This is a genomic window from Pseudogulbenkiania sp. AW2-16 (genome assembly GCF_056824575.1).
In genome coordinates this window covers 2,180,001-2,294,523 of sequence record NZ_CP157668.1, presented here as the reverse complement: position 1 = coordinate 2,294,523, position 114,523 = coordinate 2,180,001, and the positions used below count along the sequence as shown (strand labels likewise).

The following is a 114,523-nucleotide window of genomic DNA, read 5'->3' as shown; positions in this document are numbered from 1 at the left end:
CTTGTAGTGCGCGATCTGCCCCTGGCAGAAGGCGCGGATTTCGTCGGCACTGGCGGTTTCGCCGTCGCGCAGGCGGATCCAGGCGCACAACTCCTCGCCGAAGCGGTCATCCGGCACGCCGATCACCTGCACGTCCTGGATCTTGGGGTGGCGGTAGAGAAATTCCTCGATCTCGCGTGGGTAGACGTTCTCGCCACCGCGGATCACCATGTCCTTGGCGCGGCCGACGATGTTGCAGTAGCCCGCCTCGTCGATCACCGCCAGGTCGCCGGTGTGCATCCAGCCGGCCGGGTCGATGGCTTCACGCGTCTTGGGCTCGTCGTCCCAGTAGCCCAGCATCACCGAGTAGCCGCGCGTCAGCAGTTCGCCGGTTTCGCCGCGCGGCACGATGCGGCCCTCGCCATCGACGATCTTCACTTCCAGATGCGGGTGGATCAGACCGACGGTGGAGACCTTGCGCTCGACCGGGGTGCCGGTGGCGCTCTGGAAGCTGACCGGGCTGGTCTCGGTCATGCCGTAGGCGATGGTGACCTCCCCCATATGCATGGTGTCGACCACGCGCTTCATCACTTCGATCGGGCACGGGCTGCCGGCCATGATGCCGGTGCGCAGGGTGGAGAGGTCGAACTCGCCGAAACGCGGGTGATCGAGCACGGAGATGAACATGGTCGGCACGCCGTGCAGGCCGGTGCACTTTTCCTCCGCCACGGTCTGCAGCACCGCCAGCGGCTCGAACGCCTCGGACGGGAAGATCATGGAGGCGCCGTGCGTCAGGCAAGCCAGGTTGCCCAGCACCATGCCGAAACAGTGGTAGAGCGGCACCGGGATGCAGAGGCGGTCGCCCGGCACCAGCTTCATCGCCTCGCCGACGAAGAAGCCGTTGTTGAGAATGTTGTGGTGGCTCAGCGTGGCGCCCTTGGGGCTGCCGGTGGTGCCGGAGGTGAACTGGATGTTGATGGGGTCGTCGAACTGCAGCGTCGTACCGGTGTCGGCCAGATTGGCGCGCTCGGCTTCGGTCGGTTCGGCCAGCAGCTGGTTGAAGTTCAGCATGCCGGGGCTGGCCTCGTCGCCCATGCGGATCACCATCTCCAGCGTCTGCAGCCCGGCGGCGCGCAGTGCGCCGGGGGCGCAGTGGGCCAGTTCCGGCGCCAGGTCGTTGATCATTTCCAGGTAGTCGCTGCTCTTGAAGCTGGGCGACAACACCAGGGCGCGGCAGCCGACCTTGTTGAGGGCGTATTCCAGCTCGGAACGGCGATAGGCCGGGTTGATGTTGACCAGCACCAGCCCGGCCTTGGCGCTGGCGAACTGCATCAGCACCCATTCGACGTTGTTCTGCGACCAGATGCCGATGCGCTCGCCCGGCTTCAGCCCGAGCCGCTGCAGACCGCATGCCAGCCGTTCCACCTGCTCGTGGAGTTCGGCGTAACTCCAGCGCACGGACTGCTGGCGCACCACCAGCGCCTCACGCGCGGCGTGGCGGGCGCAGGTCGCGTCGAAGTACTGGCCGATGGTCTGCCCGATCAACGGGGTCTCGCTGGCGCCATGGACATAACTGGCTTGGGTCATGCTCTCTCCTCCTGTGTCGCGGAACGCGGTAATTGATGTGCTTTTCTTCTGAACGATAAGTTACTATTACGTAAACGTAATCACAAGACCGACCTGCAAGCGTGGAGAAAACGCTACAATCGCGACATAAGGACAGGAATCACCATGACCCAGCAAGAGCTATTCTCCATCTCCGACCTGGCCCGCGACTTCGGCGTCACCCTGCGCACCATCCGCTTCTACGAAGAGCAGGGTCTGATCGAGCCGGAACGCGCCGGCCGCCAGCGCGTATTCACCCGCCGCGATCGCGCCCGTCTCAAGCTGATCCTGCGTGGCAAACGCATCGGGCTGTCGCTGCAGGAAATCCGCGAAATCCTCGACTTGTATGAACTGGCGAAGGATGAGGCGAGCCAGTCGCTCAAGCTGTTGCGGCTGTTGAGCGAGCGCCGCCAGCAGCTGGAAGAACAACGCGACGACATCGATGCGGTGTTGGCCGAGATCGACACGCTGGAAGCGCACTGCCGCACCGTGATCGACGAGATGACCGCCAAGTCCGACTCCGCCAACGGCTGAACCCAGCCCCGCCGAGCGGGGTTAGGCTGCTCACAAAGTACTCTGGTACGTGTTTACAGGACCCGGCAGAGCTGGGCCTCTCCATCTAAGCATTTGATTCCTCAGCCTCTCTATCTATCCCCAATCCTTCGCTGAGCGAATCTTAAAGATTCGCACGCAGTCCGCCCTTGGCCTGCAAGGGGGCCTCACTGCGCTCGACCGGGTTTGTCAGCAATCTGAGCCCCACCAAGCTGGTTTTTTTGCATTTTCATATTGACGCTTACGTAAACGTAAACCAAAATAAATCGACGATATGGCCCTTGCGCCGAGAATGACAGAGGAGAAAACGATCATGTTCACCAGCCTGCGTTTTGCCCATGGCGAGACTTATGAAATGTTGCGTGACTCGGTAAAGGCCTTCGCCGACGCCGAGATCGCCCCGCGCGCCGCCGACATCGACCGCGACAACCTGTTTCCGGCCGACCTGTGGCAGAAGTTCGGCGATCTGGGCCTGCTTGGTATCACCGTAGAAGAGGAATACGGCGGCAGCAACATGGGGTACCTCGCACACATGATCGCGATGGAGGAAATTTCGCGCGCCAGCGCCTCGGTCGCCCTCTCCTACGGCGCCCACTCCAACCTGTGCGTCAACCAGATCCGCAAGAACGGCAACGAAGATCAGAAGCGCCACTACCTGCCCAAGCTGATCTCCGGCGAGCACGTCGGTGCCCTGGCGATGTCCGAAGCCAACGCCGGCTCCGACGTGGTGAGCATGAAGCTGCGCGCCGACAAGAAGGGCGACCGTTACGTACTCAACGGCAGCAAGATGTGGATCACCAACGGTGGCGACGCCGACACCCTGGTGGTGTATGCCAAGACCGACGTCAACGCCGGACCGAAAGGCATCACCGCCTTCATCGTCGAAAAGGGCTTTGCCGGCTTTAGCCACGGTAGCAAGCTCGACAAGCTCGGCATGCGCGGCTCCAACACCTACCCGATCTTCTTCGACGACTGCGAAGTCCCGGCGGAGAACATCCTGGGCAAGGAAGGCGAAGGCGTGAAGGTGCTGATGAGCGGGCTGGATTTCGAGCGCTCCGTGCTGGCCGCCGGTCCGCTGGGCATCATGCAGGCATGCATGGACGTGGTGGTGCCCTACCTGAACGACCGTCAGCAGTTCGGCCAGGCGATCGGCGACTTCCAGCTGATGCAGGGCAAGCTTGCCGACATGTACGTCAAGTTGTCGGCCAGCCGCGCCTACGTCTACGCCGTGGGCCAGGCGCTGGACCGTGGCGAATCCGGACGCCAGACGCGCAAGGACGCCGCCGGGGCGATCCTGTACGCCGCCGAGAACGCCACGCAGATGGCGCTCGATGCCATCCAATGCCTGGGCGGCAACGGCTACATCAACGAATACCCCACCGGCCGCCTGTTGCGCGACGCCAAGCTGTACGAAATCGGCGCCGGCACCAGCGAAATCCGCCGCTGGCTGATCGGCCGCGAACTGATGGCCGAAACGAGGTAAGCCATGCCGACACTCGAATCCAAACTGTCGCCGCGCGCAGCGGAGTTCCAGACCAACGCCGACAAGATGCGCGCGCTGGTGGCCGACCTCAAGGAAAAGGTTGGCCGAAACGCCCTGGGCGGCGGCGATGCCGCCCGCGCCAAGCACGTGGCGCGCGGCAAGCTGCTGCCGCGCGAGCGCATCGACCTGCTACTCGACCCAGACGCGCCCTTCCTCGAGCTGTCGCAGCTCGCCGCCCTCGGCATGTACCACGACGGTGCCCCCGGCGCCGGCGTGGTAGCCGGCATCGGCCGGGTGGCCGGGGTGGAATGCATGATTGTGGCCAACGACGCCACGGTGAAGGGCGGCACCTACTACCCGATGACGGTGAAGAAACACCTGCGTGCCCAGGAGATCGCCCGTGAGAACCGCCTGCCCTGCCTCTACTTGGTGGACTCCGGCGGCGCCTTCCTGCCCTTGCAGGACGAGGTGTTTCCCGACCGCGAGCACTTCGGCCGCATCTTCTATAACCAGGCCCAGCTCTCCGCCGCCGGCATCCCGCAGATCGCCGTGGTGATGGGCTCGTGCACCGCCGGCGGCGCCTACGTGCCGGCGATGAGCGACGAGACCATCATCGTCAAGGAACAAGGCACCATCTTCCTCGGCGGCCCGCCGCTGGTGAAGGCGGCCACCGGCGAGGTGGTCGACGCCGAGGAACTGGGCGGCGGCGACGTGCACACCCGCATCTCCGGGGTGGCCGACCATCTGGCGCAGAACGACGCGCACGCGCTCTCCATCGCGCGCCGCATCGTATCCGACCTCAACTGGAAGAAACAGGGCGAACTCGACCGCGCCGAGCCGAAAGCGCCGCGTTACGCCGCCGACGAAATCTACGGCGTGATTCCGGCCGACGCGAAAAAACCGTTCGACGTGCGCGAGATCATCGCCCGGCTGGTGGACGACTCCGACTTCGACGAATTCAAGCAGAACTACGGCACCACGCTGGTAACGGGCTTCGCCCGCCTCAACGGCTACCGCGTCGGCATCATCGCCAACAACGGCATCCTGTTCAGCGAATCCGCGCTCAAGGGCGCGCACTTCGTCGAGCTGTGCTGCCAGCGCGGCATTCCGCTGATCTTCCTGCAGAACATCACCGGCTTCATGGTGGGCAAGAAGTACGAGAACGGCGGCATCGCCAAGGACGGCGCCAAGCTGGTGACGGCGGTGGCCTGCGCCAGCGTGCCCAAGTTCACCGTGCTGATCGGCGGCAGCTTCGGCGCCGGCAACTACGGCATGTGCGGCCGCGCCTACTCGCCCCGCTTCCTGTGGATGTGGCCGAACAGCCGCATCTCGGTGATGGGCGGCGAACAGGCGGCCGGCGTGCTGGCCCAGGTCAAACGCGACCAGTTGGGCGACGCCTGGTCGGCCGAGGAAGAAGAAGCCTTCAAGGCGCCGATCCGCTCGCAGTACGAGCACCAGGGCCACCCCTACTACGCCAGCGCGCGGCTGTGGGACGACGGCGTAATCGACCCGGCGCAGACACGCGAGGTGCTGAGCCTGGCGCTGGAAGCCACCCTGTCGGCACCGATCGAGAAGACGCGCTTCGGCGTATTCCGTATGTAAGGAGGCGGCGATGAGCTATACCACCCTGGAAATCGAACGCACCGGGCACCTCGCCACGGTGTGGATGAACCGGCCCGAGTTGCACAACGCCATGAACGAGGTGCTGATCGCCGAGCTGACGCGGGCCTTCGTCGAATTGAACGAGGACGCCGGCGTGCGCGTGATCGTGCTGGCCGGGCGCGGCAAGAGCTTCTCCGCCGGGGCCGACCTCGACTGGATGCGCCGCGCCGCGGGCTACAGCGAGGCGCAGAACCTGGACGATGCCAACCGGCTGGCGGCCATGCTGAAGGGCATCTACCGCAGCAAGAAACCCGTCATCGCGCGCATCCACGGCGCGGCAATGGCTGGCGGCACCGGACTGACCGCTGTGTGCGACGTGGCGATCGCCACCGACGCCGCCGAGTTCGCGCTGACCGAAGTGCGGCTGGGGCTGATCCCGGCCACCATCGGCCCCTACGTCGCCGACGCCATCGGCTGGCGCCAGGCGCGGCGCTACTTCCTCAGCGCCGAGCGCATCGACGCCGCCACCGCGCTGAAGATCGGCCTGGTGCACGAAGTCGTCGCCGCCGACGAACTGGATGCCTGCGTGGCCGAAGTGGCCGCCGAGTTCGCCAAGGGCGGACCGCAGGCCCTGGCCGCCGCCAAGGACCTGTTGGGGCTGCTGCGCGACGGCTCGCCACTCGACGACGTGCTGCTGGACGACACCGCTCAGCGCATCGCCGCCATCCGCGTCGGCGCCGAGGCGCGTGAAGGACTGGCGTCGTTCTTCGACAAGCGCCCGCCGGCGTGGGCGAAGGACTGAGATGCACGCCTACCCGACGCCCAGCGCCTTTGCCGCACCGCCTTCGGCCAACCTTGCCGACCGCCGCCCGGCCATTCCTCCGGAAACGGCGAAAACAGAAACAGGGAAGCGCCCCACCATGTTCAACAAGATACTGATTGCCAACCGCGGTGAGATCGCTTGCAGGGTGATCAAGACCGCACGCGCCATGGGCATCCGCACCGTGGCGGTGTATTCCGACGCCGACGCAAACGCCCGCTTCGTCAAGCTGGCCGACGAGGCCTACCGGCTGGGTCCGGCGCCGGCCGCCGAGTCCTACCTCAAGGCCGAGCTGATCCTCGACATCGCCAAGCAGAGCGGCGCCCAGGGCGTCCACCCCGGCTACGGCTTCCTGTCCGAGAACGAGGGCTTCGCCGCCGCCTGCGAGGCCGCCGGCATCGCCTTCATCGGCCCGCCGGCCTCCGCCATCGCCGCGATGGGCAGCAAGTCCGCCGCCAAGGCGCTGATGGAAAAGGCCCAGGTGCCGCTGGTGCCGGGCTATCACGGCGACAACCAGGAACCGGATTTCCTCAAGAGCCAGGCCGACGCCATCGGCTACCCGGTGCTGATCAAGGCCAGCGCCGGCGGTGGCGGCAAGGGCATGCGCATCGTCGAGAAATCCGACGACTTCCTCGCCGCCCTCGCCTCCTGCCAACGCGAAGCGCGCGCCAGCTTCGGCGACGACAAGGTGCTGGTGGAGAAATACCTGACCCGCCCGCGCCACGTCGAGATCCAGGTGTTCGCCGACAGCCTGGGCGACTGCGTCTACCTGTTCGAGCGCGACTGCTCGGTGCAGCGCCGCCACCAGAAAGTGCTGGAAGAAGCCCCTGCCCCGCACCTGCCTGCGGAAACCCGCCAGGCCATGGGCGAGGCCGCCGTCGCCGCCGCGCGCGCCGTGGGCTACGTCGGCGCCGGCACGGTCGAGTTCATCATGGACGTGGACTCAGGCCGGTTCTACTTCATGGAAATGAACACCCGCCTGCAGGTGGAGCACCCGGTCACCGAGATGATCACCGGCCAGGACCTGGTGGCGTGGCAGCTGAAGGTGGCCTCGGGTCAGCCCTTGCCGCTGAGCCAGGACAAGCTGGCGATCCGCGGCCACAGCATCGAGGCGCGCATCTACGCCGAAGATCCGGACAAGGGCTTCCTGCCCGCCACCGGCACCCTGCTACACCTGGTGCCACCGGCGGAGAACGCCCAGGTGCGCGTCGATACCGGCGTACTGCAGGGCGATACCATCAGCCCGTTCTACGACCCGATGATCGCCAAGCTGATCGTCTGGGGCGAAACGCGCGAGGCCGCGCTGCAACAGCTCGACGCCGCGCTGGCGGCGTACCAGGTCGCGGGCGTCACCACCAATATCCGTTTCCTGCGCCGCATCGTCGCCAACCCGGCGTTTGCCAGCGGCGACGTCGATACCGGCCTGATCGCCCGCTACCACGACAGCCTGCTGCCGCCCCCGACGGCGCCGAGCCGCGAACAACTGGCGCTCTTGGCGCTGGGCGAGGTGCTCGCCACGCAGGCCGACGCCCGCCACGCCTTCGGCGTGCTCGCCGGTTGGCGCCTGAATGGCACGCTGAAGCGCCGCGTGGCCTTCCAGCACGGCGAGACCCGCCATGAGGTCATGGTGAGCTATCTGGGCGACGGCTTCGCGCTGGAGATTGGCGGCGACACAATCCAGGCCAGCGCCCGCCTCGAGCAGAACCGCCTCGCGGCGACGCTGGGCGACAAGCAGCTCGACGCCACCCTGGTGCGCCACGGTCTGCAGCGCGTGCTGTTTGCCGCCGGCGAACGCCTGGCCCTCGACTACGTCGACCCCTACGCCTATCAGGAAGCCGGCATGCACGGCGAAACCCACCTCAAGGCACCGATGCCGGGCCGCGTGGTGGCGCTGTTGGCCGAAGCGGGGAAAACGATCGCCAAGGGCGAACCGCTACTGATCCTGGAAGCGATGAAGATGGAGCACACCATCACCGCGCCGGCGGACGGCAAGGTGCTGGCGTTCTACTTCGCCGCCGGCGAACAGGTCAAGGACGGCGACGAGCTGGTGGATTTCGAGGCGGAGTGAGGGCATGATCATCCATGCCAAAAGCATGAAAGATCGACCCAACCCTCACGGAGAATGGACATGACACCCCAGATCGTCGACCACCCCGGCATCACCCTGGCCGGCTTCGCCATCCGCACCAGCCTGCAGGAGCAGGCCAATCTGCGCGACATCCCGGCGTTCTGGCAGCGCTACGCCCAGAGCTTGCGCACGCCGTTGCTGGCGTCGCTCAACCTGCCGCACGCCGTCGAATACGGCGTCGTGCGCGGCTTCGATCCGGCCAGCAGCACCTTCGACTACCTGATCGGCATCGAATGCCAGGGCGCGCCGCAACTGCCCGAGGGCGCGTGCCGCCATGCCATCGCCCCGGCGCGCTACGCCATGTTCACCACGCCGCCCGCCGACAACGACGAGGCCTTCTCGCGCGCCATCGTCGCCACCTGGCAGGCCGCCTACCAGGACTGGCTGCCCACGGCACCCTGGCAGCATGCCGGCAGCGAATCGTTCGAACGCTACGACGGCCGCAGCGGCCCCGGCCAGACGGGGCGCCAGATGGAGATTTACCTTCCGGTCGTCCCGCGCTGACGCCCTTTGCTTGACCCGGTGCCCGCAACGGCGGGCGCCCTACTGGATATCGTCGTCATGAAACACGTCAAGATCGTCGAGGTCGGCCCGCGCGACGGGCTGCAGAACGAAAAACAGCCGGTCCCGCTGGCGACCAAGCTGGAACTGATCAAACGGCTGCGCGACGCCGGCCTGACCACCATCGAAGCCGGCGCCTTCGTGTCGCCCAAGTGGGTGCCGCAGATGGCCGATTCGGCCGAGGTGCTCAAGGCGCTCGACCTGTCCGGGCCGGTCAACTACCCGGTGCTGGTGCCCAACGAGCAGGGACTCGACGCCGCGCTGGCCTGCGGCGTCAGGGAAATCGCCGTGTTCGGCGCCGCCAGCGAGAGCTTCAGCCGCAAGAACATCAACGCCAGCATTGCCGAGAGCCTGCAGCGCTTCGAAAGCGTGATGGCACGCGCCGCTTCGGCTAACCTTCGCGTGCGCGGCTACGTCTCGTGCGTGGTGGGCTGCCCCTACGAGGGCAGGATCGCGCCGCAGCAAGTCGCCATGGTGGCCAAGGCGCTGTACGACATGGGCTGCTACGAGATTTCGCTGGGCGACACCATCGGCGTGGGCACCCCCAACACGGTGCTGGAGATGCTGGATTCCGTCAGCAAGCTTGTGCCAACAGAACGGCTTGCCGGGCATTTTCACGACACCTACGGCATGGCCATCGCCAATATTCATGCCGCACTAGGCGTCGGAATCGGCACATTCGACTCCTCGGTTGCAGGTTTGGGCGGCTGCCCGTATGCTCGGGGAGCCTCGGGCAACGTGGCCACCGAGGACGTGGTCTACCTGCTGCACGGCCTCGGCTACGAGACCGGCATCGATCTGCCGCAGCTGGTGGCGACGGCCCGTTTCATTTCCGGCGCATTGGGCAGGGAAGTCGGTTCACGCGTGGGCAAGGCCTTGGCCTTGCCCGAATGACAGCAAGCGTCTGCGTTGTCGCCCGCCCCCGCTGACACTGCTGCTTAAAGATAACAATCCACGGCCGCCGGCACCCCCGGCGCGTCGGGCTAGAGGAGAAACCATGCAGGAAGACTGGAGCCCGATCTGGCAACCCTCGCCGAGCCGTCTGGCCGGCAGCCACCTCACCGCCTTCACCCGCCTCGCCGAAACCGCCTTCGGCCAACCTTTGGACGACTACCACGCGCTGTGGCAGGCCAGCATCGACGACCCGGCTCGCTTCTGGTCGCTGCTGTGGGACTACGCCGGCGTGATCGGCAGCAAGGGAGAGACGACCCTCATTCACGGCGACGACATGCTCGCCGCGCGCTTCTTTCCCGACGCCCGGCTCAACTACGCCGAGAACCTGTTGCGCCGCCGCGACGACGCGCTGGCCCTGGTGTTCTGGGGCGAGGACAAGGTCAAGCGCGAGCTGACCTGGTGGGAACTGCACGACCTGGTGTCGCGCCTGCAGCAGGCCATGTCGGCGATGGGCGTGCGCGCCGGCGACCGCGTCGCCGGCTTCGTGCCGAACATGCCGGAAACCGTCGCGGCGATGCTGGCCGCCACCAGCCTCGGCGCGATCTGGACATCGTGTTCGCCCGACTTCGGCACCGACGGCGCGATCGACCGCTTCGGCCAGACCGAACCCAAGCTGCTGTTCTGCCCGGACGGCTACTGGTACGGCGGCAAGGCCATCGACATCCGCGGCAAGATGCAGGTCATCGCCGACGGCCTGCCCAGCGTGGAAAAGGTCGTGGTGCTGCCCTACCTCGGCCAGACCGCAGCCTTCGCCGCTGCCGTCCCGAAGGCCGTCACGCTGGACGACTTCATCCAACCCTACATCGCCAACGAGGTGAGCTTCGAACGCGTCCCGTTCAACCACCCGCTGTTCATCCTCTATTCCAGCGGCACCACCGGCAAGCCCAAATGCATCGTGCACGGCCACGGCGGCACGCTGCTGCAGCACCTCAAGGAACACCAGCTGCACGGCGACCTGCACCCGGGCGACGTGCTGCTCTACTTCACCACCTGCGGCTGGATGATGTGGAACTGGCTGGTCTCCGGGCTCGCCAGCGGCGCCACGCTGCTGCTCTACGACGGCTCGCCGTTCGCCGCCAACCAGCGCGTCCTGTGGGATTACGTCAGCGCCTACCGCTGCAGCCATTTCGGCACCTCGGCCAAGTACCTCGACGCGCTGAAGAAGTTCGGCGTGGAGCCCGGCGCCGAGTACGACCTCTCCCAGCTGCGCGCCATCTTCTCCACCGGCTCGCCGCTGGTGGCGGAAAGCTACGACTGGGTGTACCTGCACATCAAGCAGGACCTCAACCTGGCGTCGATCTCCGGCGGCACCGACATCGTGTCGTGCTTCGCGCTCGGTTCGGCCAACCTGCCGGTGTACCGTGGCGAACTGCAGTGCCGCGGCCTCGGCATGGCGGTGGACATCTGGAACGACCGCGGCCAGCCGGTGCGCGGCGAGAAAGGCGAGCTGGTCTGCACCCGCCCCTTCCCGTCGATGCCGATCGGCTTCTGGCACGACCCGGATCGGGAGAAATACCGCAAGGCCTACTTCGCGCGCTTCCCCAACACCTGGTGTCACGGCGACTACGCCGAGTTGACCGCGCACGACGGCCTGATCATCTACGGCCGCTCCGACACCGTGCTCAACCCCGGCGGGGTGCGCATCGGCACCGCCGAGATCTACCGTCAGGTGGAAGCATTCGAGGACATCCTGGAGAGCCTGGCGGTGGGCCAGCGCTGGCAGGACGATGAGCGCGTGATCCTGTTCGTGCGCCTGCGCGAGGGGCTGACGCTCGACGCCGACCTCGTCGACCGGCTGCGCGACAAGATCAAGCACGGCGCCAGCCCGCGCCACGTGCCCGCCAAGATCATCCAGGTCGCCGACATTCCGCGCACCATCAGCGGCAAGATCGTCGAGCTGGCGGTCAAGAACGTGATCCACGGCGAGCCGGTCAGCAACGTCACGGCACTGGCCAACCCGCAGGCGCTCAAGCTGTTCGAGCACCTGCCGGAACTGCAGAGCTGATCTTCCTCGCACCGGGCCGCGAGCCGGCCCGTCAACCGTGACAGGCCGCAACAGCCTGGTGGCGGTGGATGTTCCTGAATGGCTGCCCTCACCTCGAGAGGCAGCCATTTTCGTTTCATCACGGTGCCGGTGCCTGCCAGCGTCAGGACGGGCCGCCCCCATTTCTGGCCCCGATGGCCCGCTCAGGGTGTCGATCGCGGGTGCAACTGTCGCGCCCACTGGCTACAGTTACAGGGTAGCGGCAGCCATGCCCGCAAACGGGCAGCGTTGTTGCCCCAACAGAATGCGAAGGACGGAAACATGGCAACGAAGCTGGCCCTCATCCCCCTGCTGACCCTCGCCCTGCTGCAGGGCTGCGTGGTCGCCCCTTACGGCTACCCGGTCCAAGCCACGACGGCAGAGGTCGACGCCTACCCGGTGTACATCGATGGCGCGCCGGTCCAGTTCGTCGCCGGCTATCCCTACCCCATCATCTTCGATGCCAGCTTCGGCTGGGGCTACTGGGATCATGACCGACGCTGGGTGCGCGTGCCGCCCCGATGGCACAACGACCTGGAACGGCGCTACCCGCACGGACGGGGCGCCCCGCTGTTCCGGCCGAATCCGCAGCAAGACTACCGCCGCTTCGACCCCCATTTCCGCGGCCCTCCCGGACGATGAAACGACAATGGCCGCAGATCGCTCTGCGGCCATTCGGAAATCGGCATCGACGCATCGTGTCTCTTGCCGTGGCGCCTCTCTTGGCTTGTGCGCCAGTCAGTACTCGCTAACCTCCTGACTCGGCCGGCCTCGAATTATCGTGCCTGCCGATCAGGAAGCATCAACGCTTGAGCCGTTTCAGCCCGGCCAGCACCACCAACCAGTAGCCCGCGTAGGCCACCAGCATCGCCACCGCCGGCTGCGCGCGATAGCCGGTCAGCGCCGCCACCGTACCGCCAAAGCGGGTGGAATCGTCCAGCAGCGCCGAGGTATCCCACACCGAACCGGACCAGGCCTGCAACCAACCCATGCCGATCATCTTGTCGATGCCGGTCACCAGCAAGGCGCCGGCCAGCATCAACAGCATGATTTCGGTGACGCGGAAGAACAGCCGCCACGACAGATACTTGCCGCCCTGCTGCAGCAGCCAGAAAGTCAGATAGGCCAGTCCGAAACCGGCTGCCGTCACGCCAAGGAAGCTGGCCAGCCCGGTGTTGGCGATATCGCTGCCCAACCCGTACAGGAAGACCACTGTTTCGGCGCTTTCACGCGCCACCGCCAGCATCACCACCACGAACATGCCCCACCAGTTGGCGCTCGATGCCGTCTTCGCCATCTCGCCTTCCAGTTCGCTCTTGAGCTTGCGTCCGTGCTTGCGCATCCAGAACACCATCTGCACGATCAACACCGCCGCCACCAGCACCATCGCGACCTGGAAATACTCCAGCGCCCCCTCCGGCAGGCTACTCTCCAGCACCAGCATCACCCCGGCCAGCGCCCCGGCCAAGCCGAGACCGGCGGCAACGCCGCCCCACAGATAGCGGCCGCCCTGCGCCACATAGCCGCTGGTTTTCAGCCAGGTATGCAGAATGCCGACCACCAACAGAGCCTCGACGCTTTCACGCCAGATGATGAACAGGGCGTTGAACATGATGTGTTCCTTCTCTCAATACAAAACGGCGAACCCGAAGCATCCGCCGCCTCAGACGACGGTAAAACTTATTTGGCGACGATGGTGCCCTTGGCCTTGTCTTCGTTGTACTCGTCAACGAAGTTGTAGGTGCCGGCCTTCAGCGCGGCAAAGCTGACGCTGACCGATTTGCCTGCAGCCACAACCTTTTCCTTGTGCAGCTGCTTGCTTTCGAATTCGGCCGTCTTCTTGGTCTGGTTGTTTACCATTACCTTGAACGGCTTACCTGCCGGCACCTCGAGGGAGGCCGGCTCGAAGCCCTTGTCGGTCAGGTTCAGGGTGAAGCTGTCGGCATCAGCGGCATAGCTGGAAACAGCGAAGACCATCAGGGCAGAAGCAAGCAGGGTACGCATGACGTGAGTTGACTCCGAGTTGTGTAGTATCAAGTTAATGATAACCGTTTTTATTCCTCTTTGAGAACAGGCAATACCCCGGCCCTTACATCATCAGCGCCTGCCTCGCCCGGAGCTTGCCCTGCAAGGCTTGCTGCATCGGCCTTCATGACAAGTGCCTCAACCCAAGTTTGTCCGCCAGGCATTGAATGCGGCGTTGTCCCGGCACAACAGGCACTTGACCGCTCTGGTACAATGCCCTTTTTTGCCTTCGACGCTACAGGTTTATGACCACCATGCTGAACCTCTACAACACCCTGACCCGACAGAAAGAAGTCTTCAAACCGATCACGCCCGGCAAAGCCAGCATGTACGTGTGCGGCATGACGGTGTACGACTACTGTCACCTCGGTCACGCCCGCATGGTGGTGGTGTTCGACATGGTGGCACGCTGGTTGCGCGCCACCGGCTATAACCTGACCTACGTGCGCAACATCACCGACATCGACGACAAGATCATCAAGCGTGCCGCCGAGAACGGCGAACCGATCCAGGCGCTGACCGCCCGCTTCATCGACGCCATGAACGAGGATTTCGATGCACTGGGCGTCATCCACCCCGATTTCGAGCCGCGCGCCACCGAGCACGTGCCGGGCATGATCGCGCTGATCGAGACGCTGATCGCCAACGGCCGCGCCTACCCCGCGCCGAACGGAGACGTGTACTACGCGGTACGCGAGTTCCCCGGCTACGGCAAGCTGTCCGGCAAGAGCCTGGAAGATCTGCGTGCCGGCGAGCGCGTCGAAGTGGACGTCAACAAGCGCGACCCGTTCGACTTCGTGCTGTGGAAGGCCGCCAAACCGGGCGAACCCTCCTGGCCGAGCCCCTGGGGCGAAGGCCGCCCGGGCTGGCACATCGAATGCTCGGTGATGAGCGAACACCACCTGGGCGAACACTTCGACATCCACGGCGGCGGCGCCGACCTGCAGTTTCCGCACCACGAGAACGAGATCGCCCAGTCGGAAGGCGCGCACAACCACGACTTCGTCAACTACTGGCTGCATAACGGCTTCATCCGCGTCGACAACGAGAAGATGTCGAAGAGCCTCGGCAACTTCTTCACCATCCGCGAAGTGCTCGAGAAGTACGATGCCGAAGTGGTGCGCTTCTTCATCCTGCGTGCCCACTACCGTAGCCCGCTCAACTACTCCGACGTACACCTGGATGACGCCAAGCAGTCGCTGACGCGCCTCTACACCGCGCTGAAGAACGTGGCAGCGACCGACATCGCTATCGACTGGGAAGAAAATGACTACGCCCGCCGCTTCAGGCAGGCGATGGACGACGACTTCAACACCGTGGAAGCCATGGCCGTGCTGTTCGATCTGGCCGGTGAAGTCAACCGCGGCGAATCCGCCGCGCAGGCCGGCCTGCTGAAGGCCCTGGGCGCAGTGCTTGGCCTGCTGCAGCGTGCCCCTCAGGAGTTCCTGCAAGGTGGCAGTACCGCGGCCGAACTGTCGGCCGACGCCATCGAGGCACTGATCCAGGCCCGCCGCGACGCCCGCACCGCCAAGAACTGGGCGGAAAGCGACCGCATCCGCGACGAACTGGCAGCCAAAGGCGTGATCCTGGAAGACGGTGCCCAAGGCACCACCTGGCGCCGCGCCTGATTAGGCTGGAAATAAACCCGCCGCCCCCATGCCGGACCTATGACGCTCTCCGTGCCAGTTGGCCGGCTGCGCGTCCCCGACCAGCCTCGGGCACGCTGCGGTTTCTTTCACCCGCGCTGAGTCCGTCATTTACGGAAACGCCGCCCCTTGCGCTTGTCAAGTCAAGTCAAAGGGCGGATAATCTGGCGTTTCGACAAGCGGTACAGGCAAAACCCCTGTACCCGATTTGAAAGGGAACCACGATGAAAACCGATATTCACCCGAATTATCACGAAGTGAACGTGACCTGCTCCTGCGGCAACCAGTTCGTGACCAAGTCGACCATGGCCAAAGAAAACTTCACGATCGAAGTTTGCTCCCAGTGCCACCCGTTCTACACCGGCAAGCAGAAGATCGTCGACACCGCCGGCCGCGTTGACAAGTTCAACCAGAAGTTCGGCAGCTTCTTCAAGCGCTAAGCGCTTCGGGATTGCCCCTTCGGGTAGAGAAAAGGCAGCGCGAGCTGCCTTTTTGCATTCCGCCCTCCATTGCCTTGCCCGACAGCCGCCAAACCCGAAGCGATCCCGCCATCAACCATGGCAAGGACGCACCACCGTGCCGACGACAAGCCGATGCCGGCCGCCGTGCCTTTAGCCATCCCGCCAATACTCCAGACGCGTAGCCGTAGCCGCCCGGTGAAATGGGCGCTAAGCTACTGCCTTTGACCGCGCCCTTCCCGCTCCCGCATGCTGACGTACACCCCGGACTCCGACCCCCGTCTCGCCCAACCGACCGAGAAGCCCTGGCTTCTGCTGCTGCTGACCTTCGTCTGGCTCTGGCCCGGCATCTTGGGCCACGACCCATGGAAACCCGACGAGCCCTACGTCCTGGCGGTGGTCGAAGGCATGCTGCGGCACCACCAGTGGCTGTTGCCCTCCATCCAGGGTCTGCCGTACCTAGAGTCCCCACCGCTGTATTACTGGGTCGCGGCCGGCTTTGCGCGGCTGCTGTCCCCCTGGGCCCTGCCCTTGCACGACGCGGCCCGATTGGCCACGCCGTTCTTCATGGCGATCGGGCTGACGCTGGCCGGTCTGGCCGGACGTGAACTGATAGGCCGGCGCCACGGCCGCAGCGTGGTGCTGATCCTGATCGGATGCATCGGCTTGATCGCCACCGGCCACCAGATGAATGCCGCGGTCGCCGGCTTTGCCGGCTTTGCCGCGGCCTTCTACGCACTGGTACTGACGCTGCGCTCCCCGGGCCTGGCCGGGGCAATCCTGGGAGCCGCCACCGCGACGGTATTCCTCTCGGCCAGCCTGCTCGAGGTAACCTTGATCTGGCTGGTGGCAATCCTGCTGCCGGCGTTCAGCGCCTGGCGCAGCCAACGCTACCTGATCACCCTGCTCATGGGCCTGGTACTGGCCCTGCCGCTGATGATGATCTGGCCAATGATGCTGGCCAAGGCGCAGCCGGCGGTATTCGCCGCCTGGTGGCAAGGACACGCGCTGGGACCGCTCAACGGCTTCGGCCATGTCGGTGTCTTCCACGATTTCGGCTACTACCCCCTGGTTTCGCTGTGGTACACCTGGCCCGCCTGGCCACTGGCAGCGTGGACGCTGTACCGCCACCGCCATCTCGACAAGCCGGTACTGCAATTGCCGCTGATGTTCTTCGGCGTGGTCATGATCCTGCTGACCTTGTCTACTCGGCAAAGCTCGGAGTATGCCCTGCCGATGCTGCTGCCGATGGCCATGCTGGCCGCGGTCGAGCTCGACACCCTGAAGCGCGGTGCCGCGGCGTTCCTGAACTGGTTCGGCCTGATGACCTTCGGCTTTTTCGGGCTGTTGATCTGGGCCGGCTGGGCGGCGATGAACTTTGGCTGGCCAGAACGGCTGGCGCAACGCGCCAAGTACTTCAGCCCCTACTACGAACCCTCGGTCTCGACACTGGCCGCACTGTGCGCGCTGTTTGCCACCCTGGTGTGGCTGTGGGCGGTGACGCGCCGCAACCTGCGCGGACGGCAGGCAGTGACGAACTGGGCTGCTGGCATCACGCTGTTCTGGGGGCTGGCGATGAGCCTGTGGCTGCCGTGGCTGGACGCCGCCAAGAGCTATCGGCCGGTGGTGGTGAGCATGATGCGTGCGCTGCCCGCCGACGCGCGCTGCGTGGCCACCGAACGCGACAATCTGCTGACACGACTGAGCTGGCACTACTTCGGCGGACTGAAGCTGACCCCGTACACGCCCGGTCGTCCGGTCCCCTGCCACTACCTGCTGGTCAGCCGCACCCCGGCCGAGGGCCTCGGCCGAACCCGGCTGGCAGATGCTCTGGCAGGGCAGCCGGCCACGCGAGAAGAGCGAAATCTTCGGTCTGTTCCGTCGCTCGCCACCCTGATCCGGACGGGCTGACGGCACACACCGGGACCCACCCTTGGCGACAAGCAGGTATATATAGAAAAAGCGGCGCCATCAGGACGCCGCTTTTCTTTGCCGTATGGCGAGCCCGAACACCTTGTCGCGGGCCCGACGGCCTAGACGGAATTCATTGCTTCAAGTCCAGAATCCACTGGACCAGCTTTCTGGCATCCGCCTCCTGGATGGCCACCGCGTTGGGCGGCATCGCCAATCCACTCACCTTGCCCTTCCAGTGGCTGGCATAGGGATTGGAACCCTCCATCACGGTTTTCAGCAGCTTTTCCGAGACGCCTTCCTGACCCTTGTAACGGGCGGCAACGTCCTGCCACGCGGGACCGATCGGCGCCACGCCAGCCGGACCCGGCTTGCCCGACTCGATGCTATGACAGGCAACACAGCCGCTGGTCGCCGCCAGTTGCTTCATCGCCACGTCCAGCTTGGCATCCGCCCATGCACTGCCTTGGGCGGCAAACACCAGCACGGCCACGGGAACAACTCTGCGTAGTAGTGGGAACATTTTGACCTCCGATCGTGAATGGCTTCAACTCCCATAGTGAGCCTGGAGCAACCGCAAGCTATTGACATGCGTCAACGAATCGTTTTGCCGGCCATTCGACGCGGAGGCCTCACGCCAAAAGAAATGGCGACCCCACGGGGCCGCCATTTTACTAATGCGGATCAGCCAACAACCGATTTTAGTAGGCGAGCTGGCCAAAGCAGGTTGAGGGCTGCCGGAGCACTGGAACCGGAATGGACACGTAGCCCATGAGGATCATGGCTGACCGAGTCTCCGTGCAGAGACTCGCACGCTCAGAGCAGCGCCGGCACTCAAGATGCAAAGGCACAGCCGCCCAATGAAATAGGTTTTTACTTGGCCCAGGAATCCTTCAACCCTACCGTACGGTTGAACACTGCCTTGACACCCGGCTGGTGCTCGTAACGGTCGGTCACGAAGTAGCCGAGGCGCTCGAACTGGTAGCGCGTTTCCGGCTCGGCCTTGAGCACCACGTCTTCGACGCAGGCGGTCACGGTCGCGAGCGAGTGCGGGTTGAGGAACTGGCGGAAGTCGACGTATTCGCCATCCTCGCCGCGCACGGCGTCCGGGCGCGGCTCGGTGAACAGACGGTCGTACAGACGCACTTGAGCCTCGATGGCGTGCTCGCACGACAGCCAGTGGATCACGCCCTTGACCTTGCGGCCGACCGGGTTCTGGCCCAACGTATCGTGGTCGATCGAACACTTCAGCTCGACCACGCGGCCAGAGGCATCCTTGATCACCTCGTCGCACTTGATCACGTAGGAGTAACGCAGCCGCACTTCGCCGCCGGCGGTGAGACGCTGCCACTTCGGCGGCGGCACTTCGGCGAAGTCGTCGCGCTCGATATAGATCTCGCGCGAGATCGGCACTTCGCGCTCGCCGAATTCAGGGTGGTGCGGGTGGAACGGCGCGCTGCGGCTGGCAGTCACGCCGTCTTCGAAGTTGGTCAGCGTCACCTTGATCGGGTCGAGCACGGCCATCACGCGCGGCGCCTCGGCTTCCAGCGTCTCGCGCACGGCGCCTTCCAGCACGCTCATGTCGATGATGTTCTCCCCTCTCGACACGCCGATGCGCTGCGCGAACAGGCGGATACCGGCCGGGCTGAAGCCGCGGCGGCGCATCCCGGCGATGGTGGGCATGCGCGGGTCGTCCCAGCCCGTGACCAGGCCGTCGTTCACCAAGGCCTGCAGCTTGCGCTTGGAGGTCAGCGCATACAGCAGTTCCAGGCGCGAGAACTCGTACTGGCGCGGGTGGCAACCGATGCTGATGTTGTCGAGTACCCAGTCGTACAGCGGGCGGTGGTCTTCGAACTCCAGCGTGCACAGCGAATGGGTAATGCCTTCGATGGCATCGGAAATGCAGTGGGTGTAGTCGTACATCGGGTAGATGCACCACGTGTCGCCGGTACGGTGGTGGTGGGCACGACGAATGCGGTAGATCACCGGGTCGCGCATGTTGACGTTGCCCGAGCTCATGTCGATCTTCAGGCGCAGCGTCTTGCTGCCGTCCGGAAACTCGCCGTTCTTCATGCGCGTGAACAGATCGAGGTTTTCCTCGATGCTGCGGTCGCGGTACGGGCTGTTCTTGCCCGGTTCGGTCAGGCTGCCGCGGTAGGCGCGCATTTCCTCGGCGTTGAGGTCGCAGACGAAGGCCTTGCCGGCCTTGATCAGTTCCACCGCATAGTCGTACAGCGGCTGGAAATAATCGGAGGCGTAACGCACTTCGCCATCCCACTTGAAACCCAGCCAGGACACGCTGTCCTTGATGGACTGGACGTATTCGTCGGATTCCTTCTCCGGGTTGGTGTCGTCCATGCGCAGGTTGCATTTGCCCTGGTAGTCGTCGGCCAGACCGAAGTTCAGGCAGATCGACTTGGCGTGACCGACGTGCAGGTAGCCGTTCGGCTCGGGCGGGAAGCGCGTCACGATGGAAGCGTGCTTGCCCGAGGCCAGGTCCTCGTCGATGATGTTGCGGATGAAGTTGCTGACAACGGGCGCGTTGTTTTCCGTACTCATGGGATGAATGTCTAGTGTTTCGGTGGATTCCAATGGCCCGATTGTACCCGATTTAGCGTCGATATTCCGAATGCACCGGGCGTGCCGCGTCGGATGCAGGCCGTTTTCCGCGGCCTTCGGCCAACCCCATCCCTCCCCCAAAAACCCGCCTGAAAATGGGGTTATGCCCTTGAAAAACAATCAAATTTACTGATATCAGGGGGCAAAATCTGGCACAATGCGCGTCAACCGAATAATCGCACGCACCATGACCACCGTTTCCGCCCCCGTAAAACCGATCACCTCCTACCGCAAATTCTGGGCCCAGCGCTTCGGCACCGCGCCGTTCCTGCCGATGACCCGTGCCGAAATGAACGAGCTGGGCTGGGACTCCTGCGACATCATCATCGTCACTGGCGACTGCTACATCGACCACCCGAGCTTCGGCATGGCGCTGGTCGGGCGCCTGCTGGAGGCGCAGGGCTTCCGCGTCGGCATCATCGCCCAGCCCGACTGGCACTCGGCCGAGCCGTTCCGCGAACTGGGCCGCCCCAACCTGTTCTTCGGCGTCACCGCCGGCAACATGGACTCGATGATCAACCGCTACACCGCGGACCGCAAACCGCGCTCGGACGACGCCTACACCCCGCACGCCGAGGCCAACAAGCGCCCAGACCGTGCGGTGACGGTGTACGCGCAGCGCTGCCGCGAGGCCTACCCTGGCGTCGGCGTGATGATCGGCAGCATCGAGGCGTCCTTGCGCCGCATCGCTCACTACGATTACTGGAGCGACAAGGTGCGCCAGTCGGTGCTGGTCACCTCCAAGGCCGACCTGCTGCTGTTCGGCAACGCCGAGCGCGCGCTGGTGGAAGTGGCGCACCGCGCCGCCGCCGGCGAGAAGCTGTCGGAGATCCGCGACGTGCGCGGTACCGCCTTCCTGGCGCCGCACGGCTGGATGCCGGGCGACGACTGGCAGGTGATGGACTCCACCACGCTCGACCAGCCGGGCAAGGTCGAGGCGCATCAGAACCCGTACGAGATGGTGCCGGAAAAGGAAGAAGCCGCCTGCGCCAGCGGCCAGGGCAAGGACCCCGCCGCCGCCCAGCCGATCACCTTCATGCCGCTGCAGGAGCGCGTGGCGGCGCGCAAGGCGCAGCGCGCCAAGACCGTGGTCAGGATTCCCGCCTACGAGGCGGTGGCGCACGACCCGGTGCTGTACGCCCACGCCAGCCGCATCCTGCATCTGGAATCCAACCCCGGCAACGCCCGCGCCCTGGTGCAACTGCACGGCGAGCGCGACGTGTGGCTCAACCCGCCGCCGATTCCGCTCACCACCGAGGAAATGGACCACGTGTTCGGCCTGCCCTACGCACGCAACCCGCACCCGTCCTACGGCAAGGCGCACATCCCGGCGTGGGAGATGATCAAGTACTCGGTCAACATCATGCGCGGCTGCTTCGGCGGCTGCACCTTCTGCTCGATCACCGAGCACGAGGGCCGCATCATCCAGAGCCGTTCGGAAGAATCGATCCTGAAGGAGCTGGAGGAAATCCGCGACAAGACCGACGGCTTCACCGGCCACATCTCGGACCTGGGCGGACCCACCGCCAACATGTATCGGCTCGCCTGCAAGGACAAGAAGATCGAGACGTCCTGTCGCAAGCTGTCCTGCGTCTACCCGGACATCTGCGAGAACCTGGGCACCGATCACAGCCACCTGATCCAGCTCTACCGCAAGGCGCGCGCGCTGCCGGGCATCAAGAAGATCAACATCCAGTCCGGCTTGCGCTACGACTTGGCGGTGCGCTCGCCGGAGTACATCAAGGAACTGGTGACGCACCACGTCGGCGGCTACCTCAAGATCGCCCCGGAGCACACCGAGGAAGGCCCGCTCTCGAAGATGATGAAGCCGGGCATGGGCGCCTACGACAAGTTCAAGGAACTGTTCGAGCGCTTCAGCCGCCAGGCCGGCAAGGAACAGTACCTGATCCCGTACTTCATCGCCGCCCACCCCGGCACCAGCGACGAGGACATGATGAACCTGGCGCTGTGGCTGAAAAAGAACAACTTCCGCCTCGACCAGGTGCAGACCTTCACGCCGACGCCGATGGCCATGGCCACCACCATGTGGCACACCCGGCGCAATCCGCTCAAGCGCCTGGCGCGCAGCTCGGAAAAGGTCGACGTGGTGCGCGACGGCTACCGCCGCAAGCTGCACAAGGCCTTCCTGCGCTACCACCACCCGGACAACTGGCACATCCTGTACGAGGCGCTGATCAACATGGGCCGCCAGGACCTGATCGGCTACGGCAAGCACCAGCTGATCCCGCCGACTCCGCCCAAGGGCGCCGAGGACAAGGGCAAGCGCTTCAACGTGGCGCGCACCGCGCACCACCCGACCCAGCGCTTCCAGGACGCGCCGCCACGCGGCCGCGCTCCGGCTGCCACGCGCGGCAAGCCGGCAGGAGCCTCCGCCAAACCGGGTGGCAAACCTACCGCCAAGCCGGCCTCGCGCCAGGCCGCCGCGAGCAGCGGCAGCGCCAAACCGCGCGGCCGGCGCTGAGCACCCATAACAAAGCCCCGCGTGGTTCACACGCGGGGCTTTTTATCGTCTGAAGATGGCCAGGGTGCTTCCGCCCTAACGCCCCTCCCGCCCCAGCCGGTGCATCGTTTCCAGCCACCGGCCACGTCGCTCGCCATCCTCCGCCTCGACCATGCCGATCAGGCTGTCTCGAATCGGCCCGATGCCGGAAAAGCCGAGGATACTGCGCTTCAGACTCTTGAGGCCATGAGCGCCGAAATACCAGCGGTAGATCGGCGCCGGCATGCCCATGGTGACGACGATGCGGGCCGATTTACCGCTCAGGCGCTTGCGCCATCCCTTACCGTTGGACTGGTCGAAAGCGAACTGCGGACGGAACACCTGCTCCAGAAAGGCTTTCAGCAAGGCCGGCAGGGAGCCCAGCCACAGCGGGTAGACGATGACCAGGTGCTCGGCCCAGTTGATGCTCTCCTGCGCCCGCCGGATCACTTCGACGGGCGTACCGTTATCGAACTCCTCCTTGGAGCGCAGCAACGGGAAGTCGAGCGTGGCCACCTCGATCAGCCGAACCTCGTGCCCGGCCTCGCGCGCGTCTTGGACGTAGGCCTCCGCCAGCGCATGGCAGAAGTGGTCACCGGCGGGGTCGGGATGTCCCTGGATGACGAGGATGCGTTTACTCATGGCGCGCACCACACGACTAGACGCTGCGACGCGGCTCGAGGGCCGAGGCGCAGTGCCAACGCCCCCAGCACGAAGCCCATCAGGTAGCGCTGCGCCGCCAGCCACAACGGCTTGCGCGCGAACCATGACGCCATGCCGGCGGCACTGAGCGCGATCAGCAGATTGACCGAGAAGCTCACCGCAATCTGTGTGAGCCCCAGCGTGACGCTCTGCCCGAACACCGAGCCGTGCTCGGGCGACACGAATTGCGGGAAGATCGACAGATAGAACACGGCGACCTTGGGATTGAGCAGATTGGTGAGAAAGCCCATCAGGAAGAGCTTGGGCACAGGGTCCGCCGCGAGCTGCCGGGGCTCGAACGGCGAGCGCGCCCCCGGCTTCACGGCCTGCCAGGCGAGCCAGAGCAGATAAAGCGCCCCGGCCCACTTGAGCAGTTCGTAGGCAAAGGGCACCGCCAGGAACAGCGCGGACAATCCCAGAGCGGCCGCCAGCATGTGGACCAGAAAGCCGGTTACAACCCCAAACAAGGAGATCACCCCGGCCTGGCGCCCCTGGCAGATCGAACGCGAAATCAGGTAGATCATGTTCGGCCCCGGCGTCAGCACCATCAGCAGGGAGGCACCGGCAAAAAGCAAGAGATCGGGAACGGCAACCATCGGTAACTCCTCGGCTCGAGGGCCAAGCAACAGGTGCCCTGAAGGTGGCAATTCGGGCTGCTGCGCCCATTCTCTCCAGAATGCCACACAAGGCCCATGACAAAAAGCTGACGTACGGCAACGTGGTCATCACGGCGCAGGGCAAGCCGCGGCCCTGAACCCTCGCCCGAAGCCGTCCAGCGGTTTCGGGCTACAATGGCCGAATCCACCACGAAAGGACCAAGGCATGCTGAAAATCTGGGGACGGCTCAACTCGCTCAACGTCAAGAAGGTGGTCTGGTGCGCGGCCGAACTGGGGCTGCCGTTCGAGCGCATCGACGCCGGCGGCCCGTTCGGCGGGCTCGACACGCCGGAATTCCTGGCACGCAACCCGAACGGCACCATCCCGCTAATCGACGACGACGGCTTCACCCTGTGGGAATCGAACGCCATCGTGCGCTATCTGGCCGCCAAGTACGGCCACGGCAGCCTGTATCCGGACGATCTGCAGCAGCGCGCCGACGCCGACCGCTGGATGGACTGGCAGGCCACGGTGTTCAACCCGGCCCTGGTGCCGGCGATCTACAACCTGCTGCGCGTGGCCCCGGAGCAGCGCAACCAGGACGCGATCGACACCGCGCGCGTGAAGGTCGACCGGCTGGCCGGCCTGCTCGAGCAGCAGCTGGCCGGGCACACCTGGCTGAACGGCGAGCGCTTCACCATGGCCGACATCGTGCTCGGTTGCAGCGTGCATCTCTGGCTCAACCTACCGCTGGAGCGCACGTCCCGCCCGCAACTGGAGCGCTGGTACGCCGCCTTGCGTGCGCGCCCCGCCAGCACCGAGGCGCTGCAACTCCCTCTATCCTGAGGCGTGTCGATACCTTTTTCCCTGCCTCCCCAGCCGGCACGTCTCGCTATTGCAGACGGCGTGCGGCGCACTCCCGGGCCTGCACGGGCAATCTTCGGCCAACCTTTTGCCGCGCCGGACTGGCTTCCCGCCAATAAAAAACAGCAGCCCGCGGGCTGCTGTTTGTGACCGGGCGAAGCGCCGCTCAGTAGGTGTAGAACATCTGCTGGATCTTCTTGGTGTCGTTGGTCTTGGTCATGGCCAGCATCAGCAGGATACGGGCCTTCTGCGCGTTCAGCGTGTCGGATACGACGAAGTCTTCCTTGTCGTCGTTCACTTCGCCGTTGCGGGCGACGATGCCGGAACCCACGCGCGAGCTGCGTACCACGATGACGCCTTTCTGGCGGGCTTCGCGGAAGGCGGGCAGCATCTGAGCGGCCATGCTGCCGTCACCCACGCCGGCCTGGACGATGCCCTTGGCACCAGCGGCGACGTCGGCGTCCAGCGCCACGCGGTTCATGTTGGCGTAGCCGTAGACGATGTCGACTTGCGGCAGCTTGTCGAGCTTGCTGACGTCGAACTCGGTCTCGGCGGTGTGCTTGCGTACCGGCAGACGGTAGAAGTGCGGCTTGTTGTCCTGCATGTAGCCGAGGAAGCCCAGTTCCGGCGTCTTGAAGGTGTCGGCGGTGGAAGTATTGGTCTTGGTGACATCGCGGCCGGCGTTGATCTGGTCGTTCAGCGTCACCAGCACGCCCTTGCCGACGGCTTCCTTGCTTCCGGCCAGCAGCACGGCGTTGTACAGGTTGATCGGGCCGTCGGCGCTGATCGCGGTGGACAGGCGCATGGAGCCGACGATCACCACCGGCTTCTTGCTCTTCACCGTCAAGTCGAGGAAGTAGGCGGTTTCTTCGATGGTATCGGTGCCGTGGGTGATGACCACGCCGTCGACATCCTTCTGCGCCAGCAGTTCGTTGACGCGCTTGGCGAGCTTCAGCCAGACGTCGTTGGTCATGCTTTCGCTGGCGATCTGAACCACCTGTTCGCCACGCACGTTGGCGGCCTTCTTCAGTTCCGGCACGCTTTCGATCATCTTGTCGACACCGACCTTGGCGGCGGTGTAGCCGATGGTGGTGGTGGTGGAAGCACCGGTGCCGGCGATGGTGCCGCCGGTGGCCAGGATCACCACGTTGGGCAGCTTGGCCGGAGCGGCGTCTTCGGCGTGGGCGAAGGAAAAGACGGCGGAGCAAGCCAGCAGGGCGGCAGCGCGAGCAAAGCGTTTATCGACAAACATGTTCTCTCCTTTGAGGATTCATCGTGGCCAGAGCGTGATTCGCCCCGACCGGTAGAGGCGGGGTCGCCACGGCCGCCTCGATGGCGGCAGGCGGTGCGCCCCCGGCAAGCGGCGCAGGTTCTTGCGACCTGCTGCCATGTTCTAGCCCGGGTCGCTATTCAGCAGGAATCGGGCCAGCCCGCGACCAGACAAACCAAAACCCAACCCATTGATTTTTATCGAACAAATTCCGACCACCGCAACAAACTGACGGAACGCCGTACTTTCCAAGGCATTAGCGCACGGAAATCCGAACACCACACCCGCACAAGGGCGGCGGCGGCCGGCGGCGGCCTAGCTTGGGTTTTGACGACGTTTCTGTGACAATCAGCCCCTCTCGGGCAGGGACGCCACGTAACGCTTGCCTTTGCCCGCCAAAACAAGGCGTTAGCGGCTGCCGTCGCCGCCCGCCATTCACCAGCCATAGCCAGGACCAGAAGCGATGACACACGCCGCCATGCCGCCCGCCACCACGGAGCGCCGACGATGACCACGACAGCAACAGGCCCGAGCCGCCGCGTCGCCATCGTCGGCGGCGGTCCGGCCGGACTGATGGCGGCCGAAGTGCTGAGCCGGCAAGGCGCGCAGGTCGACGTCTACGACGCCATGCCCTCGGTCGGGCGCAAGTTCCTGCTGGCCGGCGTCGGCGGCATGAACATCACCCACTCCGAGCCTGCCGAGCCGTTCTTGTCTCGCTATGGCAGCCGCAGCGAGCAGTTGCGGCCCTGGCTGCAGGCCTTCGGCGGTAAGCAACTGCGCGAATGGGTGCACGGCCTGGGCATCGACACCTTCGTCGGCTCGTCCGGGCGGGTGTTTCCCACCGCGATGAAAGCCGCGCCGCTGTTGCGCGCCTGGCTGCAGCGCCTGCGCGAAGCCGGCGTACGTATCCACGTGCGCCACCGCTGGCAGGGCTGGAGCGCCGACGGCGCCCTACTGCTGAGCACGCCGGAAGGCGACAAGAGGGTGCGCGCCGACGCCGTACTGCTGGCACTGGGCGGCGGCAGCTGGGCCAAGCTGGGCTCGGACGGGGCATGGCTGCCAAGGTTGGCCGAACGCGGCGTCGAGGTCTGCCCGCTGGTGCCGTCCAACTGCGGCTTCGACGTCGGCTGGAGCGAGCACTTCCGCAGCCGCTTCGCCGGTGAGCCGCTGAAATCGGTGGTGCTGAGCTTCACCGACGCGGACGGCCGCGAGCAGCGCAAGCAGGGCGAATTCGTCGTCACCGGGGGTGGCGTCGAGGGCAGCCTGATCTACGCCTTTTCCGCCCCTCTGCGCGACGCCATCGCCGCGCACGGCAGCGCCACCATCCACCTCGACCTGGCGCCGGGCAAGGACCTGGCGCGCGTCACCGCGGAGGTGGCGCACCCGCGCGGCTCGCGCTCCCTGTCCAGCCACCTGCAAAGCCGCGTCGGGCTGAAGGGCGTGAAGATGGGCTTGCTGCGCGAGTGCCTGGACAAGGACACCATGAACGATCCGCAGCGACTGGCGGCGGCGATCAAGGCGCTGCCGGTCAAGCTCATCGCGCCGCGCCCGCTCGACGAGGCCATCAGCAGCGGCGGCGGCGTCACCTTTGCCGCGCTCGACGAGCGCCTGATGCTGCGCCAACTGCCCGGCGTGTTCTGCGCCGGCGAGATGCTGGACTGGGAAGCCCCGACCGGCGGCTACCTGCTCACCGCCTGCTTCGCCAGCGGCCGCGCCGCCGGATTGGGGGTGTGGGAGTGGCTGCAGACGCGCCGCCCCATCTGAAAACGAAGGAAACGCCATGCTCTATCTCTATGCCCCGCAGGATGCCGAGCAGCTGACGCTGCTGCTGCGCCAGGCGCTGCCCGATATCGACCTGGCGGTGTGGCCACAGGAGGTCGACAACGCGGCCGTGCGCTACGCCGTGGTGTGGAATCCGCCGGAAGGGTTTTTCGCCCGCTTTCGCCGGCTCGAGGCGGTGTTCGCGCTCGGCGCCGGGGTGGACCGCCTGCTCGCCCGTTCCGACCTGCCGGCGACGCTGCCGGTGATCCGCCTGACCGACGCCGGCATGGCGCAGCAGATGGCGGAGTACGCGCTGTACGGCGTGCTGCGCTACCAGCGCCAGTTCGACATCTACCAGCGCCAGCAGGCCGAGCACCGCTGGCAGCCGCAGCCGCCCCGGCTGGCGCACGAGGTCCGCGTCGGTGTGCTGGGGCTGGGCGCCATCGGCGCGGTAGTCGCCACCACCCTGGCCGGGCGGGGCTACACCGTGTCCGGCTGGAGCCGCAGCCCGCGCGAGCTGCCCGACGTCGCCTGCCGGCACGGCAGCGCGGCGCTGGACACTCTGCTGGCCGAGACCGACGTACTGGTGAGCGTGCTGCCGTCCACCCCGGAAACGCGCGGCCTGCTCGACAGCGAACGGCTGGCCCGGCTGCCCCATGGCGCGGCACTGATCAACGCCGGCCGCGGCGACCAACTCGACCAGGAGGCCCTGCTCACTCTGCTCGACGCCGGCCAGCTGCGCTTTGCCCAGCTCGACGTGTTCGCCAGCGAGCCGTTGGCCCCGGAGCACCCGCTGTGGACACACCCGAACGTGACCGTCACCCCGCACATTGCCGCCATCACCCTGCCCGGCCCGGCGGTAGCGCAGATCGCCGCCAGCCTGCGGGCACTACGAAGCGGGGCAAGGCCGGAAGGGTTGGTCGACCGGCAACGGGCCTATTGAGCGGACAGAAAAAAACCCGGCAGCGAAAGACTCGCGCCGGGTCCGGAGACCGGAAACAAGAGGAGGAGAAAAATTCAGTTTGTTGCAGCCGGCAGCGGTGCCAGACGACGCAGTCGCAGCGCGATGCCGAGGGACAACAGCAGGCCGCCCGTCAGCGCCAGCACCACCCCGCCCCAGCCACCCGAGCTCCACATCAGGCCCGAGGCCGAGCCCAGGCCGCTGCCGCCCAGGTAGTAGCAGCTCAGGTAGAGCGCCGAGGCCGAGGCCGCGCGCCCGGCTGGCGCGGCGGCCGATCCAGCTGCTCGCCACCGAATGCGCACCGAAGAAGCCAAAGGTAAACACGGCGATGCCGGGCACCACCAGCCACAGCGTGCCGGCCAGCGTCAGCGTCAGCCCGGCCAGCATCAGGCTCACCATGACCCACAACACGTTGCGCCGCCCCAGACGGTCGGCCAGCCGCCCCACCCAGGCCGAGCTCCACATCCCCACCACGTACAGCAGGAACACCGCGCCGACCGCGCTCGGCGACAGGTTGAACGGCGCCAGCGCCAGGTGGTAGCCGAGGTAGTTGTACAGGCTGACGAAGCAGCCCATCAGCAAAAAGGCCGTGGCGAACAACCAGGGCAGGCCGTCATCGGCCAGGTGCAGGCGCAGGTTGCCGCGCACCTCGCCCAGCACCAGCCGCGCCGGGCGGAAATGCCGCGACGGCGGCAGGCAGCGCCAGAACACCACGGCCGACACCAGCCCGAACAGGCCCAGCACCGCCACCGCCTCGCGCCAGCTGGCCCATTCGCTCATCAGCGACAGGAAAAAGCGTCCGCTCATGCCGCCCAGCGCGTTGCCGGCGATGTACAGCCCCATCGACTGCCCCAGCGAGGCCGGCTCGATCTCCTCGCTCAGATAGGCCATCGCCACCGCCGGGATGCCGGCCAGCGCGATGCCCAGCAGGGTGCGCAGCAGCAGCAGTTGGCCGAAACTGCCGGCAAATGCCGCCAGCAGCGTCAACAGCGCGGCCAGGCCGAGCGACAGGTTCATCACCGGCTTGCGACCGTAGCGATCGGCCAACAGGCTCATCGGGATCAGCGCCACCGCCAGCGCGCCGGTTGCAGCCGACACCACGCCGCTCGCCGCCGCCGGCGACAGGCCGAAGTCGTGCGAGAACATCGGCATCAGCGGCTGCATGCCGTACAGCGAGGAGAAGGTGGCGAAGCCGCCGAAGAACATGCCCCAGCTGGTGCGGCGGAAGGCGGGGGTACCGGCACGCAGTCGTTCGTGCACCGGGGCGGTGGGCGGAGCGGGAAAAACAGTGGCGCGGGATACGGCTAAGGCATCGGAAGACATGGTCAAGACTCGGCTGGCGGCCCCGGTCAGGGGCTGGATAAGCCAATGCTAGGACTGGACAAACCGCCAGTCCAATATATATTTAATCGTTGATTAATATGTAAAAGATATCACGTGGAACTGCGTCACCTGCGTTACTTCGTCGTCGTCGCCGAAGAACTCAACTTCACCCGCGCCGCCGAACGCCTGCACATCGCCCAGCCGCCCTTGAGCCAGCAGATTCGCTCGCTGGAAGAACAACTGGGCGTCGCCCTGTTCGAGCGCAGCAAGCGCCGCGTGGCGCTGACCGATGCCGGGGAGCGCTACCTGCAGCACGCCCGCCGCATCCTGGCCGAGGTGGAACAGGCCGCCGACGATGCCCGCCGCGCCGCGCGCGGCGAGGTGGGCGAGCTGCGCGTCGGCTTCACCTCCTCGCTGCCATTCACCAGCCTGTTGCCCGGGCTGATCTCCGACTATCGCCGCCACTACCCGCAGGTGCAGCTGACGCTGCGCGAGATGTTCACCGCGCTGCAGTTCGAGGCGCTGCGCGCAGAACGGCTGGACATCGGCTTCGTGCGTTTCCACGGCAAGGAAAACCCGCCCGACCTGCAACTGCGCGAGATCCACCGCGACCCGCTGCGGCTGGTGATCAACGCCCGCCACCCGCTGGCCGCGCAGCCCCACGCGTCGCTGGAGCAGTTGCGCGACGAGAGTTTCATCATCTACCCGGCCGGCGCCGGCACCGGGCTCAACGTGCAGGTGCGCCAGCTCTGCCTGGCGGCCGGCTTCGAACCGAGGATTGTGCAGGAAGCGCGCGAGGCCACCACCCAGATCGGGCTGGTGGCGGCGGGTCTCGGCGTGGCGCTGCTGCCCTCGCCGCTGGAGTGCGTGAAGATGCCGGGGGTGCGCTATCTGCCGCTCAGCGACGAGGGGGCGTACCTGTCGCTGGGGCTGGCGACGCGCCCTGGGCCCGTTCCGCCGTTGCTGGCGGGGTTTCTGGATTGCCTGCAGAACCGCAAAGAAATGGAGCCGATCAGGAACAGCGCGTGACGCGGCGTCGCCGCGCCGGGTTTCTCAATCGGAGACGAGCCGGATCTCGATGCCCAAGGCCCGCCCCAGCCCCGCCGGCTGAACCAGCAGATCGGCCAGGGTATGGCGCGACAATTCGCCGTAAAAGGCCTCCTGGGCCGCATGCAGCACGTTCATCAGGCGGCACGCCGAGGCGATGCGGCATTGCGAGTGCTGGGGATCGAAACACTCAACCAACACGTTGTCGGTCTCGGCGGCACGCACCAGCTGTCCGAGGTTGACCTGCCGCGGATCGCCCGCCAGGCGCATCCCTCCCCCTTGCCGCGCACGGTGGTGAGATAGCCATGCTGGCCGAGGAAAAACACCACCTTGGTCAGGTGGCTGGCGGAAATGCCGTACGCCTGGGCGATCTCGTTGATCGTCACCAGGCGCTCGCCCGCCAGCGCGCTGTACATCATCACGCGCAGGCAGTAATCGGTAAAAGCCGTCAGTCGCACGATCGGTGCCGTTCCATGGGGTTGTTCAATCAGGCAGGCCCGGTTGGGGTCGAACCTGCATTCTATCTTGCCTGTGGCGCCGCGACAGCGGGCCCAGACTTGATTCTGGCATACGATATAGGCATACAGGGCACGGCAACAGCCCGCTCTTGATATACCTCAAGCGAATTCATGATAACTCATAAGATTCATTTACGGTGAATGTTATGAGGTATAAGATTCATTCAACACGAGTCTTATACCGCAAGGAGCTCTCTGCCATGGCTTTCACCGTCAAAAACAACATCCGCTGGGTTGGTAAACAGGATTGGGAACTGCGTGAATTTCACGGCAGCGAATACAGCACCCATCGCGGTTCCAGCTACAACAGCTACCTGGTCAAGGAAGAAAAAATCGCCCTGATCGATACCGTCTGGGCGCCTTACGCCGAAGAATTCGTCGCCAATCTGGCCAAGGAGGTGGACCTCGGCGCCATCGATTACATCATCGCCAACCATAACGAGATCGACCACAGCGGCGCCTTGCCGGCACTGATGGCGCGCATCCCCGACACGCCGATCTACTGCACTGCCAACGGCGTCAAATCGCTACGCGGCCACTACCACCAGGACTGGAATTTCCAGATCGTCAAGACCGGCGACAGCCTCGACCTCGGCAACGGCAAGCAACTGGTGTTTGTCGAGATGCCGATGCTGCACTGGCCGGACAGCATGGCCACCTACCTGACCGGCGACGCCGTGCTATTCAGCAACGATGCCTTCGGCCAACATTACGCCAGCGCCCAGATGTTCAACGACCAGTGCGACCCGGTCGAACTGCAGGAAGAATGCATCAAGTATTACGCCAATATCCTGACCCCGTTCAGCCCGCTGGTGACCCAGAAGATTCATGAAGTTCTGGCGCTGAACCTGCCGATCGACATGATCGCCACCAGCCACGGCATCATCTGGCGCGACAAGCCGACCCAGATCGTCGAGCAGTACCTGAAGTGGGCCGACGACTACCAGGAGAATCAGATCACCCTGGTCTACGACACCATGTGGAACGGCACCCGCATGATGGCCGAGGCGATTGCCGAAGGCATCCGCAAGGCGGACCAGGATGTCGTGATCAAGCTGTTCAACCTGTCCAACACTGACAAGAACGACGTCCTCACCCACGTGTTCAAGTCCAAGGCCATTCTGGTCGGCAGCCCGACCGTCAACAACGTGATGTTGCCGCACGTTGCCGCCCTGCTCGAGGAAATGACCGGCCTGCGCTTCAAGAACAAGGCGGCCGCCTCCTTCGGCACCCACGGCTGGAGCGGTGGTGCGGTGGAACGTATCGCCAAGCGCCTGGACGACGCTGGTTTCCGCGTGCTCAACCCGGGCATCACCGCCGAATGGCGCCCGAACGACGATGCCCTCGCCCAGGGGGTGCGTTTTGGCGAGGCGTTCATCGAGCAACTGGGCAGCACCGGACAGAATACGGCGGACGCCGCCGCCGCGTGCGGCTGCAGCGGCAAGATGCGCTGCAAGACCTGCTCGTGGATTTACGACCCGCAGCAGGGGGACGCGGCCCAGGGGGTCGCCGCCGGCACCGCCTGGCAGGACGTCCCCGAGACCTTCCTCTGCCCGGTGTGCTTCATGGGCAAGAGCGACTTTGTCCCCGCCTAAGCGACGGCTTCTGGAGAAAACACGATGAAAAAGCCCCTCGTCATCATCGGCAGTGGCCATGCCGGCTACACCCTGGCCCGGGCGTTCCGCCAGCACGACAGCACCACGCCGGTCGTCGTCCTCACCGAGGATGGCGGCGAACACTACCCCAAGCCGCAACTGAGCCACGGCTTCGGGCATCAGGCCAGTGCCGAACGGCTCACCCTGAACAACGCCACCGGCATGGCGGCCGAGCTGAAGATCATGGTGCGACCGCGTACCCGGGTCAGTGCCATCGATTTTGTCGCGCAGAAGGTCACCGCGGGGGAAGCGCAGATTCCCTACAGCGACCTGGTGCTGGCGGTGGGGGCCGAGCCCTTCGTCCCGCCCGTCGGCGGCGACGCGGCGCGGGACATCCTGACCCTGAACAACCTGGAGCAGTACCGGCGTTACCTCGACCGGCTCAACCAGAGCGAGCACGTGCTGGTCATCGGCGGCGGCCTGATCGGCACCGAAATCGCCCACGACATCGCCCAGCACAAGCGCGTCACGCTGGTGGACATCGGCAGCCGCCTGCTGGAGCGGCTGGTGCCCGAGGTGGTCAGCCAGCGCCTGCACGACGTCATGGACCAGGTCACGCTACGCTTCGGCACCGGGGTGGAACGGGTCGAGCGGGCCGAGCAGGGCTACCGCGTGACGCTGAGCGACGGCGACACGCGGGCGGTGGACGCCGTGGTCTGCGCGGCGGGCCTGAAGCCGCGGCTGGAGCTGGCGGCCGGGCTGGAGACGGGGCGCGGCATCGTCGTCGACGCCTACCTGCGCACCTCGCAGCCCCACGTCTATGCGCTGGGGGACTGCGCCGAAATCGAGGGGCAGATCCTGCCCTACCTGCAGCCGATCACGCTGTCGGCCAACGCGCTGGCCAGCACGCTGGCCGGCACGCCGACACCGGTCCGCTTCGGCCCCCTGCCGGTGGCGGTGAAGACGCCGCGCTACCCGATCCAGCTGGCCGGGGTCACCCAGGGCAACGCCCTCGACTGGCAGATCAGCGAGGGGGACGACGGACTGACCGCGCTCGCCCATCGCGACAGCCAGCTGGTCGGCTACGTGACCACCGGCTCGCGCAACGGCTTCAGCCTGCTGCCCAGCCTGGCGCGCTGAGGGAGCGCCGGGCGGCAAGGAAAGGGAAAACCGGACCGGCATCGGGTCGATGCAAGTGCTCGGCCGCGCCCCCGAACAGACCCCGCGAGCGCCGGGCAGCGGTGCGCGGCTGGCGCTCAGGCCGCGAAGTAGCGGCCCGGCTTGTGGTTGACGGCGAGGATCAGGTTGAGCGCCACCGCGCCCAGCACCGACACCAGCACCGCCAGCGGGTTCACCACCCACAGCGCCGCGCTGACGATGCTGACGTCGATCGCCATCTGCAGCTTGCCGGCGCGGATGCCGTACTTGTCCTGCAGGTAGAGCGTGACGATGTTGATGCCGCCCAGGCTGGCCTGGTGGCGGAACAGCATCAGGAAACCGGCGCCCATCAGCAGGCCGCCGACCACGCCGGCGTAGAACGGGTTGAGGCCGTCGATGTGGATGAAGTGCGACTGCAGCTCGGAGAACAGCGACAGCAGTAGCACCGCGCAGAAGGTCTTCACCGTGAAGCGCCAGCCCATGCGCTTGATGGCGAGGTAGTAGAACGGCAGGTTGATGACGAAGAACACCTGGCCGAAGCTCAGCGGCGTGGCGTAGTGGATCAGGAAGGCGAGGCCGGCGGTGCCGCCGGTCAGCAGTTTGGCCTGGGCGAACAGCGCGACGCCGAGCGAGATGAACAGCGTGCCGATCACGATCGCCTGAACGTCTTCGAACAGGGTGTGCCGCGCCACGCGCTGCGGGTGCTCCATGATGAATCCTTGCTGGGGAGTGGCAGAACGGCCTGCCGGCCACCGTCGTCGCCCGCCGGCGGCACCAGGGCACGGTGCAGCACCTTACCCGCTACGACAGCAGCGCAAGTCTACACCAGCACCTCCTCACAAGAGCCCTGGATTCGTCATTTTTATTAAATTAATTGCCACAAATCAAAAATTGTCGGCACAAAAATAAACAACAACCGATCAATCAAGGCTTTTTCTACGCCCACACCACCCCGCTGGTCAGCAGTTCCTCGGCGCGCATCAGCGCCGTGGCGAGATCGGGCTGAATGTTGCGCTCGCCCATTTCCGCCGCCAGCCTGGAGCCGACCAGCAACCCCATCACCTCGGCCCCGGCACCGCACAGGATCAGTGTACGCCGCTCTTCGGCCAACCTTTGGCGCAGCGCCGACAGCGCCAGCAGGCCGGTGGTGTCGAGCAGCACCAGCCGGTGCAGCTGCAGAATGATCACGCGCGCGTCCGGCGCGTCGTGCAGCACCTGCTCCACCGTATCGGCGGCACCGAAGAACAGCGCGCCCTCCACCCGGAACGCCGCGCAGCCCGGCGGCACCGCTTTGCCGGCGATGGAATGGCGCTCGAACAGCTGGGCATGCTCCGGCCGCAGCCGCTGCACGCTGGTATTGCGCGCCATGCTCTGGATGAAGAACACCGCCGACATCAGCAGGCCGATCTCCACCGCGATGGTGAGATCGAAGGCGACGGTGAGCAGGAAGGTCACCACCAGCACCGCGGTGTCGTGGCGCGGAAACTGCGCCGCCTTGCGGATATCCCAGTCGCCCATCTTCAGCGCCACCGCCACCAGAATCGCCGCCAGCACCGCCAGCGGGATGTAGGACGCCAGCGGCGCCGCCACCAGGATCACCAGCAGCAGCAATGCGGCGTGCACCATCCCGGCCACCGGGGTGCGCCCGCCGTTGCTGATGTTGGTGGCGGTACGCGCCAGCGCCCCGGTGGCCGGGATGCCACCGAAGAACGGCACCACCATGTTGGCGATGCCCTGCGCGATCAGCTCCTGGTTGGCGTCGTGCTTGTCGCCGGTGAGGCTGTCGGCCACCACCGCGCACAGCAGCGACTCGATGGCGCCCAACAGCGCGATGGTGAAGGCCGGCGTCATCAGTTCGGACAGCGTCGCCCAGTCCAGCGCCGGGCCGGAGAACGCCGGCAGCCCCTGCGGAATGCCGCCGAACTTGCTGCCGATGGTGGCCACCGGCAGATGGAACAGCGCCACCGTGACGGTCGCCAGCAGCAGCGCCACGAACGGCGACGGCAGCAGCTTGTTGAGCCGCTTGGGCCACAGCAGGATCAGCGCCAGCGAGGCCCCCGACACCGCCAGCGTCATGCCGTCGAACTCGGCCAGGCGCGCCCTGAGCGTGGCGACGATGGCGAAGAAACCGGCCGGCATCTGCGCCACCGGCAGGCCGAAGAAGTCCTTGAGCTGGGTGAGGAAGATCAGCACCGCGATGCCGTTGGTGAAGCCGGTGATCAGCGGCATCGGAAAGAACTTGATCACCTGCCCCAGCCGCATCAGCCCCATCAGCACCAGCATCATGCCGGCCATGAAGGTGCAGATCAGCAGGTTGGCCACGCCGTACTTGGCGACGATGCCGTAGATGACGACGATGAAGGCGCCGGTGGGACCGGTCACCGAGAACCGGGTCCCGCCCAAGAGCGAAGCCAGGAAGCCGGCGATGACCGCGGTGAAGATGCCGGCCTGCGGCGTCACCCCGCTGGCCATGGCGAACGCCATCGCCAGCGGCAGCGCCACGATCCCCACCGTCAACCCGGCCAGCACATCGTGCCGGAACACTTCGCGGTGATAACCCTTGAGTGCATCGATCAGGCGGGGGCGAAAGCTGAGGTTCAGCATGGCGGGCGATCAATGAATTGTCATGAATACCAGCCTACGAGGGAAATGCCCCCGGATGCAAGAGGGTTTTCGCCGGAGCGGGGCCCGCTCATCTCTCGGCGTGCTCCTCGGCTACGTGGTGCGCCATGTCGGCCAGCATGTCGCTGACGTGCTGGTCGGCCAACTGGTAGAAGACTTGCATGGCCCGGCGCTGACCGCGCACCAGCCGGGCGCCGCGCAGCAGCCGCAGGTGGTGGCTGACCAGCGATTGCGACAGCTCGAGGCTCTGCGCGATGTCGCCGACCGAACGCGGCGCGTCGAGGCAGAAGAACAGGATGCGCAGACGCGTCGGGTCGCCCAGCAGCCGGAACGTTTCCGCCAGCACGGCGATGTCGGCCGGGGAAGGCCGGGCGAGCCGGCTCACGGCTGGCGTCCTTGCTGGCAAGGCCCGGGATGGGCCGGACCCTCGTGCTCATGCTCGGCCCCGGCGTGGCCCGCGGGGTGGACCGTGTCGTCATGGGGACCAAGGCGGCAGGGGCCGGCTTCCGTCTCGGGCCAATCGATGGCGACGGTGGCATGGGCGATGCCGAAACGCGCCACCAGCTCCACCTCGACAGCCTGCACCAGCCGGCGCGGATCGGCCTCGGCGCGCGGCTCGACGTGCAGCGTGGCCAGTACCCGGCCCGAGGTGATGGACCAGACGTGGACGTGGCGCACGTTGGCGAGCTCCGGCACGGTCTGGCGCAGATGGCTGGCGATGGCATCCGGCTGGGCGTGCTCCGGCGCGCCTTCGAGCAGGATGTGCAGCGAGTGGCGCAGCAGCGACCAGGCGCTGTAGAGAATCAGCAGCGCGACGAACACCGACAGGAGGGGTCGATCGGCGTCCAGCCGGTGAAGTAGATGACGACGGCGGCGGCGATGGCGGCGACCGAGCCCAGCAGGTCGCCCAGCACGTGCAGCACCGCGCCCCTGATATTGACGTGCTCGCTGCCGCCACGGCTCAGAATCCAGAACACCAGCAGGTTGACGAGCAGCCCGATGGTGGCGACGCCGAACATCGGCCCCGCCAGCACCGCCCCCGGATGGCGGAAGCGGTCGATGGCTTCGATGACGATCCAGAGCACGATGACAAACAGGGTGATGGCGTTGATCAGGGCGGCGATCACCTCGAAGCGCAGGTAGCCGAAGGTGCGCTTGGTGTCGGCGGCGCGCTTGCCGAAGCGGAAGGCGCCGTAGGCGAGCGCCAGCGCGGCGGCGTCGGTCAGCATGTGGCCGGCGTCGGCGAGCAGGGCCAGCGAACCGGACAGCAGGCCGCCCGCCACCTCCACCACCATGAAGGCGAAGGTGAACAGGAAGGCGATCAGCACCTTGCGCTGATTGTCGTCCCCGACCGTCGGCACATGGGCGTGGTCGTGATGGTGGTCATGACCGTGCTGGTGGTCGTGATGGGAATGGGGCATCGGCCTGCTCCGCGACGAAGGGACGCAAACATATCAATACGTGTTCATGTATTTTATAGCGCATCGGCACGGCGGCCCGAGCCTTCCCGGCGCTCCCTCGCCGTAGCAGGCACCGTGACAACGGAAAGGCCCTGCCTCTCGCCCTGCCCGGAATCTATCCAGGACGGGCTCGATGACGCCTCGTCGCCCCAGGCGTCGTCCTGGCGCGTTGGCGTCTTCGGCCAACACGGCCAGGCGGAGGGGGAATCGGTTTTGCTGCGGCGCCCGGTTGGAGAGACACCCGCTTGTCGCTAGAATGCGCGGGGCCACGGCGGCCTCACGGCTCGGCGCGGATGCCGGCTTCCGGAACGAGGGCGGCCTCGTCGCCATAGCGGCGTGCGCCTGGACGGCCGCAGGCGGGATCGCACCCCCGTCTCGCGTGCGCCGTATCAGGGCGGCGGTACCGGCTTCGGCTAGCGTCGCCGTGGGGCGATGCCCTCCTCCTTCGGGCTCGTTGGCCTGGAGCAAACGACGCCTCGGCTGCCCGCCCGAGGTACCCGCGCCGGCGGCAATCGCTGGCACCGGCCCGAAACCCCACCCATAATTCTGTCACCCCCCGCTAGAGGTACCGGCCGAGGCCGCGAACGCATCATGATCACCACCATCGTCGTCATTTTTCTCATCGTCTACCTCGGGATGATTCTCGGCGGGCTGCCCTTCCTGCAACTGGACCGCACCGGGGTCGCCCTGCTCGGCGCCATCGCGTTGATCGGCGTCGGCGCGCTGAGCCTGGAGGAGGCGGTCGCCGCCGTGCACCTGCCCACCGTGATCCTGCTGTTTTCGTTCATGGTGGTGTCGGCGCAGATGCGCCTCGGCGGCTTCTACGACTGGGTGACGCACAAGCTGGCGGGGCTGGCGCTGGGTCCGGCCGGGCTGCTGGGGGTCCTGGTCGTGGTGGTGGCGGCGCTGTCGGCGGTGTTCAGCAACGACATCGTCTGCCTCGCCGTCGCCCCGGTGCTGATCGAGGCCTGCCAGAAGCGCCGCCTCGCCCCGACACCCTACCTGCTGGCGCTGGCCTGTTCCGCCAACATCGGCTCCGCCGCGACGCTGATCGGCAACCCGCAGAACATGCTGATCGGCCAGACCCTGGGGCTGTCATTCGACGGCTACTTCCTCGACGCCATCCTCCCGGTGAGTGTCGGGCTGCTGGCGTGCTGGGGGCTGATCGCCTGGCAGACCCGTGGGCGCTGGACGGACGGCGCGGCGCTCATCCCGCCCGACACCCTGCACGAGGCACGCACCGAGGCGATTGCCTTCGACGCCTGGCAGACCGGCAAGGGGCTGGCGGTGGCCGGCGCGCTGCTGATGGCGTTCCTGGTGGCGCCGTGGCCACGCGAGCACATGGCGCTGATCGGCGCCGGGCTGCTGCTGATGAGTCGCAAGCTGCATTCACGCAAGATGCTGGGGCTGGTGGACTGGGAGCTGCTGATCCTGTTCATGAGCCTGTTCGTGGTGAACCACGCGCTGCAGCGCACCGGGGTCACGGCGCACGCCATCGCCTTCCTCGCCGCCGCCGGCGTGCGCCTGGATCAGCTGGGCTCGCTGTTCGGGGTGACCTTCTTGCTCTCCAACATCGTCTCCAACGTCCCCGCCGTGATGCTGTTGCTGCCGCTGGCCCATCATCCGATGGCCGGCACGCTGCTCGCCCTGGTCAGCACGCTGGCCGGCAACCTGCTGATCGTCGGCAGCATCGCCAACATCATCGTGGTGGACGCCGCGGCGCGCCGCCACATCGACATCGACTGGCGCGGCTACGCGCGCGTCGGGGTGCCGGTCACCGTGGCCACCCTGGCCATTGCCGGCGTCTACCTGGCGCTGCGCCTGCACTTGGGCGCGACCTAGGCCGGGCTCGCGCCGGGCCGGACGGCGGGGGCAGGCATCGGATAAGGCACGTGGTAAACTGTCAGGATCGAGGGCGCGACTCCCCCCTGCATGGCGCGCCACGCAATGGCACGACTCTTCCCGGAACGGAACATCATGAAATCTCTGCTGACCTGTCTGGCCCTCGCGGCCCTGCCCTTCACCACGCTGGCGGCGCCGGTGGTGGAACTGATCACCAACAAGGGCAATATCGAGATCACGCTGGATTCGGCCAAGGCGCCGAAGACGGTCGACAACTTCGTTGCCTACGTCAAGGCCGGCCACTATAACGGCACGGTGTTCCACCGCGTGATCGACGGCTTCATGATCCAGGGCGGCGGCTTCGACGCCAAGCTGCAGCAGAAGCCGACGCGCGCGCCGATCGCCAACGAGGCCAACAACGGCCTGAAGAACGACATCGGCACCATCGCCATGGCGCGCACCAACGACCCGAACTCGGCCACCGCGCAGTTCTTCATCAACGTCGCCAACAACGACTTCCTGAATTACCAATCGCCCACGCCGCAAGGCTGGGGCTACGCCGTGTTCGGCAAAGTGAGCAAGGGCATGGATGTGGTGAACCGCATCGCCAAGACCCGCACCGGCAGCCTGAACGGCATGGGCGACGCGCCGTTCGAGCCGATCGTCATCCAGAAAGCCATCCTGAAACCCTGATTAGGACAAGACTAATGATCAAACTGACCACCACCTTCGGCGATATCGTGCTGGAACTGGACGCCGAGAAGGCGCCGATCACCGCCGCCAACTTCGAGCAGTACGTCAAGGACGGCCACTACGACGGCACCATCTTCCACCGCGTGATCAACGGCTTCATGATCCAGGGAGGCGGCTTCGACGCCGACTTCAAGCAGAAGCCGACGCGCGACACCATCAAGAACGAGGCCAACAACGGCCTGTCCAACAAGACCTACACCGTGGCCATGGCGCGCACCCCGGACCCGCACTCGGCGTCGGCGCAGTTCTTCATCAACGTGTCCGACAACGATTTCCTCGACTTCAAGTCGGAAAGCGCGCAGGGCTGGGGCTACGCCGTGTTCGGCAAGGTGGTCGAGGGCACCGACGTGGTCGACCGCATCAAGGGCGTGAAGACCGGCCGCCACGGCATGCACCAGGACGTGCCGGTGGATGCGGTGCTGATCACCAAGGCTGAAATCATCTAAGTTAGCTACTACCAGGCCGCCGCAGGGCGGCCTTTTCGCTTATGGCCATCCATTTCATTTCCGACCTGCACCTGAGCGAGGAGGTCCCCGCGCTCAACCGGCTGTTCGCCGCCACGCTGGCGGACTGGCGCGGCAAGATCGACGCGCTCTACATTCTCGGCGACCTGTTCGAGGTGTGGGTGGGCGACGACGACCGCTCGCCGTTCATCGACGAGGCGCTGGCGCTGCTGCGCGACTTTTCCGCCGTCACGCCGCTCTACGTGCTGCGCGGCAACCGCGACTTTTTGCTGGGCGAGGGGTTTGCCCGCGCCAGCGGCGCCACGCTGCTCGAGGAGCCGGCGCTGATCGAGGCCTACGGCCGCCCTTACCTGCTGGTGCACGGCGACGCCGAGTGCAGCGACGACACGCCCTACCAGCAGTTCCGCGCCATGGTGCGCAACCCGCAGTGGCAGCAGGCGATGCTGGCGCGGCCGCTGGTCGAACGCCACGCCATCGCGCGCCAGGCGCGCGGCATGAGCGAGGCGGGCAAGGCCAGCACCGGCCTGTCGGCGATTTCCGACGTCACCGACAGCGCCATCGAGGCCCTGCTGGCGGCGCACGGCTGGCCGACACTGATTCACGGTCACACCCATCGCCCGGCGGTGCACCGGCACGGCGACGGCACGCACCAGGCCGAACGCTGGGTGATCGCGGACTGGCACGGCGAGCGCGGCGGCTACCTGCGGCTCGACGCGAGCGGCCTGTCGGCGCACCCGCTGGGCGCGGGCGGCTAGCTCCGCGGCGCGTCCCGGATCAAGAGGCCGCTCGCGACGACCTCCTCCACCCGCTCCGCCGCCCTTCCAAAGGTTGGCCGAAGCCCCGTCTGACACGGCTTCGGCCAACCTTTTTGCTGTTTTTCATGCCATTCGAGGGTAAACCCGCAAGGGCAAGCCCCAAATGACGACGCGTTCCGTCCTGATTAGAGTTCGAGCACGGTCCAGTCTTTCTGGATAACAACGCTCAAAAGGGCCAACGCCGGCGACGACCGGTGCCGCCCTCAACCAAAACAATCAGGAGAGAACATCATGTGGTCTCAGGTTTACGATCCGCTGGGCAACCCCTGGCTGTCGACTCTGTGCGCTGCGCTGCCGGTCATCGTGCTGCTCAGCGCTCTCGGCATTTTCCATATCAAGGCGCACATCGCCGCCGTGATGGGGCTGGTGGCCTCGCTGCTGGTGGCGATCGGCATTTTCGGCATGCCGGTGGACATGGCGATGAGCGCCACCTTGATGGGCGCGGCCAACGGCCTCCTGCCGATCGGCTGGATCATTCTGAACGTCATCTTCCTGTACCAGCTCACCGAGCGTAAGGGCCAGTTCACGGTACTGCGCGAGAGCATCACCAGCGTCACCAACGACCGCCGCCTGCAGCTCTTGCTGATCGCCTTCTGCTTCGGCGCGTTCTTCGAGGGCGCCGGCGGCTTCGGCACCCCGGTGGCCGTGACCGGCGCCATGCTGATCGGTCTGGGCTTCTCGCCGCTGGCCGCCTCGGGCCTGTCGCTGATCGCCAACACCGCTCCGGTGGCGTACGGCGCGCTGGGCACCCCGATCAACACCCTGGCCAAGGTGACCGGGCTCGACGTGATGTCGATCTCGTCGATGGTCGGCCGCCAGATGACCATCTTCGCCGTCATCGTGCCGTTCTGGCTGCTGATCGCCTTCTGCGGCTGGAGAAACACCCTGCGCATCTGGCCGGCTGCGCTGGTTGCCGGTCTGTCGTTCGCCATCCCGCAACTGCTGGTATCGAACCTGATGGGGCCGGAACTGGTGGCCGTGATCGCCTCGGTGTGCTCGATCACTGCACTGGTAGTATTCCTCAAGGTATGGCACCCGGAAGAGGTGTTCACCTCGACCTTCGGCACCATGGGCGGCGCCAAGGTTGCCGCCGCAGAAGCCGGCACCGCCAAGCGTGGCAGCCACGGCTACAGCGGCGGCGAAGTACTGCGCGCCTGGCTGCCGTGGATCATCCTGTCGGTGATGGTGTTCGCCTGGGGTTCGCCGTCGGTGAAGAAGGTGCTGGACGCCATCTTCACCCTGGACATCCAGTGGCCGGGCCTGCACAACCTGGTGCAGAAGATGCCGCCGGTCGTGGCCGAGCCGCACCTGGAAGCCGCCATCTACAAGCTCAACCTGCTCTCCACCACCGGTACCGGCATCCTGGTCGCCGCGCTGCTGTCCGGCCTGCTGATGGGCTACCGTCCGAGTGAGCTGGCAAAGGTATACGGCCAGACCTTCTGGTCGCTGCGCTACTCGCTGGTCACCATCGTCGCCATGCTGGCGCTGGGCTACCTGACCCGCTTCTCCGGCGTGGACATCACGCTGGGCACGGCGTTCTCGCACACCGGCATGTTCTACCCGTTCTTCGGCACCCTGCTGGGCTGGCTGGGCGTGGCGCTGACCGGCTCGGACACCGCCGCCAACGTGCTGTTCGGCGGTTTGCAGAAGGCCTCGGCGCAGCAGCTCGGCCTGTCGCCGGTGCTGATGGCGTCGGCCAACTCCGCCGGCGGCGTGATGGGCAAGATGATCGACGCGCAGTCCATCGTGGTCGCCTCCACCGCCACCCAGTACTACGGCAAGGAAGGCGTGATCCTGCGCTACGTGTTCCTGCACTCGCTGGCGCTGGCCGGCCTGGTGGGGCTGGTGGTAAGCGCCATGGCCTACCTGCCGCCGTTCACCCATCTGGTGCTGTGGCCGTAATTCTGGCTGCCTCACGATTGAGAAAGGCTCCCCGTCGGGAGCCTTTTTTGTTGCGGGTAACGCCGAGCGCTTCAGCGCCGCCCCACCATGCGACATTCGGCGGCCAGCGCCAACAGGTTGGGGTCGCGCTCGCGGTTCTTCGGCAACAGCAGCATGATGCGCTGGCTGATGGCGTAGCGCTCCTCGAGCGGGATCAGCTGCACCTGCGGGCTGAAATGCGCCACCCGCCCCGGCAGCAGGGCGTAGCCGATGCCGCCGCTGACCAGGTTGGTGAGCGAGAAGATGTCGCCGACGCGCATCGCGATCTCGGGCAGGAAGCCCGCCAGCTCGAAGGCGTGGCTGAAATCCTGGTAGGTGGCGAAGTCCTCGCCCAGCGACACGAATTTTTCGCCACGCAGCTCCTGCAGGTCGATGCGCTCGTGCCCAGCAAAGCGGGAGTGGAGCGGCGCGGCGAACAGGATGTCGTCGTCGAACATCGGCACCGCCACCAGCTCGCTCTGGCGCGGCGCCTCGTGCAGGGCGATGACGATGGCGTCGAGCTGGCCGTCGTCGAGCTTGTGCAGCAGCTCGCGGTTGGAGCCCAGCGTCAGGTCGACGTCGAGCTCCGGGCGGCGCGTCTTCAGGCCGACCAGCAGCTGCGGAATGGTGCGCACCGTGAGCGAATAGAGCCCGCCGATCTTCAGTCGGGTAGCGGTGAAGCCGGCTGCCTCGCGCGTCTTGCGTATGCCCTCCTCGCACTCGCGCAGCGCGCGCGTGGCATAGTCGGCAAAGGTGTAGGCGGTGGCGAGCGGGATCAGCTTGCGCCCGTCGCGCTTGAACAGCGGGCAGCGCAGCCCTTCTTCCAGCGAGTGCAGCGCACGGTGCACGCTGACCGTGCTCTGCCCCAGCGCCTCGGACACACGCGCCATGTTGCCGAGCTTCATGAAGGACAGGAACACCTCCAGCTTCTTCAGCGTGATTTCGTCGTCGATCTCCATTCGCCTTCCCTATCCCCCTGCCGTGCAAATCTGTGCCAGCCGCCACCATAATTCATTAACCTTAAGTTAACAAGTGATCGTCTTGGTTGATTGAAGCGTGCTCGGGGGAGGCATAAGGTAGCCGCACGTCCAACCGATTTGCGGAGTGTCCATGCAAACCGAGATTTCTCCCCCGCGCAGTGGAACCGTCGCCGCGAAGAAAAGCGCCGCCGCCTGGAGCGCGTGCGCCACCTGACCGACGGTGTAGTGCTGCCGAGCGACGACATCGTCGCGGCGCTGGAAGCGCTGCTCTCCCCGGGAGACCGGGTGGTGCTGGAAGGCAACAACCAGAAGCAGGCGGATTTCCTGTCGCGCTCGCTGGCCCGCGTCGATCCGGAGCGGCTGCACGACCTGCACATGATCATGCCGAGCGTGAGCCGCGCCGAGCACCTCGATCTGTTCGAGCGCGGCATCGCCCGCAAGCTCGATTTCTCCTTCGCCGGCCCGCAGAGCCTGCGCATCAGCCAGCTGCTGGAAGACGGCCGGCTGGAAGTCGGCGCCATCCACACCTACATCGAGCTGTATTCGCGGCTGGTGGTCGATTTGATCCCCAACGTGTCGCTGGTGGCGGGCTTCATGGCCGACCGCCACGGCAACGTCTACACCGGCCCCAGCACCGAGGACACCCCGGCGCTGGTGGAGCCGACCGCCTTCAGCGACGGCATCGTCATCGTGCAGGTGAACGAGCTGGTGGACGACGTCAGCGACCTGCCGCGCGTCGACATCCCGGCCTCGTGGGTGGACTTCGTGGTGGTGGCCGACAAGCCGTTCTACATCGAACCGCTGTTCACGCGCGATCCGCGCCTGATCAAGCCGGTGCACGTGCTGATGGCGATGATGGCGATCCGCGGCATCTACGAGAAACACAACGTGCAGTCGCTCAACCACGGCATCGGCTTCAACACCGCGGCCATCGAGCTGATCCTGCCGACCTACGGCGAGAGGCTCGGCCTCAAGGGCAAGATCTGCCGCAACTGGACGCTCAACCCGCACCCGACGCTGATCCCGGCGATCGAAACCGGCTGGGTTCAGAGCGTGCACTGCTTCGGCACCGAACTGGGCATGGAGAACTACGTGGCGGCGCGGCCGGACGTGTTCTTCACCGGGCGCGACGGCTCGCTGCGCTCCAACCGCATGCTGTGCCAGCTGGCCGGCCAGTACGCGGTCGACCTGTTCATCGGCGCCACCTTGCAGGTGGACGGCGACGGCCACTCCTCCACCGTCACCCGTGGCCGCCTGGCGGGCTTCGGCGGCGCACCGAACATGGGCCACGACCCGCGCGGCCGGCGCCATGCCACCCCGGCCTGGCTCGACATGACCGAGCCGGTGACGCTGCTGGAGCGCGGCAAGAAGCTGGTGGTGCAGATGGTCGAGACCTTCCAGGAGGGCGGCAAGCCGACCTTCGTCGAGCAGCTCGACGCGGTCGAGGTGGCGAAGAAAAGCGGCATGCCGCTGGCCCCGGTGATGATCTACGGCGACGACGTCACCCACCTGTTGACCGAGGACGGCATCGCCTACCTCTACAAGGCGCGCTCGCTGGAGGAGCGCCGCGCCATGATCGCGGCGGTGGCGGGCGTCACCAGCATCGGCCTGCGCCACGACCCGAAGCACACCGACCGGATGCGCCGCGACGGGCTGATCGCGCTACCCGAGGACCTCGGCATCCGCCGCAGCGAGGCCAGCCGCGAGCTGTTGGCGGCCAAGAGCATCGCCGAGCTGGTGGAGTGGTCCGGCGGCCTCTACAACCCGCCGGCCAAGTTCCGGAGCTGGTAATGGACGCCGTTCTGCTCACCGAACGTCGCGCCACTCACCTCTGGCACGCCGGGCACGCCGCGCGGCTGGCCGATCTGGTGGTGACGGCGCTGATCGACGAGGTCACGCTCTCACCCAAGCCGGGGCTGGTCGACGTGCGCGGACGCGGCGCGCATCACGACCTCGACTGGGCGCTGATGTGCCGCTCGGCGCACGCGCTGCGCCCGGCCTTCCAGGCCATGGCCGAGGCCGGCGCCACGTTGGCCGAAGCCGTCACGCTGCGCGAACGCATCGGCCGGCTCGGGCGCGACGGCGAGGCGGCGATGCTCGCCGCCACCGGCGGCGTCAACACCCACCGCGGCGCGATCTGGGCGCTGGGGCTGCTGGTCACCGCCGCCACGCAGGCGCCGGCGGATTGCGCACCACAGCAGGTGGCACTCCGCGCCGCCGTGCTGGCCAATACGCCGGACCGCCACGCCCCGCGCCGCACCGGGCACAAGGGCGAACGCGCCCGACTCGACTACGGCGTCGGCGGCGCACGCGGCGAGGCCGAAGCCGGTTTCCCGCACGTGGTCGAGGTGGCGCTGCCCGCCTTGTGGCAGGCACGCGCCGCCGGCGTGGCGGAAGACGCCGCCCACCTCGACGCGCTGCTGGCGCTGATGAGCCTGCTCGACGACACCTGCGTGCTGGCGCGCGGCGGGCCGGCGGCGCTCGACGCGGTGCAGGCCGGCGCGGCGCGCGTGCTGGACGCCGGCGGCAGCGCGACCCCTGCCGGGCGCCAGGCGCTGGCGCGGCTCGACGCCGAGCTCTTGGCGCTCAACGTCTCGCCCGGCGGCTCGGCCGACCTGTTGGCCGCCGCGCTGTTTCTCGACCGACTGAATAACGCAGCGCCGGCACCCGACGGCCGGCCCTGACAAGGAAAGCATCATGGAAAAACACCTATTCGACTACCCCGCCGGCACCCCCGCTGCGGGCCGAGCCCTGGCAGGCGTGGTCGGTTCGGGCGACCTGGAGGTATTGCTCGAACCGCGCCCGGCGGGCTCCCTGCAGGTCAGCGTCACCACCTCGGTGAACGGCATGGGGCCGGTGTGGCAGGCCCAGCTCGACCGGCTGTTCGGCGCCCGCTTGTGGCCGGCCGCCGCGATCGAGATCAACGATTTCGGCGCCACTCCGGCGGTGGTGCGGCTGCGCCTGGAGCAGGCGTTCGAGTCCCTGGACGAGCGCGAGTGAGGACGACATGACGATATCCGACCTGATTCATCGAGACAGCTTCATCGAGCGCGACGCCCGAGCGCGCGCCCGCGCCCTGCTCGACGCCGGCAGCTTCCGCGAGCTGCTGGGCCCGTTCGACCGCCTCACCTCGCCGTGGCTGGCGCGCCAGGGCATCGTCCCCCAGGCCGACGACGGCGTGGTGGTGGCCAAGGGCACGCTGGACGGCCGGCCGGCGCTGGTGCTGGCGATCGAAGGCGCGTTCCAGGGCGGCAGCATGGGCGAGGTGTCCGGCGCCAAGATCGCCGGCGCGCTGGAACTGGCCGCCGAGGACAACCGCCACGGCATCCCGATCTGCGCGCTGATCCTGTTCGAGACCGGCGGGGTGCGGCTGCAGGAAGCCAACCTGGGCCTGGCCGCCATCGCCGAGATCCACGCCGCCATCGTCGAGCTGCGCCGCTACCAGCCGGTGATCGGCATCAGCGCCGGCACCGTCGGCTGCTTCGGCGGCATGAGCATCGCCGCCGCGCTGTGCAGCTACCTGCTGGTGACACGCGAGGCGCGGCTGGGGCTGAACGGCCCGGCGGTGATCGAGCAGGAGGCCGGGGTGGAGGAATACGACTCGCGCGACAAGCCCTTCATCTGGAGTTTGACCGGCGGCGAGCAGCGCGTCGCCACCGGGCTGGCCGATGCCTGCCTCGACGACCACGCTCCGGCGCTGCGCGCCCAGGCCATCGCCTGGCTGCACCAGGGCCAGCCGGCCGCGCCGCGCAGCCAGCGCGTGGCGCACTACCTCGCCGGGTTGGCCGAAGTCGACGCCAGCCGCCAGGCCGGCGCCGAAGACGTGCGCGCCATCTACGCCCAGGGAGACCAAGCATGAACCAACAACACAACCCGAGCCGCGGCGCCGTCTGGCTCGCCGCGCTCACCCGCCACGCCCCGCGTGTCGCCGGCTACCCGGCGGCGCTGCAGGTGGTCGACGCCGAGCTGGCCGGCCGGCCGGCGCGCTATCTCGCCGTGGTGCCGGACCCGGACAACCGCTTCCCGCGCGTGCGCCACGGTGAAGTGGGGCTGGAGGAAGGCTGGCAGCTGGCGCGCGCGGTGCGCGAGGCGATCGACGCCGACGCCGGCCGCGACGACAAGCGCGCCATCGTCGCGGTGATCGACGTCGCCAGCCGGGCCTACGGCCGGCGCGAGGAAGCCTACGGCATCCACCTGGCGCTCGCCGCCGCCGCCGATGCCTACGCCAGCGCCCGGCTGGCCGGCCACCCGGTGCTCGGGCTGATCGTCGGCAAGGCCATGTCCGGGGCGTTTCTGGCCCACGGCTATCAGGCCAACCGGCTGATCGCGCTGGACGACGCCGGGGTAATGGTGCACGCCATGGGCAAGGCCGCCGCGGCGCGCGTGACGCAGCGTTCGGTGGAAGAGCTGGAAAGGTTGGCCGACAGCGTGCCGCCGATGGCCTACGACATCGCCAACTTCGCCTCGCTCGGCCTGCTGTGGCGCCTGCTGCGCGTGGAGAACGCCGCCGCGCCCGGCAGCGCCGACCTCGATACCGTCGAGAGCGCGCTGTCCGCCGCGCTGGCCGACATCGCCGCCGAGCCGTCGCGCGGGCTCGCCGGCCGTCTCGGCGCCGCGCCGCGCCAGGCCTCGCTCACGGTGCGCGAGCGCCTGCGCGCGCAGTGGAACGTCGCCTGACACCGGAACATCCACCATTGACGTCAGTCAGGGCGCCCCGGCGGCGCCCGCACCCGGAGGAGATCGTCCCCAACCAGTTGATTCATTGCATCATGTCGTATCCGCCGTACCCTGAAGCCGTACCCAGACAAAACAAAAACCAGGCAGTTGCAACATCCATCTACATAAGGAGATTCAACCATGGTCATTTACGGTACCGCCCTACTTGCACTCTGCCACCTGGCAGGCCTGTTCTTCGGCGACCTGCTCGGCAGCGCGATTGGCGTCAAGGCCAACGTCGGCGGCGTCGGCATCGCCATGCTGCTGTTGATCAGCTCGCGGCTGTGGCTGCACAAGCGCGGCCTGCTGCCCAAGGAAACCGAAGCCGGCGTCGGCTTCTGGGGCGCCATGTACATCCCGGTGGTGGTGGCGATGGCCGCCCAGCAGAACGTGGTGACCGCCCTGCGCGGCGGCCCGGTCGCGCTGCTCGCCGCCGTCGGCGCGGTGCTGGTCTGCGCCTGCTGCATCGCCGCCATCAACCGCCTGGGACAGCACGAGCCGCTCCCGGCCGCCACCCAAGACCAGATTGCCTGAACAGGAGAGTCCCACCATGTTGTCCATGCTCGAAAAAATGCTGCATCACAACGGACTGGTCGCCGCCTTCGCCCTGGTCGGCATCATCATGGGCCTGTCGGCACGGCTGTCGCGCCGCCTGACCTTCGGCCGCGTGCACGGTTCGGCCATCGCCATCATGATCGGCCTGGTGCTCGCCTACTACGGCGGCGTGCTCACCGGCGGTGAGAAAGGCCTGGCCGACCTGCCCTTGCTGGGCGGCATCGGCCTGATGGGCGGTGCCATGCTGCGCGACTTCGCCATCGTCGCCACCGCCTTCGAAGTGCAGGTGACCGAGGCGCGCAAGGCCGGCCTGATCGGCGCCGCCTCGCTGCTCTTGGGCACCGTGCTGCCGTTCATCGTCGGCGCCGGCACGGCCTACGCCTTCGGCTACACCGACCCGGTCAGCATGGCCACCATCGGCGCCGGCGCGGTGACCTACATCGTCGGCCCGGTGACCGGTGCGGCGCTCGGTGCCAGCTCGGACGTGATCGCGCTGAGCATCGCCACCGGCCTGATCAAGGCCATCATCGTGATGGTCGGCACGCCGTTCGCCGCCGGCTTCCTCGGGCTCAACAACCCGCGCGCCGCGATGGTGTTCGGCGGCCTGGCCGGCACGGTGAGCGGCGTCTCGGCCGGGCTTGCCGCCACCGACCGCCGCCTGGTGCCGTACGGCGCGCTGGTCGCCACCTTCCACACCGGGCTGGGCTGCCTGCTCGGCCCCTCGCTGCTGTTCCTCGCCACCAAGGCGGTGGTGGGCTGACCCGGCATCCTCCTGCCGTCACGCCGGCCCGGCCGGTACGGCGGCACGAGTTTGGCGCCCCACGGGGCGCCGTTTTTCCTGCTGTCGCCGCCACAGGACACGACATGACGCACACTCCCGCCCCCGCCCGCACGACCTGCTGTGGCTCGCCGATCCGGCCGCGCAGTGCACAGACACCCCGCTGCCCGACTGGGCCGGCGCCGACTGGCTGGCGCGCGCGCCGCTGGTGGTGCGGCGCGCCCCGGCCGGCGCCGACGGCAGGCTGCCGGTCGGGCTGCGCGGGCGCGAGCGCGCGCAGCGCCACGCCACCCACGCACCGCCCCACACCGTGGCGCGGGTGCTCACCCCGGAAACGCTGGCGCAGCAGGCGCCGTGGCGCGACAGCCACCTCGCCCCCTGCCCCGCCATCGCGGCCCTGCGCACCCTGGCGCCGCAGCTCGACGCCATCGGTCTGCCCTGGGGACCGAGTGGCGGCGTCGGTTTCGCACTCGCCAGCGGCCTGCCGGTGCTGCGCCCGGACAGCGACCTCGACCTGCTGCTGCGCGCCGCCGCCCCGCTGACGCCGCCGCAACGCGCGGCCTTGCGCGCACTGCAAGGCCGGGTGGCGTGCCGCCTCGACATCCAGATCGACACCGGCCACGGCGGCTTCGCCCTGAACGAATGGTTGGCCGAAGCCCCGCGCCTACTGCTCAAAACCGACCACGGACCCCGCCTGGTTCGCAACCCGTGGCAAGACCCTACCCTGCAAGGAGCCACCCCATGAGCGTGCTGTTCACCTTTCCCGGCCAGGGCTCGCAGCGGCCCGGCATGCTGCACGCCCTGCCCGATCATCCGGCAGCAAGCGCCACGCTGGAGCGGGCGCACGCCGTGCTCGGCCGCGACCCGCTGCAGCTGGACCATGCCGACGCGCTCGCCTCCACCGTCGCGGTGCAGCTCTGCCTGCTGATCGCCGGCGTGGCGATGGCACGCGTGCTGGCCGCCGAGGGCGCCCGCCCCGACATGGTGGCCGGCCTGTCGATCGGCGCCTGGCCGGCGGCGGTGGTGGCCGGGGTGATCGACTTCGACGCCGCCCTGCAACTGGTGGCGCTGCGCGGCCGGCTGATGGAACAGGCCTATCCCTCGGGCTACGGCATGGCGGCCATCGTCGGGCTTGGCGTGGCGCAGCTCGAGCCGCTGATCGCCGCGCTGCACACGCCCGCCGCGCCGCTCCATCTCGCCAACCTCAACGCCCCCACACAGCTGGTGGTGGCCGGCGCCGACAGCGCACTGGAGCGGCTGATGGCGCACGCCCGCCGCGCCGGCGCCACGCTGACGCGCCGGCTGGCAATGAGCGTGCCCTCGCACTGCGCGCTGCTCGACGCCCCGGCGGCGCAGTTGGCCGAAGCGCTGGCCGCATACCCGCTGCGCCGCCCGGGCCCGCTCTACCTCAGCGGCAGCCGTGGCCGCGTGCTATTCGAGGTGGACGCCATCCGCGACGACCTCGCCTTCAACATGGCCCGCCAGGTGCACTGGCACGACACCGTGCGCCACGCCTACGAACGCGGCGCGCGGCTGGCGCTGGAAATGCCCAGCGGCAACGTGCTGAGCGGGCTGACGCGCCCGGTGTTCAGTGACGGCCGCGTGCTGTGCTGCGAGCACAACCGGCTCGATTTCCTGACGCAGCAAGTGGCCTGCGCCGCCCCGCCAGCCTGACGCCGCGCCCCGGCCCGCTCGATTCCCCTGATCAGGAGCACGACAAAGTAATAAACTGGCGGTATCCACCTTGGCCGATCGAGAGAAGGAACCACCATGAGGATGCTTGGGCAGGGCGGGCCACGCCTGGCGGCGACGGCACTCGCCCTGCTGCTGACCGCCTGCAACCAGGACACCGGCCACGCCTACCAGGGCTATATCGAGGGCGACTACCTCTACCTCGCCGCCCCCGCCGCCGGCTACCTGCAGACGCTCGACACCGCGCGCGGCAGCCGGGTGCAGCCCGGCAGCGCGCTGTTCGCCATCGCCCCCGACCCGGAACAACAAGGGCTGCAGGAGGCCGAGGCGCGCGTGCAGTCGGCCGAACAGAAGCTGCAGAACCTGCAGGAACCACGCCGCCCGCCGGAAATCGCCGCGATCGAGGCCCAGCTGCAGTCGGCCGAAGCCGCCCTGCGCCCGGCCGCCACGCAGCTGCGCCAGCAACAGGCGCTGGCACGCCAGGGCTTCATCTCGCAGGCCAAGCTCGACGAGGTCACCGCCGCCCACGACCGAGGCCGTGGCCCAGGCCGACGCACTGCGCCAGCAGCTGAAAAGCGCGCAGATCACCCTCGGCCGTCCGCCCGAGGTGCGCGGCGCCCGCGCCGAGGCTCGAGGCCGCGCGCGCGCAGCAGGAGCAGAAACGCTGGCAAGTCGAAAAGAAGGCGGTGCGCGCCCCGGCCGCGGGCGAGATCGTCGAGACCTACTACCGCCCCGGCGAATGGGTGCCGGCGGGTCAGCCGGTGGCGAGCCTGTTGCCGGACAACCGCCGCCGCCTGCGCTTCTTCGTGCCGGAAAGCGTGGTCGGCACACTGCGCCCGGGCCAGGCGGTGGAAGCACGCTGCGACGGCTGCCCGGCGCCGATCCGCGCCACCGTGGCGTTCATCGCCGCGCAGGCCGAGTACACCCCGCCGGTGATCTACAGCCGCGGCAGCCGCGAGAAACTGGTGTTCCGCGTCGAGGCCTACCCGGCGCCGCAGCAGGCCGCCGCGCTGCGTCCGGGGCTGCCGGTGGACGTCAGCCTGGTCGGGAGGTGACATGGAACTCGCCATCGACGTTAGCGGCCTCAACAAGCATTTCGGCGACAAGCACGTGGTGCGCGACCTGTCGCTGCAGGTGCGCGAGGGCGAGATCTACGGCTTTCTCGGCCCCAACGGCAGCGGCAAGACCACCTCGATCCGCATGCTGTGCGGCCTGTTGACGCCGGACAGCGGCAGCGGGCGCTGCCTGGGCTACGACGTGCTGACGCAAAGCGCCGAGATCAAGCGCCAGGTCGGCTACATGACGCAGAAATTCTCGCTGTGGGACGACCTCACCATCGCCGAGAACCTCGACTTCGTGGCGCGCATGTTCGGCATGCGCGGGCGGCGCGAAGCGGTGGACCGCGCCCTGGACGATCTCGGCCTGGCCGGACGCCGCCACCAGCTCGCCGGCACCCTGTCCGGCGGCTGGAAACAGCGCCTGGCACTGGCCGCCTGCCTGCTGCACCAACCGCGGCTGCTGCTGCTCGACGAGCCCACCGCCGGCGTCGACCCCAAGGCGCGGCGCGACTTCTGGGAGGAAATCCACCGCCTGTCGGCGAGCGGCATCACCATCCTGGTGTCGACCCACTACATGGACGAGGCCGAGCGCTGCCATCGCCTCGCCTACCTCTCTTACGGCAACCTGCTCGCCGCCGGCACCGCCAGCGAAGTGATCGCGGCGCAGCAGCTGGCCACCTGGGAGCTCAGCGGCCCCGACGTCACCGGCCTGGGCGAAGCGCTGCGGCAGCTGCCGGGGGTGGAACAGGTGGCGAGCTTCGGGGCGCGCCTGCACGTCAGCGGCGCCGACGCGGCCCTGCTGCAGCCCGCGCTGGAGCGCTTCTGCCGCGAGCACGGGCTGCGTCTGGTACAGGTCGACTCGACGCTGGAAGACGTCTTCATCCAGCTCATGCGCCACCGCCCCGACCCGTTCGAGGCCGCGTCATGAAGCGCTTTGCCCTGTCCCGCCCCTCGCTGCAGCGCTGGCTCGGCATCGTCGTCAAGGAATTCATCCAGCTCAAGCGCGACCGGCTGACCTTCGGCATGATCATCGGCATCCCGATCATCCAGCTCTTGCTGTTCGGTTTCGCCATCAACTCCGACCCCAAGCACCTGCCGACGGCCGTAGTGATGGCCGAGGCCAGCCCGTTCGCGCGCGCCTACCTCGCCGCGATGCGGAACAGCGATTATTTCGATCTGGTGGGCAGCGTCGAGAGCGAGGCGGAGGCGGCACGCCTGCTCGACCGCGGCGACGTGCAGTTCGTGGTCACCTTCCCGCCCGGCTTCCAGCGCGCGCTGGTGCGCGGCGAGCAGCCGAGCCTGCTGGTCGAGGCCGACGCTACCGACCCGGTGGCGGCGGGCAGCGCCATTTCCGTGCTCAACCACCTCGGCAACGAGGTGTTCACCCCGGACCTGCCCGGCTTCCACCCGCAGGGAAAACAGCTGATCGAGCTGCGCCTGCACAAGCGCTACAACCCGGAAGGGATCACCGCATACAACATCGTGCCAGGGCTGATGGGCGTGATCCTGACCATGACCATGGTGCTGATGACCGGGCTCGCCATGACGCGCGAGCGCGAGCGCGGCACTTTCGAGAACCTGCTCGCCACCCCGGCCACACCGCTCGAGGTGATGACCGGCAAGATCGTGCCCTACATCCTGATCGGGCTGATCCAGGTGTCGCTGGTGCTGCTGGCGGCGCGCTGGGTGTTCGACGTGCCGATGCTGGGGAGCCTGGTGCTGCTCTACGCCGTGGTGCTCTTGTTCATCTGCGCCAACCTGACGCTCGGCATCACCTTCAGCTCGATCGCGCGCAACCAGCTGCAGGCGATGCAGATGACGTTCTTCTTCTTCCTGCCGTCGATCCTGCTGTCGGGCTTCATGTTCCCGTTCCGCGGCATGCCGGAGTGGGCGCAGGTCATCGGCAACTGCCTGCCGCTGACCCACTTCCTGGTGCTGGTGCGCGGCATCCTGCTCAAGGGCAACGACGTCAGCCTGCTGTGGCCGCAGGTGTGGCCGATCCTGGCGTTCATGGCGGTCGTGCTGGGGGTGGGGCTGAAAACCTTCCGCCGCACGCTGGATTAGGAGCCGCCGATAAAACGTCGAAGCGTGATGGTTTTACTAAAACCTCGGATTGATACTCAACGACAACATAGCCGATAGCTGGCACAACGGCCTTCCGGAGCTTTGCTGCAACTCATTGAAAGCATCCTGTACGATTTGCAGATCGCGCTGACTGGTGGGCTCATGGCCGATAATGCCTGCCGCCATCAGGCGTGCAATCACATCACTGGTCAATAAAAAAGTGTCCTTCCCGGCCAAGCGTAAAAATCCGGCGGCCGAGCGGCCGCCCAGGCGAGAGCCACGTTTGGCCAACAAACGCCATAAGCCAACGATGTTGGCACTCGGCCAGTCGGCAATGAACGCGCCGAAACTGCTGCCATGCTCCTGGCGGATATCCAAGATAAACTGGGCATTGTTTGGAATAGTTTTTAGCTTGGTACGATCGCGGATAATCCGGTCATTTTTCATATGACTTTCTATATGTTCCGGACTGAGCAACACCATCTGCTCGGGGGCAAAGCCCGAGAAGGCTTTTTCAAATTCAGGCCACTTGGCATCGACCACCGAGTGTTGCACTCCAGCCTGAAATACCCGCTGGCTCATGGCAGAAAGATAGCGATCATCGCCCTTATGCTTTAGCTCTTCAGGCGTGAGCGCTTTGGGCAGAAAAGCCTCCATGGCCTCGTCAGAGTCAAAACGCTGACGTACAGTGTCGTAAAGCCAGCGATAGTTAAAGACCATGCTTATTTCGTTCTGCTTCAGCATCTAATGCCCCATCTCATTTGATCGTACTTTGTGATACCCGTTGCGTGAAGGAAATGGCCTGAAGTGCTCAGGTGGAGGCTTCCTTGTTTTCCCGTGTTTCTAATCGGGATGGGAACAAGCCTCACAGCCCCCTCCCACGCCACCGTGCGCAATGCCATCTCTACTTTCGGGTGACAATGCTGCCACTTGCGCAAAACCAAACCGTGCATGAAGCCGATTTGGGGCGGAGGAGACACCCCATCGTTTTATCGGACAGCGTTGTTAACGGCTGGCTTCCCGCGCCGCCACCAACCGCACCAGCGTGATTTCCGACGGCGCGCCGAAGCGTTTCGGCGGCCCCCAATAGCCGGTGCCGCGGCTGGTATACACCCACAGCGCGTCGAGGCGATGCAGCCCGGCGGTGTACGGCTGCTGCAGGCGCACGAACAGGTTCCACGGCCAGAACTGCCCGCCGTGGGTGTGACCGGAGAGTTGCAGGTCGAAACCGGCGGCCGCCGCCGCCGGCGCGCTGCGCGGCTGGTGGGCGAGCAGGATGCGCGCACCGGCTGCCTCAGGCGCCCCCTCGAGCGCGGCGTGCGGGTCGCTGCGCTGCGCCGGGTCGAAATGATGCGCGCCGTAGTCGGTGACGCCCGCCACCACCAGTTCGGCTTCGCCATGACACAGCACCACGTGCTCGTTTTCCAGCACCCTCAGCCCCAGCCGGCGCAGTTCCTCGACCCAGGCCGCGGCGCCGGAGGTAGTACTCGTGGTTGCCGGTGACGAAGTAGGCGCCGTGCCGTGCCATGAGCCGGCTCAGGGGCGCGGTATGCGGCGCCAGCTGCTCGACACTGCCGTCGACCAGGTCGCCAGTCACCGCGACCATGTCGGCCTCGAGCCCGTTCACCGCCGTGACGATCGCCTCCAGATAGCCACGCTTGATGGTGGGACCGACATGGATATCGCTGATCTGGACGATGGTGAAGCCGTCGAGGGCGGGGGGCAGGCCGGCCAGCGGCACCTCGACCTCCACCACGCGGGCGCGGCGGCGTGCGTTCACCAGGCCGACCAGGCTGACCAGCCCCGCCAACAACGGCACCGCCAGCGCCGAGTCGCGCACCAGCGGCGGCAGCTCTGCCGCCGGCAGCGCCAGGGCGGCAATGCCCAGCACGATGTCGCGCAACAACGTCAGCACCAGCAACGACGAGAACACGCCCATCAGCAGCAAGCCGGCCCACGCCAGGCGGTCGGCCAGCGGCTGGCGTTCGATACCCCGCGCCATCAGGCCGAGCGGCATCAAGACGCAGGACAACGTCAGCGCCAGCACCCCCAGCCCCCGCCCCACCGGACCGAGCGGCAGGTCGGGCAGCAGGCGCACGCCGATATAGGCGTGCAGCAACAGCAGCAGGCTGGACGCCACCACAATGAAACGGCTTGGCCGCATCACGACTCCTCGATTCAGATCATCGCCCCGCGCGCTGGCCATGAGGCACGGCGACAGCGCCGCTCGCGCAGGGACCCCAGACGGTTGGACATCGATGCCTTCGGCATGGTTCGCGTCGACACCGTCAACACGAGCCAAGGTTGGCCGAAGCCCGCCCGCCACCGCGGCGGACCAGCCCGGCACGACACGCCATCGACTCAGCTGGAGCAGCTGACGCTGATCTGCTCCGCCCACTCCGGCGGAAAACCGGCGTACGCCTCGAACTCGGGCTGTTCGTCGAACGGTTTTTCCAGGCAGCGCCCCAGACGCTCGATCTCGCTGTAGTCGCGCTCGTCACGCGCCTTGGCGATCGCCGCCTCGGCCAGGTAGTTGCGCAGGATGTACTTGGGATTGACGCGGTTCATGCGCACGGCACGCTCGGCGTCGACGCTGCCCTCCCACGCCAGCCGCTCGCGGTAGCGCCGGGCCCAGGCGTCGAACTGCTCGCGCTCGACGAGCAGGTCGCGCACCGGCGCGTTCACGGCGTCGTCCTGGCGGAAACCGGCCAGGCGGCGGAAGAAGATCGTGAAGTCGGTGCGGTGCGCGTGCAGCGTCAGGAACAGGCTGTTGATCAGGTCGGCGTCGTCGTCGTGCTCGGCCGTGAGGCCGAGCTTGGCACGCAGCCGCATCAGGTGTGCCGCCTCGAAGGTGTCGCGGTAGCTGCCGAGCACCGCCACCAGCTCCTCCTCGCTCACCAGCGGCAGCAAGGCCGAGGCCAGGCAGTGCAGGTTCCACAGTCCGATCTGCGGCTGCTGGTTGTAGGCGTAACGCCCGGCGTGGTCGGAATGGTTGCAGATATGCGCGGCGTTGAAGCCGTCGATGAAGCCGAACGGGCCGTAGTCGATGGTCAGGCCCAGGATCGACATATTGTCCGAGTTCATCACACCGTGACAGAAGCCCACCGCCTGCCACTGCGCGATCAGTTCGGCGGTACGCCGCGTCACCTCGGCGAACAGCGCCAGATAAGGGTTGGCGGCCTCTTGGCAGGCCGGGTAATGGTGGCGGATGACGTAGTCGGCCAGCACGCGGATTTTGTCATGCATGCCGCGGTGGTAGAACAGCTCGAAGCTGCCGAAACGCAGGAAGCTTTCCGCCACCCGCGTCACCACCGCCGCGGTTTCCGTGGTCTCGCGGTACACCGGCTCGTCCGAGCCCATGATCGCCAGCGCCCGCGTGGTGGGGATGCCGAGATGGTGCATCGCCTCGGAGCAGAGGAACTCGCGGATGCTGGAGCGCAGCACCGCGCGGCCGTCACCCATGCGCGAGAACGGCGTCAGGCCGGCGCCCTTGATCTGCCACTCCATCAGGCGCCCATCCGGCGCCTTGGTATCCCCCAGCAGCAAGGCGCGGCCATCGCCCAGTTGCGGCACGTAGACGCCGAACTGGTGGCCGGAATAGATCGCCGCCACCGGCCGCATATCGGGGCGCAGCAGCGAACCGCTCAGCACGCCGACGGCGTCGGCAGCGAGCAGCGACTCGCCGACCACGCCGAGCTCGGCCGCTAACAGACGGCTGACGGCGACCGGGTAAGGGTCGGGCAAGGGGGTAGGATCGACGCGGCGGTAGAACGCCGGCGGAAGTGTCTGGAAACGTTGGCCGAAGCCGAGTGAGGAAAAGGCGTTCATGCCCCATTCTAAACATTGGGGCGCACGATAAACACCTGACAAGCAAGAGGGTTTTTGACGCCCCGAGCCGGGCGCGGCACCCGCGTCAGCGCAGCTTCCAGGCGTGGCGCATATCGTGCGCCGCCTTGACCGTCGCCGACGAAAAGCTGGTCGAAGCGAAATGGCCCACCTGGCGCGACGCCTTCGACAACGCCCCGTACGAGACATCACTCAGTTGCAGCGCCTGGCGCACCACTGCCATGGAAGGGTGCAGGCTGTCGTGCTCCAGCTTGTCGAGCACGGAGCGGTTCAACGCCGCCACCCATTTCTCGGTCACCTGCATCAGGCGATGCTGCGAATCGAACGGCACCTGGCTCAGCGACACCCCGGCCAGCAAGGCGCTGTCGAGACGGCGCTGGATCTCGTTCTCGGCCAGGGGGTAGGCCGGTTTCAACACCGCCGACCAGCTCTGGTAGACGTCGCGCTGCGCGTCCAGCCAGCGCCGCTGGCTGGCTTCCAGAGCCTTGAAATAGGCGGCCAGCGTACCGGCCATCAACTGATAGGTCATGCCAGCCTCCCAGGAGGGAATCATCAATGCGGGGACGACGGTGCAAGCTGCCAGACCGCCGCCAGTTCTTCCAGCAATACGTCCAGAATCAGATCGCCGACGCGGTCGGCAGGGTAGACGAACTGCAGCTCGGCCAGCTTGCAGATTCCCGGCACGATGGTCACCAGCCCCTTGTCGGCGGCCGCCTGCGCCTCATCGGCACGCGCCAGCGCCAGCCCGACACCGGCACAGACCATGTCGAGGATGGTGTTCACATGGTCGCATTCGGCGACCTTCTTCGGCGAAATATTCAGTTCACGCCATACTTCGGAAGTGATCTTGCAAAGACTTGAGAACTGAGAAATCCCGACCCAGGGCAGTTTGCCCAGCTCCTTGGGCACCGTGATGTCGACCCGGCTCTCCCAGCCCTTGGGCATCACGATGACGAAGGGTAATTCGGTCAGCAGTACCGTATTGACGTTGATGTAGGGGTTCTTGCCCAGATAAAAGCCGGCATCCAGCTCCTTCTTGCGCACCAGGTTGAGAATGCCGCCGGTCACGCCGTGCTGCAGGCGCAGGTCGAGCAGCGGGTATTTCTCGGTCAGGCGCGCCACCCACGCCCCCAGCTTGAGGATTTCCGGCGTCAGCGACACCCCGATCAGCGCCTTGCCGGACAATTGCCCCTTGAGGTGGCGGGCGTGATTGAGGATGTCCTTGGCCGATTCGAGAATCGACTGCGCGCGCGGCAGCAGCTCCTGCCCCGCCCGCGTCAGCATCACGCCGCCGGTGGTGCGCTCGAACAGCGCCATCCCCACCTCCTCCTCCAGCGCCTTGATCTGGGCCGTTACCGCCGGCTGGGACAGGTGCAGCAACTCCGCCGCCTGCGTCAGGTGGCCCTGCTGGGCCACCGTGACAAAGGTACGCAACTGATAGATTTCCATTTAGCTCTCGTTCGCAAGCACCGGGCTGTCTGTGTTTTTCTATGGCCCCGACCCGGCGGGGAACCTATTGTTGATCCATCGGAAAGACGAGACAAGCCCCCGTGCGCATCGGCGCAACACCGGGATAACCCCGATTGCAAAATGACTTAAAGCTATGACAACCATTCCCAGCCCCTTGTTTTCCATGGCCTTTTTTACGCCACACCGTTCCGGCTAATTTCCCCCATCAAAAAAAACGATCACGCCCCTCCCACGAGGCAAACCAAGCATTTGCTCAAGGTTAAGTATTTGTTTTTATTTGATTTTTGCGTCGCAACATCCACTCAACAAATTTTCCTGATCAGAAAAAGCGATTAGCCGCTCTCCAGCGCTCCTCGTAAGGTTGCAACAGCGGTCGACGGATCGCCATCACAAAGGAGGATGCAATGAACGAAGATGTTCTGAAGCGCGTGCAATCCAACCCCAAATTTTTAGAGCTCGTTCACAAGAAGACGAGCCTGGGTTGGACGCTGAGCGCAGTCATGCTGGTGATCTACTACGGATTCATACTGTTGCTGGCGTTTGCCCCGAAAGTGCTCGGTACGCCGCTCAGTGAGGGCAGCGTGACCACCGTGGGCATTCCGATCGGCGTACTGATCATTCTGTCGGCATTTGTTCTGACCGGCGTCTACGTGCGCAAGGCCAACACCGAATTCGACCAACTGAACCAGGAAATCGTTGAGGAGGCAAAACAATGAAAAAACCCCTGACCACCCTGGCCTTGGCCGGCCTCGCGCTGGCGCCGGCACTGGCGTTTGCCAGCGGCGCCATCGAAGGCGACGTAGAGAAGCAGGCGACCAACTGGCACGCCATCATCATGTTCTTCCTGTTCGTTGCGTTCACCATGGGGATCACCTACTGGGCTGCTCGCCGCACCCGCTCCGCCAGCGACTTCTACACCGCCGGCGGCGGCATCAGCGGCTTCCAGAACGGCTTGGCGATCGCCGGCGACTACATGTCCGCCGCCTCCTTCCTCGGTATTTCCGCCATGGTGTTCGACAAGGGCTTCGATGGCCTGATCTACTCCATCGGCTTCCTGGTGGGCTGGCCGGTGATCCTGTTCCTGGTCGCCGAACGCCTGCGCAACCTGGGCAAGTTCACCTTCGCCGACGTCGCCTCCTATCGCCTGCAGCAGATGCCGGTACGTACCTTCGCCGCCACCGGCACGCTGGTCGTGGTGGCGCTGTACCTGATCGCGCAGATGGTCGGTGCCGGCAAGCTGATCCAGCTCTTGTTCGGCATGAGCTACTCGTCCGCGGTGGTGCTGGTCGGGGTGCTGATGGTGCTGTACGTGACCTTCGGCGGCATGTTGGCCACCACCTGGGTGCAGATCATCAAGGCCGTCATCCTGCTGTGCGGCGCCACCTTCATGGCGTTCATGGTGATGTCCTCGGTCGGTTTCAGCCCTGAAGCACTGTTCCAGAAGGCTACGGCCATCCACGCCAAGGGCATCGCCATCATGTCCCCGGGCAAGGCCGACCCGATCGACTCGATCTCGCTGGGTCTCGCCCTGATGTTCGGTACCGCTGGCCTGCCGCACATCCTGATGCGCTTCTTCACCGTGTCCGACGCCAAGGAAGCCCGCAAGTCGGTGTTCTTCGCCACCGGCTTCATCGGCTACTTCTACATCCTGACCTTCATCATCGGTTTTGGCGCCATCATGCTGGTACTCAACCAGCCGCACTTCATGGAAACCATCGTGAAGAACGGCAAGGAAGTGACCCAGCTGGTGGGCGGCTCCAACATGGCAGCCATCCACCTGGCCAACGCCGTGGGCGGTGACCTGTTCCTGGGCTTCATCTCGGCGGTCGCCTTCGCCACCATCCTGGCAGTGGTAGCCGGCCTGGCCCTGTCCGGTGCCTCGGCGGTATCGCACGACCTGTACGCCTCGGTGATCAAGAAGGGCAAGGCCAACGAAGCCGACGAAATCCGCGTCTCCAAGATCACCACCGTGGTCCTGGGCGTGGTCGCCATCGTGCTGGGCCTCTTGTTCGAGAAGCAGAACATCGCCTTCATGGTCGGCCTGGCGTTCTCGATCGCCGCTTCGGCCAACTTCCCGATCCTGTTCCTGTCGATGTTCTGGAAGGGTCTGACCACCCGCGGCGCGGTGATCGGCGGCTTTATCGGTCTGATCTCGGCGGTGCTGCTGATCGTGTTGGGCCCGGCAGTGTGGGTCGACGTGATGAAGCACGAAGCCGCCATCTTCCCGTACAAGAACCCGGCCATCTTCTCGATGCCCCTGGCCTTCGCCTTCACCTGGCTGTTCTCGGTGCTGGATAACTCGAAGCAGGCCAGCGAAGAAAAAGCCAAGTTCGACGCCCAGTACGTCCGTGCCATGACCGGCATCGGCGCCACCGGTGCGTCCAAGCATTAATCTGCAACTCATGCCCGCCGCACCCGCCAGGGTGCGGCATCCGGCACGCTACAAGGAGAACACAATGTCCACCCTCGAATCGATCCTGAAAGAAACCCGCAGCTTCCCGCCCTCCGACGACTTCCGTCGCAAGGCCGGCATTTCCGGCATGGAAGCCTACAACGCGCTGTGCGAGCAGGCTGACGATCATTACCTGTCGTTCTGGGGGGACTTGGCTCGCGAACAGATCACCTGGAAGAAGCCGTTCTCACGCGTGCTCGACGACAGCAACGCCCCGTTCTTCAAATGGTTCGACGACGGCGTGCTGAACGTTTCCTACAACTGCCTCGACCGCCATCTGCCGCTCAATGCCAACAAGATCGCGCTGATTTTCGAAGCGGATGACGGCGAAGTCACCCGCGTCACCTACGCCGAACTGCACCGCCGCGTCTGCCAGTTTGCCAACGGCCTGAAGAGCCTCGGCATCGAGAAGGGCGACCGCGTGGTGATCTACATGCCGATGGTGATCGAAGCCATCGTCGCCATGCAGGCCTGCGCCCGCATCGGCGCCATCCACTCCGTGGTGTTCGGCGGCTTCTCCGCCGGCGCCGTGAAGGACCGTGTCGAAGATGCCGGCGCCAAGGCCGTCATCACCGCCAACGAAGGCCTGCGCGGCGGCAAGACCGTTCCGCTCAAGGCCACCGTCGACGAAGCGCTGGCCATGGAAGGCACCTCCAGCGTCAAGAACGTTATCGTCTACCAGCGCACCAACGGCGGCGCCAACTGGACCGAAGGCCGCGACGTATGGTGGCACAAGCTGGTCGAAGGCCAGTCCGAAGCCTGCGAACCGGAATGGATGAGCGCGGAAGACCCGCTCTTCATCCTCTACACCTCCGGCTCCACCGGCAAGCCGAAAGGCATCCAGCACAGCACCGCCGGCTACCTGCTGGGTGCGGCCAACAGCTTCCGCTGGGTGTTCGACTACAAACCGAACGACGTATTCTGGTGCACCGCCGACGTGGGCTGGATCACCGGCCACTCCTACATCTGCTACGGCCCGCTCGCCAACGGCGCCACCCAGGTCGTGTTCGAAGGCGTGCCGACCTACCCGGATGCCAGCCGCTTCTGGAGCATGATCGAGAAGCACAAGGTCACCACCTTCTACACCGCGCCGACCGCCATCCGCTCGCTGATCAAGCTGGGTGCCGATCTGCCGAAACAGCACGACCTCTCCAGCCTGCGCCTGTTGGGCACCGTGGGCGAGCCGATCAACCCGGAAGCCTGGATGTGGTACTACGAAGTGGTCGGCGGCAGCCGCTGCCCGATCGTCGATACCTGGTGGCAGACCGAAACCGGTTCGGTGATGATCGCCCCGACCCCGGGCGCCGTACCGACCAAGCCGGGCTCGTGCACCCTGCCGCTGCCGGGCATCATGGCTGACATCGTCGACGAATCCGGCGCCCAGGTAGAACCGGGCCGCGGTGGCTTCCTCGTCATCAAGAAGCCGTTCCCGAGCCTGGTGCGCACCATCTGGAACGACCCGGAGCGCTTCAAGAAGACCTACTTCCCGGAAGAGTTCAACGGCCAGTACTACCTCGCCGGCGACTCCGCCAACCGTGACGAAAACGGCTACTTCTGGATCATGGGCCGTATCGACGACGTGCTGAACGTCTCCGGCCACCGTCTGGGCACCATGGAAATCGAATCGGCGCTGGTTGCCAACCCGCTGGTGGCCGAAGCCGCCGTGGTCGGCAAGCCGCACGAGGTGAAAGGCGAAGCCGTGGTGGCCTTCGTGGTCCTGAAGGGCGCCCGTCCGGAAGGCGACGAAGCCAAGAAGGTCGCCGCCGAACTGAAGAGCTGGGTGGCCCACGAAATCGGCAAGATCGCCCAGCCGGACGATATCCGCTTCGGCGAGAACCTGCCCAAGACCCGCTCCGGCAAGATCATGCGCCGCCTGCTGCGCTCGCTGGCGCGGGGCGAAGAAATCGTGCAGGACGTCTCCACGCTGGAGAACCCGCAGATCCTCGGCCAACTGAAGGAAACCGTGTCTTGATACCAACTACCTGTTCCTGATGTATCTGTCTGTGTGAAACAGGACTTTGCCCGGCACCCGCCGGGCTTTTTTTTGCGCACCCCGCTCGCTCCCCTTTCCCCTAAACGTCAGGCGTGAGCTTCGGCCAACCCCTGTGCCGGCCTGGCCGCGCGCGGGTCATTCATCGTTGGCCTCGCGGCCAACGGCATAACGTCAGCCGGGCGGACGCCCTCTTCGGCCACTGTCAGCCGCCCAAACAGGGGAAATCCGCCCTCGTTGCGACGACCTCGGCGCACGGCAACGCTACACCTTGTGCGTCGACAGCAGGATGCTGGTCTCGGTCGACGCGATGCCGGGGATCAGCCTGATGCGCCCGAGCACGCGGTCGAACTGCTCCAGGGTATCGGCGCGCAGTTCGGTCACGATGTCCCAACGCCCGTTGGTCGAATGCAGGGTCTGCACGTTGGGATCGCCGCGCAGCGCCTGCAGCACCGACGGCGCCTTGCTGCCCTCGACGGCAATGCCCATCCACGCCCTGATACGATGGGTTTCCGCCTCCGGCTTGAGCCGGACGGTGTAACCCACGATCACCCCCGTCTCCTCCAGCTTGTTGATCCGGCTCTGCACCGTCGCCCGCGACACCCTCAGCTTTTCCGCCAGCGTCGTCACCGACATGCGCGCATCGTCCCTCAGCAAGGCCAGCAACTGTCGATCCGTGTCATTCATTAACAAAACGCCAATTCAATATATCAATTTGCAAAATATAGTGAGAATTTGCGAAGTTTGCCAACTTTTTGCCAACAAGGCAGCGGCCCACAATAGCGGCAACACCGAGATCGACATTGCTCGGGAGCCGCCAACGATGTCGGCCCGAGACCATAAAAATGGCCCCTTACTCCACCCTCCTGCATGGACGATTAAGCAGCATGCAAACCACCAGCACTATTCTGATGATCCGCCCGGCGCGATTCTTGTCCAATCCGCAAACGTCGTCCTCGAACGCCTTTCAGAAATCGGACATCGACCACCAGGAAGCGCAGCAAAATGCGCTCGCCGAGTTCGATGCCTACGTGGGTGAGTTGCGCCGCTGCGGCGTCGACGTGCTGGTCATCGACGACACGGTCGATCCGCACACGCCCGATTCGATCTTCCCCAACAACTGGATCAGCCTGCACGCCGACGGCAAGGTGCTGCTCTACCCGATGGAAGCCCCCAACCGCCGCCTGGAGCGCAACAACAAGGTCCTGGAAAAGATCACGCAGGTATTCGCCGTCGAGGATGTCATCGATCTGAGCGGCTTCGAGAAGGTCGGTCAGTACCACGAAGGCACCGGCACCATGATTTTCGACCACGACCAGAAGATGGCCTACGTCTGCTTCTCGTCGCGCAGCAGCGAGATGGTGATGAAGGCGGTGTCGGAAACCATCGGCTACCAGTCGCTCTGGTTTCACTCGGTCGATCGCCACGGCAAGCCGATCTACCACACCAACGTGATGATGTGCGTGGGCAAGACACTCGCCGTCGTGTGCCTGAAATCGATCCGCGATCGGAACGAACGCACCGCCCTGACACAGGCGCTCACCACCAGCGGCAAAGAGATCATCGATATTTCCTACGATCAGCTCGAGCACTTCGCCGGCAACATGCTCGAACTCTCCTCCCGCGACGGCGAAGCGGTGTTCGCCCTGTCGCGCCAGGCCTGGTCCTCGCTGACGCCAGAGCAACAAACCGCCATTTCGTCCTACGCCAAGGTCGCTCTCGCCCCGATCGACACCATCGAGCGACTGGGCGGCGGCGGCGCGCGCTGCATGGTCGCGGAGATTTTCCTGCCTCGCCGCGCCCGCTGATTTTTCAAGTCAGGGCCGCCTCGGGATGCGGCCCCACCCAGAGGAGGAGTTCTAGACACCGAAGAGCGAGCGCCGGCCGCCGTTCCTGAAGGGAAATCTCGAACCCGGACGTCCCGGGTCCGGCGGAGGTTGGCGGCGGAGCTATGACGGGAAGAGCCCTCTTCACTCCGCCTTCCCTAGCCGAACGGGAGTCCCACCGAAAGCGTGCAGGCATCGCCTTCCGGCGGACGTCACGCTTCACGCTTCACGCTTCACGCTTCACGCCCCACGCGGCGCCAGGCGCTTCGGCATAGCCCGCCGCTGCTTCCACTCGCGTGCGCTCCACTGGTACACGCCCGAGCCGCCCAGCAAGGCCAGCCCCAGGCCGGTCACCAGCATCAGCACGCGGTGCGGCAGGCCACCGACCGAGCCGACGTGGAAGGCGAACACCCAGGTGGTCAGGCGGATGCCCGGCTCGGCCTGGTCGACCGGACGCACCGTCAGCACCTCGCCGCGGTACGGGTCGACCTCGACCATGCTGCGCCCGTTGGGCTGAATCTCGCCCGGCAGGCGCTTCCTCAGCACCACCGGCTTGGCGGCCTTGGCATCGACACGCACGTCCACCAGCCGGCCGCCGGGCAACGCCGCGTTGCCCTTGGCCACCAACTGGTCGAGCGGCAGGCGCGCTTCGCCCGGCACAACCTTGGCGCTCCTGGCCGGCTTGGCGTCGTAGAGCGCGTTGATCCAGCCGTTGATGGGCTTGGAGAACACCAGCAGCATGCCGGTCAGCGCACTGATCAGCAGCATGAGCGACAAGGCCGCACCGGCGACGCGGTGCAGATCGCCCACCAGAATGCGCGCCCCCTTGTCGGTGCGCACGCGCCACGCCCGCTTCCAGTCCTTGGGCCACCAGTAGATCAGGCCGCTGATCACCATCAGCAGCAGGCCGATGCCGATGATGCCGACCAGCGTTTCGCCGGCGTCGTCCATCAGCAGCGTTTCATGCAGTTCCCGCAGCCAGCTGAACAGCCCCTCGCCGGGAGCACGATCGCTCACCACCTCGGCCGTCACCGGGTCGAGCCACAGCAAGCGCTCCTCGCCGGCGCCACGGATGCGCACCAGCACTGGTTCGGCCAACGTTTCGCCGAAGCGCAGGTTGACGCTGCCACCTGGATGGCGCGATTCCGCAGCCTGGTACAGCGCCTGGTAGCCGACGAACGGCCCGTTCACCGCCACCGGCCGCTCACCGCTGAGCGTCGACAGCTCTTTCTTGAACGCCAGCAGGCCACCGCTGAGGCCCAGTATCAGCGCGCCCAGCGCACAGGCGAGCCCCAAGTAGCGGTGCAGCAGGATGATTACGCGTTTCATGGTGTGTCCTTGTCGGCCCCGGCGCCAGGCCGAACCTATAGGCGTGAGGCAAAACGACAATTATAATGAGAATCTTTATCATTAACTAGCCGAACCACACCACCCTCGGCCAAGTCCTGCCGACCGTTTCCGCCCCGAGCCCCCGCAACAATGAAGAAAACCGATACCTCGCTCCTAGCACTGAGCCTCGCCCTCGCCGCCACCGCCTACGCCAGCCAGAACGACACCGCCGAACTTGCCGTGGTCGAAGTCAGCGCCGACACCCCCGCCGGCAACGATTACCAACCTAGAAACAGCAGCAGCGCCACGCGCAGCCCGGCGCCGCTGATCGAGACCCCGCAGGCACTTAACGTGGTGCCTCACCAGGTGCTGCAAGACCAGCAGGTCACCTCGCTCGACGAAGCGCTCGCCAACGTCAGCGGCGTGGCCCAGACCAACACCCTGGCCAACACCTGGGACAGCTTCATCCGGCGCGGTTTCGGCAGCCGTGCCGACGGCTCCATCCTGCGCGACGGCGTGCGCTCCACCCTGCCGCGCAACTTCAGCGCCACCACCGAGCAGGTCGAGATCCTCAAAGGCCCGGCCTCGCTGCTGTACGGCATCCAGGAACCGGGCGGCATCATCAACGTCATCACCAAGAAGCCCCAGTACCAGCAGGGCGGCAGCGTGACGCTGACCAGCAGCAGCTTCGGCGGTGGCAGCGGCAGCCTCGACCTGACCGGACCGATCGGCGACAGCGGCCTGGCCTACCGCCTGATCGGCGAACTGGAGGAAACCGACTACTGGCGTAACTTCGGCACCACCCGGCGCAAGCTGATCGCGCCCTCGCTGGCCTGGCGCGACGGCAGTACCCGCGCCCGTGTGGCTTACGAATATCTCGATTATGCAGTGCCCTACGACCGCGGCACGGTATTCAGCAACGGCCAGCCCATCGCCATCCCGCGCGAACGCCGCCTCGACGAAGCGTGGAACGTGGCGCAAGGCATCGCGCAGAGCATGACCGCCGAAATCGAGCACGACCTCGACGACAGCTGGCGCGCACGTTTCAATGCCGGCTGGAACAACCACCGCTACAGCGACAACCAGGCGCGCCCGGTGTCCTACAACGCCAGCACCGGCATCCTGCGGCGCAGCGCCGACGGCAACCGCGCCTTCGACGACACCAATCTGCTGGCTTCGGCCAACCTGTTGGGCGACGTGAACTGGCTGGGGATGCGCCACGAACTGCTGTTCGGTGTGGACCTCGAGCAGAATCGCCAGAGCAAGGGCGACGCGCTACGCGGCAGCGCCGTCGGCGGCTTCAACGTGTTCGATCCGGACTACGGCCAGCTCGCCTACCCGAACACGGTCAGCGCCAGCAAGAGCGACGTGCGCAGCAAGGTCGAGACAGAGGCGGTGCTGGTGAAGGATTCGCTGCACCTGAACGAGCAGTGGATCGCCGTCGGCGGCCTGCGCTACCAGCACTACCGTCAAAGCGATGGCGCCGGCCGGCCGTTCACCATCACTGGCGAAGCGAGCGGCAACGTGGCCCTGCCACAGGCCGGCATGGTGTACCGGGCGACACCGGCCGTGTCGCTGTACGCCAACTACAGCGAGTCGTTCAAACCGAACAGCTCGGTGAACGAAGGCGGACCCTTCGAGCCGGAACGCGGCGTGGTGCACGAAGGCGGGGTCAAGCTCGAAACCGAGCGCGTCTCGGCCGCCGCCGCGCTCTACCGCATCGTCAAACGCAACGTGCTGGTGACCGAGAACGACGTCTCGCGCGCAGTCGGCAAGGTACGCTCGCAAGGTGTCGAGCTCGACGTCAGCGGCAAGCTCACGCGCCAGTTGAGCGCCATCGGCAGCTACGCCTACACCGACGCCGAGGTGCTGGACGACCAGGCCGCCTACGTCAGCAAGCAGTTGTTCAACGTCGCCCGCCACACCGCCTCGGCCTTCCTCGCCTACGACTTCATGCCGGCCGGCAACGGCGACCGTTGGCGCGTCGGCGGCGGCGCACGCTACGTCGGCAAGCGCCAGGGCGATGCGCTCAACAGCTTCGCACTCGACGCCTACACCGTGGCCGATGCCTTCGTCGCCTGGCAAACCCGTCTGGGTGGCAACAGGCTCGACGTGCAGCTCAACGTCAAAAACCTGTTCGACAAGACCTATTACACCTCGACCAGCGGCAGCAACCTGCAGGTCAACGTCGGCGAACCGCGCGAGCTGGTGTTGCAGACCCGTCTGTCGTTCTGAGCGGCGGGAGGGCGGGCCATGTGCCCACCGTCACGGCGCAGGCATTGAAGCTGCCGCCTGGAGGACGGATAATAAACGGTTTTGATGTGGACTCCGACAGCATGCCCGTGATCACACTCGTCGAGCGGATCGACGCCCTCCTGCCCCAGACCCAGTGTGGCCAGTGCGGCCACGCCGGTTGCCGGCCCTATGCCGAGGCACTGGCGGAAGGACGCGACCCGATCAACCGTTGCCCGCCGGGCGGCGCGGACGGCATCCGGGCGCTGGCAGAACTGCTCGGACAGCCCGTCATCCCGTTCGCTGCCGACGGCCCGCAGCCCAAGCCGCGCGCGCTCGCCGTGATCCAGGAAGACAGCTGCATCGGCTGTACCCTGTGCATCCAGGCCTGTCCGGTGGACGCCATCGTCGGCGCAGCCAAGCTGATGCACACCGTGATCGCGGCCGAATGCACTGGCTGCGAACTGTGCGTGGCCCCCTGTCCGGTGGACTGCATCGATCTGGTGCCGGTGGACGACCCGGACGATGGCAAGCGCGAACACGTCATGGCGCGAGCCCAGCAGGCGCGCAAGCGTTACGAACACCACCAGGCACGCAAGGCGCGCGACCAGGCCGAAAAAGCGCAGCGCCTGGCCGAGCGCGCCGCGGTGAACGCGCCGGCCCCGGCAGCGGCGGCGTCCGGTGTGACAAGCGCGGCGCCGCAGACTTCCGCCGTCGACAAGAACGAACTGATCCGCAAGGCGATGGAACGCGCCGCCGCCCTGCGCGCCGCCAAGGAAGATACCGGCAAGGACTCGCAGTGAACGCCGCCAAACGCCGTGAGATCTTCCGCCGCCTCAAGGAGCTCAACCCCGCGCCACGTACCGAACTCGAATACCGCACACCGTTCGAGCTGCTGATCGCCGTGGTACTGTCGGCGCAAGCCACCGACGTCGGCGTCAACAAGGCCACACGCCTGCTGTTCCCGGTCGCCAACACCCCGGCGGCCCTGCTCTCGCTGGGCGAAGAAGGGCTCTCCGAGTACATCAAGACCATCGGCCTCTACCGCACCAAGGCCAAGAACGTCATCGCCACCTGCCGCCTGCTGCTGGAAAAGCACGGTGGCGAAGTGCCGCAAACCCGCGAGGAGCTGGAGGCGCTGCCCGGCGTCGGCCGCAAGACCGCCAACGTGGTGCTCAACACCGCCTTCGGTCACGCCACCATGGCGGTGGACACCCATATCTTCCGCGTCGCCAACCGCACCCGCCTGGCCCCGGGAAAGGACGTGCGCGCGGTGGAAGACAAGCTGATGAAGGTCATTCCGGCCGAATACCTGGTCGATGCCCACCACTGGCTTATCCTGCACGGCCGCTATACCTGCAAGGCCCGCCGGCCTGAATGCGAACGCTGTCCCATCGTCGATCTCTGTGAATACCCTGCAAAAACGGTATGATGAAAGCGGGAGAGTGAACTCAAGCGGCCTCCGTCATGCAATCTGGACTTGAAAAATGACCGCCCCGGCCCGAGTTCCGCTCTGTCACTACCAGAAAGGATGTTCCGTGACTCCGTATTTCCGCACCATTGTCAGCGCCGCCCTGGCAGTGACGCTGCTTGCTGGCTGCGACAAGATCGAACGCCTGTTCAAAGGCGATAACCCCAACGTAGCGATTCCTGCCCAGTCCGACGGGCGGGTGGCCATGCTGCTGCCCGACTTCACCCAGCTGGTCGAGCGCGACGGGCCAGCCGTGGTAAACATTCAGGCCAACAAGCTCGAAGCGGCCGCGGCCCAGAACGAGCTGCCCTTCCCGATCCCCGAAGACGACCCGCTCTACGACTTCTTCCGTCGCTTCATGCCGAACCAGCCGCCGCAGCAGGATCAGACCCCGAGCGAGAGCGTGTCGTTCGGCTCTGGCTTCATCATCAGCGATGACGGCTACATCCTGACCAACGCCCACGTCGTCGCGGGCGGCTCGCAGATCAAGGTCGTGATGACCGACAAACGCGAACTGAAAGCCAAGCTGGTCGGGCTCGACAAGCGCACCGACGTCGCCGTGCTCAAGGTCGAGGCGGCTGGCCTGCCCGTCGCCAAGATCGGCGATCCGGCCAAGCTCAAGGTTGGGGAGTGGGTCGCCGCCATCGGCGCACCGTTCGGCTTCGACAACACCGTCACCGCCGGCATCGTCTCCGCCAAGGGACGCAGCCTGCCCGACGAAAACTACGTGCCCTTCATCCAGACCGACGTGGCGATCAATCCGGGCAACTCCGGCGGGCCGCTGTTCAACCTGCGTGGCGAGGTCGTCGGCATCAACTCGCAGATCTACAGCCGCTCCGGCGGCTTCATGGGCATCTCCTTCGCCATCCCGATCGACATCGCCATCAACGTGGCCGAGCAGATCAAGACCAAGGGCAAGGTCAGCCGGGGCCAGCTCGGCGTGCACATTCAGGAAGTCAGCCAGGAACTGGCGCAGTCCTTCGGCCTAAAACAACCCAACGGTGCGCTGGTGGTACGGGTGGAACCCAACGGTCCGGCCGCCAAGGCCGGGTTGCAGGTCGGCGACATCATCCTGCACATGAACGGCAAGCTGGTGGAAAGCTCGAAGGACCTGCCGATCTTGGTCGGCGGCCTGCAGCCGGGCGCCAAGATCAAGCTCGGCGTCTGGCGCAAGGGAGCGGAAAAGGACGTCCCAGTGGTGCTGGGTGAACTCGCCAACGAAGCGGCCAACGCGCCGCAGCCCCAGCAGGAAGAACCGGCTCCGCAAAGCTTCCAGTTCAACAAGCTGGGCCTGACGCTGACCGAACTGACCGCCGCCCAGAAAACCGAACTGGGCCTGCCCGGCGGCCTCTTGATCCAGAAAGCCCAGGGTCCGGCGGCACGCGCCGGCCTGCAGCACGGCGATATCATCATCGGCCTGAACCAGAGCCAGGTGCTCGACGTGAAGGGATTCGAACGCGCCCTGGCCAACGCCGGCGGCAGCATTGCCCTTCTGGTGCGGCGACAGGACAACACGCTGTTCGTGCCGCTGCGCCTCGACTGATCGACCAAGCCGCCCTCCGGGGCGGTTTTTTTGCCCCATCAGTCCCTGCCAGGCGGTGACACGCCGAACCTGGGGCACGGTGGCAGGCGCCCCATCAACACAACACACCACAAGGAGAAAGTATGACTTTTCTGACGACCGATCTGTGCGACGAACACGAAAACGATGTGCGCGTGCTCGAGCCGATGTTCCAGCGTTTTGGCGCCTGCCCACGTTTCCAGGGCCAGATCGAGACACTCAAGGTGTTCGAGGACAATACCCTGGTGCGCGAGGTGCTGAGCGAGCCGGGCAACGGCCGGGTGCTGGTCGTGGATGGCGGCGGCTCCCGCCGCTGCGCCCTGGTCGGCGACCAGATCGGCGAGCTGGCGGTGAAGAACGGCTGGGCCGGCATCGTGGTGTATGGCTGCATCCGCGATTCGGTGGCACTCAACGCCCTGCCCCTGGGTGTCCGGGCGCTGGATACCCACCCGCGCAAATCGGTGAAGCGCGGCGAAGGCCAGCGCGGCCTCGCCGTCACCTTCGGCGGCGTCAGCCTGAGCCCAGGCGACTGGCTCTACGCCGATGAAGACGGCGTGATCGTGGCCGATCGGGCCCTGCTCTGACCCGGCCCCACGCCCTGCCCCAAACGCTTCGGCCAACCTTTATAGGTTGGCCGAAGCTTTTTGACGCCATCAATTGCCCGCCTTGGCCCGGGTATAATGCGGCAGCCCGGCCCACACCTCCGGTTCGACCCACGGCACATGTTCCTGCCACCAGGTATGGTGTTCCGGCATAACGCGTTCCGGCTGATCCAGCGAAGCCAGGGTAATATCGATGCTGTCCGGATCGGCCTCGTGCCGATAGGTCAGCGTCGTGCCGCAATGGGGACAGAAACCGCGCTCCACCGGGCACGACGAGTGATAGTGCATCAGCGGTTCGCCGTGCCACTCCACCTCGCACTCACGCACCGTGAACCAGGTCACGAACAGTGCTCCGCTTGCCTTGCGGCACGCCGAGCAGTGGCAATGCGTGACAAAACTCGGCTCCCCGTACACGCAGTAGTAAATGGCTCCACACAAGCAACTACCTCTCAAATGCGCCATGCAGGCCCTCCCGTTTCGGCATCGCGCGTCAGGGCAGGCCGTCCCGAGCGCAGCCGGCAATACTCCACTCTGTCACTATGGCACCCGGACGGCGAATTTCAAATTGCCCCATTTCGCTTTACCCATAAAAAAAGCGGACCGAAGTCCGCTTTGTCTTGTCCCGAAGAATCCTCAGGCCGGCTGGACCGGGGTCGACCCCCGCCAGTTCGGTAATGTGATTGCTGCCGTCGACAAACACCAGTTTCGGTGCATGATCCTTCAGCTCGACGTCTTCGTAGGTCGCGAACGAGGCGATGATCAGCAGGTCGCCCGGCGCGGCGCGGCGCGCGGCGGAACCGTTGACCGAAATCACCCCCGAGCCCCGCTCGGCCTTGATGGCGTAGGTAGCGAAACGCTCGCCATTGGTCACGTTCCAGATCTGCACTTCTTCGTACTCGCGGATATCCGCCGCCTCGAGCAGGTTCTCGTCGATGGCACACGAACCGATGTAGTGTAATTCGGCGTGGGTCGTGGTCACGCGGTGGAGTTTCGACTTCAGCATGCTGCGCTGCATAATTCCGTTCCTTGCTAGCAATGACGCCGCGCTCAGCGCAGCACTTCCACATTATCGATCAGGCGGGTCTTGCCCAGACGCGCCGCGGCCAGCACCACCAGGCGCTTCTCGCCGGCGTGGGCGATCTCCAGGGTGTCGGCCTGACGCACTTCGACGTAGTCGACGCGCCAGCCATGTGCTTCCAGATCCTGGCGTGCCGCCGCCTCCAGGCTGGCGTAATCCTGTTCCCCGGCCAGCAGACGGTCACGAATCGCCGCCAGGTGACGGTACAGGCGCGGCGCCTCGGCACGCTCCTCGGCGCTCAGGTAGCCGTTGCGCGACGACAGTGCCAGGCCATCCTCGGCGCGGCCGGTATCGACCGGCACGACCTCGACCGGCTGGTTGAGATCGTCCACCATGGCCTTGATCACATGCAGCTGCTGGTAGTCCTTCTTGCCGAAACAGGCCAGATCGGGCTGCACGATGTTGAACAGCTTGGTCACCACCGTGGCCACGCCGCGGAAGTGGCCAGGACGGAAGGCGCCGCACAGCTCGTTCTGGATATGCGGCGGCTCGACGTTGAAGTCCTGGCGGATGCGCGGATACAACTCCTGCTCGATCGGGAAGAACAGCACGTCGACGCCGGCATCGGAGAGCTTGGCGCTGTCGGCATCGAAAGTACGCGGGTAGGCGTCGAAGTCCTCGCCCTGACCGAACTGCAGGCGGTTGACGAAAATGCTCACCACCACCTTATCGGCGCGCTGGCGCGCCTCTTTCACCAGAGCCAGGTGGCCCTCGTGCAGATTGCCCATGGTGGGCACGAACGCCACCTTGCCGGCCTGGCGGCGCCAGGCTCGCAGCTCGGCGATATTACGAATGACTTCCATCTTCCTTCCTTAGAACCTGCCCATAGTCTTGCTGCGCGACCCTGATCGGGGCTCATGCGCACTGCGTGCGAATCTTTCGCTCAGCGATCAGAATCCTCATGTACCCCTGTACATTCCGGTTTCTGCGCTGCTCTTCACCCCGCTGAGGGCCGCTCGCGACAGACCCTGAACAGGCTGGTACGCCTCAGAAGCAGTGCTCTTCCGCCGGGAACGAACGTGCCTTGACCGCCGTGACGTAGCCAGCCACCGCCGCCTGGATGCTGTCCGCACCAGCCATGAAATTCTTGACGAAACGGGCTTTGCGCCCAGGGTAGACACCGAGGATATCATGCAGCACCAGGACCTGCCCGGAAACGTCGACCCCGGCGCCAATGCCGATGGTCGGCACCGCGATGCTGTCGCTCACCCGCTTGGCCAGGGCGGCCGGCACGCACTCCATCAGCACCAGGCTAGCACCGGCGTCGGCCAGGGCAGACGCATCGTGCAGGATGCGCTCGGCATCGTTCTCGCTCTTGCCCTGCACCCGGTAGCCGCCAAAGCTGTTGACGAACTGCGGCGTCAGGCCGATATGGGAACATACCGGGATGCCGCGCTCGACCAGGAAACGGGTGGTTTCCGCCATGAACGCGCCGCCCTCGACCTTGACCATGTGAGCGCCGGCCTGCATCAGGCGCGCCGCGTTGGCAAAGGCCTGCTGCGGGCTTTCCTGATAGCTGCCGAACGGCATGTCGGACAAGACGAGGGCATTCTTCGCGCCGCGCGCCACGCAGCGGGTGTGGTACTCCATCTGCTCCATGGTCACCGGCAGCGTCGAGTCCTCCCCCTGGATCACCATCCCCAGCGAGTCGCCCACCAGCAGGATTTCGACCCCGGCATCGTCCAGCAGCGTGGCGAAGCTCGTGTCGTAGCAGGTGAGCATGGTGATCTTCTGGCCTTCGGCGGCCATTTTGAACAGGGTATTGACGTTGATTTTCACTGTCTTCTTCCTCGTGGCTTGGGAAAACAGCCGCCGACGCCGACTGCTCGTGGCCGCCACGCCCGGCTGTTTCAGACGATCAGACGCTCTTGTTGAAATAGCTGCGCTGACCGCGCATCTCGCTGATGCAGCGCAACAATAGCTCGAAATCGTCGCTGCCATCAACCAGGTTGAGGTGATCGGTATTGACGATCAGCAGCGGGGCGGCGTCGTAGCCGTGGAAAAATTCGCTGTAGGCGGCATGCACGCGCTTGAGGTAGCCCTCAGGGAAGGCCGACTCGGTTTCCTTGGCGCGGCTGGCCACGCGAGACAGCAGCACGTCTTCCGACGCCTGCAGGTAGATTACCAGGTCGGGAACCGGGAACGCCGGCAGCAGCCGGTCGGTGAGGCGCTGGTAGAGCGCGTGCTCCGGCTCGTCGAGGTTGACGCGGGCAAACAGCGCGTCTTTCTCGAACAGGAAATCGGACACCAGCGGCGCAGTACGCAGCGGGCCATCCTGCATCTCGGCGGCCAGATCGGCGCGCTGCAGCAGGAACGACAACTGGGTGGCCAGGCCATGCTGCTGCGGATTGCGGTAGAAACGTCCGAGGAAGGGGTTGGCGGCGGGCTCTTCGGCCAACAACGACACCCCCCAGTAGTCCGCGAGGCGGCGCGCCAGCGCCGACTTGCCGGCCCCGATCGGCCCTTCCACCACCACATAACGCAATTGGCTCATACCCCCCCTACTGATTAGCCTTCCAGCCGCTCCACGCCCGATGCATCCAGCCCGGCCAGCAGCCGGTCCGCGCGGCCATGCCGGCCCACGGCGAGATCGGGCTGCAACTCGGCCAGCGGTGCCAGCACGAAGGTGCGCTCGTGCATGCGCGGGTGCGGCAAGGTCAGACGCTCGGACTCCAGCTCGACATCCTCCACCATCAGCAGGTCGAGGTCGAGTACGCGCGGAGCGTTGCGGAACGAGCGCACCCGCCCGAAGTGCTCTTCGAGCGCCATCAGGGCGTCCAGCAAGGCCAGCGGGGGAAGGTCGGTATCCAGCTCGGCGACCGCGTTGATGAAGTCGGGCTGATCCAGATAGCCAACCGGGGTGGTCCGATACAGCGAGGAGGTGCGCCGCAGACTCACTCCGGGGATGGTGCCCAGCGCCGCGAAGGCGGCGCGGACCTGTTGCTGCGGCTGCTCCAGGTTGCTGCCCAGCGCGATGTACGCCCGGCTCACGATTCGACGCCCTGCTCGCCGCCCTCACGGCGACGCTGGCTGGAACGGCGACGCTTGCGCTTCTTGGCCGGGGCGCCGCTGGACGAGCCCTCTTCGCGCACGTTGGCAATCAGTTCCTGGCGTTCGTCGTGATCGGCGTGCTGGAAATCGTCCCACCACTGCACCAGGCTCATCGGCACCTCGCCCGCCTGGGCGCGCAACGAGAGGAAATCGAAGGCGGCGCGGAAGCGCGGCTGTTCCAGGAAGCGGAACGGGCGCTGGCCGCTACGGCTGTCGAAACGCGGCTGCTGCAGCCAGATTTCGCGCATGGTGGCGCTGAAACGGCGCGGAATGGCAAATTCGTTGTCCTGCAGCGACTCGACCTCGGCGATGGCGTCGAACAACGCTTGCACCGGCCGTTCGCCGTCCTTGAGCCGTGTCGTCCACTGCTGCGACACCTGGCGCCACAGCAGCGTCGCTAGCAGGAAACCGACCGACACCGGCTTGTCCTCGCGGATGCGCGCATCGGTGCTTTGCAGGCCCAGCCTCAGGAACTCATCCTTACCCTCTTCGTCGAGCACCGCGTCGAGCAGCGGGAACACCCCGCGCGACAGCCCTTCCTCGCGCAGCTTGCACAGACAGGAATAGGCCTCGGCCCGACATCAGGAGCTTGAGCATTTCGTCGAACAGGCGCGCCGGCGGCTCCTTCTTCAAGAGGTGGGCGTGGGCACGGATCGGCTTGCGGGTATTCTCGTCGATCTCGAAATTCAGCTTCGCCGCCAGGCGCACGGCGCGCAGCATGCGTACCGGGTCTTCCTGGTAGCGGCGCGCCGGCTGGCCGATCATCACCAGCTTGCGTGCCTGCAGATCCTTCACCCCGTGGTGATAGTCGACGATGGACTCGTCGGACGGATCGTAGAACAGCGCGTTGACGGTGAAGTCGCGGCGGTGGGCGTCTTCTTCCTGGCTGCCGTAGGAGTTGTCGGCCATGATGCGGCCGGTCTCGTTGGTGTCGTCGATGCTGCCGCCACGGAAGGTGGTGACCTCGATCGTCTCCGGCCCGACCATCACGTGCACGATCTTGAAACGACGGCCGATGATGCGCGAGCGGCGGAACAGATGGTGCACTTGCTCCGGCGTGGCGCTGGTGGCCACGTCGAAGTCCTTGGGGTTGACGTCCAGCAAGAGATCGCGCACGGCGCCCCCTACCACGTACGCGGTAAAGCCGGCTTCCTGCAGACGGGAGGTCACTTTCAGCGCGGCATGGCTGAGCCGGTCGCGCCGCACTCCGTGTTGGGAAAGAGGAATAACGCGCGGTTTGACGCGACGCTTGCCTACTACGCCTGCGGGCAGCTCGAGTACTCGTCGAATTAGCTTGCGGATCATCGGGGAAATGGTGAGAGAGTATGGAATTACGCCGAAAAGCGTCGCATTCAAGGCGCCGATTATAGCCTGAAACGACGGGGAAAACACACCGCGCACGATGACGGCGGACCGTACCCGGCAAGGCCGCCCCAGCCGGCGATTGCCCTGACCGTCCCGCCCACCTAGAATTCAGCCGTTTCCATTGCTGCAGGCCGGCCCCACCGTGACCCCTATTCTCGCTTTCGCCCTCGCCACCATTCCGGACGTGGCCGGCATCCGCACCCTGTACGGTTTTGCCGCCGACATCGCCGACAGTGACGTCGCCGAATTCGCCCTGCAACGCCAGCGCGCCCGCAGCGGCGAGGATGGCATGCCGCTTCACCTGCAGCGCATCGTTGCCATCTCCTGGACCTTGCGACTGGGCGAGGAGATCGCCTGCCACACCGGCGGCGACGCCAACACCGACGAGGCCGCGCTGCTGCAGGCCCTGTTCGACCAGGTGGCGCAGCATGCGCCTTGCGTCACCAGTTGGAGCGGCGCGGCGTTCGCCCTGCCGCTGCTGCGCTACCGCGCCCTGATCAACGGCATCACCCTGCCGCCGCACTGGTGCGCGGAGGATACGACGCAAAGTGGCCTCGCGCCGTTGCCCTACGCCACGGTCCCGCTCGACGACATGGCCAGGCTGTGCGGCTTTCCCGCGCTGCCGGTGGTGGCGGGCGGCACGCCGTGGGAGGCCTACCGGGCGGGCCGTCTCGGCGACATCCGGGCGCGCTGCGATATCGAAGCCATGGCCACCTACCTGCTGTTCCTGCGCGACCGCCTGGTACAGGGCACGCTCGGCGCCGCCGATTACCATGACAGTGTGGCGCAGGCGCGCGGCTGGATCGGACGACAGGCCGCGCCGCACTGGCGTGACTTCCTCGCCGCATGGCCATCGACCGAGGGTTGACACCCGCCCGAACGCCGGGTAGTCTTTTTGCATGCGCCGATTTGATACAGCTTGCGGGGCGCCGATAAATTCCAGCTAAAGCGTGCGACAAAACCCGCTTTGGCCTCTGGCAAGCGGGTTTTTCTTGCCTGCCGCCCCACCCCGCCCGCCGTAACAATCCGCCATACCGTATTAGCGCCGAGTTAATGACAACTTGCAGGGCGCTCAAAAATCCTGCTAAAGCGTCGCCTGGCAAGGTTCCGGGCACGCCACAGCGCCCAACCTGAAGGAATACGCCATGTACGACTGCCAAAACGACAGCTGCCGCGACTTCGCCTACGACGCCGGCCACACCGCCCCGACCCAATCCACGCTCAAGGGCACCCTGGTGGCCAGCGCCGCCCACAGCGATCACCTGGCCACCCTCGAGCAGCTTTCGCAATTCGCCCGCCAGCACGGCTACCCCTTGCGCCGGCGGGAGCACCTACTGGAACTGGTTGACGTCACCCTGCCCGACGCCCTGGCGATCAACGCCCGTTTCGGCAGCGCCCTCGTCATTAGCTGCGACCTGCGCTGTCATCCGCCGGCCCGTTTCGCGTAACCCAGTGTCTCAACGCTGTAACGACGCCCCGGCGGGATGACCGTATACTGACCGGTTTTCATCCCTCCGGCCCCGCCATGCTATTCGGACTGAGTCGGGAACCGCGCACCAAAATCGTCGCGGAAGCCCGACAGATTCTCGCCCTGGCGCTACCCATCATGGTGGCCCAGATCGCCCACGTCGCCATGGGCTTCGTCGATACCGTGATGTCCGGCCGCGTCAGCACCAACGACCTGGCTGCGGTATCCCTGGGCTCCAGCGTCTTCATCACGGTGTACGTGACGCTGGTCGGCATCGCCACCGCGCTCAACCCGCTGATCGCGCACCAGTTCGGCGCCGGCGAGCGCGAGCCCATCGGCGAGACGGTGCGCCAGGGCATGTGGTTCTGCTTGTTCCTCGGCTTGGCGGGCAGCGCGCTGATGATCTTCGGCCAACCCTGGCTGCGCGACAGCCTGACGCTGTCGAACGACGTCGAGGACAAGGTGATGCTGTTTCTCGACGGCGTGGCGCTGGGGCTGCCCGCCGCCCTGATGCAACGCGCCCTGCACGCCTTCGCCTCCGGCCTCAACCGGCCCAAGCCGATCATGCTGGTCGGCGTGGCGGCGCTGCTGCTCAACATCCCGCTCAATTACGCCCTGATCCACGGCCTGTACGGCCTGCCCGCGATGGGGGGCGCCGGCTGCGGCTGGGCCACCGCCGCCGCGCTGTGGTTTAACTTCCTGGCGCTGCTGGGCTATGTCGCGCTGCACCGTCATTTCCGTCCCTACGCCTTCACCGGCCGCTGGAGCTGGCCGGACTGGTCGCGCTACGGCGCCATGCTGAAACTGGGCTTGCCGATCGGGCTGTCGTTCTTCTTCGAGGTCAGCCTGTTCTCGTTCATCGCCTTCCTGGTGGCCAAGCTCGGCACCACGGTGGTGGCCAGCCACCAGGCGGTGCTGAGTGTCAGCAGCATCATCTACATGCTGCCGCAGAGCATCTCCACCGCGATGTCGGTGCGCGTGGGCCAGGCGGTCGGCGCCGGCGATTACCGCCGGGCGCGCTTCACCGCCGGCACCGGCCTCTTGACCGGGCTGGTCCTGGCCGGGGGAACCATGCTGCTAATGCTGACGCTGCGCCAAGACATCATCCGCCTCTACACCACCGACCCCGAAGTGATCCGTATCGGCGCCGGGCTACTGGTCTTTGCCGCGGTGTTCCAATTGACCGACGCCACCCAGTGCATTTCCTCCGGCGCCTTGCGCGGTTACAAGATCACCACGGCGCCGATGATCATCCACGTGGTGTCGTTCTGGGGGTTGGGTCTGAGTCTCGGCATGGTGCTGGGGCTGACCGACTGGCCGCTGCCCTTTCTCACCCTGCCCATGGGCATCGAGGGCTTCTGGGCGGCGCTGGTATTCAGCCTGAGCGTGGCGGCGTTTTTGCTGGTAGGCTACCTGTCGCGCGAAAGTCGCCGCCGCTTGGTCCGTCAACACACCGAAAGCTGAACCGCCGTGAGCCTTGTTTTTCTTCATGACCACCCCCTCAAAACGCTGAACACCTTCGGCATGGACGTGCGCGCCACGACGTTCTGCGAGCTGGACGACCTGGCCCGGCTGCCCGAACTGCTGGCGAGCGAACCGTACCGGCGCGGACCGGTGCTGTGGCTGGGCGGCGGCAGCAACCTGCTGTTCACCGGCGACTACCCGGGATTGGTGGTGAAGGTGGCGCTCAGCGGCATCACGGTACTGAGCGAGAACGCCGACGAGGTCGTGGTCGAGGCCGCCGCCGGCGAGAACTGGCACGGCTTCGTGCAGCACACGCTGGCGCAGGGCTGGGCCGGACTCGAGAACCTCAGCCTGATTCCCGGCACCGTGGGCGCGAGCCCGATCCAGAACATCGGCGCCTACGGCGTCGAAGCCAAGGACTGCCTCGCCGAGGTGGTCTGCGCCGACCTGCAGGCCAATGGCGCCCAGCGCATCCTCTCCAATGCCGAGTGCCGTTTCGGCTATCGCGACAGCGTGTTCAAGCACGAAGCGAACGGCCGCCTGCTGGTGACCGCGGTGCGCTTCCGCCTGAGCAAGCGGCCGACGCTGCACACCGGCTACGGCGACATCGGCAAGGAACTGGCGGCGATGGGCAAGGCGGACGGCGCCTCGCCGCGCGACGTCAGCGAAGCGGTGATCCGCATCCGCACGGCCAAGCTGCCCGACCCGGCCCAGCTCGGCAACGCCGGCAGCTTCTTCAAGAACCCGATCATCGACACGGGGTTGGCCGAAGCCCTGCTGGCGCATCACCCCGACCTGCCGCACTACCCGGCGGGCAGCGGCAAGACCAAGCTCGCCGCCGGCTGGCTGATCGACCGTGCCGGACTCAAGGGGCACCGCGAGGGCGACGCCGGCGTACACGCGCGCCAGGCGCTGGTGCTGGTCAACTACGGCCACGCCAGCGGCAAGGAAGTCTGGGCCCTGGCGCAGAAAGTGCGGGCCACGGTGAAAGAACGTTACGGCGTGGAGCTGGAGCCGGAACCGCTGGTGCTGTGAGACCCCTTACGCACGGCGACGGCGCGGTGGTGAACTCGTCTAGCAGGTGTTATTTGAGCAGCCGTCGCCGCGTCAGTATCACCGCCAGCGAGAATGACACGACAGCATAGAGCAGCAGGATCAGCAGGCTGGGCCAGATGAGCGGCGGCACGGTCGCGTTGACCAGCGGCCGGGCAAGACGGATGGCGTGGGTCAGCGGCAGCACCTCGGCCACGGCGCGAATCCAGCCGGGCAGGTTCTCCGCCGGATAGAACACCCCGGAAATCAGCATCATCGGGCTGACCACCAGCGTGAAGTAATACATAAAGAAGTCGTAGCTCGGGCTCAGCGCCGTCACCACCAGCCCCATGCCGGCAAACGCCAGCCCGGACAGCGCGATCAATGGCACGATCCACAGCACCAGCGGACTCTTGATCAGCCCCAGCAAGCCCATCACCAGCAGGATGGCGAGCCCCGACAGCACGCTCTTCGACGCCGCCCACAGCCACTCGCCCAGCACCACGTCGTCCACCGTCAACGGCGCGTTGATGATGGCCGACCAGGTCTTCTGCACGTGCATGCGCGAAAACGCCGAGTACAGCGCCTCGAAGGTCGCGCTGTTCATGGTGCTGTAGCACACCGTCCCGGCGGCAAGGAACTGGATGTACGGCACGCCGCCGATCGACGGCAGCAGGCTGCCGATACCGAAACCCAGGCCCAGCATGTACAGCATCGGGTCGGCCAGATTGCCGAGGATGGACGGCGCCGCCAGCTTCTTCCACACCAGGAAATTACGCAACCAGACCGGAATGAAGCGCAGCGACAGGCGAGGCAGCATGCTCAGGCTCCCGGGTCGGAGTTGTCGTCGAGGTAGCGGCTGTCGTCGAAGGTCGCCACCCAGCGCGGCCGGTACACGATCAGTATCGCCATGATCAGGCCGGAGGTGAAGGCCTCGGACCAGGACAGCAGGAAGTAGAACGGCAGCGCCTCCGACAGCAGCTCGTCCCAGGGGTAGGCGCCCGCCATCCCCAGCACCGCGATGCCGGCGAGCCCGGTGGCGAACAGGCTGGCACCACCGGCCAGGAACGCGCCGACGAACACGTAGATGAACAGGTTGGGGGGCAACAGGCGCTGCGTCAGGCGCAGCACGGTGCTCACCAGCGTCACCGGCAGCACCGCCATCAGCCAGAAGTTCAACCCCAGCGCCAGCCAGTCGCCGGCACCGTAGGCCGTCACCCCCGCCAGCACGATGGCGAGCGCCAGGAGCGCCAGCCAGTGCCCCATCATCAAGGTCAGGATGGCCGCTCCCAGCAGGTGGAAGGACAGCCCGGGCTTGAGGCCGCCTTTCATCATCCACATCGCCATGGTCAGCACGCAGGCGCCGAGCCAGGCGTTGAGCGCGACGTGGTCGAGTTCCCGCCAGCGCACGCGGCTCGCCGCCCACCCCAGCAGTCCCAACGCCGCCAGCAGGGTCGACCATTGCACCCAGAGGGGAAAGAAAGCGGCGGGCAGATTCATGACATGGCGATGACGGCAAGGAGAATTACTTCATCATACCAGACGCGGCCGACCCGCTGCCGCCACAACACCCCGGCGGACCGCTACAATACGCTTTTTGCGGAGAACGCCCGATGCCAGTCCTGCCCCCTCATCACCTCATCGCCCAACAAGTCGGCCTCAGCCTGACCGAAGACATCGGCGGCTGCGACTGGACCGCTATGCTGATCGACGACCACGCCAGCGGCCGGGCCACGGTGCTGGCGCGCGAGGAGGCCGTCGTCTGCGGGCAGGCCTGGTTCGAGGAAACCTTCCGCCAGGTCGACGCACGCTGCCGCATCGACTGGAAAGTCGAGGAAGGCACGCGCGTTACGGCCAATACCGTGCTGTGCGAGATTGCCGGTCCGGCGCGCTCCCTGCTCACCGCCGAGCGCACCGCGCTCAACTTCCTGCAGTTGCTCTCGGCCGTGGCGACCCAGACCCGGCGCTACGTCGACGTGGTGGCCGGCACCGCCGCGCGCATCCTCGACACCCGCAAGACGCTGCCGGGACTGCGCTTGGCGCAGAAATACGCCGTCACCGTGGGCGGCGGCGACAACCAGCGCATCGGCCTCTACGATGGCATCCTGATCAAGGAGAACCACATCATGGCCGCCGGCGGCATCCGCCAGGCACTGGAGCAGGCCTGCCGCCTGGCGCCGGCCGGCGTCAGCGTGCAGGTCGAAGTGGAAACACTGGGAGAACTGAACGAAGCACTCGAAGCCGGCGCCAAGCTGGTGCTGCTCGACAATATGTCGCTGGACGACATGTGCGCAGCGGTACGCCTGAGCGCCGGGCGCGCCCAACTGGAAGCCTCGGGCGGGGTCGAGCTGACGACGGTGCGGGCGATTGCCGAAACCGGCGTCGACCGCATCTCGGTCGGCAAGCTGACCAAGGACGTCGAGGCAATCGACCTGTCGATGCGCTTCCAGCTCTGAGACGCCGCACTCAACGTGGCTACGCGAGAGTGATCTTGGGGCGGGTGGCACTCTGAGCGAGCGAACTCTCCAATCGAGATTCGCTGACCAGGGTCCTCATGGACCCTGCATCCATTCCGGCTCCTGCGCTCCGGCCGCCCCGTACTGACGCCGGCTCCTTCCACGTCGAGAACGACGTCTCGGCTACAGGCTTAAGATCAGAGCGCTGCCGCGCCGGGGTTGAGGATGGCAGACAGCTGCCGCAGCATGGCCGCGGTGGCGCCCCAGATATGATGCGGGCCGTAGGTCAGGGACAGGTAGACGCCGGCCATGCCGTCGCGCACGTAGCTGTGCCGTTCGTACTGGCGCGGGTCGAGCACCAGCTTGAGAGGCACCTCGAAGACCTCGGCCACCTCGGACGGCTCGGGTGCCAGCGCCAAGGGCGGCACCAGCAGGCCGACTACCGGCGTCACCCGGAAGCGCGTGATGGTGATGTAGTCCGGCAGGGTACCCAGCACCTCGACGCCGGCTTCGGCCAGCCCGACCTCTTCCCGCGCTTCGCGTAGCGCGGCATGCACCGCGCTGGGGTCGTGCGGATCGATCTTGCCGCCGGGAAAGCTCACCTGCCCGGCATGCGTCGACAGTGTGGCGTTACGCCGAGTCAGCAACACCGCAGGCGCCGCGGCGTGCCACACCAAGGGCACCAGCACCGCGGCTGGGCGCTCCGCGCCGGTTGCAGACCGCTGCGGCAGATCGCCGCCCACGACGGTTTCCCAGTCGCCCTCCAGGCGGGACCGGATCCACTGCACGGCGTCCTCCACATCGCTCGGAAACATCTCACTCACCCCCTGCGTCTGCCGCTACGAACCTTGGGCAGGGCCAATTCGCGCCAGTGCGCCAGCAGACGCACACCCAACCCCACAATAAAGAGTAGCTGCAGCGTCAAAACGTTCACAGCCCCCAAGGCATCCATGGCAAACAGGGCGGCGGCAATCAGAATCGCCACCATGCCGTAGAAGTCCCGGTGCAGGATGAAGGGGATATCGTTGACCATCATGTCGCGCACCACCCCGCCCCCCACGGCGGTGACGAAGCCCAACAGCACGACGCCGAAGGCATTCAGATCCAGGCTCAGGCCGACCTGGGCGCCGCTCATGCTGAATGCCACCAGGCCGATCGAATCGGCGATCAGGAACAAGCGGCCGAAGGTGGCACTCTCGCGCCGGTGCAGGCCTGCCAGCCAGGACAGCAGCAGCGTCGCCGCAATGACGATCAGGTTAGTGTAATCATAGAACACCAGCGGGATGCGGCTGACCAGCACGTCGCGCAGGATGCCGCCGCCGATGGCGGTCAACAGTGCCACGATCAGGATGCCCAGCAGGTCGAGCTGCTTGCGCACTCCGACCAGGTAGCCGGAAAAGGCGAAGGCCACGGTGCCGATGCCGGCAAACCACGGCATGGAAGCAAAACGACTCAGTTCCATGGCTTTGCTCAATAACAAAACGCCGGACTCGAAAGCCCGGCGCTGCTGGTGAATGGCGGCCGCTTCAGCGACGCATCGAATCGAAGAACGCGAGATTGTTCTTGGTCGCGCGCATCTTGTCCTGCAGGAATTCCATCGCCTCAAGATCGTCCATCGGGTAGAGCAGCTTGCGCAGTACCCAGATGCGTTGCAGCTGGTCCTGCGGAATCAGCAGCTCTTCGCGGCGGGTACCGGAGCGGTTGATGTTGATCGCCGGGAAGATCCGCTTCTCGGCCATGCGGCGGTCGAGGTGGATCTCCATGTTGCCGGTACCCTTGAACTCTTCATAGATCACGTCATCCATGCGCGAGCCGGTATCGATCAGCGCGGTGGCGATGATGGTCAGCGAGCCGCCCTCTTCCACGTTGCGCGCAGCACCGAAGAAACGCTTCGGGCGCTGCAGCGCGTTGGAATCGACACCACCGGTCAGCACCTTGCCGGAGGCCGGGATCACGGTGTTGTAGGCACGCGCCAGACGGGTGATCGAGTCGAGCAGGATGACCACGTCCTTCTTGTGCTCGACCAGGCGCTTGGCCTTTTCGATCACCATCTCGGCAACCTGCACGTGGCGGGTGGCCGGCTCGTCGAAGGTGGACGACACCACTTCGCCGCGCACCGAGCGGGTCATCTCGGTCACTTCTTCCGGACGCTCGTCGATCAACAGCACGATCAGCTCGACTTCCGGATGGTTGGCGGTGATGGCGTGCGCCAGGTTTTGCAGCATCACGGTTTTACCGGACTTCGGCGGAGCCACCAGCAAACCACGCTGGCCCTTGCCGATCGGCGCAATCAGATCGATCACGCGGCTGGTGATGTTCTCTTCGGCACGGATGTCGCGCTCCAGCACCAGACGCTCGGTCGGGAACAGCGGCGTCAGGTTCTCGAACAGGATCTTGTGCTTGGCGTTCTCCGGCGGGCCGCCGTTGACCTTGTCGACCTTCACCAGCGCAAAGTAGCGCTCGCCGTCTTTCGGGGTGCGGATTTCGCCCTCGATCGAGTCGCCGGTATGCAGGTTGAAGCGGCGGATCTGGCTCGGGCTGACGTAGATGTCGTCCGGGCCGGCCAGGTACGAGGAATCCGGGCTGCGCAGGAAACCGAAACCATCCGGCAGCACCTCCAGCGTACCGTCTCCGAAAATGCTCTCGCCTTTCTTGGCCTGGTTCTTCAGCAGGGCAAAAATCAGGTCTTGCTTGCGCAGGCGGTTGGCGCCGTCGATCTCGTTGGCAATGGCCTTCTCAACGAGTTCGGTAACAGGAAGGTGTTTTAGATCAGATAAGTGCATGGCAGCCGTGGTCGACTCGAATACGGATTAAGCGGGAGTGCTCGACAAGGAGTGTGAAGCGGATACGGAGCGGGCGACAGTGATGTCGCCCGCTGGTGAAGAATTTGACAGAAGGATAGGCGGTTTAAATGTGGCTGTCAATAAACGCCGTCAGCTGGCTCTTGGCAAGCGCGCCGACCTTGGTGGCAACCACGTTGCCGTCCTTGAAGATCATCAGCGTCGGGATGCCGCGAATGCCGAATTTCGGCGGAGTCTGCTCGTTCTGGTCGATGTTCAGCTTCACCACTTTCAGGCGGCCGTCGTACTCTTTCGACACTTCGTCCAGGATAGGGGCGATCATCTTGCACGGACCGCACCACTCGGCCCAGTAATCGACCAGCACCGGGCCTTGGGCCTTCAGTACGTCCTGCTCAAAAGAATCGTCGGTCACGTGCTGGATCAGATCGCTCATATCTTCCTCTCGATGGTTTTGTCTTGTTGCCGGCAAACGGCATGGCACAAGGGATGGTAGCAAGCACGGACCCCAGGGGCAACCCTACCGGCTTCATGCCAATAATAATGAGGCTGGGCACCGTGCTTTCAAGTCCCCAGCAGGGCCGCCGCGAGCAAATCGCGGGTGTAGGGCTGGCTGGGAGCCTCGAACACGCGCCGCGTCGGCCCGGATTCGACCACCTTGCCGTCCTTCAGCACCAGCACCTCGTGCGCCACGGCGCGGATCACCGCCAGATCGTGGCTGATGAAGAGGTAGCTCAGGCCGTACTTGTGCTGCAGCCGGCGCAGCAATTGCAGCACCTGTTTTTGCAGCGTGGCGTCGAGCGCGCTGGTCGGCTCGTCGAGCAGGATCAGTTTGGGGCGCAGCACCAGGGCGCGGGCGATGGCGATGCGCTGGCGCTGCCCGCCGGAAAACTCGTGCGGGTAGCGGTCAACGCTGTCGGCGGCCAGCCCGACTTCGGTCAGGGTATCGAGCACACGCTGGCGTCGCGCCGTCTCATCCAGTTCGGGAAAATGCAGCGCCACGCCCTCGCCGACGATCTGGCCCACGGTCAGGCGCGGCGACAGCGAGGCGAACGGGTCCTGGAACACCACCTGGTAGTCGCGACGCGAGGCGCGCAGGGCCTGCCCGCTGAGCGTGTCGAGCCGGGTGCTGTCGAGCGTGACCTGCCCTTCCGCCTCGATTAGCCGCGTCAGCGCCAGCCCGAGCGTGGTCTTGCCGGAGCCGGACTCGCCGACGATACCGAGGGTGCGTCCGGCGGGGACGCCGAGACTAATGCCGTGCAGCACCGGGGTGACGGTCTTGCCGAACCAGCCGCGGCGGCGGCTGAAGGCGACCCGGATCGACTCGGCCTGCAGCCGTGGCGCGGCACTGGCCGGGGGCGTCGTCCAGGGTGTCAGGACGGCTCGCCAGCAGCTCGCGGGTGTAGGGGTGCGCGGGTTGGCCGAACACCTCGGCCACTGTGCCCGTTTCGACCACTTCGCCGTCCTTCATCACCGCCACGCGGTCGGCGAAGCGCCGCACCAGGTTGAGGTCGTGGGTGATGAACAGCACCGCCATGCCGAGGTCGCGCTGCAGTTCGTCGAGCAGGGCGAGGATCTGCGCCTGCACCGTGACGTCGAGCGCGGTGGTGGGCTCGTCGGCGATCAGGAGCTTGGGCTGACAGGCCAGTGCCATGGCGATCATGGCACGCTGGCGCTGGCCTCCAGAGAGCTGGAAGGGATAGGCGTCGACCTTGATTTCCGGGTCGGGGATGCCGGTGCGGGCCAGCAAGGCAATCGCCTGGCGGCGCGCCTCGCGCGGTGCCAGCCCGAAGTGCTGGTTGAGCGTCTCCATGATCTGGTTGCCGATGGTGTACACCGGGTTGAGGGCTGACATCGGCTCTTGAAAGATCATCGCCATCTCGCGCCCGCGCAGCTGACGCAGACGGCGTTCCGGCACGCCGAGCAGCTCTTCCCCATTGAAACGGACAGCACCGGTTAGCGTCACGTCCGGATTGAGGCGCATCAGCGCCTGTGCGGTGACGGTCTTGCCGGAACCGGATTCCCCCACCAGCGCCACCTTTTCCCCGGCGCGCACGGTGAAGCTCACGCCGCGCACCGCGACGCGGGAGCCGAAACCGGCGTGCAGGTTTTCTACCGACAGCAGTTGGTCCATGTCAGCCCTTGCGTGTATCGAGTGCCGAGCGCAGCCCCTCGCCGATGAAGATCAACAACAGCAGCGTGACGGTGAGCACGGTGAAGGTGGAGAGTGCGATCCACCAAGCATCGAGGTTGTCCTTGCCCTGCGCCAGCATCTCGCCCAGGCTCGGCGTGCTGGCCGGCACCCCGAGGCCGAGGAAGTCGAGACTGGTGAGCGCCAGGATGGCGCCGCTGACGCGGAATGGCAGGAAGGCCAGCACCGGCGTCAGGCTGTTGGGCAACACGTGGCGCCACATGATCTGGCGATCGGCGAGCCCGAGCGAGCGCGCCGCCAGCACGTAGTCCATCTGGCGGTTCTTCAGGAACTCGGCGCGCACGTAGTCGGCGAGCCCCATCCAGCCGAACAGCGCCAACAGCACCAGCAGCAAGGTCAGGCTGGGGTTGAAGAACGACGACAGGATGATCAGCAGGTAGAGCTCGGGCAGGCTGCCCCAGATCTCGATCACGCGCTGCAACGTGAGGTCGAGCCGGCCGCCGAAATAGCCCTGCAGCCCGCCCAGCACGATGCCGACCAGCGTGCCGACCACGGTCAGCGCCAGCGCGAACAGCACCGACAGCCGGAAACCGTAGATCAGCCGCGCCAGCACGTCGCGGCCGCGGTCGTCGGTGCCGAACAGGTTGGCCGAAGACGGTGGCGCCGGGTTGGGGGCCTTGGCGAAATAGTTGAGCGTGTTGTAGCTGTAGGGGTTGGGCGCGAACACGGCGAAATTGCCGTTGGCGGAGAGCCGGTCGCGGATGTAGGGGTCGAGGTAGTCGGCCGGGGTATCGAAATCGCCGCCGAACACCGTCTCGTTGTACTCGAACAGCACCGGGTAGTAGAACTCGCCCTGGTAGCGCACCACGAGCGGCCGATCGTTGGACAGCAGTTCGGCGCCCAGCGTGAGCACGAACAGGATGGCGAACAGCCACAGGCTGACGTAGCCGCGGCGATTGGCCTTGAAGCGGCGCCAAGCGCGCTGGCCGGGAGTCAGACTCATTGCCCGCCCTCCTCGAAGCTGACGCGCGGGTCGACCAGCACGTAGGACAGGTCCGACAGCAGCTTGGCCACCAGCCCCATCAGCGTGAACACGTAGAGCGAGCCCATCACCACCGGGTAGTCGCGGCGGATCACCGACTCGTACGACAACAACCCCAGCCCGTCGAGCGAGAACAGCGTCTCGATCAGCAGGCTGCCGCTGAAGAAGGCGCCGATGAACGCCGCCGGAAAGCCGGTGATGAGCGGAATCAGCGCGTTGCGGAACACGTGCTTGTAGAGGATGCGCCGCTCGGACAGCCCCTTGGCGCGTGCGGTATAGACGTACTGGCGGCGGATTTCCTCGAGGAACACGTTCTTGGTCAGGATCGTCATCACCGCCAGGTTGCCCACCACCGAGGCGGTCACCGGCAGCGTGATGTGCCACAGGTAGTCGAGCACCTTGTCGAGCGGCCCCAGGTCGGCCCAGTTTTCGCTGACCAGCCCGCGCAGCGGGAACAGTTGCCAGAAGCTGCCGCCGCCGAACAGCACCAACAGCGCCACCCCCAGCACGAAACCGGGAATGGCGTAGCCGACCAGGATCACCGTGCTGGTGAACAGGTCGAACGGCGAGCCGTCGCGCACCGCCTTGCTGACGCCCAAGGGAATGCACACCAGGTAGGTGATGAAGAAGCTCCACAGCCCGATGCTCATCGACACCGGCAGCTTGGAGACGATCAACGCCCACACCGACTCGTGGTGGAAGAAGCTCTCGCCCAGGTCAAAGCGGGAAAACTTCACCAGCATGTCGCCGAAGCGCTGCAACGCCGGCTTGTCGAAGCCGTACTGCGCCTTGAGCGCGGCCAGCTCCTCCGGGCTCAGCCCGGCACGGCCCTTGAACGGACTGTTGCCGCCGCCCTGCGCCGCCTCGCCGGCGACGCCGGCATGGGTCAGCTGCTGCACCATCTGCTCCACCGGCCCGCCGGGCACGAACTGGATGATGGCGAAGGTGATGGCGAGGATGCCCACCAGGGTCGGGATCATCAGCAGCAAGCGCTTGAGAATGTAATGCCACATCAGCGTGCCTCCTGCGGTTTGGCCCACCAGGTTTCGATCGCCCAGCTGGTGGCGTCGTAGTAGCGCGGCAGGCGGGAAGGTTGGCCGAAGCGGTTCCACCATGCCGCCCGGTGGTAGGGAATGTGCCAGTTCGGCACCACGTAGCGGCCGACGCGCAGCACGCGGTCGAGCGCCCGGCTGGCGGCGATCAGGTCGCGGCGCGTCTTGAAGTGCAGGAAGTTCTGCAACAGCGCGTCGACCGCCGGGTCGGCCACGCCGGCCCAGTTGCTCGAACCGGGCGTACGCGCCGCCTCGCTGCCGTGATAGCCCAACTGCTCGTTGCCCGGGCTCTGGCTGGCGCCGTACACCACCACCGTGGTGTCGTAGTCGAAATCGTTGAGACGGCGCTGGTAGATGGCCGGGTCGACCACGCGTACCGTCAGCGTGATGCCGAGCTTGGCCAGATGCTTCTGCCACGAGGCGACGATGCGCTCGTAGGTGCGCGAGTAGGACAGGAATTCGAACTCGAACGGCTGCCCCTGCTTGTCCACCAAGCGCCCGCCTTGGTAGCGCCAGCCGGCCTGGTAGAGCAACTGGCGGGCCTGACGCAGGTTGGTGCGCACGCCGTAGCGGCCCCCAACCTTGGGCGGCTCCACCGCCGGGCCGAACACCTCGGGGTCGAGCTTGCGGCGCAAGGGGTTCAGCAGCGCCAATTCGTCCGGCCCCGGCAGCCCCTTGGCCGCCAGCTCGCTGTTGGTGAAGTAGCTGTCGCTGCGCTGGTACTGGCCGTAGAACAGCTGGCGGTTGGTCCATTCGAAGTCGAACGCCAGCGTCAACGCCTCGCGCACGCGCTTGTCGCGGAACAGCGGTCGGCGCAGGTTGAAGACGAAGCCCTGCATGCCGGCCGAGCTGCCGTGCGGCAGCGTCTTCTTGACGATACGGCCATCCTCGAACTTGCTGCCGAGGTAGCCGCGCGCCCACTGCTTGGCGACGTTTTCCACCGACAGGTCGAACTCCCCGGCCTTGAACGCCTCCAGCCGCGCCGTCTCGTCCTTGTAGTAGCGGTAGAGAATGGTGTCGAAGTTGTACATGCCGCGCCGCACCGGCTCGTTGGCCGCCCAGTACGCCGGGTTGCGCCTAAAGCGGGAGAACTTGCCCTGATCGTACTGTTCCAGCAGGTAGGGGCCGGAGCCGATCGGCGCTTGTAGCACGCGGTCGCCCAGCTTGGTGCCGGGCGGCAGCCACTTGTGCGAGAACACCGGCAGCTGGGCGATGATCAGGTGCAACTCGGCGTTGCGGCGCTTGAAGTCGAAGCGCACGTTGGCGGCGTCCAGCACCACGGCGCGCGCCACGTCAGCCCAGTAGAAACGGTACGACGGCGAGGCGGTCGGGTCACGCGTCAGCGTGTCGAACGAGAACTTGACGTCCTCGGCCGTGACCTTGTCGCCGTTGGAGAAGCGCGCGCGCGGATTGAGGTGGAAGCTCACCGACAGTCCATCGTCGGCGAGCCGGATGTCGTCGGCGAGCAGCCCGTACACGGTGAACGGCTCCTCCTCGCCCTGCGTCATCAGCGTCTCCACCACCAGCGTCCCGACCCCCGCCTCCTTGTCGCCCTTCAGGGTAAACGGGTTGAGCGTGTCGAAACTGCCCAGCGCCGGCAGCACCAGCCTCCCGCCCTTGGGCGCGGCCGGATTGACGTAATCGAAATGAGTGAAGTTCGGCGGGTATTTTGGCGCGTAGCCCAGCGCCAGCGCCGGTGCCCCCACAGCCAGCCGGGCCAGCAACGCCCCCACCACCCCTATCAGCAGCAAAATACGCATGTCACCTTCTTGTTCTGATCCGGCCGCCCCCTGGCGGACCGGCCCGAGAATGCTCTGAACCGTCGTCGCCCAGCACAGTTCCCGGCGCCATGACGGCATGCTGTCGCTGTTTTACCCTAGGCTACCGCGCTTGAAAACCAAAAAAATCGGCCTTGCAGCCTCGTCCGACTGTCAGGCAGGGCACAGCCTTGGTTATAATGCGGCCCTGTTTACACCGTGAAGGACTCAAGATGGGCTTCCTGCAAGGCAAAAAAATTCTTATTACCGGCATGATCTCCAACCGTTCCATCGCCTACGGCATTGCCCAGGCCTGTCATCGTCAAGGCGCGGAACTGGCGTTCACCTACGTGGTGGACAAGTTGGAAGACCGTGTGCGGGAAATGGCCGCCGACTTCGGCAGCAAACTGGTGTACCGCTGCGACGTGCAGAACGATGCCGACATCGAGCAACTGTTCGTGGATCTGGGCAAGGATTGGGACGGCCTGGACGGCCTGGTGCACGCCATCGCCTTCGCCCCGCGCGAATCGCTGGAAGGCGACTTCCTCGACGCCCTGAGCCGCGAAGCGTTCCACACCGCCCACGACGTGTCTGCCTACAGCTTCCCGGCGCTGGCCAAGGCTGCCCGCCCGATGATGAAGGGCCGCAATGGCGCCCTGCTGACCCTGTCCTACCTCGGCGCCGTGCGTGCCATCCCGCACTACAACGTGATGGGCCTCGGCCAAGGCCAGCCTGGAAGCCTCGGTGCGATTCCTGGCCGCCAGCGTCGGCAAGGACGGCATCCGCGCCAACGGCATCTCCGCCGGCCCGATCAAGACCCTGGCCGCTTCCGGCATCTCGGGCTTCTCCAAGCTGCTGTCGATCGCCGCCAACCAGTCCTGCCTGCGCCGCAACGTGACCACCGAAGAAGTCGGCAACACCGCCGCCTTCCTGCTGTCCGACCTGGCCTCCGGCATCACCGGCGAGATCACCTACGTCGACGGCGGTTTCAACATCAACTCGATGAACGTGCCGGAAGAGTAAGTACTCGGCGCGTACGTGCGGTGCAGAAACGGGGGGCGCTGCTCATAAAATGCCATGACCGTTTTAAAAACGATGGCATTCTGTTCCGGCAGCACCCAGTGAGCTTTGACCACCCGAAATTCTGATCATCTGCACCATCACATAGGGGCATCAATTCCAGATTGATGCCCCTTTTATATTGCGGCCCATCCCAAACCGGTCCCACGATATAGAGTGACGCCAGTTCCCCCTTGCAAAGCCGTTACCGGGGAACGACCGGCGAGAGTGGACCGATACACGCACAATCCCGCGCTGACGGGACCCCCTGGCCGAGCACCGGGAAAACGGCGGGAAATTGAGCGCTCACACCATGGCGATACGGTACTGGCTGACCGCCTGGGCCAGGCGCCCCGATAGCTGGTCAAGACTCTCGGCGTGGCTGCTATTGCTGTTTGCCACAACACTGTTTTCCTCGGTCATTCTGGCGATTTGCTCGATGTTCTGCGCGATGCCGCGCAAGGCCTGATCCTGCTCGTCGATCGCCCCGACAATATTCAGCATGTGTTGCGAGATCCGTTGCGACCCCTCGTCGATATGCCCCAAGCCCTGTTCGCTGGCACTGACCGACTGCAAGCTGATCTGGGAGAGTTGGTCGGCTCGCTGCATACCGCTGACGGTGGTATCGATGCGCTGCTGCACCGCCTGTATCAGCACGGCAATCTCGCCGGTCGCCGTAGCGGTGCGTACCGCCAGGCTCCTGACCTCATCCGCCACCACGGCGAAACCACGCCCCATATCGCCGGCCCGCGCCGCCTCGATGGCCGCATTGAGCGCCAGCAGATTGGTCTGCTCCGCAATCTCCTTGATGACATTGATGATGCCGCCGATTTGTTTGGAACTGTCGTCGAGCAAGCTGATGTTACCGCTCGACTCGTGAATCTGGGTCGCAATCTGCCGAACCTGCTGTACGGTTTCATGCATCACGTGCAGGGCCTGGCCCGTTTCGGTCCGGGTCTGATGCACCAGTTCCATCACCGAACGGGCGCTGCCGGCCACTCCGCTCATGCTGACCGACGTCTGCTCCACCGCGGCCGCCACCGAAGAGGTCGCTTCAAACTGTAGCTGCGCGCTTTGCTTCACCTGCACGCTACTCCCTGCCAGTTGCGAGGCGACCGCCCCCATGTTCTGGCCGCAACTCTGCGTATCCTGGATCAAGCGCGAGAAAGACTGCAGCATATGGTTGAAGGCGGTCGCGATCTGCCGGGCTTCAAGCACGCCCTTGGCCGAAACCGTGCGGGACAGGTCGCGGTTGGCGACGGTTTGCTCGACTGCATCGGCGACATTCAACAGGGGGCGGCCGATACTGCGCCCGACCCACATCCCGACCAGGGCCGTCAACAGCATGGTCATTCCCCCTGCCACGACCACGAACCACAGCTGGCGCCACGCCAGTTCCTCCTGGGCCTGCGTCTGGGCCTGGATATTGGCCGTCAACTGCTGCTCGACGGTAAACAGGGCATCGATTTTGGCGGTGATGGCAACGAACCACTGCTCCGCGTTGACCCCGAAGCCGCCCGCGGCGAAATGCAGCGCCATTACATCGCGGAATTGCTGCACCTGGCGTGCTTGCGGGCTTTGCATAACTTTGGCGACGCCCGCCACCTCGTCCGGTTTGGCCAGCGCAGTGAACACCTCCAACAGAATATTCTGGCTATCAATCTTGGACAGGATCAGACGGTACTGCGGCCACGCCACGTGATCGCCGATAAATACCGGCACCGACAATGCCCGTTCCAGACCGGCATTTTCCTTGGCCAAAATCAGCGTTTGATAGGCCTGTAAACGACGCACGATATCGGCCTGATCGTTTTGCAGTCCCAAGGCGGTAATATTTTTGAGCAGTTGGGCGATAGTATGGGTGAAATACGTCGAGCTTTCACCCGGCAGTATAGTTTGCTGGGTAATTTTGTAACGCCAGTCCGCCAGTTGCTGTAACGGCCCTTGCACATCCTGGATCATCGACGGGTCAAGCAACGCCCGGTCTTGCGAAATGGCGTCTCGATAAGCCTGCAAGTTGCGATCGGAGGCTTGCCGGATGGTCGGTAACTTGTCGGCAAACTTGGCTCCATGTGACTGCAAAAAACCAGCCGATGCGCCGCGCTCTATTTGTAATGTGTGGATCAGATTACCCGTCGAGATGGCCACTTCCATTAGCTGCCGTGTCGTCCTGGCTTTTTGGTACTGGGTATAGTTTTGCCAGATCAGCAAAAGAGAAAAACAAGACAACACCAGCAAGGGCACTAGCATAAGTAGTACCAGCCGCTTTCCAATGGTCGAAAACATGATGTACCGCCATCCATAATATGTTATCCGTATAAATATTATGGAAAGTACATCCATTTAAAATTGAGGCAAATCAAACCAATTAGTAACATAAAAAACTTTACATTTCTTGTTTAAATAAAGCCCCACATAAAAAACTTTTTTACCATATCTGGCCAGAATCCTTAATCAGAACTCCGTCCCCCCTCTCGGAGCATCGAGTCGTGTGGCTTTCTCGGGCAGGGACGAGGCCAGCAACGCCTAAGACAGGCTAGGACCCCAGCGGGTCTTTGGCTTGCCTAACCACCCCGGCCAGCAGATAAATGACGCCGGCCGCGAGCAGGCAGTAGAGGTACTGCCATGGCGTCACCGCTCCGAAATGGAACAAGGCGGCCAGCGGGGCCAGCTGGGTCACCAGCAGCAGCATGGCGAGGGTGAGGCCGACCACCCACCACAAGGCGCGGTTCTGCTCCTGGCGCAGCGCGCCGGGGTGGCGATTGCGGAAGACCAGGCCCAGGTTGCCCATCACCAGCGTCTGGAACGCCATGCTGCGCGCCGCGTCCGTTGCGCTGCCCAGGCGTATCGCCGCGGCATACAGCGCCAGCACGCCGACAAACAACACGCCCCCTTGCCACAGACTGCGCGCCAGTCTGCGCGGCGAGAACAGCGGCTCGCCCACCACCCGTGGCGGACGGCGCATCACGCGGGGATGGGCGGCTTCGTTCTCGAACACGATGGAGCCGACCGGGTCGATCACCAGCTCCAGAAACACCACGTGCGCCGGTGCCAGCAGCAGCGGCCACCCCAGCAACAACGGCACCACGGTCAGGCCGATCAGGGGAACGTGAACGGCAATCACGTAGGTGACCGCCTTCACCAGATTGTCGTAGATACGCCGCCCCTGGCGCATCGCGGCGACGATGGCGGTGAAGTTGTCGTCGAGCAGGATCAGCGCCGCCGCCTCACGCGCCACTTGGGTACCGCGCCGCCCCATGGCGATGCCGATATGCGCCGCGCGCAGCGCCGGGGCATCGTTGACGCCGTCGCCGGTCATCGCCACCACCTCGCCGTTGGCCTTGAGCGCCTCGACCAGGCGCAGTTTCTGGTGCGGCCGCACGCGGGCAAAGACCTCGGCCTGCTGCACCACGCCGCGCAGCGCCGCGTCGTCCAGTTGCTCCATCATGTCGCCGCTGACCACCAAGGCATCGTCAATGCCGGCCTGGCGTGCCACCGCCTGTGCCGTGACGGGATAGTCCCCGGTGATCATCACCAGCCGCACCCCGGCCTCGCGGCACTGGGCGATGGCCTCGGGCACCTCGGTACGGACCGGGTCGGCCAGGCCGACCAGACCGAGGAATTCGAAATCGAAATCGTGCTGCCTCTCCGGCCATTCCACGCCGTCATGGCGGGCCTTGGCCACCGCCAGCACGCGCAGGCCTTGTTCGGCCAACGTTTCGACCTCGCGCAGCAGTTGCACACACTGCGCCTCGGGCAGGTGGCACAGGTCGAACACGGCCTCCGGCGCGCCCTTGCTGGCGACCGGGTAGTAGTCGCGGTCCGGCGCGATCCAGCCGTGGCTCATGGCCTGCAACTGCGGCGTCAGCTCGTACTCCTGGGTCAGCGCCCAGTCCGGACGCAGGTGCTCGGTGCCGGCCAGGTAGCTATGGCCGAAGTGGTGAAAGGCCCGCTCCATCGGGTCGATCGGGTCGATCTCGCTGGCCAGGATCAGGTATTCGAGCAGTTCGTGGTAAGGCTCGTCGAGCGTGGAGAGGGCGTCGTCGACCACCAGCGTGCGGCCGTCGACGTAGAGCTGGCGCACCGCCATGCGGTTATGGGTCAGGGTGCCGGTCTTGTCGACGCACAGCACGCTGGTCTGCCCCAGCGTCTCGATGGCGTTGAGGCGCCGTGTCAGCACGCGGTCATGAGCCAGACGGCGTGCGCCCAGCGCCATGAACACGGTCAGTATCACCGGGAACTCCTGCGGCAAGAGGCCCATCGCCAGCGTGATGCCGGCCAGCAGACCCGCGAGCCAGTCGCCGCGGGTGATCCCGTACAACACCAGCACGACCAGGCTCAACATCAGCCCATAGATGGCCAGCTCGCGGACAAAACGACGCGTTTCCTGCTGCAGTGGGGAGATGGGCTGCTCGATCGTGCCCAGCATCTTGCCGATCTTGCCCAGCTCGGTCTCGAGGCCGGTGGCACAAACCCGCATCACCCCCTGCCCCTGCACCACCTGCGAACCGGCGTAGGCAAAGGGCGTATCGTCGCCCCCCGGGCCACCGGCCCGGCTCGTGCCGGCGAGCCCTGCCAGCTTGCGCACCGGCACCGATTCGCCGCTCAGCAGCGACTCGTCGAGCGACAGCTCGTTGGCCACCAGCAGTTCGCCGTCGGCCGGCACCCGGTCACCTTCGCCGATCAACACGATATCGCCCGGCACCAGCTCGGAGGCGGCGACGGTTTTCTGCACCCCGCCACGGCGCACCACGGCGCGCGGGCTCGCCAGTTCGCGCAGGGTTTCCAGCACGCGCTCGGTGCGCCGCTCCTGCAGCACCGTCATCAGCACGATGACCAGCACGAACCCCAGCAACAGCAGCGCCTCGCGAACATCGCCGAGCAGCAGGTAGATCGACCCCGCCACCAAGAGCAGCAGGAACATCGGTTCGCGCAGGATTTCGCACGTCAGCCGCCACAAGGTACGGCGCGGTTCGACAAACAGGGTGTTGGGACCAACCCGGGCCAGCGTCGCGGCGGCCTCGGTGTCGCTCAGGCCATCCGGTCCGTGATTGGCGGCAGCGAGGGGGCTCTCCGGGGACATCGTGGCGGACTCAGTGCAGCCAGAGCACTGCCCCCCAGGCCATCAGCAGGGCACCGCTCAGGCGCCCTCCCCAACGGCCGAGCGGCAGCAGTTTTTCCAACAGCACGAAGACGCTGAGCAGCGCCACCCACAGCAGGTTCATCACCCCGACCACGAACAGCAGCCCCATCACCGCCCAGCAGCAGCCCAGGCAGTACAGGCCATGCAGCAACCCCATGCGCAGCGCCCCGGCGGCACCGGGACGCCAGTGCCCCATGACGAAACCCAGCGGAGAGCGGCAGTGGCCGAGGCAGGCCTGCTTGAACGGCAGCCACTGGTAGATACCCGCCAGCATCAGGATGCCGCCGCCCAGCCAGACATTGGCGCTGGCGAGTTCGGGGGTCAGCAGGGCGGCCTGGTCCAGCGCCCATTGCAGCGCCGTGGCGGCGATGCCGAAGCTGCTCCACACCAGCAGGTAGGCGGAGGAGAACAGCGCCACCTGCCCGGCGGCGGCACGGCGCGACTGCCGCTGGCCTGCCACCAGCTGGTACAACAGGATCATCGGCAAGGCGCTGGGCAGCATCATGCCGACCATCATCGTCGCCCACATGGCCCAGGTCAGCAGGAAGTCGGCCGGCTGCCACGACATCGCCATCGGCCCGGTCATCACCATGCCGGCCATTCCCGCCATGCCCATCGCCGGCATGTTCTGGCTCAGTCGCCACAGCGCCAGCCAGGCCAGCCCGGCCACCCCGAGCAGGCACAGCAACACCGGCCACTGCTCCGGGTGCAACCGGTCGCGCAGCGGCGGCGGCGCGGCGGCCGGTTCGGATCGCGGCATGCCGTTCATCGACACGGGTTCAGCGCACCACACCGTGGCCCGTCATGTGCAGGCGCGCGAAGTGCGCGTGTCCTTTCGGGGAAGCAATGGCAAGGGCACCGTGGGTGGCGAAGTGCCCGCTGCCCATTTCGGCTTCGGTGAACTCGAAGCCGTCCGGCAACGTCAAGCGCGCCCGCTGCGCCATGCCGGTCACCGGATTGCGAATCGGCTCGCCGCTCGCCTCCAGCACGCCGGCAATCGACGTCGTGGCCAGCCGGTTATCGGGGTCGACCGCAAACGAGATCGGCACAAACTGCGGCTCGTACAGCTGGCTCAGCGTGGTGCTGAAGATCTGGAACACGTTGGCGCCAGGGTCGGAATGCTGCCCGGAAAGAATGGTCAGCAGCGCCTCGCGCTGCGCCGGGCTGGCCTTGTCTTCGATATAGATCTGGCAGCTGCCGTTACCCTGGTGGATGGCACCGGGCCAGGCGAAGACGCCGACCCAGCACAAGCCGTCCAGATTGACCTCGCCAAACTGTCCCTGGTCGATACGCATCGACACCACCGCCTCGCATTTACCCTGCGTCGGCGGCGAACTGAACTGGCAGGGGCAGCCCCAGTTGCAATTGCAGGTGGCAAACTCGACGCCCTGCAGGCGCCACTCGATCATGTCCATCACAACACCCTCCTGTCCGGCTAGCGCCATCGCACTACGCTTTGGTGTTCACTTTAAAGCTAGCAGATGGCACCGCCGACAGCGGCCGGAACAAGGCGTACCGGCAGGAAATATCGGGAGGCGGATGATACATGCACGGGCAGTCGGCGGTGACCCTGCCCGCATCGGGCCATACGACGACGGTGGTGCTCAGAACGGAGCGGACAAGCCGCGCGCGGCGTAGGCTTGGCGCAGGGTGTCGCGCAGGCAGGAGGGGCACAGGCAATCGCCGCCGCTCGGCACGAGTGGCAGCACCGCCGGCAGCTCGCTGCACCAGCAGCCCCCACCCGGCCCGCCTTGGCCACACCGGAACGCCGCCCCGCAGCGCGGGCAGTGCTTGCCGACCACCGGCAGCGGCAAGGCCAGCAGCCGGGCCCATACCGCCTGCTTCTGCATCTCGTCGAAGCCAGACCAGCCGGCAATCTCATCCAGCGTGCGGCGGCAGCCGAGACAGCTCTGGCCGGCGTCGTCGAGCCGGCATTGCTGGATGCAAGGCGATGGAATCGGCTTGCTGGTGCTCATCGGCATCCTCCGGAGAAATTTTGGACATGGTCGCGGACAGAAGGCAACGCCTCGGGCGAGGCGGCCGGGCCCTGTTGCCATGACAGGGCATGGGGCATCGCTTATGCTGGAACGCCCCGTCCCGGAGCTGTCCATGACCGCGATCGCCCTGCCCGCCCCCAGTGCGCTGTTGCTGATCGACCTGCAACGCGCCATCGACCACCCCGACTGGGGGGTGCGCAACAACCCGCACGCCGAAACCCGCATGCAGGCGCTACTGACGCGTTGGCGCCAGCGCGGCTGGCCGGTGATCCACGTGCGCCACGACTCGCAGGAAGCCGGCTCGCACTATCGCCCCGGTCAGCCGGGGCACTCCTTCAAGGCAGGTTTCGAGCCGCAAGCGGACGAACTGATCATCGCCAAGCACACCAACAACGCCTTCGTCGGCACCAACCTCGAGCAGCGCCTGCGTCGCGCCGGCCTGCACTCGCTGGTGGTGCTCGGGGTCATCACCAACAACTCGATCGAGGCCACCGTGCGCATGGCCGGCAACCTCGGCTTTCGCGTGCAACTGCCGGCGGATGGCTGCTTCACCTTCAACCGCCGCGACTGGAACGGCGTCGAGCGCAGCGCCGACGAGGTGCACGCGATGAGCCTGGCCAACCTGGACGGCGAGTACTGCGCCGTCACCGATTGTGCCACGCTGCTGGCCGCACTCGGGCAATAACGAAGGTTGGCCGAAAGCCGCTTCGGCCAACCCGCCATGCCAAGACCCCATCAGGCCGCCAGCCACTCCGCGTGAATACGCCTCACCTCGGCCAGCCAGCGCTGCTTGTCATCCTCGGCGAGCCAGCTCGCCTCGAAGCTGTTGTTGACCAGCGACACCACCTCGTCCGCGCTCAGATCGAGTGCCTGGCGGCAGGCCAGCAGGTTGGCGTTGAGATAGCCGCCGAAATAGGCCGGGTCGTCGGAATTCACCATCGCCTTCAGACCCGCCTGCAGCAGCTGGCGCAGATTGTGTCGGGCCAGCTCGTCCACCACCTTCAGGCGCACGTTGGACAACGGGCACACCGTCAACGGCATCCTGGCTTCGGCCAACCTTTTCACCAGCGCCGGGTCTTCCAGGCTGCGCACACCGTGATCGATCCGACAGACCTTGAGCAGTTCCAGCGCCTCCCATACGTACTCGGGCGGCCCCTCCTCGCCGGCGTGCGCCACGCACGGCTTGCCCAGCTCATGGCAGCGCGCGAACAGCATGGCGAACTTGGACGGCGGATGGCCCAGCTCGCTCGAATCGAGCCCGAAGCCGTCGATCCGGTCGAGGTGCGGCAAGGCCTCGGCCAGGGTGGCGAAGCCCTCGTCCTCGGACAGGTGGCGCAGGAAGGACAGGATCAGGCGCGAGCTCATGCCCCACGCGCGGCCGGCCTCGTCCAGCGCCTCGCGGATGCCGTCCAGCACGGTGGCGAAGGGAATGCCACGTGCGGTGTGCGTCTGCGGATCAAAGAAAATCTCGACGTGCACCACGTTGTCGGCGTGGGCACGATGCAGGTAGGCGCGGGTCAGCTCGTAGAAGTCCTGCCGCGTCTGCAGCACGCCGGCCCCGGCGTAGTAGAGGTCGAGAAAGGACTGCAGGTTGCTGAAATCGTAGGCCGCGCGCAGTGCCTCGACGCTGGCGTAGGGCAGACTGATGCCGTTGCGCTGCGCCAGTGTGAACATCATTTCAGGCTCCAGCGTGCCCTCGATATGCAGGTGCAGTTCGGTCTTGGGCAAACGGCGGATCAGATCGTCGACATCCTGATGGGCCATGATCGTTCTCCAATGAAAAAACGGCGCAGTATACACTGCGCCGTTGCGGTTTCCTGAGCCAGGAAGGATTACTGAGCAGCCGAAGCGGCGGCCGGAGCAGCCGGGGCCGCCCCACCACCGATGGTCTGCATGACCTTCCACTGGCCGCCTTCCACCTTGTAGACGGTGATGCCACCATCCTTCAGGTCACCCTTGTCATCGTAGGTCCAGTTGGACGACGTCACGCCAGAGTACTTGATCTTGGCCAGAACCGGCATGTACGCCTTCGGATCGGAAGAGTTGGCGTCTTTCATGGCCTGGATCAGGGCACGGGTCGCATCGTAGCCGTACGGGGAATAGGTGGCGACGTCCATCTTGAAGCGCGCCTTGTAGCGGGCTTCATAGTCCTTGCCCTTCGGCATCTGGTCCAGCGGCAGACCGGCCAGGGAGGCGATCGAGCCTTCGGCTTCCTTGCCGGCCAGTTGCAGGAAGGTCGGGGTCTTCGTCATCTCGCCCGAGATCAGCGGGGCCTTCAGACCCAGACGCTTCATCTGCTTGGCCATCGGGGCGGACTGGGCGTCGGCACCACCGTAGAAGACCACGTCCGGGCTCACCCCCTTGATCGAGGTAAGAATGGCGGCAAAGTCGGTGGCCTTGTCGTTGGTGAATTCGCGCTTGACGACTTCACCACCGGCTGCCTTGACCGCCTTTTCGAACTCGTCGGCCGGGCCTTGGCCATAGGCCGTGCGATCGTCAACGATAACGACCTTCTTGGCCTTCAGGGTATCCACCACGAACTTGCCCATCACGCTACCCTGCTGGGTGTCGGAGGTCATCGAACGGAAGGTGTTCTTGAAGCCCTGGGCGGTGAACACCGGCGACGTCGCCATGGCGATCATCGGAATACCGGCATCGGAATAGATTTTGGAGGCCGGGATGGCGCAACCGGAGTTGAAGTGGCCAATGATACCGACCACCTTGTCGTCCACAAACTTCTGGGCCAGCTGGGTAGCGGTCTTCGGGTCAGCCTGGTCGTCCTGGGCATCCAGCTCGAAGGTTACCGGTTTGCCACCGATGGTCGGCTTCTCGGCGTTGGCGTCTTCGATCGCCAGCGTTACGCCGTTCTTGTATTCCTCACCGTAGTGGGCCTGCGGGCCAGTCAGCGGGGCAGCAAAGCCGATCTTGACCGTTTCGGCAGCCGGGGCGCCACCGGCAGCCTGCTCGGCAGCCGGTTCTTCTTTTGCCGCAGGCGGATACCGCGAGGGCGGCAGCTACGGCGAACGAGATCGTGGTCAGCTTGGTCACTTGCATCGTTTTTCCTCTGTTTGTAGTCAGGATTTTTTCCCACACCATGGGGTAACGTGGCGTAGATGTCACTGCAGTTAATAGAAAACGCTTTGTAAAACGTGTGGCGGCATTATTCCAACGCCGCCACCCCATGACAAGCCCGATCAGTCTCCCATGCTCATCAGGCTGGCATTTCCGCCGGCAGCCGTGGTATTTACGCTAACGGCACGCTCCACCACCAGCCGGTGCAAGTTGATAGCGCCCGGTTCCACGGCCAGCAACTGGATCAGCGCGCCGTCACGTGCCGCCAGGCGGCGCTGCAACTGATCGGCCGCCGCGGTCTCGCCGGCAAACAGCACCCCGGCCACCTCGGCTTCGGCCACATCGCGGCTCAGCTCGACGTAACCGTTCAGCTTCGCGGCCAGCTTGCGTGCACCCTCGCCATCCTCCAGCACGGCCCGGTTGCCGGTGGCAAACACCGCGATCAACTGCTGCAGCAGGCCTTCGGTCGAGGACGCCACGCAACCGATCTTACCGCGCGGAGCAAACAGCAACCCGTTATTCTCACCGGTCGGCCCCGGCAGTTCCACCGCATGCGCCAGCGGCGTGTGCCGGCTCGCCTCGCCCAGCGCCTGACGCAGGCGGGACTGTGTCGACGCATCCAGCCCGAATCCACCCAGCTCGGCGTCGAGCTTCTGAAGCGCCGGCAGCTCAGCCGGTTGCGGGGTCAGCTTCAGCGCCGGCTGCCACTTGGCACGGGTCAGACGATACAGATAGAACGGCCCACCCGCCTTCGGACCGGTGCCGGACTTGCCCTCGCCGCCGAACGGCTGCACCCCGACCACCGCACCGACGATGTTACGGTTGACGTAGACGTTGCCGACCTTGATGCGCGACACGATGCGGTCGATGGTCTCGTCGATACGGCTGTGGATGCCGTGGGTCAGACCATAGCCGGTGCTGTTGATCTCGTCCACCACGCGGTCGATGTCGGATGCCTCGAAGCGCAACACATGCAGCACCGGGCCGAACACCTCGCGCGTCAGGTCTTTCAGGCTGTCGATTTCGAACATCGTCGGCGGCACGAAGGTACCCTGCCCGGCATCTTCGGCCAACTTGGTCTGATAGGTCCAGCGCGCGCGCGGCTTCATCTTCTCGATGTGTGCCAGCAGGTTCTGCTGGGCCTCGGCATCGATCACCGGCCCCACATCGGTAGTGAGGTGCGCCGGATTGCCCACGGTCAGCTCGTCCATCGCCCCCTTGATCATGCGGATCACCTTGTCGGCGATGTCGCTTTGCAGGTAGAGCACACGTAGCGCCGAACAGCGCTGGCCCGCCGAATCGAAGGCCGAGGACAGCACATCGGTCACCACCTGCTCCGGCAGCGCCGAGCTGTCGACGATCATCGCGTTCTGGCCGCCGGTCTCCGCCACCAACGGCACCTCGCCGCCACGTTGGGCCAGGGTGCGGTGGATGATCTGCGCCACTTCGGTCGAGCCGGTGAAGATCACCCCTTGAATGCGCGGGTCACGCGTCAGCGCCGCACCGACCACCTCGCCTCGGCCCGGCAGCAATTGCAGCACTTGGCGCGGCACGCCGGCCTCGTGGAACAGACGCACGGCAAACGCCGCGATCAGGCTGGTCTGCTCGGCTGGCTTGGCCAGCACCGGGTTGCCGGCGGCCAACGCCGCGCTCACCTCGCCGGTGAAGATCGCCAGCGGGAAGTTCCACGGGCTGATACACACCACCGGACCCAGCGGCGCATGGCTGTCGTTCTTGAACTCGGCACGGATCTGGGCGGCGTAGTAGCGGCAGAAATCGACCGCCTCACGCACCTCGGCAATCGCGTTGGTCAGCGTCTTGCCGGCCTCGCGCACCGCCAGCCCCATCAGCGCCGGCATATTGTCTTCCATCAGCGTCGCCATGCGCTCGAGGCAGGCGGCGCGTTCGGCCACTGGCGTGCCGGCCCAGGCCGCGGCAGCGCTTTCGGCCAGATTCAGCGCATGCGCCACGTCGGCCTCGGTCGCTTCATACACTTGGCCGACGACGTCGTTGCGATCGGCCGGATTGCGCACCGGCAGCGGTTCGGCGCTGGTCACCTCGCCATCGCCCAGCAACGGGCAAGCCTGCCAGCTCTGTTTTTCGGAGTCGATCAGCCCCATCTGCAAGGTTGCCAGCAGCTGCTCGTTGGACAGGTCGAGGCCACGCGAATTGGCCCGCTCGCTACCGTACAGTTCCAGCGGCAAGGCAATCTTGGCATGCGGCTGGCCACCATGACGCGCCGCCTCGGCCACCGGATCGCCCACCAGTTCGTCGATCGAGACCGACTCGTCGACAATGCGGTTGACGAACGACGAGTTGGCGCCGTTTTCCAGCAGACGGCGCACCAGGTACGCCAGCAGCGTTTCGTGCGAGCCCACCGGGGCATAGATACGGCAGGCTCGGCCCAGGTTGGCCGAACCGACCACCTGGTCGTACAGCGTTTCGCCCATGCCGTGCAGGCACTGGAATTCATAATCCTTGTCACCGGCCAGCGTGTGAATGGCCGACAGGCTGTAGGCGTTGTGCGTGGCGAACTGCGGATAGATCGCGTCCTGGGCCGACAGCAGCTTCTTGGCGCAGGCCAGGTAGGACACGTCGGTGTAAACCTTGCGCGTGTACACCGGGTAGCCCGGCAGGCCATCCACCTGAGCACGCTTGATCTCGGCGTCCCAGTAGGCGCCCTTCACCAGACGGACCATGAAACGATGCTTGGTGCGGCGCGCCAGATCGATCAGGAAGTCGATGACATAAGGACAGCGCTTCTGATAGGCCTGCACCACGATACCGATGCCCTCGAAACCGGCCAGGTCCGGATCGTTGGCCAAAGCCTCGACCAGGTCCATCGAGATTTCCAGGCGGTCAGCCTCCTCGGCATCGATGTTCAAACCGATATTGTATTCTTTGGCCTGCAGGAACAGCTGCTTCAGGCGCGGCAGCAGCTCGCCCATCATGCGCTCATGCTTGGCGCGGGCGTAGCGCGGATGGATGGCGGACAGTTTCACCGAAATACCCGGCCCCTGGTAGACGCCACGGCCGTTGGACGCCTTGCCGATGGCGTGGATCGCCATCACGTAATCGTCCAGGTAGCGCTGCGCGTCCTCCTCGGTCATCGCCGCCTCGCCCAGCATGTCGTAGCTGAAACGGTAGCCGCGCGACTCGCGCTCGACACCGTTGTCCAGCGCCTCGCCGATGGTCTCGCCGGTCACGAACTGCTTGCCCAGCATGCGCATCGCCATGTCCACACCCTTGCGGATCAGCGGCTCGCCACCCTTGGCGATCAGCTTGGTCATCGCCGCCGACAACCCTTTCGCACTGTGAGACGCCACCAGCTTGCCGGTCACCAGCAAGCCCCATGCCGCCGCGTTGACGAACAACGACGAGCTATTGCCCAGGTGAGCACTCCAGTCACCCTTGCTGATCTTGTCGCGGATCAGGCGATCGGCCGTCTCCTTGTCGGGAATGCGCAGCAGCGCTTCGGCCAGGCACATCAGGGCGATCCCCTCCTGGCTCGACAACGAAAACTCGTGCATCAAGGCGTCCACCCCGCTGGCCCGGGTCCGCTCCTTGCGAACACGCGACACCAGACGACGCGCCAGATCCTGAGCCGTACGCACCTCCGCCTCGCTCATCGCCGCCTGCGGCAGCAAAGCCTGTACACACTCCCGCTCGTCCCGGCGGTACGCCGCGGTGATCGCGTCCCGGAGAGGCGACTGGGTATGGGCAAACACCTCGAATTGCATCTTGAACTCCTGCTCTATGTATCAGCTTTGGCTAACAATGAATTTTTGCCTATTGTATACATTATTTTTTAACCTTGGCGAAATATAGCGGCGACACGTCAGGAAAGCTGGAAAATCGGTGAAAACGAGCGCAAGTGCCCAGCGAGCAACGCGTCAAATGTTGCATGAAGGCAACGAACAACGCCCTATCGTTGTAGACGAAAATATTGGGATGGGAACAAGGCAACAAAAACAAAGAGGGGAAAAAGCCGGGGAATGGCAAGTAGCGCTAAAGCCACCGGCACCAGCAAACTTGCCCGAATAGCCAAAAATCGATCGGCGCTGTCGTCCATGATCGAGATGCTGTGCCACCACGCCGACCTTGAGGTAATGGTGCACGTCACCATCAGGTGAGGCTAGGCAGGGCTGCACTTTCGATCAGCCATTCGATCAGAGTTTTATTGGGGTACCGCGCTGACGGGACGTCACGGCCGGTTCTTCAGCCAAGCCGTCAGTGTGAGAGGGAGAAACGCGCAGCACCAAGGCCGGTAATCCGGCCTTTTTCTTGCCGTCTGCGGAGAGGGGGAAGGTGGACGCGGTGGAGGATGCATTCTGCCGGCGCAAAGCACAAAGCCCAGCTCGGATGAGCTGGGCTTTCTTGAGGGGAGTCTGGCGGTGTCCTACTTTCACACGGCAATGCCGCACTATCATCGGCGCTAAGGCGTTTCACGGTCCTGTTCGGGATGGGAAGGGGTGGGACCACCTCGCTAAGGCCGCCAGACATAAACTGTCAACAAACTGGAAGAAGCCTGGAAGCCTCTCAGCTTCCATTTCGAATTGGGTAATCGATTGTACGTCGCACACTCTATTCACCGCGTGGCCCAAGCCACTCAAATGATAGGATCAAGCCTCACGAGCAATTAGTATCGGTTAGCTTCACGCCTCACAGCGCTTCCACACCCGACCTATCAACGTCCTGGTCTCGAACGACTCTTCAGGAGGGTCAAGCCCTCAGGGAAGTCTCATCTTCAGGCGAGTTTCCCGCTTAGATGCTTTCAGCGGTTATCTCTTCCGAACTTAGCTACCCGGCAATGCCACTGGCGTGACAACCGGTACACCAGAGGTTCGTCCACTCCGGTCCTCTCGTACTAGGAGCAGCCCCCGTCAAACTTCCAACGCCCACTGCAGATAGGGACCAAACTGTCTCACGACGTTTTGAACCCAGCTCACGTACCACTTTAAATGGCGAACAGCCATACCCTTGGGACCGGCTACAGCCCCAGGATGTGATGAGCCGACATCGAGGTGCCAAACTCCGCCGTCGATGTGAACTCTTGGGCGGAATCAGCCTGTTATCCCCGGAGTACCTTTTATCCGTTGAGCGATGGCCCTTCCATTCAGAACCACCGGATCACTATGTCCTGCTTTCGCACCTGCTCGACTTGTCGGTCTCGCAGTTAAGCCACCTTATGCCATTGCACTATCAGCACGATTTCCGACCGTACCTAGGTGACCTTCGAACTCCTCCGTTACACTTTGGGAGGAGACCGCCCCAGTCAAACTGCCTACCATGCACTGTCCCCGATCCGGATCACGGACCAAGGTTAGAACCTCAAACACACCAGGGTGGTATTTCAAGGACGGCTCCACCAGAACTAGCGTCCTGGTTTCATAGCCTCCCACCTATCCTACACAAGTCTGTTCAAAGTCCAATGCAAAGCTACAGTAAAGGTTCACGGGGTCTTTCCGTCTAGCAGCGGGGAGATTGCATCTTCACAAACATTTCAACTTCGCTGAGTCTCAGGAGGAGACAGTGTGGCCATCGTTACGCCATTCGTGCGGGTCGGAACTTACCCGACAAGGAATTTCGCTACCTTAGGACCGTTATAGTTACGGCCGCCGTTTACCGGGGCTTCGATCAAGAGCTTGCACCCCATCACTTAACCTTCCGGCACCGGGCAGGCGTCACACCGTATACGTCCACTTTCGTGTTGGCACAGTGCTGTGTTTTTGATAAACAGTCGCAGCCACCGATTCTCTGCGACCTCTCGAGGCTTCGAACGCGAGGTCCTACACCTTAAGAGGCATACCTTCTCCCGAAGTTACGGTATCAATTTGCCGAGTTCCTTCTCCTGAGTTCTCTCAAGCGCCTTAGAATTTTCATCCTGCCCACCTGTGTCGGTTTGCGGTACGGTTCTCGTATAGCTGAAGCTTAGTGGCTTTTCCTGGAAGCGTGGTATCAGTCACTTCGGTTCCGTAGAACCTCGTTATCACGTCTCGGTGTTAACAAAGGAGCGGATTTGCCTACTCCTTCCACCTACCGGCTTGAACCAGGGCATCCAACACCTGGCTGACCTAACCTTCTCCGTCCCCACATCGCACTATACGAAAGTACGGGAATATTGACCCGTTTCCCATCGACTACGCTTTTCAGCCTCGCCTTAGGGGCCGACTCACCCTACGCCGATGAACGTTGCGTAGGAAACCTTGGGCTTTCGGCGAGCGGGCTTTTCACCCGCTTTATCGCTACTCATGTCAGCATTCGCACTTCTGATATCTCCAGCATGCCTTACGACACACCTTCACAGACCTACAGAACGCTCCCCTACCATCTGCACTTGCGTGCAAATCCGCGGCTTCGGTTATCAGTTTGAGCCCCGTTACATCTTCCGCGCAGGACGACTCGACCAGTGAGCTATTACGCTTTCTTTAAATGATGGCTGCTTCTAAGCCAACATCCTGGCTGTCTAGGCCTTCCCACTTCGTTTACCACTTAACTGATCATTTGGGACCTTAGCCGGCGGTCTGGGTTGTTTCCCTCTTGACGATGGACGTTAGCACCCACCGTCTGTCTCCCATGCTCGCACTTTCCGGTATTCAGAGTTTGCCATGGTTTGGTAAATCGCAATGACCCCCTAGCCATAACAGTGCTTTACCCCCGGAAGTGATACATGAGGCACTACCTAAATAGTTTTCGGGGAGAACCAGCTATCTCCGAGTTTGTTTAGCCTTTCACCCCTATCCACAGCTCATCCCCTAGTTTTGCAACACTAGTGGGTTCGGACCTCCAGTGCGTGTTACCGCACCTTCATCCTGGCCATGGATAGATCACTCGGTTTCGGGTCTACGCCCAGCAACTAAAGCGCCCTATTCGGACTCGGTTTCCCTACGCCTCCCCTATTCGGTTAAGCTCGCTACTGAACGTAAGTCGCTGACCCATTATACAAAAGGTACGCAGTCACCCCTTGCGAGGCTCCCACTGTTTGTATGCATCCGGTTTCAGGTTCTATTTCACTCCCCTCCCGGGGTTCTTTTCGCCTTTCCCTCACGGTACTGGTTCACTATCGGTCGATCACGAGTATTTAGCCTTGGAGGATGGTCCCCCCATCTTCAGACAGGATTTCGCGTGTCCCGCCCTACTTCTCGTACGCCTAGTCCTTGGAATGCGTTTTCGTGTACGGGGCTATCACCCACTATGGCGGCCATTTCCAGGGCCTTCCACTAACACAATCCATAACACGTACAGGCTGTTCCGCGTTCGCTCGCCACTACTGACGGAATCTCGGTTGATTTCTATTCCTGCGGGTACTTAGATGTTTCAGTTCTCCGCGTTCGCTCTACCTTGCCTATGTGTTCAGCAAGGAGTACCTATTGCTAG

Annotated in this window: 97 protein-coding genes, 2 rRNA genes and 5 pseudogenes (2 of these 104 only partly in view); 52 read left to right on the top strand and 52 right to left on the bottom strand. The window is 65.4% G+C overall.

The window, feature by feature from the left end; all coding sequences use genetic code 11:
* Positions 1-1,566, bottom strand: partial view of an AMP-binding protein gene (locus tag ABKF58_RS11230; protein WP_482580721.1) — the 5' portion only. Its footprint begins 123 nt before the window's first position; the window shows 1,566 of its 1,689 coding nt (coding positions 1-1,566); the start codon lies at positions 1,564-1,566; its stop codon lies beyond the left edge, outside the window.
* Between the two features lie 144 nt (positions 1,567-1,710).
* Between ABKF58_RS11230 and ABKF58_RS11225 the strand changes: the two genes are divergently transcribed.
* The 9 genes from ABKF58_RS11225 to ABKF58_RS11185 all read left to right on the top strand — a co-directional run bounded on the left by ABKF58_RS11225 (position 1,711) and on the right by ABKF58_RS11185 (position 12,349).
* A complete protein-coding gene (locus ABKF58_RS11225; RefSeq protein ID WP_008954348.1) occupies positions 1,711-2,118 on the top strand; it encodes a MerR family transcriptional regulator in 408 nt (135 codons plus the stop codon).
* 331 nt (positions 2,119-2,449) lie between these two features.
* Positions 2,450-3,619: an isovaleryl-CoA dehydrogenase gene (locus ABKF58_RS11220; RefSeq protein ID WP_482580720.1), complete on the top strand. Its 1,170-nt coding sequence runs from the start codon at positions 2,450-2,452 to the stop codon at positions 3,617-3,619.
* A 3-nt stretch (positions 3,620-3,622) separates the two neighbouring features.
* Complete coding sequence (locus tag ABKF58_RS11215) at positions 3,623-5,221, top strand: carboxyl transferase domain-containing protein (protein WP_482580719.1); 1,599 nt, start codon at positions 3,623-3,625, stop codon at positions 5,219-5,221.
* A gap of 10 nt (positions 5,222-5,231) precedes the next feature.
* Entirely contained in the window at positions 5,232-6,023 is a 792-nt protein-coding gene (locus tag ABKF58_RS11210; RefSeq protein WP_482580718.1) for an enoyl-CoA hydratase/isomerase family protein, read from the top strand.
* A 1-nt stretch (position 6,024) separates the two neighbouring features.
* Complete coding sequence (locus tag ABKF58_RS11205; protein ID WP_482580717.1) at positions 6,025-8,109, top strand: acetyl-CoA carboxylase biotin carboxylase subunit; 2,085 nt, start codon at positions 6,025-6,027, stop codon at positions 8,107-8,109.
* 60 nt (positions 8,110-8,169) lie between these two features.
* Positions 8,170-8,673 carry a GyrI-like domain-containing protein gene (locus ABKF58_RS11200; protein WP_482580716.1) on the top strand — a complete coding sequence of 168 codons (504 nt, stop codon included), beginning with the start codon at positions 8,170-8,172 and terminating at the stop codon, positions 8,671-8,673.
* Positions 8,674-8,730: 57 nt separating this feature from the next.
* Positions 8,731-9,624 carry a hydroxymethylglutaryl-CoA lyase gene (locus ABKF58_RS11195; protein WP_482580715.1) on the top strand — a complete coding sequence of 298 codons (894 nt, stop codon included), beginning with the start codon at positions 8,731-8,733 and terminating at the stop codon, positions 9,622-9,624.
* Positions 9,625-9,727: 103 nt separating this feature from the next.
* Positions 9,728-11,689 (top strand): acetoacetate--CoA ligase, encoded by a 1,962-nt coding sequence (locus ABKF58_RS11190; protein WP_482580714.1) that lies wholly within the window; start codon positions 9,728-9,730, stop codon positions 11,687-11,689.
* A gap of 300 nt (positions 11,690-11,989) precedes the next feature.
* The gene (locus tag ABKF58_RS11185) at positions 11,990-12,349 is read left to right on the top strand and encodes a hypothetical protein (protein ID WP_008954340.1); all 360 of its coding nucleotides are present in this window, start codon (positions 11,990-11,992) and stop codon (positions 12,347-12,349) included.
* A 160-nt stretch (positions 12,350-12,509) separates the two neighbouring features.
* Here the strand turns inward: ABKF58_RS11185 and ABKF58_RS11180 are convergent, their stop codons facing one another.
* Positions 12,510-13,319, bottom strand: coding sequence for an FTR1 family iron permease (locus ABKF58_RS11180; protein ID WP_014087931.1), 810 nt, complete (start codon positions 13,317-13,319; stop codon positions 12,510-12,512).
* Positions 13,320-13,387: 68 nt separating this feature from the next.
* Positions 13,388-13,711: a cupredoxin domain-containing protein gene (locus ABKF58_RS11175; protein ID WP_008954338.1), complete on the bottom strand. Its 324-nt coding sequence runs from the start codon at positions 13,709-13,711 to the stop codon at positions 13,388-13,390.
* 275 nt (positions 13,712-13,986) lie between these two features.
* Here ABKF58_RS11175 and cysS point away from each other — a divergent pair, with 275 nt between their 5' ends.
* From cysS to ABKF58_RS11160, 3 genes are all read left to right on the top strand, one after another.
* The gene (cysS, locus tag ABKF58_RS11170) at positions 13,987-15,360 is read left to right on the top strand and encodes a cysteine--tRNA ligase (protein ID WP_482580713.1); all 1,374 of its coding nucleotides are present in this window, start codon (positions 13,987-13,989) and stop codon (positions 15,358-15,360) included.
* A 242-nt stretch (positions 15,361-15,602) separates the two neighbouring features.
* On the top strand, positions 15,603-15,818 hold the full coding sequence (rpmE, locus tag ABKF58_RS11165) for a 50S ribosomal protein L31 (RefSeq protein WP_008954336.1): 216 nt from the start codon (positions 15,603-15,605) through the stop codon (positions 15,816-15,818).
* Between the two features lie 267 nt (positions 15,819-16,085).
* Positions 16,086-17,747, top strand: coding sequence for an ArnT family glycosyltransferase (locus ABKF58_RS11160; RefSeq protein ID WP_482580712.1), 1,662 nt, complete (start codon positions 16,086-16,088; stop codon positions 17,745-17,747).
* Between the two features lie 133 nt (positions 17,748-17,880).
* On the opposite strand, the gene ABKF58_RS11155 is transcribed toward ABKF58_RS11160, so the two are convergent.
* Both ABKF58_RS11155 and ABKF58_RS11150 read right to left on the bottom strand, forming a co-directional pair.
* Positions 17,881-18,270, bottom strand: coding sequence for a c-type cytochrome (locus tag ABKF58_RS11155; protein WP_008954334.1), 390 nt, complete (start codon positions 18,268-18,270; stop codon positions 17,881-17,883).
* Between the two features lie 350 nt (positions 18,271-18,620).
* On the bottom strand, positions 18,621-20,306 hold the full coding sequence (locus tag ABKF58_RS11150) for a glutamine--tRNA ligase/YqeY domain fusion protein (protein ID WP_482580711.1): 1,686 nt from the start codon (positions 20,304-20,306) through the stop codon (positions 18,621-18,623).
* A gap of 247 nt (positions 20,307-20,553) precedes the next feature.
* Between ABKF58_RS11150 and ABKF58_RS11145 the strand changes: the two genes are divergently transcribed.
* Positions 20,554-22,848, top strand: coding sequence for a YgiQ family radical SAM protein (locus tag ABKF58_RS11145; protein ID WP_482580710.1), 2,295 nt, complete (start codon positions 20,554-20,556; stop codon positions 22,846-22,848).
* A gap of 75 nt (positions 22,849-22,923) precedes the next feature.
* On the opposite strand, the gene ABKF58_RS11140 is transcribed toward ABKF58_RS11145, so the two are convergent.
* A complete protein-coding gene (locus tag ABKF58_RS11140; RefSeq protein ID WP_482580709.1) occupies positions 22,924-23,508 on the bottom strand; it encodes an NAD(P)H-dependent oxidoreductase in 585 nt (194 codons plus the stop codon).
* Entirely contained in the window at positions 23,505-24,164 is a 660-nt protein-coding gene (locus ABKF58_RS11135) for a LysE family translocator (RefSeq protein ID WP_482580708.1), read from the bottom strand. Before ABKF58_RS11135 ends, ABKF58_RS11140 begins: the two co-directional genes overlap by 4 nt.
* A 226-nt stretch (positions 24,165-24,390) precedes the next feature.
* On the opposite strand from ABKF58_RS11135, the gene ABKF58_RS11130 reads away from it, so the two are divergent.
* Complete coding sequence (locus tag ABKF58_RS11130) at positions 24,391-25,011, top strand: glutathione S-transferase family protein (RefSeq protein WP_482580707.1); 621 nt, start codon at positions 24,391-24,393, stop codon at positions 25,009-25,011.
* Between the two features lie 184 nt (positions 25,012-25,195).
* On the opposite strand, the gene ABKF58_RS11125 is transcribed toward ABKF58_RS11130, so the two are convergent.
* On the bottom strand, positions 25,196-26,281 hold the full coding sequence (locus ABKF58_RS11125; RefSeq protein WP_482580706.1) for a type II asparaginase: 1,086 nt from the start codon (positions 26,279-26,281) through the stop codon (positions 25,196-25,198).
* Between the two features lie 525 nt (positions 26,282-26,806).
* Between ABKF58_RS11125 and ABKF58_RS11120 the strand changes: the two genes are divergently transcribed.
* Together ABKF58_RS11120 and ABKF58_RS11115 are read left to right on the top strand one after the other, a co-directional pair.
* The gene (locus tag ABKF58_RS11120; protein ID WP_482580705.1) at positions 26,807-28,063 is read left to right on the top strand and encodes a TIGR03862 family flavoprotein; all 1,257 of its coding nucleotides are present in this window, start codon (positions 26,807-26,809) and stop codon (positions 28,061-28,063) included.
* Positions 28,064-28,079: 16 nt separating this feature from the next.
* Complete coding sequence (locus ABKF58_RS11115) at positions 28,080-29,003, top strand: 2-hydroxyacid dehydrogenase (protein WP_482580704.1); 924 nt, start codon at positions 28,080-28,082, stop codon at positions 29,001-29,003.
* Here the strand turns inward: ABKF58_RS11115 and ABKF58_RS11110 are convergent.
* Positions 28,950-30,281 carry an MFS transporter gene (locus tag ABKF58_RS11110; protein ID WP_482580703.1) on the bottom strand — a complete coding sequence of 444 codons (1,332 nt, stop codon included), beginning with the start codon at positions 30,279-30,281 and terminating at the stop codon, positions 28,950-28,952. The genes ABKF58_RS11115 and ABKF58_RS11110 overlap by 54 nt on opposite strands.
* A gap of 177 nt (positions 30,282-30,458) precedes the next feature.
* Between ABKF58_RS11110 and ABKF58_RS11105 the strand changes: the two genes are divergently transcribed.
* Positions 30,459-31,373, top strand: coding sequence for a LysR substrate-binding domain-containing protein (locus tag ABKF58_RS11105; protein ID WP_482580702.1), 915 nt, complete (start codon positions 30,459-30,461; stop codon positions 31,371-31,373).
* Positions 31,374-31,397: 24 nt separating this feature from the next.
* On the opposite strand, the pseudogene ABKF58_RS11100 reads toward ABKF58_RS11105, so the two are convergent.
* Positions 31,398-31,807, bottom strand: a pseudogene (locus ABKF58_RS11100) (RrF2 family transcriptional regulator).
* A 302-nt stretch (positions 31,808-32,109) separates the two neighbouring features.
* Between ABKF58_RS11100 and norV the strand changes: the two are divergent.
* Together norV and ABKF58_RS11090 are read left to right on the top strand one after the other, a co-directional pair.
* Positions 32,110-33,504, top strand: coding sequence for an anaerobic nitric oxide reductase flavorubredoxin (gene norV, locus ABKF58_RS11095; RefSeq protein WP_482580701.1), 1,395 nt, complete (start codon positions 32,110-32,112; stop codon positions 33,502-33,504).
* A 24-nt stretch (positions 33,505-33,528) separates the two neighbouring features.
* Positions 33,529-34,644 (top strand): FAD-dependent oxidoreductase, encoded by a 1,116-nt coding sequence (locus ABKF58_RS11090; RefSeq protein ID WP_482580700.1) that lies wholly within the window; start codon positions 33,529-33,531, stop codon positions 34,642-34,644.
* Positions 34,645-34,760: 116 nt separating this feature from the next.
* On the opposite strand, the gene ABKF58_RS11085 is transcribed toward ABKF58_RS11090, so the two are convergent.
* From ABKF58_RS11085 to ABKF58_RS11065, 5 genes are all read right to left on the bottom strand, one after another.
* Positions 34,761-35,372 carry a YitT family protein gene (locus ABKF58_RS11085; RefSeq protein WP_482580699.1) on the bottom strand — a complete coding sequence of 204 codons (612 nt, stop codon included), beginning with the start codon at positions 35,370-35,372 and terminating at the stop codon, positions 34,761-34,763.
* A 226-nt stretch (positions 35,373-35,598) separates the two neighbouring features.
* Positions 35,599-37,266 carry a SulP family inorganic anion transporter gene (locus ABKF58_RS11080; protein WP_482580698.1) on the bottom strand — a complete coding sequence of 556 codons (1,668 nt, stop codon included), beginning with the start codon at positions 37,264-37,266 and terminating at the stop codon, positions 35,599-35,601.
* Positions 37,267-37,354: 88 nt separating this feature from the next.
* Positions 37,355-37,669, bottom strand: a complete 315-nt coding sequence (locus tag ABKF58_RS11075) for an ArsR/SmtB family transcription factor (protein ID WP_482580697.1) — start codon at positions 37,667-37,669, stop codon at positions 37,355-37,357.
* Positions 37,666-38,106: a cation transporter dimerization domain-containing protein gene (locus tag ABKF58_RS11070; protein WP_482580696.1), complete on the bottom strand. Its 441-nt coding sequence runs from the start codon at positions 38,104-38,106 to the stop codon at positions 37,666-37,668. The genes ABKF58_RS11075 and ABKF58_RS11070 overlap by 4 nt, the downstream gene beginning before the upstream one ends.
* Positions 38,088-38,705 carry a cation diffusion facilitator family transporter gene (locus tag ABKF58_RS11065; protein WP_482580695.1) on the bottom strand — a complete coding sequence of 206 codons (618 nt, stop codon included), beginning with the start codon at positions 38,703-38,705 and terminating at the stop codon, positions 38,088-38,090. Before ABKF58_RS11065 ends, ABKF58_RS11070 begins: the two co-directional genes overlap by 19 nt.
* A gap of 630 nt (positions 38,706-39,335) precedes the next feature.
* Between ABKF58_RS11065 and ABKF58_RS11060 the strand changes: the two genes are divergently transcribed.
* The 5 genes from ABKF58_RS11060 (at position 39,336) to ABKF58_RS11040 (ending at position 44,520) form a co-directional block, all read left to right on the top strand.
* Entirely contained in the window at positions 39,336-40,586 is a 1,251-nt protein-coding gene (locus ABKF58_RS11060) for an anion transporter (RefSeq protein WP_482580694.1), read from the top strand.
* Between the two features lie 135 nt (positions 40,587-40,721).
* A complete protein-coding gene (locus ABKF58_RS11055; protein WP_008954315.1) occupies positions 40,722-41,279 on the top strand; it encodes a peptidylprolyl isomerase in 558 nt (185 codons plus the stop codon).
* Positions 41,280-41,293: 14 nt separating this feature from the next.
* The gene (locus ABKF58_RS11050) at positions 41,294-41,785 is read left to right on the top strand and encodes a peptidylprolyl isomerase (RefSeq protein WP_008954314.1); all 492 of its coding nucleotides are present in this window, start codon (positions 41,294-41,296) and stop codon (positions 41,783-41,785) included.
* A 41-nt stretch (positions 41,786-41,826) separates the two neighbouring features.
* Positions 41,827-42,558 carry a UDP-2,3-diacylglucosamine diphosphatase gene (locus ABKF58_RS11045; protein WP_482580693.1) on the top strand — a complete coding sequence of 244 codons (732 nt, stop codon included), beginning with the start codon at positions 41,827-41,829 and terminating at the stop codon, positions 42,556-42,558.
* A gap of 291 nt (positions 42,559-42,849) precedes the next feature.
* Positions 42,850-44,520, top strand: a complete 1,671-nt coding sequence (locus ABKF58_RS11040; RefSeq protein ID WP_482580692.1) for an L-lactate permease — start codon at positions 42,850-42,852, stop codon at positions 44,518-44,520.
* A 71-nt stretch (positions 44,521-44,591) separates the two neighbouring features.
* Here ABKF58_RS11040 and ABKF58_RS11035 read toward each other — a convergent pair whose 3' ends face one another.
* A complete protein-coding gene (locus tag ABKF58_RS11035; RefSeq protein WP_482580691.1) occupies positions 44,592-45,497 on the bottom strand; it encodes a LysR family transcriptional regulator in 906 nt (301 codons plus the stop codon).
* A gap of 222 nt (positions 45,498-45,719) precedes the next feature.
* Here ABKF58_RS11035 and mdcA point away from each other — a divergent pair, with 222 nt between their 5' ends.
* From mdcA to ABKF58_RS10975, 12 genes are all read left to right on the top strand, one after another.
* Positions 45,720-47,309 carry a malonate decarboxylase subunit alpha gene (mdcA, locus tag ABKF58_RS11030; protein ID WP_482580690.1) on the top strand — a complete coding sequence of 530 codons (1,590 nt, stop codon included), beginning with the start codon at positions 45,720-45,722 and terminating at the stop codon, positions 47,307-47,309.
* Positions 47,309-48,202 (top strand): triphosphoribosyl-dephospho-CoA synthase, encoded by an 894-nt coding sequence (locus tag ABKF58_RS11025; protein WP_482580689.1) that lies wholly within the window; start codon positions 47,309-47,311, stop codon positions 48,200-48,202. The genes mdcA and ABKF58_RS11025 overlap by 1 nt, the downstream gene beginning before the upstream one ends.
* Before the next feature lie 13 nt (positions 48,203-48,215).
* On the top strand, positions 48,216-48,518 hold the full coding sequence (locus ABKF58_RS11020) for a malonate decarboxylase subunit delta (protein ID WP_008954308.1): 303 nt from the start codon (positions 48,216-48,218) through the stop codon (positions 48,516-48,518).
* Between the two features lie 7 nt (positions 48,519-48,525).
* Entirely contained in the window at positions 48,526-49,377 is an 852-nt protein-coding gene (locus ABKF58_RS11015; RefSeq protein WP_482580688.1) for a biotin-independent malonate decarboxylase subunit beta, read from the top strand.
* The gene (gene mdcE / locus ABKF58_RS11010) at positions 49,374-50,195 is read left to right on the top strand and encodes a biotin-independent malonate decarboxylase subunit gamma (RefSeq protein ID WP_482580687.1); all 822 of its coding nucleotides are present in this window, start codon (positions 49,374-49,376) and stop codon (positions 50,193-50,195) included. Before ABKF58_RS11015 ends, mdcE begins: the two co-directional genes overlap by 4 nt.
* A 180-nt stretch (positions 50,196-50,375) precedes the next feature.
* Entirely contained in the window at positions 50,376-50,768 is a 393-nt protein-coding gene (madL, locus tag ABKF58_RS11005) for a malonate transporter subunit MadL (RefSeq protein ID WP_482580686.1), read from the top strand.
* Between the two features lie 16 nt (positions 50,769-50,784).
* On the top strand, positions 50,785-51,549 hold the full coding sequence (madM, locus tag ABKF58_RS11000; RefSeq protein WP_482580685.1) for a malonate transporter subunit MadM: 765 nt from the start codon (positions 50,785-50,787) through the stop codon (positions 51,547-51,549).
* A 136-nt stretch (positions 51,550-51,685) separates the two neighbouring features.
* On the top strand, positions 51,686-52,312 hold the full coding sequence (locus ABKF58_RS10995; RefSeq protein ID WP_482584364.1) for a malonate decarboxylase holo-ACP synthase: 627 nt from the start codon (positions 51,686-51,688) through the stop codon (positions 52,310-52,312).
* Positions 52,309-53,241, top strand: coding sequence for a malonate decarboxylase subunit epsilon (gene mdcH / locus ABKF58_RS10990; protein WP_482580684.1), 933 nt, complete (start codon positions 52,309-52,311; stop codon positions 53,239-53,241). The genes ABKF58_RS10995 and mdcH overlap by 4 nt, the downstream gene beginning before the upstream one ends.
* A gap of 704 nt (positions 53,242-53,945) precedes the next feature.
* Entirely contained in the window at positions 53,946-54,314 is a 369-nt protein-coding gene (locus ABKF58_RS10985) for an HlyD family secretion protein (protein ID WP_482580683.1), read from the top strand.
* Between the two features lies 1 nt (position 54,315).
* Positions 54,316-55,245 (top strand): ABC transporter ATP-binding protein, encoded by a 930-nt coding sequence (locus ABKF58_RS10980; protein WP_482580682.1) that lies wholly within the window; start codon positions 54,316-54,318, stop codon positions 55,243-55,245.
* A complete protein-coding gene (locus ABKF58_RS10975; RefSeq protein ID WP_482580681.1) occupies positions 55,242-56,381 on the top strand; it encodes an ABC transporter permease in 1,140 nt (379 codons plus the stop codon). Before ABKF58_RS10980 ends, ABKF58_RS10975 begins: the two co-directional genes overlap by 4 nt.
* Before the next feature lie 36 nt (positions 56,382-56,417).
* Here ABKF58_RS10975 and ABKF58_RS10970 read toward each other — a convergent pair whose 3' ends face one another.
* From ABKF58_RS10970 to ABKF58_RS10945, 6 genes are all read right to left on the bottom strand, one after another.
* Complete coding sequence (locus ABKF58_RS10970) at positions 56,418-57,125, bottom strand: DNA-3-methyladenine glycosylase I (RefSeq protein WP_482580680.1); 708 nt, start codon at positions 57,123-57,125, stop codon at positions 56,418-56,420.
* A 261-nt stretch (positions 57,126-57,386) separates the two neighbouring features.
* Entirely contained in the window at positions 57,387-57,791 is a 405-nt protein-coding gene (locus ABKF58_RS10965) for a metallophosphoesterase (RefSeq protein ID WP_482580679.1), read from the bottom strand.
* Complete coding sequence (locus ABKF58_RS10960) at positions 57,676-58,545, bottom strand: metallophosphoesterase (protein ID WP_482580678.1); 870 nt, start codon at positions 58,543-58,545, stop codon at positions 57,676-57,678. The genes ABKF58_RS10965 and ABKF58_RS10960 overlap by 116 nt, the downstream gene beginning before the upstream one ends.
* Positions 58,546-58,742: 197 nt before the next feature.
* Positions 58,743-60,209, bottom strand: coding sequence for a protein adenylyltransferase SelO (locus ABKF58_RS10955; RefSeq protein ID WP_482580677.1), 1,467 nt, complete (start codon positions 60,207-60,209; stop codon positions 58,743-58,745).
* Between the two features lie 85 nt (positions 60,210-60,294).
* Positions 60,295-60,756: a hypothetical protein gene (locus tag ABKF58_RS10950; protein WP_482580676.1), complete on the bottom strand. Its 462-nt coding sequence runs from the start codon at positions 60,754-60,756 to the stop codon at positions 60,295-60,297.
* 23 nt (positions 60,757-60,779) lie between these two features.
* Positions 60,780-61,676, bottom strand: coding sequence for a LysR family transcriptional regulator (locus tag ABKF58_RS10945; protein ID WP_014087972.1), 897 nt, complete (start codon positions 61,674-61,676; stop codon positions 60,780-60,782).
* A 425-nt stretch (positions 61,677-62,101) separates the two neighbouring features.
* Here ABKF58_RS10945 and ABKF58_RS10940 point away from each other — a divergent pair, with 425 nt between their 5' ends.
* From ABKF58_RS10940 to acs, 3 genes are all read left to right on the top strand, one after another.
* Entirely contained in the window at positions 62,102-62,413 is a 312-nt protein-coding gene (locus ABKF58_RS10940; RefSeq protein WP_008954293.1) for a DUF485 domain-containing protein, read from the top strand.
* Positions 62,410-64,089 carry a cation acetate symporter gene (locus tag ABKF58_RS10935; protein ID WP_294866696.1) on the top strand — a complete coding sequence of 560 codons (1,680 nt, stop codon included), beginning with the start codon at positions 62,410-62,412 and terminating at the stop codon, positions 64,087-64,089. The genes ABKF58_RS10940 and ABKF58_RS10935 overlap by 4 nt, the downstream gene beginning before the upstream one ends.
* A gap of 64 nt (positions 64,090-64,153) precedes the next feature.
* Complete coding sequence (acs, locus tag ABKF58_RS10930; RefSeq protein WP_482580675.1) at positions 64,154-66,121, top strand: acetate--CoA ligase; 1,968 nt, start codon at positions 64,154-64,156, stop codon at positions 66,119-66,121.
* A gap of 282 nt (positions 66,122-66,403) precedes the next feature.
* Here acs and ABKF58_RS10925 read toward each other — a convergent pair whose 3' ends face one another.
* A complete protein-coding gene (locus ABKF58_RS10925) occupies positions 66,404-66,826 on the bottom strand; it encodes an Lrp/AsnC family transcriptional regulator (protein WP_482580674.1) in 423 nt (140 codons plus the stop codon).
* 200 nt (positions 66,827-67,026) lie between these two features.
* Between ABKF58_RS10925 and ctlX the strand changes: the two genes are divergently transcribed.
* Positions 67,027-67,947: a citrulline utilization hydrolase CtlX gene (gene ctlX / locus ABKF58_RS10920; RefSeq protein WP_482580673.1), complete on the top strand. Its 921-nt coding sequence runs from the start codon at positions 67,027-67,029 to the stop codon at positions 67,945-67,947.
* A gap of 258 nt (positions 67,948-68,205) precedes the next feature.
* Here ctlX and ABKF58_RS10915 read toward each other — a convergent pair whose 3' ends face one another.
* Positions 68,206-69,294 (bottom strand): PepSY-associated TM helix domain-containing protein, encoded by a 1,089-nt coding sequence (locus ABKF58_RS10915; protein ID WP_482580672.1) that lies wholly within the window; start codon positions 69,292-69,294, stop codon positions 68,206-68,208.
* A 150-nt stretch (positions 69,295-69,444) separates the two neighbouring features.
* Between ABKF58_RS10915 and ABKF58_RS10910 the strand changes: the two genes are divergently transcribed.
* The 5 genes from ABKF58_RS10910 (at position 69,445) to rraA (ending at position 75,142) form a co-directional block, all read left to right on the top strand.
* A complete protein-coding gene (locus tag ABKF58_RS10910; RefSeq protein WP_482580671.1) occupies positions 69,445-71,529 on the top strand; it encodes a TonB-dependent siderophore receptor in 2,085 nt (694 codons plus the stop codon).
* Between the two features lie 101 nt (positions 71,530-71,630).
* Positions 71,631-72,329 (top strand): electron transport complex subunit RsxB, encoded by a 699-nt coding sequence (gene rsxB, locus ABKF58_RS10905; RefSeq protein WP_482580670.1) that lies wholly within the window; start codon positions 71,631-71,633, stop codon positions 72,327-72,329.
* The gene (gene nth, locus ABKF58_RS10900) at positions 72,326-72,958 is read left to right on the top strand and encodes an endonuclease III (RefSeq protein WP_008954285.1); all 633 of its coding nucleotides are present in this window, start codon (positions 72,326-72,328) and stop codon (positions 72,956-72,958) included. The genes rsxB and nth overlap by 4 nt, the downstream gene beginning before the upstream one ends.
* 55 nt (positions 72,959-73,013) lie before the next feature.
* Positions 73,014-74,540 carry a DegQ family serine endoprotease gene (locus ABKF58_RS10895; RefSeq protein WP_008954284.1) on the top strand — a complete coding sequence of 509 codons (1,527 nt, stop codon included), beginning with the start codon at positions 73,014-73,016 and terminating at the stop codon, positions 74,538-74,540.
* A gap of 122 nt (positions 74,541-74,662) precedes the next feature.
* Entirely contained in the window at positions 74,663-75,142 is a 480-nt protein-coding gene (rraA, locus tag ABKF58_RS10890; protein ID WP_008954283.1) for a ribonuclease E activity regulator RraA, read from the top strand.
* Positions 75,143-75,211: 69 nt separating this feature from the next.
* Here rraA and ABKF58_RS10885 read toward each other — a convergent pair whose 3' ends face one another.
* From ABKF58_RS10885 to pcnB, 7 genes and pseudogenes are all read right to left on the bottom strand, one after another.
* Positions 75,212-75,622, bottom strand: coding sequence for a GFA family protein (locus ABKF58_RS10885; protein ID WP_008954282.1), 411 nt, complete (start codon positions 75,620-75,622; stop codon positions 75,212-75,214).
* 118 nt (positions 75,623-75,740) lie between these two features.
* The gene (panD, locus tag ABKF58_RS10880) at positions 75,741-76,175 is read right to left on the bottom strand and encodes an aspartate 1-decarboxylase (protein ID WP_482580669.1); all 435 of its coding nucleotides are present in this window, start codon (positions 76,173-76,175) and stop codon (positions 75,741-75,743) included.
* 32 nt (positions 76,176-76,207) lie between these two features.
* Entirely contained in the window at positions 76,208-77,041 is an 834-nt protein-coding gene (gene panC, locus ABKF58_RS10875) for a pantoate--beta-alanine ligase (RefSeq protein WP_482580668.1), read from the bottom strand.
* Positions 77,042-77,225: 184 nt separating this feature from the next.
* Positions 77,226-77,987, bottom strand: coding sequence for a 3-methyl-2-oxobutanoate hydroxymethyltransferase (panB, locus tag ABKF58_RS10870; RefSeq protein WP_482584362.1), 762 nt, complete (start codon positions 77,985-77,987; stop codon positions 77,226-77,228).
* 109 nt (positions 77,988-78,096) lie between these two features.
* Complete coding sequence (locus ABKF58_RS10865; protein WP_008954278.1) at positions 78,097-78,732, bottom strand: deoxynucleoside kinase; 636 nt, start codon at positions 78,730-78,732, stop codon at positions 78,097-78,099.
* 14 nt (positions 78,733-78,746) lie between these two features.
* On the bottom strand, positions 78,747-79,229 hold the full coding sequence (gene folK, locus ABKF58_RS10860; RefSeq protein WP_482580667.1) for a 2-amino-4-hydroxy-6-hydroxymethyldihydropteridine diphosphokinase: 483 nt from the start codon (positions 79,227-79,229) through the stop codon (positions 78,747-78,749).
* Positions 79,226-80,594 (bottom strand): annotated as a pseudogene (gene pcnB / locus ABKF58_RS10855) (polynucleotide adenylyltransferase PcnB). The gene folK and the pseudogene pcnB overlap by 4 nt, the downstream one beginning before the upstream one ends.
* A gap of 202 nt (positions 80,595-80,796) precedes the next feature.
* On the opposite strand from pcnB, the gene ABKF58_RS10850 reads away from it, so the two are divergent.
* From ABKF58_RS10850 to murB, 4 genes are all read left to right on the top strand, one after another.
* Positions 80,797-81,522 (top strand): 3'-5' exonuclease, encoded by a 726-nt coding sequence (locus ABKF58_RS10850; protein ID WP_482580666.1) that lies wholly within the window; start codon positions 80,797-80,799, stop codon positions 81,520-81,522.
* A gap of 277 nt (positions 81,523-81,799) precedes the next feature.
* Positions 81,800-82,102, top strand: a complete 303-nt coding sequence (locus tag ABKF58_RS10845) for a hypothetical protein (RefSeq protein WP_294866671.1) — start codon at positions 81,800-81,802, stop codon at positions 82,100-82,102.
* Positions 82,103-82,179: 77 nt separating this feature from the next.
* Complete coding sequence (locus ABKF58_RS10840; protein ID WP_482580665.1) at positions 82,180-83,586, top strand: MATE family efflux transporter; 1,407 nt, start codon at positions 82,180-82,182, stop codon at positions 83,584-83,586.
* A gap of 6 nt (positions 83,587-83,592) precedes the next feature.
* Positions 83,593-84,621 (top strand): UDP-N-acetylmuramate dehydrogenase, encoded by a 1,029-nt coding sequence (murB, locus tag ABKF58_RS10835; RefSeq protein WP_482580664.1) that lies wholly within the window; start codon positions 83,593-83,595, stop codon positions 84,619-84,621.
* A 49-nt stretch (positions 84,622-84,670) separates the two neighbouring features.
* Here the strand turns inward: murB and ABKF58_RS10830 are convergent, their stop codons facing one another.
* Both ABKF58_RS10830 and ABKF58_RS10825 read right to left on the bottom strand, forming a co-directional pair.
* A complete protein-coding gene (locus tag ABKF58_RS10830) occupies positions 84,671-85,438 on the bottom strand; it encodes an ABC transporter permease (RefSeq protein ID WP_008954271.1) in 768 nt (255 codons plus the stop codon).
* A gap of 2 nt (positions 85,439-85,440) precedes the next feature.
* The gene (locus ABKF58_RS10825) at positions 85,441-86,118 is read right to left on the bottom strand and encodes an energy-coupling factor ABC transporter permease (RefSeq protein ID WP_482580663.1); all 678 of its coding nucleotides are present in this window, start codon (positions 86,116-86,118) and stop codon (positions 85,441-85,443) included.
* Positions 86,119-86,231: 113 nt separating this feature from the next.
* On the opposite strand from ABKF58_RS10825, the gene nadC reads away from it, so the two are divergent.
* Complete coding sequence (nadC, locus tag ABKF58_RS10820) at positions 86,232-87,074, top strand: carboxylating nicotinate-nucleotide diphosphorylase (protein ID WP_482580662.1); 843 nt, start codon at positions 86,232-86,234, stop codon at positions 87,072-87,074.
* Between the two features lie 197 nt (positions 87,075-87,271).
* Here the strand turns inward: nadC and ABKF58_RS10815 are convergent, their stop codons facing one another.
* From ABKF58_RS10815 to ABKF58_RS10780, 8 genes and pseudogenes are all read right to left on the bottom strand, one after another.
* Positions 87,272-87,889, bottom strand: a complete 618-nt coding sequence (locus tag ABKF58_RS10815) for a CoA pyrophosphatase (protein ID WP_482580661.1) — start codon at positions 87,887-87,889, stop codon at positions 87,272-87,274.
* Between the two features lie 5 nt (positions 87,890-87,894).
* Entirely contained in the window at positions 87,895-88,536 is a 642-nt protein-coding gene (locus ABKF58_RS10810; protein WP_294866660.1) for a trimeric intracellular cation channel family protein, read from the bottom strand.
* A 64-nt stretch (positions 88,537-88,600) separates the two neighbouring features.
* Positions 88,601-89,857 (bottom strand): transcription termination factor Rho, encoded by a 1,257-nt coding sequence (gene rho / locus ABKF58_RS10805; protein WP_008954265.1) that lies wholly within the window; start codon positions 89,855-89,857, stop codon positions 88,601-88,603.
* Between the two features lie 124 nt (positions 89,858-89,981).
* Positions 89,982-90,308, bottom strand: coding sequence for a thioredoxin TrxA (trxA, locus tag ABKF58_RS10800; RefSeq protein ID WP_008954264.1), 327 nt, complete (start codon positions 90,306-90,308; stop codon positions 89,982-89,984).
* 128 nt (positions 90,309-90,436) lie between these two features.
* Positions 90,437-92,006 (bottom strand): annotated as a pseudogene (locus ABKF58_RS10795) (ABC transporter ATP-binding protein).
* 1 nt (position 92,007) lies between these two features.
* A complete protein-coding gene (locus ABKF58_RS10790; protein WP_014087996.1) occupies positions 92,008-93,027 on the bottom strand; it encodes an ABC transporter permease in 1,020 nt (339 codons plus the stop codon).
* Entirely contained in the window at positions 93,024-94,079 is a 1,056-nt protein-coding gene (locus ABKF58_RS10785) for a microcin C ABC transporter permease YejB (RefSeq protein WP_482580660.1), read from the bottom strand. The genes ABKF58_RS10790 and ABKF58_RS10785 overlap by 4 nt, the downstream gene beginning before the upstream one ends.
* Complete coding sequence (locus tag ABKF58_RS10780; protein WP_482580659.1) at positions 94,079-95,878, bottom strand: extracellular solute-binding protein; 1,800 nt, start codon at positions 95,876-95,878, stop codon at positions 94,079-94,081. The genes ABKF58_RS10785 and ABKF58_RS10780 overlap by 1 nt, the downstream gene beginning before the upstream one ends.
* Positions 95,879-96,108: 230 nt before the next feature.
* On the opposite strand from ABKF58_RS10780, the pseudogene fabI reads away from it, so the two are divergent.
* Positions 96,109-96,898, top strand: a pseudogene (gene fabI, locus ABKF58_RS10775) (enoyl-ACP reductase FabI).
* A gap of 342 nt (positions 96,899-97,240) precedes the next feature.
* On the opposite strand, the gene ABKF58_RS10770 reads toward fabI, so the two are convergent.
* The 5 genes from ABKF58_RS10770 to ABKF58_RS10750 all read right to left on the bottom strand — a co-directional run bounded on the left by ABKF58_RS10770 (position 97,241) and on the right by ABKF58_RS10750 (position 104,053).
* Positions 97,241-99,220 carry a methyl-accepting chemotaxis protein gene (locus ABKF58_RS10770; protein WP_482580658.1) on the bottom strand — a complete coding sequence of 660 codons (1,980 nt, stop codon included), beginning with the start codon at positions 99,218-99,220 and terminating at the stop codon, positions 97,241-97,243.
* Between the two features lie 250 nt (positions 99,221-99,470).
* Entirely contained in the window at positions 99,471-102,017 is a 2,547-nt protein-coding gene (locus tag ABKF58_RS10765; RefSeq protein ID WP_482580657.1) for a cation-translocating P-type ATPase, read from the bottom strand.
* 10 nt (positions 102,018-102,027) lie between these two features.
* Entirely contained in the window at positions 102,028-102,837 is an 810-nt protein-coding gene (locus ABKF58_RS10760) for a DUF2182 domain-containing protein (protein ID WP_482580656.1), read from the bottom strand.
* Between the two features lie 19 nt (positions 102,838-102,856).
* A complete protein-coding gene (locus ABKF58_RS10755) occupies positions 102,857-103,492 on the bottom strand; it encodes a DUF1326 domain-containing protein (RefSeq protein WP_482580655.1) in 636 nt (211 codons plus the stop codon).
* A 189-nt stretch (positions 103,493-103,681) separates the two neighbouring features.
* The gene (locus ABKF58_RS10750) at positions 103,682-104,053 is read right to left on the bottom strand and encodes a cysteine-rich CWC family protein (protein ID WP_482580654.1); all 372 of its coding nucleotides are present in this window, start codon (positions 104,051-104,053) and stop codon (positions 103,682-103,684) included.
* Positions 104,054-104,186: 133 nt separating this feature from the next.
* Here ABKF58_RS10750 and ABKF58_RS10745 point away from each other — a divergent pair, with 133 nt between their 5' ends.
* On the top strand, positions 104,187-104,759 hold the full coding sequence (locus ABKF58_RS10745) for a cysteine hydrolase family protein (RefSeq protein WP_482580653.1): 573 nt from the start codon (positions 104,187-104,189) through the stop codon (positions 104,757-104,759).
* A 50-nt stretch (positions 104,760-104,809) separates the two neighbouring features.
* On the opposite strand, the gene ABKF58_RS10740 is transcribed toward ABKF58_RS10745, so the two are convergent.
* The 6 genes and pseudogenes from ABKF58_RS10740 to ABKF58_RS10715 all read right to left on the bottom strand — a co-directional run.
* Positions 104,810-105,838, bottom strand: a complete 1,029-nt coding sequence (locus ABKF58_RS10740) for an adenosine deaminase (protein WP_482580652.1) — start codon at positions 105,836-105,838, stop codon at positions 104,810-104,812.
* A 68-nt stretch (positions 105,839-105,906) separates the two neighbouring features.
* Positions 105,907-107,128 (bottom strand): annotated as a pseudogene (locus ABKF58_RS10735) (branched-chain amino acid ABC transporter substrate-binding protein).
* Between the two features lie 140 nt (positions 107,129-107,268).
* Positions 107,269-110,886 carry a trifunctional transcriptional regulator/proline dehydrogenase/L-glutamate gamma-semialdehyde dehydrogenase gene (gene putA, locus ABKF58_RS10730; protein ID WP_482580651.1) on the bottom strand — a complete coding sequence of 1,206 codons (3,618 nt, stop codon included), beginning with the start codon at positions 110,884-110,886 and terminating at the stop codon, positions 107,269-107,271.
* A 185-nt stretch (positions 110,887-111,071) separates the two neighbouring features.
* Complete coding sequence (locus ABKF58_RS10725; protein ID WP_482580650.1) at positions 111,072-111,218, bottom strand: hypothetical protein; 147 nt, start codon at positions 111,216-111,218, stop codon at positions 111,072-111,074.
* A gap of 314 nt (positions 111,219-111,532) precedes the next feature.
* Positions 111,533-111,646 (bottom strand): 5S ribosomal RNA (rrf, locus tag ABKF58_RS10720).
* A 118-nt stretch (positions 111,647-111,764) separates the two neighbouring features.
* Positions 111,765-114,523 (bottom strand): 23S ribosomal RNA (locus tag ABKF58_RS10715); it runs 132 nt beyond the window's last position.

What these genes read in the sequence shown, in the direction of transcription:
- ABKF58_RS11145 (WP_482580710.1), top strand. Translation starts at nt 20,554, where the DNA reads ATGACCACCGTTTCCGCCCCCGTAAAACCGATCACCTCCTACCGCAAA.
- ABKF58_RS10745 (WP_482580653.1), top strand. Translation starts at nt 104,187, where the DNA reads ATGACCGCGATCGCCCTGCCCGCCCCCAGTGCGCTGTTGCTGATCGAC.
- ABKF58_RS10725 (WP_482580650.1), bottom strand. Translation starts at nt 111,218, where the DNA reads ATGGACGACAGCGCCGATCGATTTTTGGCTATTCGGGCAAGTTTGCTG.
- ABKF58_RS11045 (WP_482580693.1), top strand. Translation starts at nt 41,827, where the DNA reads ATGGCCATCCATTTCATTTCCGACCTGCACCTGAGCGAGGAGGTCCCC.
- ABKF58_RS10975 (WP_482580681.1), top strand. Translation starts at nt 55,242, where the DNA reads ATGAAGCGCTTTGCCCTGTCCCGCCCCTCGCTGCAGCGCTGGCTCGGC.
- ABKF58_RS10925 (WP_482580674.1), bottom strand. Translation starts at nt 66,826, where the DNA reads ATGAATGACACGGATCGACAGTTGCTGGCCTTGCTGAGGGACGATGCG.
- mdcH (WP_482580684.1), top strand. Translation starts at nt 52,309, where the DNA reads ATGAGCGTGCTGTTCACCTTTCCCGGCCAGGGCTCGCAGCGGCCCGGC.
- ABKF58_RS11200 (WP_482580716.1), top strand. Translation starts at nt 8,170, where the DNA reads ATGACACCCCAGATCGTCGACCACCCCGGCATCACCCTGGCCGGCTTC.
- rsxB (WP_482580670.1), top strand. Translation starts at nt 71,631, where the DNA reads ATGCCCGTGATCACACTCGTCGAGCGGATCGACGCCCTCCTGCCCCAG.
- ABKF58_RS11020 (WP_008954308.1), top strand. Translation starts at nt 48,216, where the DNA reads ATGGAAAAACACCTATTCGACTACCCCGCCGGCACCCCCGCTGCGGGC.
- ABKF58_RS11160 (WP_482580712.1), top strand. Translation starts at nt 16,086, where the DNA reads ATGCTGACGTACACCCCGGACTCCGACCCCCGTCTCGCCCAACCGACC.
- ABKF58_RS11135 (WP_482580708.1), bottom strand. Translation starts at nt 24,164, where the DNA reads ATGGTTGCCGTTCCCGATCTCTTGCTTTTTGCCGGTGCCTCCCTGCTG.
- ABKF58_RS11065 (WP_482580695.1), bottom strand. Translation starts at nt 38,705, where the DNA reads ATGCCCCATTCCCATCACGACCACCAGCACGGTCATGACCACCATCAC.
- ABKF58_RS10845 (WP_294866671.1), top strand. Translation starts at nt 81,800, where the DNA reads ATGTACGACTGCCAAAACGACAGCTGCCGCGACTTCGCCTACGACGCC.
- ABKF58_RS10865 (WP_008954278.1), bottom strand. Translation starts at nt 78,732, where the DNA reads ATGAGCCAATTGCGTTATGTGGTGGTGGAAGGGCCGATCGGGGCCGGC.
- acs (WP_482580675.1), top strand. Translation starts at nt 64,154, where the DNA reads ATGTCCACCCTCGAATCGATCCTGAAAGAAACCCGCAGCTTCCCGCCC.
- ABKF58_RS10895 (WP_008954284.1), top strand. Translation starts at nt 73,014, where the DNA reads ATGACCGCCCCGGCCCGAGTTCCGCTCTGTCACTACCAGAAAGGATGT.
- ABKF58_RS11215 (WP_482580719.1), top strand. Translation starts at nt 3,623, where the DNA reads ATGCCGACACTCGAATCCAAACTGTCGCCGCGCGCAGCGGAGTTCCAG.
- ABKF58_RS11220 (WP_482580720.1), top strand. Translation starts at nt 2,450, where the DNA reads ATGTTCACCAGCCTGCGTTTTGCCCATGGCGAGACTTATGAAATGTTG.
- ABKF58_RS10950 (WP_482580676.1), bottom strand. Translation starts at nt 60,756, where the DNA reads ATGACCTATCAGTTGATGGCCGGTACGCTGGCCGCCTATTTCAAGGCT.
- ABKF58_RS10955 (WP_482580677.1), bottom strand. Translation starts at nt 60,209, where the DNA reads ATGAACGCCTTTTCCTCACTCGGCTTCGGCCAACGTTTCCAGACACTT.
- panB (WP_482584362.1), bottom strand. Translation starts at nt 77,987, where the DNA reads ATGGCCGCCGAAGGCCAGAAGATCACCATGCTCACCTGCTACGACACG.
- ABKF58_RS10755 (WP_482580655.1), bottom strand. Translation starts at nt 103,492, where the DNA reads ATGGACATGATCGAGTGGCGCCTGCAGGGCGTCGAGTTTGCCACCTGC.
- ABKF58_RS11085 (WP_482580699.1), bottom strand. Translation starts at nt 35,372, where the DNA reads ATGGAGCACCCGCAGCGCGTGGCGCGGCACACCCTGTTCGAAGACGTT.
- ABKF58_RS11205 (WP_482580717.1), top strand. Translation starts at nt 6,025, where the DNA reads ATGCACGCCTACCCGACGCCCAGCGCCTTTGCCGCACCGCCTTCGGCC.
- ABKF58_RS10970 (WP_482580680.1), bottom strand. Translation starts at nt 57,125, where the DNA reads ATGCTGAAGCAGAACGAAATAAGCATGGTCTTTAACTATCGCTGGCTT.
- ABKF58_RS11190 (WP_482580714.1), top strand. Translation starts at nt 9,728, where the DNA reads ATGCAGGAAGACTGGAGCCCGATCTGGCAACCCTCGCCGAGCCGTCTG.
- ctlX (WP_482580673.1), top strand. Translation starts at nt 67,027, where the DNA reads ATGCAAACCACCAGCACTATTCTGATGATCCGCCCGGCGCGATTCTTG.
- ABKF58_RS11015 (WP_482580688.1), top strand. Translation starts at nt 48,526, where the DNA reads ATGACGATATCCGACCTGATTCATCGAGACAGCTTCATCGAGCGCGAC.
- cysS (WP_482580713.1), top strand. Translation starts at nt 13,987, where the DNA reads ATGCTGAACCTCTACAACACCCTGACCCGACAGAAAGAAGTCTTCAAA.
- nadC (WP_482580662.1), top strand. Translation starts at nt 86,232, where the DNA reads ATGCCAGTCCTGCCCCCTCATCACCTCATCGCCCAACAAGTCGGCCTC.
- ABKF58_RS11080 (WP_482580698.1), bottom strand. Translation starts at nt 37,266, where the DNA reads ATGCTGAACCTCAGCTTTCGCCCCCGCCTGATCGATGCACTCAAGGGT.
- ABKF58_RS11210 (WP_482580718.1), top strand. Translation starts at nt 5,232, where the DNA reads ATGAGCTATACCACCCTGGAAATCGAACGCACCGGGCACCTCGCCACG.
- ABKF58_RS11125 (WP_482580706.1), bottom strand. Translation starts at nt 26,281, where the DNA reads ATGTTTGTCGATAAACGCTTTGCTCGCGCTGCCGCCCTGCTGGCTTGC.
- ABKF58_RS11225 (WP_008954348.1), top strand. Translation starts at nt 1,711, where the DNA reads ATGACCCAGCAAGAGCTATTCTCCATCTCCGACCTGGCCCGCGACTTC.
- ABKF58_RS10760 (WP_482580656.1), bottom strand. Translation starts at nt 102,837, where the DNA reads ATGCCGCGATCCGAACCGGCCGCCGCGCCGCCGCCGCTGCGCGACCGG.
- ABKF58_RS11120 (WP_482580705.1), top strand. Translation starts at nt 26,807, where the DNA reads ATGACCACGACAGCAACAGGCCCGAGCCGCCGCGTCGCCATCGTCGGC.
- rpmE (WP_008954336.1), top strand. Translation starts at nt 15,603, where the DNA reads ATGAAAACCGATATTCACCCGAATTATCACGAAGTGAACGTGACCTGC.
- ABKF58_RS10770 (WP_482580658.1), bottom strand. Translation starts at nt 99,220, where the DNA reads ATGTTTTCGACCATTGGAAAGCGGCTGGTACTACTTATGCTAGTGCCC.
- trxA (WP_008954264.1), bottom strand. Translation starts at nt 90,308, where the DNA reads ATGAGCGATCTGATCCAGCACGTGACCGACGATTCTTTTGAGCAGGAC.
- rraA (WP_008954283.1), top strand. Translation starts at nt 74,663, where the DNA reads ATGACTTTTCTGACGACCGATCTGTGCGACGAACACGAAAACGATGTG.
- ABKF58_RS10910 (WP_482580671.1), top strand. Translation starts at nt 69,445, where the DNA reads ATGAAGAAAACCGATACCTCGCTCCTAGCACTGAGCCTCGCCCTCGCC.
- ABKF58_RS11035 (WP_482580691.1), bottom strand. Translation starts at nt 45,497, where the DNA reads ATGGAGATCGACGACGAAATCACGCTGAAGAAGCTGGAGGTGTTCCTG.
- ABKF58_RS11050 (WP_008954314.1), top strand. Translation starts at nt 41,294, where the DNA reads ATGATCAAACTGACCACCACCTTCGGCGATATCGTGCTGGAACTGGAC.
- madL (WP_482580686.1), top strand. Translation starts at nt 50,376, where the DNA reads ATGGTCATTTACGGTACCGCCCTACTTGCACTCTGCCACCTGGCAGGC.
- ABKF58_RS10915 (WP_482580672.1), bottom strand. Translation starts at nt 69,294, where the DNA reads ATGAAACGCGTAATCATCCTGCTGCACCGCTACTTGGGGCTCGCCTGT.
- ABKF58_RS10935 (WP_294866696.1), top strand. Translation starts at nt 62,410, where the DNA reads ATGAAAAAACCCCTGACCACCCTGGCCTTGGCCGGCCTCGCGCTGGCG.
- ABKF58_RS10780 (WP_482580659.1), bottom strand. Translation starts at nt 95,878, where the DNA reads ATGCGTATTTTGCTGCTGATAGGGGTGGTGGGGGCGTTGCTGGCCCGG.
- ABKF58_RS11140 (WP_482580709.1), bottom strand. Translation starts at nt 23,508, where the DNA reads ATGAGTAAACGCATCCTCGTCATCCAGGGACATCCCGACCCCGCCGGT.
- ABKF58_RS10840 (WP_482580665.1), top strand. Translation starts at nt 82,180, where the DNA reads ATGCTATTCGGACTGAGTCGGGAACCGCGCACCAAAATCGTCGCGGAA.
- ABKF58_RS11130 (WP_482580707.1), top strand. Translation starts at nt 24,391, where the DNA reads ATGCTGAAAATCTGGGGACGGCTCAACTCGCTCAACGTCAAGAAGGTG.
- ABKF58_RS11025 (WP_482580689.1), top strand. Translation starts at nt 47,309, where the DNA reads ATGGACGCCGTTCTGCTCACCGAACGTCGCGCCACTCACCTCTGGCAC.
- ABKF58_RS10765 (WP_482580657.1), bottom strand. Translation starts at nt 102,017, where the DNA reads ATGTCCCCGGAGAGCCCCCTCGCTGCCGCCAATCACGGACCGGATGGC.
- ABKF58_RS11175 (WP_008954338.1), bottom strand. Translation starts at nt 13,711, where the DNA reads ATGCGTACCCTGCTTGCTTCTGCCCTGATGGTCTTCGCTGTTTCCAGC.
- ABKF58_RS10980 (WP_482580682.1), top strand. Translation starts at nt 54,316, where the DNA reads ATGGAACTCGCCATCGACGTTAGCGGCCTCAACAAGCATTTCGGCGAC.
- ABKF58_RS10940 (WP_008954293.1), top strand. Translation starts at nt 62,102, where the DNA reads ATGAACGAAGATGTTCTGAAGCGCGTGCAATCCAACCCCAAATTTTTA.
- ABKF58_RS11040 (WP_482580692.1), top strand. Translation starts at nt 42,850, where the DNA reads ATGTGGTCTCAGGTTTACGATCCGCTGGGCAACCCCTGGCTGTCGACT.
- mdcE (WP_482580687.1), top strand. Translation starts at nt 49,374, where the DNA reads ATGAACCAACAACACAACCCGAGCCGCGGCGCCGTCTGGCTCGCCGCG.
- ABKF58_RS10750 (WP_482580654.1), bottom strand. Translation starts at nt 104,053, where the DNA reads ATGAGCACCAGCAAGCCGATTCCATCGCCTTGCATCCAGCAATGCCGG.
- ABKF58_RS10825 (WP_482580663.1), bottom strand. Translation starts at nt 86,118, where the DNA reads ATGAATCTGCCCGCCGCTTTCTTTCCCCTCTGGGTGCAATGGTCGACC.
- putA (WP_482580651.1), bottom strand. Translation starts at nt 110,886, where the DNA reads ATGCAATTCGAGGTGTTTGCCCATACCCAGTCGCCTCTCCGGGACGCG.
- norV (WP_482580701.1), top strand. Translation starts at nt 32,110, where the DNA reads ATGGCTTTCACCGTCAAAAACAACATCCGCTGGGTTGGTAAACAGGAT.
- ABKF58_RS10740 (WP_482580652.1), bottom strand. Translation starts at nt 105,838, where the DNA reads ATGGCCCATCAGGATGTCGACGATCTGATCCGCCGTTTGCCCAAGACC.
- ABKF58_RS10960 (WP_482580678.1), bottom strand. Translation starts at nt 58,545, where the DNA reads ATGCGGCCAAGCCGTTTCATTGTGGTGGCGTCCAGCCTGCTGCTGTTG.
- ABKF58_RS10815 (WP_482580661.1), bottom strand. Translation starts at nt 87,889, where the DNA reads ATGTTTCCGAGCGATGTGGAGGACGCCGTGCAGTGGATCCGGTCCCGC.
- ABKF58_RS11090 (WP_482580700.1), top strand. Translation starts at nt 33,529, where the DNA reads ATGAAAAAGCCCCTCGTCATCATCGGCAGTGGCCATGCCGGCTACACC.
- ABKF58_RS10810 (WP_294866660.1), bottom strand. Translation starts at nt 88,536, where the DNA reads ATGGAACTGAGTCGTTTTGCTTCCATGCCGTGGTTTGCCGGCATCGGC.
- ABKF58_RS11185 (WP_008954340.1), top strand. Translation starts at nt 11,990, where the DNA reads ATGGCAACGAAGCTGGCCCTCATCCCCCTGCTGACCCTCGCCCTGCTG.
- ABKF58_RS11055 (WP_008954315.1), top strand. Translation starts at nt 40,722, where the DNA reads ATGAAATCTCTGCTGACCTGTCTGGCCCTCGCGGCCCTGCCCTTCACC.
- ABKF58_RS11150 (WP_482580711.1), bottom strand. Translation starts at nt 20,306, where the DNA reads ATGAGTACGGAAAACAACGCGCCCGTTGTCAGCAACTTCATCCGCAAC.
- ABKF58_RS10945 (WP_014087972.1), bottom strand. Translation starts at nt 61,676, where the DNA reads ATGGAAATCTATCAGTTGCGTACCTTTGTCACGGTGGCCCAGCAGGGC.
- ABKF58_RS11155 (WP_008954334.1), bottom strand. Translation starts at nt 18,270, where the DNA reads ATGTTCCCACTACTACGCAGAGTTGTTCCCGTGGCCGTGCTGGTGTTT.
- ABKF58_RS11180 (WP_014087931.1), bottom strand. Translation starts at nt 13,319, where the DNA reads ATGTTCAACGCCCTGTTCATCATCTGGCGTGAAAGCGTCGAGGCTCTG.
- ABKF58_RS10885 (WP_008954282.1), bottom strand. Translation starts at nt 75,622, where the DNA reads ATGGCGCATTTGAGAGGTAGTTGCTTGTGTGGAGCCATTTACTACTGC.
- ABKF58_RS10790 (WP_014087996.1), bottom strand. Translation starts at nt 93,027, where the DNA reads ATGAGTCTGACTCCCGGCCAGCGCGCTTGGCGCCGCTTCAAGGCCAAT.
- ABKF58_RS10830 (WP_008954271.1), bottom strand. Translation starts at nt 85,438, where the DNA reads ATGCTGCCTCGCCTGTCGCTGCGCTTCATTCCGGTCTGGTTGCGTAAT.
- ABKF58_RS11115 (WP_482580704.1), top strand. Translation starts at nt 28,080, where the DNA reads ATGCTCTATCTCTATGCCCCGCAGGATGCCGAGCAGCTGACGCTGCTG.
- madM (WP_482580685.1), top strand. Translation starts at nt 50,785, where the DNA reads ATGTTGTCCATGCTCGAAAAAATGCTGCATCACAACGGACTGGTCGCC.
- ABKF58_RS11060 (WP_482580694.1), top strand. Translation starts at nt 39,336, where the DNA reads ATGATCACCACCATCGTCGTCATTTTTCTCATCGTCTACCTCGGGATG.
- panC (WP_482580668.1), bottom strand. Translation starts at nt 77,041, where the DNA reads ATGGAAGTCATTCGTAATATCGCCGAGCTGCGAGCCTGGCGCCGCCAG.
- ABKF58_RS11195 (WP_482580715.1), top strand. Translation starts at nt 8,731, where the DNA reads ATGAAACACGTCAAGATCGTCGAGGTCGGCCCGCGCGACGGGCTGCAG.
- ABKF58_RS10785 (WP_482580660.1), bottom strand. Translation starts at nt 94,079, where the DNA reads ATGTGGCATTACATTCTCAAGCGCTTGCTGCTGATGATCCCGACCCTG.
- panD (WP_482580669.1), bottom strand. Translation starts at nt 76,175, where the DNA reads ATGCAGCGCAGCATGCTGAAGTCGAAACTCCACCGCGTGACCACGACC.
- rho (WP_008954265.1), bottom strand. Translation starts at nt 89,857, where the DNA reads ATGCACTTATCTGATCTAAAACACCTTCCTGTTACCGAACTCGTTGAG.